At 67.8% G+C, this 109,100-nt stretch carries 119 protein-coding genes, 3 tRNA genes and 2 pseudogenes (2 of these 124 running past the window's edge); 79 read left to right on the top strand and 45 right to left on the bottom strand.

Features of this window, described 5'->3' with window-relative positions:
* Positions 1–128: the end of a succinate--CoA ligase subunit alpha gene (gene sucD, locus N5095_RS09445; protein ID WP_267622521.1), read on the top strand. 742 nt of this gene lie to the left of the window's left edge; only the last 128 of its 870 coding nucleotides appear in the window; the start codon falls outside the window, past its left edge; its stop codon occupies positions 126–128.
* Positions 129–615: 487 nt separating this feature from the next.
* Here the strand turns inward: sucD and N5095_RS09440 are convergent, their stop codons facing one another.
* Positions 616–906, bottom strand: a complete 291-nt coding sequence (locus tag N5095_RS09440; RefSeq protein ID WP_267622520.1) for a zinc ribbon domain-containing protein — start codon at positions 904–906, stop codon at positions 616–618.
* A 161-nt stretch (positions 907–1,067) separates the two neighbouring features.
* On the opposite strand from N5095_RS09440, the pseudogene N5095_RS09435 reads away from it, so the two are divergent.
* Together N5095_RS09435 and N5095_RS09430 are read left to right on the top strand one after the other, a co-directional pair.
* A pseudogene (locus N5095_RS09435) lies at positions 1,068–1,412 on the top strand (glutaredoxin family protein); the annotation flags it as partial.
* Between the two features lie 196 nt (positions 1,413–1,608).
* Positions 1,609–3,453, top strand: a complete 1,845-nt coding sequence (locus N5095_RS09430) for a right-handed parallel beta-helix repeat-containing protein (RefSeq protein ID WP_267622519.1) — start codon at positions 1,609–1,611, stop codon at positions 3,451–3,453.
* A gap of 139 nt (positions 3,454–3,592) precedes the next feature.
* Here N5095_RS09430 and N5095_RS09425 read toward each other — a convergent pair.
* Positions 3,593–3,667 (bottom strand) — tRNA-Val (locus N5095_RS09425).
* 214 nt (positions 3,668–3,881) lie between these two features.
* Here N5095_RS09425 and trpD point away from each other — a divergent pair.
* From trpD to trpG, 4 genes are read left to right on the top strand one after another with little or no spacing between them, the layout of a single operon-like run.
* Positions 3,882–4,898 carry an anthranilate phosphoribosyltransferase gene (gene trpD / locus N5095_RS09420; RefSeq protein ID WP_267622518.1) on the top strand — a complete coding sequence of 339 codons (1,017 nt, stop codon included), beginning with the start codon at positions 3,882–3,884 and terminating at the stop codon, positions 4,896–4,898.
* A 1-nt stretch (position 4,899) separates the two neighbouring features.
* Positions 4,900–5,574 carry a phosphoribosylanthranilate isomerase gene (locus N5095_RS09415; RefSeq protein ID WP_267622517.1) on the top strand — a complete coding sequence of 225 codons (675 nt, stop codon included), beginning with the start codon at positions 4,900–4,902 and terminating at the stop codon, positions 5,572–5,574.
* Entirely contained in the window at positions 5,571–7,355 is a 1,785-nt protein-coding gene (gene trpE, locus N5095_RS09410; protein ID WP_267622516.1) for an anthranilate synthase component I, read from the top strand. The genes N5095_RS09415 and trpE overlap by 4 nt, the downstream gene beginning before the upstream one ends.
* Complete coding sequence (gene trpG / locus N5095_RS09405) at positions 7,352–8,053, top strand: anthranilate synthase component II (protein WP_267622515.1); 702 nt, start codon at positions 7,352–7,354, stop codon at positions 8,051–8,053. Before trpE ends, trpG begins: the two co-directional genes overlap by 4 nt.
* 37 nt (positions 8,054–8,090) lie before the next feature.
* Here the strand turns inward: trpG and N5095_RS09400 are convergent, their stop codons facing one another.
* A complete protein-coding gene (locus tag N5095_RS09400) occupies positions 8,091–8,297 on the bottom strand; it encodes a DUF8029 family protein (RefSeq protein WP_267622514.1) in 207 nt (68 codons plus the stop codon).
* 502 nt (positions 8,298–8,799) lie between these two features.
* Here N5095_RS09400 and N5095_RS09395 point away from each other — a divergent pair.
* The 3 genes from N5095_RS09395 (at position 8,800) to N5095_RS09385 (ending at position 13,542) form a co-directional block, all read left to right on the top strand.
* Positions 8,800–11,874, top strand: coding sequence for an adenosylcobalamin-dependent ribonucleoside-diphosphate reductase (locus N5095_RS09395; protein WP_390203049.1), 3,075 nt, complete (start codon positions 8,800–8,802; stop codon positions 11,872–11,874).
* 396 nt (positions 11,875–12,270) lie between these two features.
* Entirely contained in the window at positions 12,271–12,408 is a 138-nt protein-coding gene (locus N5095_RS09390) for an HVO_2523 family zinc finger protein (RefSeq protein ID WP_267622512.1), read from the top strand.
* 147 nt (positions 12,409–12,555) lie between these two features.
* Positions 12,556–13,542: a phytoene/squalene synthase family protein gene (locus tag N5095_RS09385; protein ID WP_267622511.1), complete on the top strand. Its 987-nt coding sequence runs from the start codon at positions 12,556–12,558 to the stop codon at positions 13,540–13,542.
* Between the two features lie 48 nt (positions 13,543–13,590).
* Here the strand turns inward: N5095_RS09385 and cruF are convergent, their stop codons facing one another.
* From cruF to N5095_RS09370, 3 genes are all read right to left on the bottom strand, one after another.
* The gene (cruF, locus tag N5095_RS09380) at positions 13,591–14,478 is read right to left on the bottom strand and encodes a bisanhydrobacterioruberin hydratase (protein WP_267622510.1); all 888 of its coding nucleotides are present in this window, start codon (positions 14,476–14,478) and stop codon (positions 13,591–13,593) included.
* On the bottom strand, positions 14,471–15,337 hold the full coding sequence (locus N5095_RS09375) for a prenyltransferase (RefSeq protein WP_390203047.1): 867 nt from the start codon (positions 15,335–15,337) through the stop codon (positions 14,471–14,473). The genes cruF and N5095_RS09375 overlap by 8 nt, the downstream gene beginning before the upstream one ends.
* 115 nt (positions 15,338–15,452) lie before the next feature.
* Positions 15,453–17,102 (bottom strand): phytoene desaturase family protein, encoded by a 1,650-nt coding sequence (locus N5095_RS09370; RefSeq protein WP_267622508.1) that lies wholly within the window; start codon positions 17,100–17,102, stop codon positions 15,453–15,455.
* Between the two features lie 116 nt (positions 17,103–17,218).
* Between N5095_RS09370 and N5095_RS09365 the strand changes: the two genes are divergently transcribed.
* The gene (locus N5095_RS09365; protein WP_267622507.1) at positions 17,219–17,926 is read left to right on the top strand and encodes an SDR family NAD(P)-dependent oxidoreductase; all 708 of its coding nucleotides are present in this window, start codon (positions 17,219–17,221) and stop codon (positions 17,924–17,926) included.
* A gap of 122 nt (positions 17,927–18,048) precedes the next feature.
* On the opposite strand, the gene N5095_RS09360 is transcribed toward N5095_RS09365, so the two are convergent.
* A complete protein-coding gene (locus N5095_RS09360; protein ID WP_267622506.1) occupies positions 18,049–18,426 on the bottom strand; it encodes a 30S ribosomal protein S8e in 378 nt (125 codons plus the stop codon).
* A gap of 125 nt (positions 18,427–18,551) precedes the next feature.
* Between N5095_RS09360 and N5095_RS09355 the strand changes: the two genes are divergently transcribed.
* The 5 genes from N5095_RS09355 to N5095_RS09335 all read left to right on the top strand — a co-directional run bounded on the left by N5095_RS09355 (position 18,552) and on the right by N5095_RS09335 (position 21,700).
* A complete protein-coding gene (locus tag N5095_RS09355; protein WP_267622505.1) occupies positions 18,552–18,962 on the top strand; it encodes a HalOD1 output domain-containing protein in 411 nt (136 codons plus the stop codon).
* Between the two features lie 85 nt (positions 18,963–19,047).
* Complete coding sequence (locus N5095_RS09350) at positions 19,048–19,503, top strand: DUF2240 family protein (protein WP_267622504.1); 456 nt, start codon at positions 19,048–19,050, stop codon at positions 19,501–19,503.
* Between the two features lie 196 nt (positions 19,504–19,699).
* The gene (locus tag N5095_RS09345) at positions 19,700–20,089 is read left to right on the top strand and encodes a DUF7993 family protein (protein WP_267622503.1); all 390 of its coding nucleotides are present in this window, start codon (positions 19,700–19,702) and stop codon (positions 20,087–20,089) included.
* A gap of 45 nt (positions 20,090–20,134) precedes the next feature.
* Positions 20,135–20,419, top strand: a complete 285-nt coding sequence (locus N5095_RS09340) for a DUF8066 domain-containing protein (RefSeq protein WP_267622502.1) — start codon at positions 20,135–20,137, stop codon at positions 20,417–20,419.
* Positions 20,420–20,458: 39 nt separating this feature from the next.
* Positions 20,459–21,700 (top strand): DNA double-strand break repair nuclease NurA, encoded by a 1,242-nt coding sequence (locus N5095_RS09335; protein ID WP_267622501.1) that lies wholly within the window; start codon positions 20,459–20,461, stop codon positions 21,698–21,700.
* A gap of 31 nt (positions 21,701–21,731) precedes the next feature.
* On the opposite strand, the gene N5095_RS09330 is transcribed toward N5095_RS09335, so the two are convergent.
* Positions 21,732–22,277, bottom strand: a complete 546-nt coding sequence (locus N5095_RS09330; RefSeq protein WP_267622500.1) for an iron transporter — start codon at positions 22,275–22,277, stop codon at positions 21,732–21,734.
* 88 nt (positions 22,278–22,365) lie between these two features.
* Positions 22,366–22,707: a DUF7113 family protein gene (locus N5095_RS09325; protein ID WP_267622499.1), complete on the bottom strand. Its 342-nt coding sequence runs from the start codon at positions 22,705–22,707 to the stop codon at positions 22,366–22,368.
* Positions 22,708–22,896: 189 nt separating this feature from the next.
* Between N5095_RS09325 and N5095_RS09320 the strand changes: the two genes are divergently transcribed.
* From N5095_RS09320 to N5095_RS09290, 7 genes are all read left to right on the top strand, one after another.
* Positions 22,897–24,750: an ATP-binding protein gene (locus N5095_RS09320; RefSeq protein ID WP_267622498.1), complete on the top strand. Its 1,854-nt coding sequence runs from the start codon at positions 22,897–22,899 to the stop codon at positions 24,748–24,750.
* 111 nt (positions 24,751–24,861) lie between these two features.
* A complete protein-coding gene (locus N5095_RS09315) occupies positions 24,862–25,281 on the top strand; it encodes a universal stress protein (RefSeq protein WP_267622497.1) in 420 nt (139 codons plus the stop codon).
* A 118-nt stretch (positions 25,282–25,399) separates the two neighbouring features.
* Positions 25,400–26,089: a nitroreductase family protein gene (locus N5095_RS09310; protein ID WP_267622496.1), complete on the top strand. Its 690-nt coding sequence runs from the start codon at positions 25,400–25,402 to the stop codon at positions 26,087–26,089.
* 207 nt (positions 26,090–26,296) lie between these two features.
* On the top strand, positions 26,297–26,689 hold the full coding sequence (locus N5095_RS09305; RefSeq protein WP_267622495.1) for a hypothetical protein: 393 nt from the start codon (positions 26,297–26,299) through the stop codon (positions 26,687–26,689).
* 62 nt (positions 26,690–26,751) lie between these two features.
* A complete protein-coding gene (locus N5095_RS09300; RefSeq protein ID WP_267622494.1) occupies positions 26,752–26,991 on the top strand; it encodes a hypothetical protein in 240 nt (79 codons plus the stop codon).
* A 77-nt stretch (positions 26,992–27,068) separates the two neighbouring features.
* Positions 27,069–28,346: an ornithine cyclodeaminase, nickel-pincer nucleotide-dependent gene (locus N5095_RS09295; protein ID WP_267622493.1), complete on the top strand. Its 1,278-nt coding sequence runs from the start codon at positions 27,069–27,071 to the stop codon at positions 28,344–28,346.
* Positions 28,347–28,380: 34 nt separating this feature from the next.
* Positions 28,381–28,587, top strand: coding sequence for a hypothetical protein (locus N5095_RS09290; RefSeq protein WP_267622492.1), 207 nt, complete (start codon positions 28,381–28,383; stop codon positions 28,585–28,587).
* 14 nt (positions 28,588–28,601) lie between these two features.
* Here the strand turns inward: N5095_RS09290 and N5095_RS09285 are convergent, their stop codons facing one another.
* Complete coding sequence (locus tag N5095_RS09285; RefSeq protein WP_267622491.1) at positions 28,602–29,003, bottom strand: universal stress protein; 402 nt, start codon at positions 29,001–29,003, stop codon at positions 28,602–28,604.
* A gap of 25 nt (positions 29,004–29,028) precedes the next feature.
* On the opposite strand from N5095_RS09285, the gene N5095_RS09280 reads away from it, so the two are divergent.
* Complete coding sequence (locus N5095_RS09280; protein ID WP_267623026.1) at positions 29,029–29,394, top strand: SDR family NAD(P)-dependent oxidoreductase; 366 nt, start codon at positions 29,029–29,031, stop codon at positions 29,392–29,394.
* A 32-nt stretch (positions 29,395–29,426) separates the two neighbouring features.
* Here N5095_RS09280 and N5095_RS09275 read toward each other — a convergent pair whose 3' ends face one another.
* The 3 genes from N5095_RS09275 to N5095_RS22550 form a co-directional block, all read right to left on the bottom strand.
* On the bottom strand, positions 29,427–30,881 hold the full coding sequence (locus tag N5095_RS09275; RefSeq protein WP_267622490.1) for a TIGR00366 family protein: 1,455 nt from the start codon (positions 30,879–30,881) through the stop codon (positions 29,427–29,429).
* Positions 30,881–32,308: a short-chain fatty acid transporter gene (locus tag N5095_RS09270; protein ID WP_267622489.1), complete on the bottom strand. Its 1,428-nt coding sequence runs from the start codon at positions 32,306–32,308 to the stop codon at positions 30,881–30,883. Before N5095_RS09270 ends, N5095_RS09275 begins: the two co-directional genes overlap by 1 nt.
* A 77-nt stretch (positions 32,309–32,385) precedes the next feature.
* Positions 32,386–32,658 (bottom strand): zinc ribbon domain-containing protein, encoded by a 273-nt coding sequence (locus tag N5095_RS22550; protein WP_425499037.1) that lies wholly within the window; start codon positions 32,656–32,658, stop codon positions 32,386–32,388.
* Positions 32,659–32,858: 200 nt separating this feature from the next.
* On the opposite strand from N5095_RS22550, the gene N5095_RS09265 reads away from it, so the two are divergent.
* Positions 32,859–33,167, top strand: coding sequence for a hypothetical protein (locus N5095_RS09265; protein ID WP_267622488.1), 309 nt, complete (start codon positions 32,859–32,861; stop codon positions 33,165–33,167).
* 286 nt (positions 33,168–33,453) lie between these two features.
* Positions 33,454–34,782, top strand: a complete 1,329-nt coding sequence (locus N5095_RS09260) for a phosphoribosylglycinamide synthetase C domain-containing protein (RefSeq protein ID WP_267622487.1) — start codon at positions 33,454–33,456, stop codon at positions 34,780–34,782.
* A 39-nt stretch (positions 34,783–34,821) separates the two neighbouring features.
* Here the strand turns inward: N5095_RS09260 and N5095_RS09255 are convergent, their stop codons facing one another.
* The 7 genes from N5095_RS09255 to N5095_RS09225 form a co-directional block, all read right to left on the bottom strand.
* Positions 34,822–35,121: an antibiotic biosynthesis monooxygenase gene (locus tag N5095_RS09255; RefSeq protein WP_267622486.1), complete on the bottom strand. Its 300-nt coding sequence runs from the start codon at positions 35,119–35,121 to the stop codon at positions 34,822–34,824.
* A gap of 75 nt (positions 35,122–35,196) precedes the next feature.
* Positions 35,197–36,549 carry an MFS transporter gene (locus tag N5095_RS09250; protein WP_267622485.1) on the bottom strand — a complete coding sequence of 451 codons (1,353 nt, stop codon included), beginning with the start codon at positions 36,547–36,549 and terminating at the stop codon, positions 35,197–35,199.
* 93 nt (positions 36,550–36,642) lie between these two features.
* On the bottom strand, positions 36,643–36,777 hold the full coding sequence (locus N5095_RS09245; RefSeq protein WP_267622484.1) for a hypothetical protein: 135 nt from the start codon (positions 36,775–36,777) through the stop codon (positions 36,643–36,645).
* 6 nt (positions 36,778–36,783) lie between these two features.
* The gene (locus tag N5095_RS09240) at positions 36,784–37,689 is read right to left on the bottom strand and encodes a winged helix-turn-helix domain-containing protein (RefSeq protein ID WP_267622483.1); all 906 of its coding nucleotides are present in this window, start codon (positions 37,687–37,689) and stop codon (positions 36,784–36,786) included.
* A 61-nt stretch (positions 37,690–37,750) separates the two neighbouring features.
* Positions 37,751–38,572, bottom strand: a complete 822-nt coding sequence (locus tag N5095_RS09235; protein ID WP_267622482.1) for an Nmad3 family putative nucleotide modification protein — start codon at positions 38,570–38,572, stop codon at positions 37,751–37,753.
* 183 nt (positions 38,573–38,755) lie between these two features.
* The gene (locus N5095_RS09230) at positions 38,756–39,034 is read right to left on the bottom strand and encodes a hypothetical protein (RefSeq protein WP_267622481.1); all 279 of its coding nucleotides are present in this window, start codon (positions 39,032–39,034) and stop codon (positions 38,756–38,758) included.
* Between the two features lie 86 nt (positions 39,035–39,120).
* On the bottom strand, positions 39,121–39,948 hold the full coding sequence (locus tag N5095_RS09225; protein ID WP_267622480.1) for a ZIP family metal transporter: 828 nt from the start codon (positions 39,946–39,948) through the stop codon (positions 39,121–39,123).
* A gap of 195 nt (positions 39,949–40,143) precedes the next feature.
* Between N5095_RS09225 and N5095_RS09220 the strand changes: the two genes are divergently transcribed.
* Complete coding sequence (locus N5095_RS09220; RefSeq protein WP_267622479.1) at positions 40,144–40,680, top strand: NUDIX domain-containing protein; 537 nt, start codon at positions 40,144–40,146, stop codon at positions 40,678–40,680.
* A 55-nt stretch (positions 40,681–40,735) separates the two neighbouring features.
* Here the strand turns inward: N5095_RS09220 and N5095_RS09215 are convergent, their stop codons facing one another.
* Entirely contained in the window at positions 40,736–41,053 is a 318-nt protein-coding gene (locus N5095_RS09215; RefSeq protein ID WP_267622478.1) for a DUF8152 family protein, read from the bottom strand.
* A gap of 143 nt (positions 41,054–41,196) precedes the next feature.
* On the opposite strand from N5095_RS09215, the gene N5095_RS09210 reads away from it, so the two are divergent.
* The 3 genes from N5095_RS09210 to N5095_RS09200 all read left to right on the top strand — a co-directional run bounded on the left by N5095_RS09210 (position 41,197) and on the right by N5095_RS09200 (position 44,516).
* Entirely contained in the window at positions 41,197–42,924 is a 1,728-nt protein-coding gene (locus tag N5095_RS09210; RefSeq protein WP_267622477.1) for a DUF255 domain-containing protein, read from the top strand.
* Between the two features lie 149 nt (positions 42,925–43,073).
* Positions 43,074–43,913, top strand: coding sequence for a TrmB family transcriptional regulator (locus N5095_RS09205; RefSeq protein WP_267622476.1), 840 nt, complete (start codon positions 43,074–43,076; stop codon positions 43,911–43,913).
* A gap of 108 nt (positions 43,914–44,021) precedes the next feature.
* A complete protein-coding gene (locus N5095_RS09200) occupies positions 44,022–44,516 on the top strand; it encodes an FxsA family protein (RefSeq protein WP_267622475.1) in 495 nt (164 codons plus the stop codon).
* Positions 44,517–44,562: 46 nt separating this feature from the next.
* Here N5095_RS09200 and N5095_RS09195 read toward each other — a convergent pair whose 3' ends face one another.
* Positions 44,563–46,044 carry a S8 family peptidase gene (locus N5095_RS09195; RefSeq protein ID WP_267622474.1) on the bottom strand — a complete coding sequence of 494 codons (1,482 nt, stop codon included), beginning with the start codon at positions 46,042–46,044 and terminating at the stop codon, positions 44,563–44,565.
* A gap of 268 nt (positions 46,045–46,312) precedes the next feature.
* Between N5095_RS09195 and N5095_RS09190 the strand changes: the two genes are divergently transcribed.
* From N5095_RS09190 to N5095_RS09165, 6 genes are all read left to right on the top strand, one after another.
* Positions 46,313–46,386, top strand: a tRNA-Ile gene (locus N5095_RS09190).
* Between the two features lie 1,117 nt (positions 46,387–47,503).
* Positions 47,504–47,959 carry a TRAM domain-containing protein gene (locus N5095_RS09185; RefSeq protein ID WP_267622473.1) on the top strand — a complete coding sequence of 152 codons (456 nt, stop codon included), beginning with the start codon at positions 47,504–47,506 and terminating at the stop codon, positions 47,957–47,959.
* A gap of 169 nt (positions 47,960–48,128) precedes the next feature.
* A complete protein-coding gene (locus N5095_RS09180) occupies positions 48,129–48,737 on the top strand; it encodes a hypothetical protein (RefSeq protein ID WP_267622472.1) in 609 nt (202 codons plus the stop codon).
* A gap of 230 nt (positions 48,738–48,967) precedes the next feature.
* Positions 48,968–50,329 carry an ethanolamine ammonia-lyase subunit EutB gene (locus tag N5095_RS09175; RefSeq protein WP_267622471.1) on the top strand — a complete coding sequence of 454 codons (1,362 nt, stop codon included), beginning with the start codon at positions 48,968–48,970 and terminating at the stop codon, positions 50,327–50,329.
* A complete protein-coding gene (eutC, locus tag N5095_RS09170) occupies positions 50,326–51,108 on the top strand; it encodes an ethanolamine ammonia-lyase subunit EutC (protein WP_308203529.1) in 783 nt (260 codons plus the stop codon). The genes N5095_RS09175 and eutC overlap by 4 nt, the downstream gene beginning before the upstream one ends.
* 33 nt (positions 51,109–51,141) lie before the next feature.
* Complete coding sequence (locus tag N5095_RS09165; protein ID WP_267622469.1) at positions 51,142–52,650, top strand: ethanolamine ammonia-lyase reactivating factor EutA; 1,509 nt, start codon at positions 51,142–51,144, stop codon at positions 52,648–52,650.
* A gap of 54 nt (positions 52,651–52,704) precedes the next feature.
* On the opposite strand, the gene N5095_RS09160 is transcribed toward N5095_RS09165, so the two are convergent.
* On the bottom strand, positions 52,705–53,913 hold the full coding sequence (locus tag N5095_RS09160; RefSeq protein ID WP_267622468.1) for a Cdc6/Cdc18 family protein: 1,209 nt from the start codon (positions 53,911–53,913) through the stop codon (positions 52,705–52,707).
* Positions 53,914–54,512: 599 nt separating this feature from the next.
* Here N5095_RS09160 and N5095_RS09155 point away from each other — a divergent pair.
* The gene (locus N5095_RS09155) at positions 54,513–55,049 is read left to right on the top strand and encodes an NUDIX domain-containing protein (RefSeq protein WP_267622467.1); all 537 of its coding nucleotides are present in this window, start codon (positions 54,513–54,515) and stop codon (positions 55,047–55,049) included.
* A 354-nt stretch (positions 55,050–55,403) separates the two neighbouring features.
* Here N5095_RS09155 and N5095_RS09150 read toward each other — a convergent pair whose 3' ends face one another.
* A complete protein-coding gene (locus N5095_RS09150; protein ID WP_267622466.1) occupies positions 55,404–57,404 on the bottom strand; it encodes an ABC transporter ATP-binding protein in 2,001 nt (666 codons plus the stop codon).
* Positions 57,405–57,941: 537 nt separating this feature from the next.
* Here N5095_RS09150 and N5095_RS09145 point away from each other — a divergent pair.
* Positions 57,942–58,727 (top strand): YhjD/YihY/BrkB family envelope integrity protein, encoded by a 786-nt coding sequence (locus N5095_RS09145; protein WP_267622465.1) that lies wholly within the window; start codon positions 57,942–57,944, stop codon positions 58,725–58,727.
* 805 nt (positions 58,728–59,532) lie between these two features.
* Complete coding sequence (locus tag N5095_RS09140) at positions 59,533–59,940, top strand: type IV pilin N-terminal domain-containing protein (protein ID WP_267622464.1); 408 nt, start codon at positions 59,533–59,535, stop codon at positions 59,938–59,940.
* Positions 59,941–60,359: 419 nt separating this feature from the next.
* Here the strand turns inward: N5095_RS09140 and N5095_RS09135 are convergent, their stop codons facing one another.
* The 3 genes from N5095_RS09135 to N5095_RS09125 all read right to left on the bottom strand — a co-directional run bounded on the left by N5095_RS09135 (position 60,360) and on the right by N5095_RS09125 (position 63,972).
* Entirely contained in the window at positions 60,360–62,174 is a 1,815-nt protein-coding gene (locus N5095_RS09135) for a hypothetical protein (protein ID WP_267622463.1), read from the bottom strand.
* Positions 62,171–62,662: a hypothetical protein gene (locus tag N5095_RS09130; RefSeq protein ID WP_267622461.1), complete on the bottom strand. Its 492-nt coding sequence runs from the start codon at positions 62,660–62,662 to the stop codon at positions 62,171–62,173. Before N5095_RS09130 ends, N5095_RS09135 begins: the two co-directional genes overlap by 4 nt.
* 665 nt (positions 62,663–63,327) lie before the next feature.
* On the bottom strand, positions 63,328–63,972 hold the full coding sequence (locus N5095_RS09125) for a helix-turn-helix domain-containing protein (protein WP_267622460.1): 645 nt from the start codon (positions 63,970–63,972) through the stop codon (positions 63,328–63,330).
* 586 nt (positions 63,973–64,558) lie between these two features.
* Between N5095_RS09125 and N5095_RS09120 the strand changes: the two genes are divergently transcribed.
* A complete protein-coding gene (locus N5095_RS09120; protein ID WP_267622459.1) occupies positions 64,559–65,197 on the top strand; it encodes a helix-turn-helix domain-containing protein in 639 nt (212 codons plus the stop codon).
* Positions 65,198–65,230: 33 nt separating this feature from the next.
* On the opposite strand, the gene N5095_RS09115 is transcribed toward N5095_RS09120, so the two are convergent.
* Together N5095_RS09115 and N5095_RS09110 are read right to left on the bottom strand one after the other, a co-directional pair.
* Positions 65,231–65,887: a helix-turn-helix domain-containing protein gene (locus tag N5095_RS09115; protein ID WP_267622458.1), complete on the bottom strand. Its 657-nt coding sequence runs from the start codon at positions 65,885–65,887 to the stop codon at positions 65,231–65,233.
* A 249-nt stretch (positions 65,888–66,136) separates the two neighbouring features.
* Positions 66,137–66,622: an Lrp/AsnC family transcriptional regulator gene (locus N5095_RS09110; protein WP_267622457.1), complete on the bottom strand. Its 486-nt coding sequence runs from the start codon at positions 66,620–66,622 to the stop codon at positions 66,137–66,139.
* Between the two features lie 352 nt (positions 66,623–66,974).
* On the opposite strand from N5095_RS09110, the gene N5095_RS09105 reads away from it, so the two are divergent.
* Positions 66,975–67,931: a DMT family transporter gene (locus N5095_RS09105; RefSeq protein WP_267622456.1), complete on the top strand. Its 957-nt coding sequence runs from the start codon at positions 66,975–66,977 to the stop codon at positions 67,929–67,931.
* Here N5095_RS09105 and N5095_RS09100 read toward each other — a convergent pair.
* Positions 67,885–69,324: a DUF389 domain-containing protein gene (locus tag N5095_RS09100; protein ID WP_267622455.1), complete on the bottom strand. Its 1,440-nt coding sequence runs from the start codon at positions 69,322–69,324 to the stop codon at positions 67,885–67,887. The two genes, N5095_RS09105 and N5095_RS09100, sit on opposite strands and share 47 nt — an antisense overlap.
* A gap of 378 nt (positions 69,325–69,702) precedes the next feature.
* On the opposite strand from N5095_RS09100, the gene N5095_RS09095 reads away from it, so the two are divergent.
* From N5095_RS09095 to N5095_RS09080, 4 genes are all read left to right on the top strand, one after another.
* The gene (locus N5095_RS09095; protein ID WP_267622454.1) at positions 69,703–71,526 is read left to right on the top strand and encodes a DUF7282 domain-containing protein; all 1,824 of its coding nucleotides are present in this window, start codon (positions 69,703–69,705) and stop codon (positions 71,524–71,526) included.
* 82 nt (positions 71,527–71,608) lie between these two features.
* A complete protein-coding gene (yciH, locus tag N5095_RS09090; RefSeq protein ID WP_390202882.1) occupies positions 71,609–71,908 on the top strand; it encodes a stress response translation initiation inhibitor YciH in 300 nt (99 codons plus the stop codon).
* Between the two features lie 232 nt (positions 71,909–72,140).
* Positions 72,141–73,871, top strand: coding sequence for a DUF3604 domain-containing protein (locus tag N5095_RS09085; RefSeq protein ID WP_267622452.1), 1,731 nt, complete (start codon positions 72,141–72,143; stop codon positions 73,869–73,871).
* 150 nt (positions 73,872–74,021) lie between these two features.
* The gene (locus tag N5095_RS09080; RefSeq protein WP_267622451.1) at positions 74,022–74,933 is read left to right on the top strand and encodes a hypothetical protein; all 912 of its coding nucleotides are present in this window, start codon (positions 74,022–74,024) and stop codon (positions 74,931–74,933) included.
* Positions 74,934–74,951: 18 nt separating this feature from the next.
* Here the strand turns inward: N5095_RS09080 and N5095_RS09075 are convergent, their stop codons facing one another.
* Positions 74,952–75,968, bottom strand: a complete 1,017-nt coding sequence (locus N5095_RS09075) for a sodium:calcium antiporter (protein ID WP_267622450.1) — start codon at positions 75,966–75,968, stop codon at positions 74,952–74,954.
* A gap of 168 nt (positions 75,969–76,136) precedes the next feature.
* On the bottom strand, positions 76,137–77,372 hold the full coding sequence (locus tag N5095_RS09070; RefSeq protein WP_267622449.1) for a GNAT family N-acetyltransferase: 1,236 nt from the start codon (positions 77,370–77,372) through the stop codon (positions 76,137–76,139).
* Positions 77,373–77,533: 161 nt separating this feature from the next.
* Here N5095_RS09070 and N5095_RS09065 point away from each other — a divergent pair, with 161 nt between their 5' ends.
* The 4 genes from N5095_RS09065 (at position 77,534) to N5095_RS09050 (ending at position 79,637) form a co-directional block, all read left to right on the top strand.
* Complete coding sequence (locus N5095_RS09065) at positions 77,534–77,752, top strand: DUF7996 family protein (RefSeq protein ID WP_267622448.1); 219 nt, start codon at positions 77,534–77,536, stop codon at positions 77,750–77,752.
* 106 nt (positions 77,753–77,858) lie between these two features.
* A complete protein-coding gene (locus tag N5095_RS09060) occupies positions 77,859–78,107 on the top strand; it encodes a DUF8006 family protein (RefSeq protein WP_267622447.1) in 249 nt (82 codons plus the stop codon).
* Between the two features lie 114 nt (positions 78,108–78,221).
* Positions 78,222–79,106 (top strand): homoserine kinase, encoded by an 885-nt coding sequence (locus tag N5095_RS09055; protein WP_267622446.1) that lies wholly within the window; start codon positions 78,222–78,224, stop codon positions 79,104–79,106.
* Between the two features lie 75 nt (positions 79,107–79,181).
* Positions 79,182–79,637 (top strand): universal stress protein, encoded by a 456-nt coding sequence (locus N5095_RS09050; RefSeq protein ID WP_267622445.1) that lies wholly within the window; start codon positions 79,182–79,184, stop codon positions 79,635–79,637.
* A gap of 183 nt (positions 79,638–79,820) precedes the next feature.
* On the opposite strand, the gene pdxS is transcribed toward N5095_RS09050, so the two are convergent.
* The 3 genes from pdxS to N5095_RS09035 all read right to left on the bottom strand — a co-directional run bounded on the left by pdxS (position 79,821) and on the right by N5095_RS09035 (position 82,655).
* Positions 79,821–80,729 (bottom strand): pyridoxal 5'-phosphate synthase lyase subunit PdxS, encoded by a 909-nt coding sequence (gene pdxS, locus N5095_RS09045; RefSeq protein ID WP_267622444.1) that lies wholly within the window; start codon positions 80,727–80,729, stop codon positions 79,821–79,823.
* Positions 80,730–80,825: 96 nt separating this feature from the next.
* A complete protein-coding gene (locus N5095_RS09040) occupies positions 80,826–81,680 on the bottom strand; it encodes a formate/nitrite transporter family protein (protein WP_267622443.1) in 855 nt (284 codons plus the stop codon).
* Between the two features lie 75 nt (positions 81,681–81,755).
* Positions 81,756–82,655 (bottom strand): winged helix-turn-helix domain-containing protein, encoded by a 900-nt coding sequence (locus tag N5095_RS09035; RefSeq protein ID WP_267622442.1) that lies wholly within the window; start codon positions 82,653–82,655, stop codon positions 81,756–81,758.
* 113 nt (positions 82,656–82,768) lie between these two features.
* Between N5095_RS09035 and N5095_RS09030 the strand changes: the two genes are divergently transcribed.
* Together N5095_RS09030 and pyrF are read left to right on the top strand one after the other, a co-directional pair.
* Positions 82,769–83,086, top strand: a complete 318-nt coding sequence (locus N5095_RS09030) for a hypothetical protein (protein ID WP_267622441.1) — start codon at positions 82,769–82,771, stop codon at positions 83,084–83,086.
* Positions 83,087–83,456: 370 nt separating this feature from the next.
* Entirely contained in the window at positions 83,457–84,260 is an 804-nt protein-coding gene (gene pyrF / locus N5095_RS09025; protein WP_267622440.1) for an orotidine-5'-phosphate decarboxylase, read from the top strand.
* A gap of 29 nt (positions 84,261–84,289) precedes the next feature.
* Here the strand turns inward: pyrF and N5095_RS09020 are convergent, their stop codons facing one another.
* The 3 genes from N5095_RS09020 to N5095_RS09010 all read right to left on the bottom strand — a co-directional run bounded on the left by N5095_RS09020 (position 84,290) and on the right by N5095_RS09010 (position 85,831).
* A complete protein-coding gene (locus tag N5095_RS09020; protein ID WP_267622439.1) occupies positions 84,290–84,553 on the bottom strand; it encodes a hypothetical protein in 264 nt (87 codons plus the stop codon).
* A gap of 105 nt (positions 84,554–84,658) precedes the next feature.
* A complete protein-coding gene (locus tag N5095_RS09015; RefSeq protein WP_267622438.1) occupies positions 84,659–85,330 on the bottom strand; it encodes a helix-turn-helix domain-containing protein in 672 nt (223 codons plus the stop codon).
* 324 nt (positions 85,331–85,654) lie between these two features.
* Complete coding sequence (locus N5095_RS09010) at positions 85,655–85,831, bottom strand: hypothetical protein (RefSeq protein ID WP_267622437.1); 177 nt, start codon at positions 85,829–85,831, stop codon at positions 85,655–85,657.
* Positions 85,832–86,068: 237 nt separating this feature from the next.
* Between N5095_RS09010 and N5095_RS09005 the strand changes: the two genes are divergently transcribed.
* Positions 86,069–86,632, top strand: coding sequence for a J domain-containing protein (locus N5095_RS09005; RefSeq protein WP_267622436.1), 564 nt, complete (start codon positions 86,069–86,071; stop codon positions 86,630–86,632).
* 36 nt (positions 86,633–86,668) lie between these two features.
* Here N5095_RS09005 and N5095_RS09000 read toward each other — a convergent pair whose 3' ends face one another.
* A complete protein-coding gene (locus N5095_RS09000) occupies positions 86,669–87,397 on the bottom strand; it encodes a cupredoxin domain-containing protein (protein WP_267622435.1) in 729 nt (242 codons plus the stop codon).
* 254 nt (positions 87,398–87,651) lie between these two features.
* On the opposite strand from N5095_RS09000, the gene N5095_RS08995 reads away from it, so the two are divergent.
* Positions 87,652–89,268 carry a GTPBP1 family GTP-binding protein gene (locus N5095_RS08995; protein ID WP_267622434.1) on the top strand — a complete coding sequence of 539 codons (1,617 nt, stop codon included), beginning with the start codon at positions 87,652–87,654 and terminating at the stop codon, positions 89,266–89,268.
* Between the two features lie 126 nt (positions 89,269–89,394).
* Here the strand turns inward: N5095_RS08995 and N5095_RS08990 are convergent, their stop codons facing one another.
* Both N5095_RS08990 and mch read right to left on the bottom strand, forming a co-directional pair.
* Complete coding sequence (locus tag N5095_RS08990; protein ID WP_267622433.1) at positions 89,395–89,949, bottom strand: double winged helix-containing putative transcriptional regulator; 555 nt, start codon at positions 89,947–89,949, stop codon at positions 89,395–89,397.
* A gap of 16 nt (positions 89,950–89,965) precedes the next feature.
* Positions 89,966–90,898 (bottom strand): methenyltetrahydromethanopterin cyclohydrolase, encoded by a 933-nt coding sequence (gene mch, locus N5095_RS08985; RefSeq protein WP_267622432.1) that lies wholly within the window; start codon positions 90,896–90,898, stop codon positions 89,966–89,968.
* A gap of 122 nt (positions 90,899–91,020) precedes the next feature.
* Between mch and N5095_RS08980 the strand changes: the two genes are divergently transcribed.
* Positions 91,021–91,284: a glutathione S-transferase N-terminal domain-containing protein gene (locus N5095_RS08980; RefSeq protein ID WP_267622431.1), complete on the top strand. Its 264-nt coding sequence runs from the start codon at positions 91,021–91,023 to the stop codon at positions 91,282–91,284.
* A gap of 96 nt (positions 91,285–91,380) precedes the next feature.
* On the opposite strand, the gene N5095_RS08975 is transcribed toward N5095_RS08980, so the two are convergent.
* On the bottom strand, positions 91,381–92,310 hold the full coding sequence (locus tag N5095_RS08975) for a winged helix-turn-helix domain-containing protein (protein ID WP_267622430.1): 930 nt from the start codon (positions 92,308–92,310) through the stop codon (positions 91,381–91,383).
* Positions 92,311–92,528: 218 nt separating this feature from the next.
* On the opposite strand from N5095_RS08975, the gene N5095_RS08970 reads away from it, so the two are divergent.
* Entirely contained in the window at positions 92,529–92,933 is a 405-nt protein-coding gene (locus tag N5095_RS08970) for a DUF5788 family protein (RefSeq protein WP_267622429.1), read from the top strand.
* 32 nt (positions 92,934–92,965) lie between these two features.
* Here N5095_RS08970 and N5095_RS08965 read toward each other — a convergent pair whose 3' ends face one another.
* A complete protein-coding gene (locus N5095_RS08965) occupies positions 92,966–93,280 on the bottom strand; it encodes an MTH1187 family thiamine-binding protein (RefSeq protein WP_267622428.1) in 315 nt (104 codons plus the stop codon).
* 51 nt (positions 93,281–93,331) lie between these two features.
* Positions 93,332–93,526, bottom strand: coding sequence for a hypothetical protein (locus tag N5095_RS08960; protein ID WP_267622427.1), 195 nt, complete (start codon positions 93,524–93,526; stop codon positions 93,332–93,334).
* Between the two features lie 121 nt (positions 93,527–93,647).
* Between N5095_RS08960 and N5095_RS08955 the strand changes: the two genes are divergently transcribed.
* From N5095_RS08955 to N5095_RS08945, 3 genes are all read left to right on the top strand, one after another.
* On the top strand, positions 93,648–94,721 hold the full coding sequence (locus N5095_RS08955; protein WP_267622426.1) for a YihY/virulence factor BrkB family protein: 1,074 nt from the start codon (positions 93,648–93,650) through the stop codon (positions 94,719–94,721).
* A gap of 78 nt (positions 94,722–94,799) precedes the next feature.
* Complete coding sequence (locus N5095_RS08950; RefSeq protein WP_267622425.1) at positions 94,800–95,078, top strand: DUF7130 family rubredoxin-like protein; 279 nt, start codon at positions 94,800–94,802, stop codon at positions 95,076–95,078.
* Between the two features lie 97 nt (positions 95,079–95,175).
* Positions 95,176–95,481 (top strand): hypothetical protein, encoded by a 306-nt coding sequence (locus tag N5095_RS08945; RefSeq protein WP_267622424.1) that lies wholly within the window; start codon positions 95,176–95,178, stop codon positions 95,479–95,481.
* Positions 95,482–97,341: 1,860 nt separating this feature from the next.
* On the opposite strand, the gene N5095_RS08940 is transcribed toward N5095_RS08945, so the two are convergent.
* Positions 97,342–97,412 (bottom strand) — tRNA-Gly (locus N5095_RS08940).
* Positions 97,413–97,643: 231 nt separating this feature from the next.
* Between N5095_RS08940 and N5095_RS08935 the strand changes: the two genes are divergently transcribed.
* From N5095_RS08935 to N5095_RS08835, 21 genes and pseudogenes are all read left to right on the top strand, one after another.
* On the top strand, positions 97,644–98,537 hold the full coding sequence (locus tag N5095_RS08935; RefSeq protein ID WP_267622423.1) for an RNA methyltransferase: 894 nt from the start codon (positions 97,644–97,646) through the stop codon (positions 98,535–98,537).
* A gap of 4 nt (positions 98,538–98,541) precedes the next feature.
* On the top strand, positions 98,542–99,558 hold the full coding sequence (locus tag N5095_RS08930; RefSeq protein WP_267622422.1) for a 50S ribosomal protein L3: 1,017 nt from the start codon (positions 98,542–98,544) through the stop codon (positions 99,556–99,558).
* A 3-nt stretch (positions 99,559–99,561) separates the two neighbouring features.
* Positions 99,562–100,308 (top strand): 50S ribosomal protein L4, encoded by a 747-nt coding sequence (gene rpl4p, locus N5095_RS08925; protein WP_267622421.1) that lies wholly within the window; start codon positions 99,562–99,564, stop codon positions 100,306–100,308.
* A 58-nt stretch (positions 100,309–100,366) separates the two neighbouring features.
* A complete protein-coding gene (locus N5095_RS08920; RefSeq protein WP_267622420.1) occupies positions 100,367–100,618 on the top strand; it encodes a 50S ribosomal protein L23 in 252 nt (83 codons plus the stop codon).
* Between the two features lie 2 nt (positions 100,619–100,620).
* A complete protein-coding gene (locus tag N5095_RS08915) occupies positions 100,621–101,355 on the top strand; it encodes a 50S ribosomal protein L2 (RefSeq protein ID WP_267622419.1) in 735 nt (244 codons plus the stop codon).
* Positions 101,352–101,774 carry a 30S ribosomal protein S19 gene (locus N5095_RS08910; RefSeq protein WP_267622418.1) on the top strand — a complete coding sequence of 141 codons (423 nt, stop codon included), beginning with the start codon at positions 101,352–101,354 and terminating at the stop codon, positions 101,772–101,774. The genes N5095_RS08915 and N5095_RS08910 overlap by 4 nt, the downstream gene beginning before the upstream one ends.
* Positions 101,775–101,778: 4 nt before the next feature.
* Positions 101,779–102,243, top strand: a complete 465-nt coding sequence (locus N5095_RS08905) for a 50S ribosomal protein L22 (RefSeq protein WP_267622417.1) — start codon at positions 101,779–101,781, stop codon at positions 102,241–102,243.
* Positions 102,243–103,322, top strand: a complete 1,080-nt coding sequence (locus N5095_RS08900) for a 30S ribosomal protein S3 (RefSeq protein WP_267622416.1) — start codon at positions 102,243–102,245, stop codon at positions 103,320–103,322. Before N5095_RS08905 ends, N5095_RS08900 begins: the two co-directional genes overlap by 1 nt.
* Positions 103,322–103,534, top strand: a complete 213-nt coding sequence (rpmC, locus tag N5095_RS08895) for a 50S ribosomal protein L29 (protein WP_267622415.1) — start codon at positions 103,322–103,324, stop codon at positions 103,532–103,534. The genes N5095_RS08900 and rpmC overlap by 1 nt, the downstream gene beginning before the upstream one ends.
* 7 nt (positions 103,535–103,541) lie before the next feature.
* Positions 103,542–104,084 (top strand): ribonuclease P protein component 1, encoded by a 543-nt coding sequence (locus tag N5095_RS08890; RefSeq protein WP_267622414.1) that lies wholly within the window; start codon positions 103,542–103,544, stop codon positions 104,082–104,084.
* A complete protein-coding gene (locus tag N5095_RS08885) occupies positions 104,075–104,515 on the top strand; it encodes a 30S ribosomal protein S17 (RefSeq protein ID WP_390202869.1) in 441 nt (146 codons plus the stop codon). The genes N5095_RS08890 and N5095_RS08885 overlap by 10 nt, the downstream gene beginning before the upstream one ends.
* A complete protein-coding gene (locus N5095_RS08880) occupies positions 104,515–104,913 on the top strand; it encodes a 50S ribosomal protein L14 (protein WP_267622413.1) in 399 nt (132 codons plus the stop codon). The genes N5095_RS08885 and N5095_RS08880 overlap by 1 nt, the downstream gene beginning before the upstream one ends.
* The gene (gene rplX / locus N5095_RS08875; protein ID WP_267622412.1) at positions 104,910–105,281 is read left to right on the top strand and encodes a 50S ribosomal protein L24; all 372 of its coding nucleotides are present in this window, start codon (positions 104,910–104,912) and stop codon (positions 105,279–105,281) included. Before N5095_RS08880 ends, rplX begins: the two co-directional genes overlap by 4 nt.
* A complete protein-coding gene (locus N5095_RS08870) occupies positions 105,278–106,069 on the top strand; it encodes a 30S ribosomal protein S4e (protein WP_267622411.1) in 792 nt (263 codons plus the stop codon). Before rplX ends, N5095_RS08870 begins: the two co-directional genes overlap by 4 nt.
* Complete coding sequence (locus N5095_RS08865; protein WP_267622410.1) at positions 106,066–106,590, top strand: 50S ribosomal protein L5; 525 nt, start codon at positions 106,066–106,068, stop codon at positions 106,588–106,590. Before N5095_RS08870 ends, N5095_RS08865 begins: the two co-directional genes overlap by 4 nt.
* On the top strand, positions 106,587–106,784 hold the full coding sequence (locus tag N5095_RS08860; RefSeq protein ID WP_267622409.1) for a 30S ribosomal protein S14: 198 nt from the start codon (positions 106,587–106,589) through the stop codon (positions 106,782–106,784). The genes N5095_RS08865 and N5095_RS08860 overlap by 4 nt, the downstream gene beginning before the upstream one ends.
* A 2-nt stretch (positions 106,785–106,786) precedes the next feature.
* A complete protein-coding gene (locus N5095_RS08855) occupies positions 106,787–107,179 on the top strand; it encodes a 30S ribosomal protein S8 (RefSeq protein WP_267622408.1) in 393 nt (130 codons plus the stop codon).
* Positions 107,180–107,181: 2 nt separating this feature from the next.
* Entirely contained in the window at positions 107,182–107,754 is a 573-nt protein-coding gene (locus tag N5095_RS08850; RefSeq protein WP_267622407.1) for a 50S ribosomal protein L6, read from the top strand.
* Positions 107,754–107,870: pseudogene (locus N5095_RS08845) on the top strand (helix-hairpin-helix domain-containing protein); the annotation flags it as partial. The gene N5095_RS08850 and the pseudogene N5095_RS08845, both read left to right, overlap by 1 nt.
* Positions 107,871–107,927: 57 nt before the next feature.
* Entirely contained in the window at positions 107,928–108,689 is a 762-nt protein-coding gene (locus N5095_RS08840) for a 50S ribosomal protein L32e (protein WP_267623025.1), read from the top strand.
* On the top strand, positions 108,686–109,100 hold the 5' portion of the coding sequence (locus tag N5095_RS08835; RefSeq protein WP_267622406.1) for a 50S ribosomal protein L19e. It continues 47 nt past the right edge of the window; the window shows 415 of its 462 coding nt (coding positions 1–415); it begins with the start codon at positions 108,686–108,688; its stop codon lies off the right edge, out of view. Before N5095_RS08840 ends, N5095_RS08835 begins: the two co-directional genes overlap by 4 nt.

Here is a 109,100-nt window from a genome sequence, read left to right as displayed (position 1 = left end):
CCGGCGCCATCGTCTCCGGCTCCGGCACCGGCACGGCGCAGTCGAAAATCGACGCCCTCAACGACGCGGGCGTCCCCGTCGGCGACACCCCCGAGGAGGTCGCCGACCACATCGAGGACTTCCTGTAGGGTCCCGTCGCGGTTCGAGGATGCGGCTTTTCTTTTGTGACTCACCGAGCGTAGGGGGTGCGGCGACTTCTGGCCTACCACCGTCGGGTGGGGGTTCGGAAGGGGCCGGGTCGCCGGAAGCGGAGGCTCCGGCTGCTCGCGAGAGCTTCGCTCTCGCTCAGCTCTGGACGAAGCACACCGACGCAAGCACCGTGGTTCGGGAGAGCGAAGCTCTCCCGTCATTGCCGGACTGCGTCCGGCAAGCAGTCGGAAGCCAACGGCTTCCGACGACATCACCGGAACGCCTCGCGTTCCGGTTAGCAGCCGGAGCCGTTGGCTCCGGCGACATCACGAGAGGCGCGTAGCGCCTCTCGAACGACAGGGAGTGAGCGAAGCGAACGACCGAGGCGCGCAGCGAGGTGCGCGAGTCCAGAGGTCGGGGGCTTGCGGGAGCTACCGACCCAGAGCTGGTGTTGTCGATTCCACCAGCACCGTTCTCTTTACACCATCATACTCGCGACAGACACTCGTGACAGTACCGGGACCCCTCGGCGTTGGGCGCGCCACACTGGTCACACACGACGAAGTCGACCCGCGCCGGCACCTTCTGGTCGCTTCCGGGAACCACGCTCCGGGGGACGATGGTCGGTCCGACGTACGGTTCGTTCCAGTCGTCGCTGGTTCGGTCTATCAGGTCGTCGTCGCGCAACCGCATCAGCCCCCGCCAGAGCCCGAGGAACAGTAGCGACGGCGCCACGCAGATGCCCGCCGCCATGAGGACCTTCTGCCAGACTTCCATATAGCGTACAAGGGTTCATCGTGTTAGTCGTTGACGGTCCCCGTACTGGTTCGCCGGAGTTAGAGAGCCCGGAGCCGTCGGGTTCGGAGATGGCTGTTAGAGGACCGTGAGGCATCGCGGACCGACACAAGGGCTTAGGGCGCCGCGGGACAAGCCCACCCGTGACATTCGACCCGAACGCGCCGCAGCTAGACGCAGAAGAGGTACGGAGTCGTGTCGACGGAGCCATCGCCGACAACGAGGTCGTGCTGTTCATGAAGGGGACTGCGCACATGCCACAGTGTGGCTACTCGAAACGGGCGCTCGGTTTGATTCGGCAGTACCGTGACGACGTCGCGACGGTCGACGTCCTCCAAAACATCGACGCGTTCCGGGAGGCGCTCGCCGCACACAGCGACTGGGAGACGACCCCACAGACGTTCGTCGACGGCGAGTTCGTCGGTGGGAGTGACATCCTCGCCGAACTCGACGAGCGCGGACAGCTCGCCGAGACGCTGAACGCCGACCCGGACGTACTCGAAAGCGACACGTCTTCGACCGACGACTCGAGCGTGAACGCGCCGTTCTGACCGCCGTCGGTCGCGGCTCCGCTCACGCCGTTTCGAGGCTGCTCTCGCCGCTCCCGGTAGCTCTCTCTCGCAGCGCATGTCTCTTTTTTTATAGAAACTCTTACATTCTATAGGTAATTTCTGCTCCAGTATAATGTTCAGTAGAAGAAAGTTTCTCTCCTCTGTGATGGTCTCCGCCGGCGTCGCCGCGGTCGGACGGAACGCCGCTGTCGGTACCGTCGCCGCGGAGGAGCCCGTCCGCGCCGCTCCGTCGCAGTACGAGTACGAACCCCCGGAACTACTCACGCAGGGTCGCCCGCTCGGCGGCGGTCCGTGGGTCGGGAAGGTGGCCGGCACCGGCGCACAGTCCCCTCACATCCGGTACTTCGAGGCGGGTCCGACGGTTCGGCCGGGGGACGCGACGCACGTCGCGGAGACGCCCGACGAACTCGTCGAGGCCGTGGAGGGGGCGCGCCCCGGCGACGTGATCTGGCTGCCGGAGAACCGGTTCGACTTCACCGCGTTCCGTCGTCGCGCACCTCTCACGATTTCGACCGATAACGTCACCGTCGCGTCCGGACGCGGTATTACGGGCCACGGCGCGCGCCTCTTTACGGCGAACGAGACGGACCCCCTCATCCGGGTGACCGGGGACGGTGTGCGACTCACCGGCATGCGTATCGAGGCGGACTGGCCGGAGTACGTGCCTCGGTCGCAGCAACGGTCGCTGGACTGGGCGACCGGTGTCTCCATCGAGGGACACGACGTCGCCGTCGACAACTGCGTCGTACGGGGCTGGACGCAGGCCGGCATCGAAATCGGACGACACGGTACCGTCAATGATTACCCGCTCGGCACGTTCGTCCACAACAACGACATCGTCGACAACGCCTGCTACCGACGCGGCTACGGCGTAGTGGTGTACCGCGGCGAACCGTTCGTCTGGCAGAACTACTTCGACCACAACCGCCACGCGGTCGCCTCGAGTGGCGCACCCCGGTGTTCGTACCACCTCCGTCGCAACCTGATCGGGAGTCGGACGACCTCTCACCACATCGATATGCACGACTACTCGGAGGTCACGGGCGACGCGAGCGACGCCGGCGCCGGTCAGCGCATCACGGTCCACGAGAACACCGTGCTCGCCGGGGTGGACGTCCACGGCGGCGAGTACTACCGGAGTGCGGTGCGCATCCGGGGGGAGCCGCGGAGCTACGCCTCGATTCGGGACAACGTCCTCGCGTACCCCGACTCGATGCGGACCGCTCGCGACAACAGCGTCGCCGCGATTCGGGCGACGACCCCCGACGGACGCGAGCACGACCCGTCGGACCTCGGGATTTCGGTGGCGGGGAACCGGTACGGCTCGCTCTACCCGGTGCGCGTCGGGGTGAACGGGGACCGGATTCTGGAGCGGCGTGAGATGGCCGTCGTCGGGACGGGGAACGGGTCGACGTACGTGGTCCGAGTGTCCGGCGAGATTTCCGGGACGTCCGACACCGAGCGTGGAGAGGACTGGACCGGGACGTCGGTCGCAGAGGGGAACGTTCGCTGGCTGAGTGACAACTACCACTACACCGGTGAAATCACCGGGTTCGAGGTCTTGAGCGGCGACCCGGACGTAGACGTCTGGGCGAACGGCTCGAAGTACGCTCCGTGGGCGTTCCCGGACGTGACGACGCGGAGCGGTGACAGCGACGGGTCCAGCCTCGACGGGGACGGAACGGCGTCCGACCCGGTCGTAGTGTCGGACATCGCGGTGGTCGGCTCCGGTACCCGGACCCGATATCGCTTCGAGGTGTCCGGCGACCTCGAGGCGGGGGACAACCTGGAGTCCGGGGACGACGTGGTACGCGGTCCCGTCGCCGAAGGGTCGGTGAAGTGGTCGTCGGACACGTACCGGTTCTCCGGGTTCGTCACCGACTTCGAGGTGCTGTCCGGTGATCCCGGAGTCGACATCTGGGTCGACGGGGCGAAGTTCGCCGCCGAGGAGTTCTGACTGCCGGACCTCGTTCGAACCCTATACAGCCGTCCCGCATCACGGACCGCTCGCTGACTCACGACTTCGCCGTTCGCTATTCCGAGGCGTTCACTTCGTTCACGCCTCCCATCGCTCGTCGTTGCGAAGAATCGGAAAGTGGGTTGGGGCAGATTTGAACTGCCGGCCTCCTCCATGTCAAGGAGGTGTCATAACCAGACTAGACCACCAACCCGCCTGGTTTCGCTTGCTGCTGCACTCCTTCGTTTCCCAGGAACCTAATTAAGGGTTCCGGAATCCGGTGCCGCGTGTCGGTTTGCTCCCGAACCACACGCCCCCGAGGCCCCCAGACACGCCACTGCGACACTGACTATCACACTCTCCAACACGCTTAAGTCGATGTACGTATTTGTACATCGTAATACGAAGACGTACATCGGTGTTCCACAATGCAGGACTACATCAGACGGGTGACCGACGGGGAGGACCTGACCGTGGACGAGGCACGCGACGCGGCGCGCCTCGTCTTCGAGGAGGCGACGGAGGCACAGATGGGTGCGCTGTTGGCGGCGCTCCGCGCGAAGGGCGAGACGGAGGCCGAAATCGCCGGCTTCGCACAGGGGATGCGCGACGCGGCCCGCACCATCGACCCCGACCGGCGCCCGCTGGTCGACACCTGTGGCACCGGCGGCGACGACTACGACACCATCAACGTCTCGACGACGAGCGCGATGGTCGCCGCCGGCGCGGATGCCGCGGTGGCCAAACACGGCAACTACTCCGTCTCCTCCTCGTCGGGGAGCGCGGACGTGCTCGAAGTCGCGGGCGTGAACGTCGAGGCCGAACCGGACGACGTCGAGGACGCCATCGAACGCGACGGCATCGGCTTCATGCTCGCGCCGGTGTTCCACCCGGCGATGAAGGCCGTCATCGGCCCGCGCAAGGAGTTGGGGATGCGGACGCTGTTCAACGTGCTCGGGCCGCTGACGAACCCCGCCGGCGCCGAGGCGCAGGTGCTCGGCGTCTACGACCCGGACCTCGTCCCCGTCGTCGCCCGCGCGCTGAAGCACATGCCCGTCGAGCGCGCGCTCGTCGTCCACGGCTCCGGCATGGACGAAATCTGCATCCACGACGAGACGGTCGTCGCGGAGGTCGACGGCGACCAGGTCGAGACGTACTCCCTCACCGCCGAGGACCTCGGTCTCGACCCCGCGCCGGTCTCCGAGGTCGCCGGCGGCACGCCCCAGGAGAACGCCGACGACATGACCGGCATCCTCACGGGCGACGTGACCGGGCCGAAGCGCGACCTCATCCTCGCGAACGCCGGCGCGGCAGTGTACGTCGCCGGCCTCGAAGACACGCTCGAAGCGGGCGTCGACCGGGCCCGGGAGGCTATCGACTCCGGCGCCGCCGCCGAGAAACTGGACGACCTGCGCGGGGTCGCGCCCGCGACGCAGGCCGACTGAGATGGTCGGTGTCAAGGTCTGCGGCGTGACCCGCGCGGCCGACCTCCGGGCGGTGGCCGACGCCGGCGCCGACGCGGTCGGCGTCATCGCCGACGTGTCCGTCGACACCCCCCGCGAGGTCGACCCGAGCGAGGCCGCCTCGCTGGTCGCGAGCGCCCCGCCGTTCCTCACGACGACGCTCGTCACGATGCCCGACTCGCCCGAGCGCGCGGTCGAACTCGCCGAAATCGTCCAGCCGGACGTCCTCCAGCTTCACGCGGACTTCGACCCCGACGAGTTCCGGTTCGTCCGCGCCGAGACTCGCTCGCGACTCGTCGCGGTCGTCCCGAGCGACGAGCCGAACCGCGCGCTCGACCTCGAAGGCGCCGTCGACGCGGTGCTCGTCGACTCCGTGAGCGAGGATGGCGCCGGCGGGACCGGCCGCACCCACGACTGGGAGCGGACCCGAGAACTGGCGGCGTCGCTTCCGATGCCGCTGATTCTCGCCGGCGGGCTCGACCCCGACAACGTCGCCGACGCGGTCGAGGCTGTCGGGCCGTACGCCGTCGACGTGGCGAGCGGTGTGGAGGCCTCGGGCGGGGTGAAGGACCACGACGCCGTCCGCGCGTTCGTCCGCAGCGCGAAGCGGGCGGGCGAGGCGGTCCGGGAGGACACCGACTCGGAGGTGGCCCTGTGACGGACGGGGCCGACACCGATGGCTCGGTCGGCTCCGACACCAGCGCTGGAGCCGGCGCCGGAGCGTCCGAGGCGCCCCTCGACACCACCCGCGAGGCGTTCGTCGAGGGCGTCGAGCGCGTCGACGGCCCCGCGGTCGTCCACCTCGCGGCCGACCTCGACCTCGACGTGGCCCCGCTCGCCGCCTACACCGCCCTCGCCGACCGGAGCGACTACGGGTTCCTGCTCGAGAGCGCGGAGAAAGTCGCCTCCTCGGACCCGGACGGCGCCTTCGCCCCGTCACCGAGTCCGGCAGGCGTCGATACCAGAGAAGACGCGAGCGGCGGCGCCGACCGCCACGCGCGCTTCTCCTTCGTCGGCTACGACCCGGAGGCCGTCGTCTCCGTCGGCGCCGACGGCGCGAACGTCGAGTCGTTGGGGGGCCGCGCGGCGGACCTCGTCCGCGAGGGCGTCGAACGCGTCGACGACGACGGCGGCGACACGCTCGACCGGCTCCGCGGGGCGCTCCCGGACGTGACCCGCGTCGGCTTTCCCGACACCGAACGGCGCCACCTCGACGGCGGCCTCGTCGGCTTCCTCGCCTACGACGCGGTGTACGACCTCTGGCTGGACGAGGTCGGAGTGGAACGGGGGGCGACCGACTCGGAGCTCCCGGACGGGGACGGTAGCGAGTTACCGTCCGCCGACCTCCCGGACGCGGAGTTCGTCCTCACGACCCGCACGCTCGTCTTCGACGACGAGGCCGACTCGGCGTCGCTCGTGTTCACGCCCGTCGTCCGACCGGCGGACGACCCCGACGCGGTGTACGACGAGCTCCTCGCCGAGGTCGACAGGGTATCGACGACCCTCGCCGCGGCCGAGGAGCCGGACCCGGGCGAGTTCGTGAAGACCGGCGAGACAGCCGGCTCCCGCGAGGCCTACGAGGACGCGGTCCGCCGTGCGAAAGAACACGTCCTCGACGGTGACGTGTACCAGGCCGTCATCTCTCGCACGCGCGAACTACGCGGCGAAATCGACCCCGTCGGGTTGTACGCCGCCCTTCGCGCGGTGAACCCATCGCCGTACATGTACCTGCTTCGCCACGGCGACCGCTCGGTCGTCGGCGCCAGCCCCGAGACGCTCGTCTCCGTCGAGGGCGACCGCGTCGTCTCGAACCCCATCGCGGGCACCTGCCCGCGCGGGTCGAGCCCCGTCGAGGACCGCCGCCTCGCCGGCGAGATGCTCGCCGACGCGAAGGAGCGCGCCGAGCACACGATGCTCGTCGACCTCGCGCGAAACGACGTGCGCCGGGTCTCCGAGGCCGGCAGCGTCCGCGTCGAGGAGTTCATGAACGTGCTGAAGTACTCCCACGTCCAGCACATCGAGTCGACCGTGACGGGTCGACTCGCCGCCGACCGCGACGCCTTCGACGCCGTCCGGGTGTCGTTCCCGGCCGGCACCCTCACCGGCGCGCCGAAGGTGCGCGCGATGGAACTCGTCGACGAACTGGAGGAGACCCCCCGCGGCGTCTACGGTGGCGGCGTCGGCTACTTCTCGTGGCACGGGGACGCCGACCTCGCCATCGTCATCCGGACCGCGACGGTCGACGAGTCCGGCGACGAGGACCGGGTCACCGTCCGCGCCGGCGCCGGCATCGTCGCCGACAGCGACCCCGGCGCCGAGTACGAGGAGACCGAGAAGAAGATGGGCGGCGTGCTGGCGGCGCTCGAACGTATCGAGCGTTCGGATGCTGGCGGCGCCGGCCTCGACCACGGCGAGACCGCCCCGGAGGCGAGCCGATGACCGCCGACCGCGGCTCGGACGCCGGGGTCGGTACCGACACCGGGGTCGACGCCGACGGCGAGCGCCTCCGCGTCGTCGTCGTCGACAACTACGACTCGTTCACCTACAACCTCGTCGAGTACCTCTCCGACACCCGCCTGCCCGGCGGACCCCCGGAGGTCGAGGTGGTGAAGAACACCGCTTCGCTCGAGGAGATTCGCGGGCTCGACCCCGACGCGCTCGTGGTGAGCCCCGGGCCGGGCCATCCCGAGAACGACCGCGACGTTGGCGTCTCCGCCGAGGTCCTGCGTACACTCTCACCGACGATACCGACACTCGGCGTCTGTCTCGGACTGGAGGCCGCCGTCCACGAGTACGGCGGGACGGTCGGCCACGCGCCCGAGCCGGTCCACGGGAAGGCGTTCGCCGTCGACCACGACGGCGAGGGCGTCTTTACGGGGCTCCCGCAGGGGTTCCAGGCGGGGCGCTACCACTCGCTGGTCGCCACCGAGGTGCCCGACTGCTTCGACATGTCGGCGACGACGCGCCACGGCGACGTCGAACTGGTGATGGGGGTTCGCCACCGGGAGTACCCCATCGAGTGCGTGCAGTTCCACCCGGAGAGCGTGCTCACGGCGGTGGGACACGACGTGCTCAGGAACTTCCTGGTGGAGTGCGTCTCGAAAGCGGAGGCGTCGGCTCGGCTCGAAGCCGAGTAGTCGCGGGTCGGTTCTGTCGGAGGGAGGCGCCGACCGGTCAGAATCCGATGCCGAGCATCGACACCGCGAGCGCGGCGGCGACGAGCACGATTCCGATGGTGACGACGCGCCAGGCCATCCGGAGGAACAGTCGACCGACGAGCAACACCAGCGCGAGCGCGACGAGCGCCGCGAGCAACTGACCGAGCGGGGTGTTCAGGACACCAGCCTGAAGCACCGGAAGTGTGGCACCGAGTACGGACATATCGGATGGATACTCACGCCCGGCTATAAGTTTTGGGTGCGTGCCCAAGACCGCCGTACGCCGCCGGAGATAGGTGGTTTCGGCCGGGGGGAACTGTCGAGACGGACCACTTTCGGTCCGGTCTGAATAGCCTTATACCGCCCCGGAGTGTACCCACGAACGAGCAGAAATTTGGCCCGGTTCGCACTATCAGAGCCAAGAGGCATCGCTACACAATCACACTTGGATTAGCGCAAACGAAGCTGTTATGGGGATGGCTTCGTATCGATTGCCCGTCACAGGATGAACGGATGCACGACGATTACAGGAGACAAAATCGGCCGGTCGGAGGGTGCTGCCGGCCCGGAGGCACAGTACCGATGAACGGCGAGTTCGACGCGGCGGTCCGCGGGGCGCTCCGCGACGGCGAGTCGGGGTGGTCGGCGTGAGCCGGTCCGAGGTCGACGCCGACGAGATTCGTCTGCCCATCAAGCGGACCGAGGGCGACACGCTCGAAGCGCGGATGACCGGCAACGCGTACCAGAACATCCTGCCGGCCCGCTACCTCCGCAAGGACGCGGACGGCGAACTCATCGAGACGCAGGAGGAGCTGTTCGTCCGCGTCGCGAAGAACATCTCGCTCGCGGAGGCCGTCTACGAGGCCGAGAAACGGGACGTCGAGGTCACGGTGACGCCTGACCAGCTCAAGCCCGACCACCCGCGCCGCGACGAACTCGCGGCCGAGGTGTTCGGCAAGGGCGTCTCCGTCGGCGACGACGCCGAGACCCAGTTGACGGTGTACAACGTCTCGAAGTTCTCCTACGACACCGTCGTCCCCGAGCTCCCCGAGGAGATTCGGAGCCACGTCGAGGACGTGCGCGACGAGTTCCGCGAATCGATGGAGTCGCTGTCGTTCATGCCGAACTCGCCGACGCTGATGAACGCGGGCGACGAACTCCAGCAGCTCTCGGCCTGCTTCGTCGACTCCCCCGAGGACGACATCACCGACATCCACGAGACGATGCAGGAGGCCGCGGAAGTGTTCCAGTCCGGCGGCGGGATGGGGTACGCCTTCTGGAAGCTCCGCCCGTACGGCGACGCGGTCGGCTCGACCGGCGGCATCGCCTCGGGGCCTATCACGTTCATGCGCACGTACGACCAGATGTGCGAGACCATCGCGCAGGGCGGCGCCCGCCGCGGCGCCCAGATGGGCGTCATGCGCGTCTCGCACCCGGACGTCATCCAGTTCATCCACGCGAAAAACAAGGACGTCTCGCTGGCACACTCGCTGCGGCTGAACGACCCCGACGACTACACCCACACCTCCTTCGCCGACGCGCTGGAGGAGGCCCGCGAGCTCATCGACGAGGAGGGGCGCGTCCCGAAGCACCTCCGCAACGCCGTCGAGGGTCACCTCTCGAACTTCAACATCTCCGTCGGCGTCACCGACGACTTCATGGACGCCCTCTACGCGGACGAGGAGTTCGTCTTCACGAACCCACGCACGGAGGAGCCCCACGTCGCCACGCCCCAGACGAAGGAGCTGTACGAGATGTTCGGCCTCGGCGAGCACGTCGAGGTCGGCGAGGTGTTGTCGGTCCCTGCGACGGAAATCTGGGACCACATGGTGAGTGGTGCCCACGAGAACGGCGAACCGGGCGTCATCTACCTCGAGCGCGTCAACAAGGAACACTCCTTCGACGTGGAGGAGCACCCCGACCACCAGATTCTCGCGACGAACCCCTGCGGCGAGCAACCCCTGGAGGAGTACGAGGCCTGTAACCTCGGCCACATCAACCTCTCGACGCTCGCCGCCCTCGACGCGCCCGACTGGCGCGTCTGGCACGAGGAGCACGGCGACGAGTACGACTCCCACGAAGCGGCCGTCGCGGCGTTCCTCGGCGACGCCATCGACTGGGACGAGTTCGACCACCGTATCGAGTACGGCACCCGGTTCCTGGAGAACGTCGTCACGATGTCGGACTTCCCGGTGCCCGAAATCGAACAGAAGGTCCGCGAGATGCGAAAAATCGGCCTCGGCGTCATGGGGCTCGCCCAGCTCTACATCCAGCTCGGCGTGCGCTACGGCTCCGACGCCGGCAACGAGGTCGCCCGACAGCTCATGACCCACATCAACCACGGGTCGAAGGCGGCCTCCCACGAACTCGCCGAGGAGCGCGGCTCCTTCGAGGACTGGGGCCACTCGAAGTACGCGAACCCGACCGAGTACCGCGAGTGGTTCGAGAAGCAGACCGGCGAGTCCGCGGACGACTGGGCCGAGGGGTACCCGGTTCGCAACCACAACACGACGACCATCGCGCCGACCGGCACCACCTCGATGGTCGGCAACACGACCGGCGGCTGCGAGCCCATCTACAACGTCGCCTACTACAAGAACGTCTCCGACGACGTGCAGGGCGACGAGATGCTCGTCGAGTTCGACGACTACTTCCTGCGCACCCTGGAGGCCAACGACGTCGACGTCGACGCCGTGAAGGAGGAGGCCCAGGAGCAGATGGCGACCAACCGCTTCGACGGCGTCGAGGGGCTCGACACCGTTCCGGACGCCATCGGCGAACTGTTCGTCGTCACCGGCGACCTCTCCGGCATCGAACACGCGTCGGTGCAGTGTGCCTGCCAGGAGGGCGTCGACTCCGCCATCTCGAAGACCTGCAACTTCCCGAACTCCGCCTCGGCCGAGGACATGGACGAGGTGTACCGCTACATCTACGACAACGGCGGGAAGGGCGTCACCGTCTACCGCGACGGCACCCGCTCGAAACAGGTGCTGACGACGCGCGCCGACAACGCCGAGTTCGCCGACGACGAGGAGGCCGCCGAGGCCATCGTCGAGCAGATTCAGGCCGTCTTCGGCGGGCTCGAAGGGTTCCTCGACAGCGAGGAGGTCCGCGCCCAGCTCCAGACCGACGTGGCCGAGCTGATGGAGGGCGTCGAACCCGAGTACGCCGAGAAGCAGGCGCGTCCGGACGTGCTCCACGGCGTCACCCAGCGCATCGACACCGGCTACGGCAAGGTGTACGTGAGCATCAACGAGGACGAGAACGGTCGTCCGTTCGAACTGTTCGCGAACATCGGCCACTCCGGCGGGTTCACCAACTCCTTCACCGAGGCACTGGCGAAGGTCATCTCGACGGCCCTGCGCTCGGGCGTCGACCCCGAGGAAATCGTCGACGAGCTGAAGGGCACCCGCAGTCCGAAGGTCGCCTGGGACAAGGGCGAGCAGATAAACTCCATCCCGGACGCCATCGGTACGGCGATGCGCCGCTACCTCGACGACGAGATCGACAAGCCGTACCCCAAACAGCAGAGTCTGACCGAAGTCGAGGGTGAGACGAGTGACGCCTCGGCCTCGGAGACCGACGGCGGCGCCGCGGTCGACGCCTCGGCGGTCGATACGGACGCCAGCGTGGACGCCGCCACGCCCGACGACGGCCCCTCGGCCGAGGACTTCGAAGACGCGACCGACGAACTGCTCGCGAAGGGTGAGAGTCCGGAGTGCCCCGAGTGTGGCTCGATGAGCCTCTACTTCTCGGAAGGGTGCAAGACCTGCGAGTCCTGCGGCTGGTCCGAGTGCTAGTCTGAGCAGTTCGCGTCTGCTGTGACCTTTCTGCGGCTCTTCTCTCCGCTGTTCTCGTCTTCGTGAGCGCCGTGGCGGTCTCGTAGCGTACCGAAGCCCCCGGGTGCTGAACTCGCGCGGGTCGCTGCGCTCCCCACCGCTCGCCTCGCTCGCGGTTGCGGTGCTTGCTTCCCCGTGTTTCGTCCAGCACCCAGCCCCTTCGGAAGTCCACCCCAACGGGTAGCTGGTCGGGGTCGTCACCGGCGAGGCTGACGGCTATCGTCCCCTGCGCCCGCCGGTTCTCGAACGTCGGGACTCGGCGTCGCACGGGTGGTCAGCCAGTCGAGCGCCCCGCGAGTGGTTCGGGCGCGCTCCCCGGAGGAAAACGCTTAGCCGCCCCGGCGCCGAGAACCGAGCGTGAGCGAGGAGACGGAGACGGTCGACCACGGCGGTCGCCCCTGCCCGATGTGTGGCGAGCCGATGTACCACCGCCACTGCAAGTACGTCTGCCCGCAGCACGGCGTCGTCTTCGACTGCGCGGACACGTTCTACTGACCGTCTCGAGGCGACGGAACCGCAGTCACGACGGCCGGCGCACGAACTGTTATGTCAGGTCCGGCCCTAGCTTACGAGAGTGATGAGCCGCCCGACACGTAGCACCGGACGGACGGGAGCCCGTCGAGCCCCCCACCTCCACCCGTCATGGTGAGCGACGACGAGGTCGCCCGGAGCAAGGCGATACAACGACGAACCGGGAAGACGTTCCACTTCGCGACCCGCCTCCTCCCCGAGCGGGTGCGTCACCCGACGTACGTGCTGTACGCGTTCTTCCGGCTCGCCGACGAGGTCGTCGACGCCGCCGAGACCGCTCCCCCGGAGGAACAGCGCGAGCGCCTCGAACGGCTCCGAGCGGAGGCGCTGGGCCGACAGGAGACGAACGACTCCGGCGACAGCGAGTGGTCGCCTCCGAGCGCCGACCCGGTGCTCCGGGCGTTCTCCGAACTCCGGGAACGGTACGGCATCGCCGACGACGACGTGAACGTGTTCGTCGACGCCATGCTGTCCGACATCGACACGGACCGCTACGCGACCTACGAGGAGTTGGAGGCCTACATGGACGGCTCGGCGGCCGCCGTCGGCCGGATGATGGTCGCCATCATGGAGCCCGAGAACCCCGACCGAGCGCTCCCGCACGCCACCGCCCTCGGCGAGGCGTTTCAGCTCACGAACTTCGTGCGCGACGTGCGCGAGGACGTGGTCGACCGGGACCGGGTCTACCTCCCCGAGGAGACCCTGCACGCCCACGGCGTCGACCCCGAACAGGTTCGCCGGCTGGAGTTCGACGACCGGGTCGCCGGCGCGGTTCGGACAGAGCTCCGGCGCGCCGAGGGGCTGTACCGGGACGGCGTCGCCGGTATCCAGTACCTCCCGGAGGACTGCCAGTTCGCCGTGTTGCTCTCGGCGGTGCTGTACGCCGAACACCACCGCCTCATCAGAAAGCGGGGGTACGACGTGGTGAGTGCTACCCCCCAACTCGGCCGCCTGCGGATGGTCGCCGCGCTGGCTCGCACCCGGATGCACTGGGCGCTCTCCTCGGACCCGACGACCGTGTTCGAGCGGGTGAGCGCCGTGCGCTCGGACGACCGGGTGCCGGAAGTGGACCACACCGAGGGGCTCCCGACGCAGTAGCCGCGGTCACGACGGAGCGGTGGCGTCGGTGGAGCGGTGGTGTCGACCTCAGCGGCCGACGCCGACCGCACCGAGGAGGTCGGCGTCGAAGCGCTCCGTCCGGAGCAGTCCGGCTCCGAGGCCGACGGCGACGAGGACGGGAATCCAGTTGCCGTAGACGGCGTTGACGCCGCCCCAGAGGATGACGAAGCTCACGAGGTCGTCGAGCATGAACGCACAGCGCTCCAGTCGGGCGCGGAGGGCGGCGTGGTCGAAGGCGGCGTCCATGACGAAGACGGTGAGCGTCGCGGAGACGACCCAGCCGGCGTAGTTAGAGAGGGGAACGCCGTAGAACGCCCCGCCGTTCGGGTACACCCAGAAGCCGAGCGCGACGGCGCCGGGGTCGAGCACCACGTCCATCAGGAGCACGACGAGAATCACGCTCACGAGCCGGCGCGCTCTGCTGTCCGCGCTCGGGCCGAGCAGCAGCAGACAGAGCAGATAGGCGTTCATCACCAGCGGCAGGAAGAACACGGGGAGTCCCAGCGGCACCCCGCCGACGGTCGGCCCGAGGTCGACGCCGTAGTAGAACTCGCCGTAGGGGAACCCCGTCTGGATGCCGACGTACTCCACCGCGTAGGCGTAGCCACAGAGCGCGAGCACGCCCGCCGTCGCCCGCCGGGTCATGAGCGGGAACACTCCCGCCAGCAGGGGTGAACGCATGACGAGCACGCCCGAGAGCACGAGCCACGGGTTGAACGCGAGCGGCTCCGGGAGGAGCCCCTCGGCGCTCGCGAGCAGGAGGACGGCGCCGACGAGCGGGAAGACGACCGCGATTTCGAAGCGGTGCTCGCGGACGAGGTCGTCGGCGAGGCGCTCGGCCTCGAAGCGGTCCGAGGGGAGCCGCTCTCTGAGCCCGCCGAGCGAGCGGCCCGACGAGGTCTCGCCGTCAGCCACGGACCAGCCCCCACAGCCCGCCGAGGGTGATGAGCATCCCGACCAGCGTGTTCAGCGCCGGGAACCACCAGTAGGCGCGGGAGACGGCTACGTCGGAACGGGCGACGCCGACGACGAACAGCGGGTAGACGAGCAGCAGCGCCCCGAGCCGGTAGTCGACGAGGCCGAACGCCCCCGCGGCCAGCAGCCAGACGCCGGCGCAGTAGGCGTAGGTGTGGGACTTCCCGAGGTACGTCGCGGTCGTCTCGATGCCGGCCTCGCGGTCCGGTTCGATGTCCGGAATCGCGGAGAACGTGTGCATCCCCATCGTCCAGAGCCAGCCGCCGGCGACGGCCAGTATCGGGGGCGCCGACCCCGCGAGCGCGGCGTAGGTGGCGACGCCCGGCAGGACGTACAGTCCGTTCGACAGCGAGTCGAGAAACGGCGTCGTCTTGAACCGGAACGGCGGCGCGCTGTACTCGACCGCGAGCAGGAAGAACCCCGCGAGCCACGGCCACGCGGCCGGGTCCGTGAGGGGGAAGAGTGCGACGCCGAGCAGGCCGGAGAGAATCACCGCGGCGACGACCCCGCGGCTCCCCCGGTAGCGCGCCTCCCGCCCCTCCTTCTTCGGGTTCCCGGCGTCCACGTCGGCGTCGAACACGTCGTTGACGCCGTACAACAGGACGTTCGCCGGGAGGAGGAAGTACGCGAACAGGAGGAGGGCGACGGGGGCGAACAGCTCCGCCACCGACCCGGCGCCGAAGGTCACCCCGACGACGACGGGGCCGGCGAGGTAGAACCAGAAGCGCGGTCTGGAGAGGGTGAGGAGGTAGCGGGCGCTGGCGGCGAGCCCTCGGTCGGCGACGCCGTTTGCGTTCACCGCCGACTCGCGCGGCGTCGACTCGCGAGACTCCTCGCCGCGGGTGGTCGCCCCCTGCCCCTGCCCCTGCCCGTCGGCGTTCTCGGTCACGGCTCCCTCCGAGTCACGGCTGCGGTCACGCCGACCGCTTCGCCTCGCGTTCCAGTTCGCCCATCTTCTCGGCGGTCAGCAGTCCGCTGATGAGACACATCGGGACGCCGATACCGGGCGTCGTGAACGACCCCGTGAAGTAGAGGCCGGGCACGGTCTCCGAGGTGTTGGGCGGGCGGAAGAGGGCGGTCTGTCGGAGCGTGTGAGCGAGTCCGAGGGCGGTCCCCTGCGTGCTGTTGTAGCGGTCGGCGAAGTCGTTCACGCAGAAGGTCTCCTCCATGACGATTCGGTCCCGGAGGTCGACGCCGGTGTTCTCGGCGATATCGTCGAGGACGAGGTCCCGGTACTCCGCGCGAATCTCGGGGGTGTCCTCCAAGCCGGCCGCGATGGGGACGAGCGCGAAGAGGTTGCTGTGGCCCTCGGGGGCGACCGTGTCGTCGGTCTTCGAGGGGACACAGAGGTAGTAGGCGGGGTCGTCGGGCCACGCCGGGTCGTCGAAGATGGTTTCGAAGTGGTCGTCCCAGTCGGTCGGCAGGACGAGCGTGTGGTGGGCCAACTCCTCGACGTCCCCCTCGACACCGAGGTACAGCAGGAACGCGGAGGGCGCGTACGTGCGCGAGTCCCAGTAGTCGGCGTCGTACTGGCGCTTCTCGGGCGCGAGCAGTTCCTGCTCGGTGTGGGCGTAGTCGGCGTCGCTGACGACGAGGTCCGGAAAGAACTCCCGGCCCGCGCCGCTCCCGGCGTCGGTGGATACGACGCCGGAGCCGTCGGTCTCGGCGGGTTCGGTCGCGCCGGCTTCGGTGGTCACGACGCCGGTGTCCACGCTCCCCGTGGCCGCCTCGTCCGCGTCGTCGGCCCCGACAGTGCGGACGACGAACCCGCCGCGCCGACCGCGAATCTCGGTCACTTCGGCGCCGGTGTGGAAGGTGACGCCCAGTTCGCGGGCGAGGTCGACGATGCCGTCGACGACGGCGCCGATGCCGCCGTCGGGGTAGTAGACGCCGAGGTCGAAGTCGACGTGGCTCATCAGATTGTACAGCGCCGGCGTGTTGTTCGGCGCGCCCCCGAGGAAGACGAGGGTGTACTGCATTATCTGCTGGAGTTTCGGGTGGTCGAAGTAGTTCTCGACGTGGTCCTGCATCGACCCGACGAGCGACAACCCCCAGGCGTACTTCGCGAGGCGGGGGTCGAGGAAGTCCGACACCGACGAGCGGTCCTCGTAGACGAAGTGGCGCATGCCGATTTCGTAGTTGCGCTTGGACTTCTCGAGGTACTCCTCGAACGCCTCGCCGGCGCCGGGTTCGTACGCCTCGAACGTCTCCCGGTTCGTCTCCCGGTCGGGGACCATGTCGACCCGGTCGCCGTCCTTGAAGAAGATGCGGTAGTGTGGGTCGAGTCTGGAGAGGCTGTAGTACTCCTCGGGGCGCTTTCCGAAGTGCCCGAAGAACGTCTCGAACACGTCGGGCATGAGATACCAGGAGGGGCCCATGTCGAAGCGGAACCCGTCCTTCTCGAGGCGGGAGGCGCGTCCGCCGAGTTGTTCGTTCTTCTCGAGGACGGTCACGTCGGCGCCGGCGGCGGCGAGGTAGCAGGCGGTCGAGAGGCCGCCGAAGCCGCTGCCGACGACGACGACGGACTGGCCCGAGAGCGAGGAGAGGTCAGAGACCGGTCGCATGTCGTGACCTAAGGGCGTCCGTATTATAAAGCGACTGACCCGACCTGTCGGGTACCGTCGTCCGCTCGAGTACCGGTTGGCGAACGCTTAGGGTCCGAACGACCCAACGGCGCCGTATGAACGGACAGACCGTGGTCGTCACCGGCGGGAGCCGAGGGATCGGAGCGGCGCTGGTCCGAGCGTTCGCGGCGGAAGGGGCGACGGTCGTCGCCTGCGCCCGCGACGAGGAGGCGCTGGCAGCCGTCGTCGACGACGCGGCGGACGTCGCCGCGGGGCCGGACGCCGTCCAGGGCGTCCACGCCGACGTCCGCGACGAGTTCGACGCGGAGCGCCTGATGGAGACCGCGGCCCGCGCCGGCGACGGGAACGGCGTCGACGTCGTCGTCGCCAACGCCGCCGTCATCCACGGCGCACCGGGGGAGATGCCCATGGACGAAGAGTCCTACAGCGCCTTCGACGACGCCCTCCGGACGAACGTCCGCGGCGTGTTCGCGACGGTTCGCGAGGCGCTCCCGCACATGCCCGCCGACGGGCGAGTGCTCGTCCCCTCCGGGTCGGTCGCCCACGAGGCGAAAGCCGGAATGGGCGCCTACGCCGTCTCGAAGGCGGGCGCCGAGGCCGTCGCCCGCGGGTTCGCCGTCGACTGCGAGCAGGTCGTGACCGTCGTCGACCCCGGTCTCGTCGCCACCGACCTCACCGGCGGGAACGGCCACGACCCCGAGGACGCCGCCGCCCAGTTCGTCTGGGTCGCTACCGACGCGTCGGCCGAGGAGATAGACGGCGCCCGCGTCGACCGCAAGGCGTGGCGGAAGGCGACGCGCTGAAGCGACGGCTCACCGGTCGCGGTCGGCGGGGGTGTGGGAGAACCCTAAGAGCCGACGTGGCTCACCGTTAGCGGACGCTCACGGACGAACGACTCGCGAAGAGAACTCCCGAGAACGGGGGCCTACTCGTCGTCGACGAGGACGGCGTTGACGTGGCCGACCTGGCCGGGACGCGAGGTGACGCGAGCCGTGCCCTCGCTCGTCTCGATGACGGCGCCCTTCGTGATGATGTTCCGGCGGATGTAGTTGACGTTCGCCGGGTTGTCGACGACGTTCTCTATCTCGGCCTCGACCGTCTCGCCGCCCGTGGCGACCTGCGCGACGTTCGTCGAGAGCGCACGGACCTTCTTCTCGTTGCCGCGCGAGTCGATGACGCGGAACCGCGGCTCGCCCACGGTCGTCTCGGTCGGCTGGCGGCCGAGCTGGTAGCGCTTCTTGTTCCGGAACCGCTTGCGACGGCCCCCGGTTCGCTTCCGCTTGGAGCGTCCCTGGTGCTTCATATCCGGTAAAACTGCTACGACATACTTGAATCGCTCGGAACGGGGCTCACGCCGTCGGCGGTCCAGCCGCAAGATACCACGGCTCTCGGCGGGTTTGTGTTTCTTCCGGGAGTAAAATGCCTGGAATGACTACGGATACACCGCCACGGGAGCCGTCAGCGTCCGTCACCGAACGGCAGCGGAACGCGACGACCCATCTCGGCACGACGGTCGCGTTCGCGGTGAGCGACGCGACGGGGGTCCCGGTCACCGAACTCGACGTGGTCCTGAACGACTACGTCGACCCGGACGCCCTCCACGCGCTGTTCGCGCCCAAGGACGACGGTACCCCTCGGCCTCAGGGGTCGGTCAGCTTCACCGTCGGCGACTGCGAGGTGACGGTGTTCGGCGACCACCGTGTCGTCGCGACGCCCAGCGGACCCGGTCACCCCGGTGGTTCGGAGGCTCCCGACGCCCTCGACGGCTTCGACGCCCCGGACCGCACCGTTCACGCCGACGGCGATTATCCCGGCGGCGACGGGTCGGCACCGGTCTGAGACGTGTCTCGGAGACTATCGTCCGGTCCTCGGCGCGCTCGACGAGTAGCAAGCTTTAGTGTTCCCTTGCCCCGTCTCCCGGACGATGAGTCTCGAGGTGACCGTCGCAGTCCCCTTCCGCCAGCGCGGTAAAGAGCGTCTCGGGGAGGGGGAGTTCGTCGTGGCGCTCTCGCTGGACCGTGACTGGTTCTCCCCCGACCAGGCGAAGCGTCTCATCGACGTCGCCGCCGGCCGCGGCCTCCTCGACCGGGAGGACGGCGACGTGGTCGTCACGTTCGACCCCGACGAGGTGGCGGTGCCCGACGAGTTCGTCCCCGACGAGTCCGTCCTCCGCGAGCAGTCCACCTTCGAGCGCGCCCTCGACGCGCTCGTCGCCGCCGGCGAGGACAAACAGGAGACGGTCGCGGCGGTCAACCGAAAGCAGGCCGAACTCGGCGTCACCCTCGAGACCGCCGCCGTCCTGTACGCACTCCGGCGCGGCGTCGACGTCGGCGACGTGGCCGAGCGGACGAAGCGAGGACTGCGTGAGGGCGGAGGCTGAGCGCCGGCCGACACTTCATATACGAGGACGCGACCAGACCGCCCGTGAGCTAATCAGCGGTACGGGGTGGTCCCGGCAGGTGCGCGGCGCGCCACCCCGTTCTTCCAGCCCACGCACCGCCTGTTCGTCACGCACCGGGGCGTCTGCTGTCGAGGGCGACGGAAAGGCGTAACCCCACGCCGCGAGAGCCACCGGTATGGTGCAGGACCGCCTCCGCGACGGGAAGCGCATCGCCCAACTCCTCGCCTCCGAAGTCGAGGGCGACCGGGGCGTACTCGGTTCGCTCTCCGTCGTCGACGCCGACCCGGACGTCGAGCCGACGACCGACGGCGCCTTCGCGTTCGCCCTCTCTCGCAGGGACGAGACCGACGCCGAACCCGAGCGCGTCGCCGAAGTGTACGTTCAGCCCGACCGTGCCCGCGTCGAGTTCCTCGTCCAGCCCGACGTCGCGGCGGCGGCCGCGACCGACGCCGACCTCCGTGTTCGACCGAAGGCCGTTCGGCCGCCGCGGACGCTCGTCTTTCTCGAAGACGGCGCCGACGCCAAGCGCGTGCTCCCGGTCTTCGAGGCCGTCGTCGAGGGGTGAACGCCGACGCGAAGCGTTATCTATCAGCGGTGGGACCGGTTCCGCGTGTCCTCCACGTCGACGCTCCCCATCGGCCGCCGCGGGCTCGCGCTCGCGGTCGGTTTCCTCGTCCTCTCGTTCCTGTACAGCGTCCTCGTCGCCGGCCAGATTCTCGCGTGGGTGGTGTTCGTCGTCTACCTGGGTGGCGGCGCAGTCGCGCTGTGGCTGCTCTGGCGGTTCGTCGTCGCCGTCGAGCGCATCGCAGGGGCGGCGGAGAAGATGGCCCGAGACGAACGCGGTCGACCCGAACCCGCCGACCGCGTTCGCGACCGCGACCGCACCGAGGAGTGACCCGCACCTTTTAGCCCCCTGGCATCCCTCGGCCGGAACGTGACGCTCGACCCCGTCCACGTCAACGGAATCGCGCGCCTCGCGGGGTTCATCGCCGAGGACGCCGACGACAGCGACCACCAGGCGCTCGCCCGAACGGTCTGGGAGGAGTGGCTCGACCCGCTCCGCGCGGGCGGCCGGACCGTCGTGGAACCGGTCGGCGAGCAGCGGCTTCGGGCGGCCGCCGTCGACGAGGTGGCACTCGTCGACCCGCCGTATCCGACCGTCCACGGACTCGACTCGGGCACTATCAACCCCACGTCGTTCAAGAACGGCCTCGTCCTCGACGTGGCGCAGGCGGCGATGGCCGCCGTCCCCTCCCAGTTGGACCTCCACCGCATGCGCAGCCAGGTTGCGACCGTTCACACCCGCGGGGTCGCCGCCAACCACGACCGCGCCTGGGAGAGCTACGACGACGAGTACGGCCGACTGCGGGTGCTCCACGCCCCCCGAGTCAACCGGTACGCGGAGGGGGTCGTCCACGCGCTGTCGCTGTACCTCGCAGAGAGCTCCCACGCGCGCCACTGCGCCGGAGCCGTCGACGACCTGCTGGTGCTCGACGGGCCGCTGTACCCCAAAGAACTCCTGAACTGGCAGGACCGCGACGCCGAACTCGCCGAACTCGCGCGGGAGGCGAAACCCCGCGCCATCGTGGAGAACTACGTCCGCCTCGTCGAGGAGTTCGTCGAGCGCGACGTGCCGCTCTGTGGCTTCGTGAAGAACCCCTCCGCGAAGCTCATCACGCGGAGCCTGGACGACCGCGATGTCGAGGCGCCGTGGGTCGACGATACGGCGATGTTCACCCGCCTGCTCGAACGCCGGTCGGGCGGCGAGCGCGACACGACCGACCTCACGTTCACCTCGTGGTTCGTCTCCCGCGGCGGCTCGGACCGCACGCTCGCGGCCGACGGCGACGCGCTCGGCATCGAGCGGGAACTCGAGCCCGACAGCTACGAGGTGACGTTCTTCGTCGTCTACGACCCGCGCGAGGACCTCTGTTACAAGGTGGAGGCCCCGTACGCCTTCACGAAGGACGAGGAGCGCCGCGAGGCGTTGACGACGCAGATTCTCCACGACGTGGCCGCGACCCGGGGGCCGCCGCCGGCCGTGGCGAAGGCAGACGAACTGGCGCGCATCAGCGCGGCCGAGAAGGCGGCGCTCCGTCGGAAGTTCGAGGAGCGCTTCGACTCCGAGCTCCTGCGCACCTACGACGACTCGCGGTGGGGCGCGGAGTACGAGTAGGGGTTCGAGGTCGCCAACGCCGGCGACCGACTCAGTCCTGTCCGGTCTCGATGTCCACGTCCTCGAACGTCACGGAGACCGACTCGCCGTAGCGGTCGCCGTTCTGCTCGTCGTGGCGCATGAACGTCGGCGCATCGACCTCGACGTGGAGGTCGTACGTGCCGCCCTCCGGGAGTTCGACGTTCTTCCCGTAGTGGAACAGCCCGGGGTGCCAGAGGAAGTCGGCCTCGTGGGGGCCGAACTCCTCGCCGTCGCGTTCGAGCGTGAACTCGATGTCGAGTTCGGGTATCATCCGCTTGTCCTCGGCGTCCATCGCGGTCACCTCGACGTGACAGTTATCGTCGCCGGGGGCGACCCACTCGAACTCGCCCTCGGATTCGAGCCGGTACATCCCCTCGGCTTCCTCCTGTGCGAAGGCGACGATAATCTCGTCGGCCTCCTGGTGGTCGCCGGTGTGAGCCACCTCGTTCGCCATGTACTCGACGGCCTCGAAGTAGGCGTCGCCGGCCTTCTTCGCCAGTTCGAGCTGCTTTTCGTCGACCTCCTCGCTGGTCTGTTTTTGGGGGTTCTCGGGCATGTTCGCGCTGGGCTACTACCGGCGAAATTTCAAAAAACGTGCTGGCCCTCCCGGTAGGGCTGGCCGCTACTCACGCCCCGCTCTCGGCTCAGGCCCGGCCCGGCTCCGACTTCGTCACTTCCATCTCGACGGTGTCCTCGGCGACGCCGACCCGGGCGAACTGGGTCCGGATGTGCTCCTTCGCCGCGTCGAGCGCCTGTTCGCGCGTCTCGAACCCGCGCGGCATGGGCGACTCGAAGGCGATGCGAATCTCTTTCCCGTCGATGACGGTCGCCGACCCGCCGCTCTCGACCTCGTAGAACTCGTCACAGACCCAGACGTAGGGTGCGTCCTCGTCGGGGGCCCCGCGGAACGACGGGGCGGTCTCGCCGCGCTCGTAGATCGTTCCCGTGAGCGCCGTCCCGCCGCCGCTACCGCGGACTAGTATCATACCGATACGTAGGTGACGAGCGGTAAAAAGCGCCGTGTGACGGGCGTCGGACGCGCACGTTCGTGTGAATTCGGGACGATTCGACCGTCCGACCTGTCGATTCGATGAAAACGACTCGTCGGCACCGAGGGGGGAAACCTGTCGGATTCGAGGGAAAGGTCCTTGACGGGCGCTCCCGTGGACCGCCACATGACTCTGGAGGACTTCACGGACTTCGGCGGCGACGACGCCGAGGGGGACGACGGCCCGCGTGAGAACGGCGAGGGAGCCGCTCGGGCGGACGCCGACGAGGCCGACTCCGCGAGCGACGTCGGCACCGGCGGCGACCGGAAGACCGTCGACGACTTCGAGCGCCTCCCGTTCGACGACCTCGGCGCCGACACGGGCATCGGCGCCGTCTCGGTCTCGGGGGGACTCCGAGTGTCGGAGGACGGCGACGAGACGACCCTCCGGGCGTACGTCACCACCGACAACCGCGAACTCGTTCGCCTCGGGAAGTACCTGCTCGTCCCCTACCCCGACGACGAACTCCTCTTCTCCCGCATCGTCGCGCTAGAGTACGCCCAGGAGTTCGAGGCCGACGACGCCACCGAGATTCACGCCCGGCGGGCGATGCGCCGGGACGAGTTCGAGGAGCGCGACTACAAGTTCGTCGCCGACCTCGAACCCGTCGCCGTTCTCTACCGCGAGGACGGCGACCTGAAGCGACGGATGACCGACCGCGTGCCCAAGCCGGGCGCCGTCGTCCGCGAGGCGACCGACGGCGAGCAGATAAAGACCGGACTGAAGATTCCGGAGGAGGGCGTCTTCCTCGGCCACCTCTCGGTCGGGGGGGAGAAGGTCAGGACGGCCGCCGAACCGCCGACGGTGGACTACCGCCTGAAGGACGACTACGCCGACGGCGACCCGCTCGTCTTCCGGCACACGCTCGTCGCCGGTGGGACCGGGTCGGGCAAGACCCACGCCTCGAAGAACATCCTCCGGCAGTACCTCGACGCCTCGCTCTCGTACCCGATGAACGACGGGCGCACGGTGCGCCCGGCGGTCGTCCAGTTCGACCCGCAGGACGAGTACAGCCAGATGCACGACGACAACCCCGACCTCGACGCCGGCTTCGCCCGGACACTCGACCGCGAGGGGGTCGCCCACGGCGGCCACGACGACACCGTCGCCATGGTACCGAAGGTCGGCGGCGCCACCTACCCCGGCGAGGGCCACCGCGCCGAGCAGGTCCGCTTCACGATTCCGTTCTCGATGGTGAAGCGGCGGCCGTGGCTCGTCGCCGGCGCCAGCCTCAACGACAACCAGTACAACGCGCTCACACTGTTGCTCGACCGCTTCTTCTCGAAGGGTGGGTCGACGTACGGCGGGTTCGTGGACTTCCTCGACGACCCCGCCCTCCGGGAGGAGCTCGACGAGTCGGGTCGGGTCCACGAGGCGACCTACGACGCGGTGATGCGGAAGACCCGGACGAAGGCCGCGAACCAGGTGTTCGACCGGGACGCGCGGCCCATCACGGACCTCGTCCACGAACTCGTCCGGCCCGGCGGGCTCTCCTGTGTCCCGACGTACCACATCAACGACTCGCGGGCGACCGAAATCGTCGTTCTCGCGGTGGCGAGCCTCCTCGTCGACGAGAAGCTCTCGAACAGCCCCCAGCACCAGCGCATCAAGGATACCCCGCTGGTCGTCGGAATGGACGAGGCCCACAACTTCCTCGCCGACGCCGAGAGCGTGCAGGCCCGGAAGGTAGTCACGAAGTTCACCGAGGCGGCGAAGCAGGGCCGAAAGGAGCGACTGGGTCTCTTCCTCATCACCCAGGACCCACAGGACGTGGCCGAGGCGGTGTTCAAGCAGGTGAACACGAAGGTCGTGCTCAACCTCGGCGACGAGGACGCCATCAAGTCGGTGAACATCCCCGCCTCGCTCGCCGACAAGGTGCCCTATATGGAGAAGGGCCAGATGGTGGTGTACTCGCCGGACAACTCCGAGCCGGTGGAGCTGACCGGGCTGTCGAAGTGTGTGACCCGACACGGCGATTGACTGCCGTGGCGGTGTGTGACCCGACACGGGGACTGACCATCCGAGAGGCCGCCGCGGGTCGGCCGCGTCAGCGCATCGTGTTTTTTGACCGGTCGGCGTCTACTGGTACCTATGGGCAAGCGCATCCTGGTGCCGTTCGACGGGTCGCCGCCGTCGGAGCGCGCGCTCGAGTTTGCGACGAGCGAGTGGCCGGAGGCGACCGTGACGCTCCTGAACGTCATCAACCCGGGCGAGGCGGGGTACACCGCCGGGTCGGGAGTGCCGAGCGGCGCGGAACAGTGGTTCGAGTCGGCGAAGGCCGACGCCGAGGAACTCCTCGCCGAGGCGACCACCGGGCTGGAGGGCCGCGTCGACACCATGGTCGAGGTCGGTCGCCCGGCCGGAACCATCGTCGAAGTCGCCGACGAGGCGGGGTACACCCACGTCGTCATGGGGAGCCACGGCCGCGAGGGCATCCGGCGGGTCCTCCTCGGGAGCGTCACCGAGGCGGTCATCCGCGACACGGTGGTTCCGGTCACGGTCGTCCCGTAGTGTGTGCTGACCGCTAGCGTTCGACACCAAAAATTACGTCCTGCTTGAGGGGACAGAACCGGTCGATTCGACCGCCTCCGCGGGCGGTAATTACGACCAACCCTTCGACCCCGGCACGATGGACTACGACGAAGTCGTCACTACGCGACGGTCCGTGCACGACTACGCAGACGAGACGGTCGACCGCGAGACGGTCGAGGCGATCTTCGAGGAGGTGCGCTACGCGCCCTCGGGGTACAACCTCCAGCCGTGGGAGTTCCTCGTGCTGACCGACGACGAGGACCGCGAGCGCCTGCAGGAGGTCGCAGGCGGGCAGGAGCACGTCACCGACGCCTCCGCCGCGGTGGTCGTTCTCGGCAACGAGGACCCGACGGCCCACGTCGACCGCGTGCTCGACGACTGGGTGGAGAAGGACTACCTGCCGGACGAGGACGCGAAGGAGGCCGTCCGCGAGAACGTCGAGGGGATGGCCGACATGGCCGAGGACGAGCGCCGCGTCTGGACCACGCGCTCGACCTCGCTGGCGGCGATGGCGCTGATGAACGCCGCGTGGAGCCACGGGGTCGCCTCCTGTCCGATGGAGGGGTTCGACGCCGAGGCGCTGGTCGAGGAGTTCGACATCGGCGAGGGGTACGAGCCGGTGATGCTCGTCACGCTCGGCTACCCCGCCGACGACGCCGACGACGTGGAGAACGCCCGGAAGTTCCGCCGTCCGGTCGACGAAATCGTCCACTTCGGGGAGTTCGACCCGGTAGCAGACGGCGAGGGGGAGCAGGCGGCGACGACGCCGGCGACGGGGGACGACTGAGCGCCACGAGCAGCGGCGGTTTATCGCCGCTCCTCTCGCTGACGCGGAGGTGTGGACGACTAGCCTGAAGCGACAGCAGTCGGGGTACGGCACGTCGTGCTCCGACACGCCGTCGCGGAAGTGCGACTGAGCGCCACGACGGCCAGCCACAAGCGCTGGCCGACTCGCTGCCGCGATATTTTTGCTCTCGGCCGACGACTATCCCGAGTGTCTACGTTTCGCGGTCTCGTCTTCGGCGTCGTCGTCGCCCTCCTCGTCGAGTCCGCCCTGTTTCTCGCCCTCGGGTACCTCACCCCCGTCGGCGGCCTCCTCGGGAGCGCCGTGGCCGGCCGCTGGGCCGACGGGTCGGTGCGGCGCGGCGCCGCGGTCGGCCTCGCCGTCGCCGTCGCGTGGGGGGTCCCCCTGGTCGTCGCCGCGGCGTACCTCGCGCTCGCGACCGGCGAGCCCACCCTGTGGCTCTTCTCGGGTGTCGTTCGCACGGTCGACCCGGCCCTCGCGGTGGCTATCGTCGTTCTCGGACTGACCCTCCCGAACGCGCTCGTCGGCGCCGGCGGGGCGTTCGCGCGTCGCGACTGGGAGACTGGCCTTACTGTCCAGTAACTCCGAATAGTCACTCAGACGTGCGCGAACTTACAAGTGCGTTCAGTGCCGAGCGATGGCCAATGAGCGCTCCACGCGACCCGGCCCCCCGGACGGACGACGAACAGGAGCGGCCCGACCCCGAGGAGTTCCCGTCGGCCTCGCTCGAGTTCGCGTTCAACCCGCGAGCGGGCGACTTCCCCGCCCCGGTGGAGTTCGCGCCGGACGAGCTCGTCGTGTACGAGTCGCAGGCGGCGGCGACCGGCGGTGCGTGGCTGTCGGCCGAGCGCGGCACGTACGCCGGCCTCGACGAGATGCGCTGACGGCGGTATGGCGTTATGGCGTTGGAAGGCCTGCCCGCGTCACCAGCTTCATAGCCTCGTCGTGCCGACTGTGAGCCATGACAGTCGCACGCACCGTCGAACTGCAGGGGCATATCATCGACTCGGGGATGATGCAGCGCTGTTTCGGCGTCGTCATGGACATGGGCGGCGCCTTCGAGGTCGAGGAGTTCGACGTCGGCCGCCACAAGGACGAGGAGACGTACTGCCGGATGACCGTCAGCGCCGACGCGGAGGAGGACCTCGTCGGTATCCTCCACGAACTCCACCAGAACGGCGCGACGCTCGCGGACCCCCGCGACGCGACGCTGAAGCCGGCGCCCGCCGACCAAGTCGTCCCCGACGCCTTCTACTCGACGACGAACCACCCGACGGAGGTGCGCGTCGACGGCGAGTGGGTGTCGGTCGACCGAATCGAGATGGACTGCGCCGTCGTCGTAGACCCCGGGGAGGGTGACGAACCGACCACGGCCCGGACGAAGGTGCTCAACGCCATCGACGAGGGCGACCTCGTCGTCGTGGGGGAGACGGGCATCCGCGTCAAGCCCCCCGAGCGCCCCCGCGACGCCTCCGGCCCCTTCGGGTTCATGCAGGGCGGCGTCTCCTCCGAGCGCCCCTCCGAGTCGCTCATCCGGCAGGTCGCGGAGGCACTCGCGGAGACCAAAGAACGCGGCGGGAAAGTGCTCGTGGTGGCGGGTCCGGCGGTCATCCACTCCGGCGCGGGCGACGCCCTCGCCCGCCTCGTCCGCGAGGGGTACGTCGACATGCTCTCTGCGGGCAACGGCTTCGCCACCCACGACATCGAGCGCAACCTGTACGGCACCTCGCTGGGGATGGACATGGAGACGATGGAGCACCCTCGAAAGGGCCACAAACACCACATCTACACCATCAGCGAGGTGATTCGGGCGGGCGGCATCGCCGAGGCCGTCGACGAGGGTCTCATCACCGAGGGCGTGATGTACGAGTGCATCGAGAGCGGCGTCGACTACGTGCTCGCGGGCTCCATCCGTGACGACGGGCCGCTGCCGGACACCATCACCGACGCCGTCGAGGCGCAGAACGCCATCCGCGAGCAGGCCCACGAGGCCGACCTCGTGGTGATGCTCTCGACGCTGCTGCACTCGGTCGCGGTCGGCAACTGCCTCCCCTCCACCACGCGGGTCGTCTGTGTGGACATCAACCCCGCCACCGTCACCCAACTGCTGGACCGCGGGAGTTCGCAGGCCATCGGGATGGTCACCGACGTGGGGACGTTCGTGCCGAGTCTGGCGGACCAGGTGCTCGGCTCGGAGGCGTGCGGGGGCGCGGAGGAGCGCTCGGAGGCCGGGGAGTAGGTCCGTTTATCCCGACGCCGGACGGTGTCGGCCCATGGAACCGGCCCTCCGCCGCCGACTCGACGCACTCATCCTCCTCTGTTCGGCCCTGCTCGGGACCGTCTTGGCGTACACCCTCCTGAGCAGTCGCGCCGGGCCGGGCTTTCTCGTCCTCGCGCTCCTGCCGAGCGCGGTCGTCGCGACCGCCGTCTTCTGGTTCGTCAACCAGTCGCCGGCCCCGCTCACCGGCTCTCAGGACTGAGCCGTCGGTCCCTCTCAGACCTCCTCGCGTGGCACCACCCGCATCGGTACGTTCGCGTTCAGGAGGATGTCCTGTGCGACGCTCCCGAAGACGACCTTCGCGGTCGGGTTGCGCTTGCGGACGCCCACGACGAGCTCGTCGGCGTCGACCTCCTCGACGTACTGGAGCACGTCCTCGGCCGGGTCGTTTCCGCGCACGAGCTGCTCGGTTTCGACGGTCGCGACCCCGCCGAGCCGGGCCCGGACCGCGTTCAGCGCGTCTTCCCCGTCGCGCACGTCGTCGGCGCCGGTCTCGTCACCGCCGCGCTGGGAGTTGACGGCGTAGACGACGTCGTCGGACGCCAGTCGTGATTCGAGGTAGTCACAGAGCGTCGCGCTGGTGTGGACGGAATTGGTCGCGAGCACGAACGTCGACATATAGGCTCTCGCGAGTCGAGACGGCATAAATCGTGGCGTTAGACTCTACGAGCGGTCGCCGGCCGTCGGGCCGTGGACGACAGCTACTTTCGCGGAGGACCGGGAGCCGGCGCCCGGATACGCCGGCTACAACGCGACGAATTTCGGGGTCCGGGGGTTCTCGGAGGCGCTTCGGACGGAGATCGGCGAGAGGGTCCGGGTCACCCTCGTCTCGCCCGGGCTGGTGGAGACCGACCTCCCCGACGAGCACGGGCCGCTCGGCGACCGGCTGGACGAGATTACCCCGCTGTGCTCCGGCGACGTTGCCTCGGCCGTCCGCTACGCCGTCGAACGACCGCCGCGAGTCGCGGTGAACGAACTGGTGATCCGTCCGGCCGAACGGGAGCGCTGAGAGGTGCGGGCCGACCGGCGCCTCGAAGTCGCTCAGAACAGCAGCAGCGCGCCGCCGACGAGAGCCGAGAGGTAGACCGTCAGCCCGGCAGCGTACGTCAGATACCGCCGCCAGCCGAAGCCGCGTACTCCCAGCACGCCGAGGAAGATGAAACCGACCCAGAGGTTCGACACGCCGGCTCCGTACATCGTAGACACGAGGAGCGCGTCGGCGCCCGCCGCCGTCGTCGTGGCGGCGGGAGCGAGCAGCACCCAGACGGAGCCGGGGTCGGGGACGAGGAGTCCGAGTCCGAGCGCGGCCAGATACGACGCGACGGCCGGGAGCCCCGTCGCGGCGAGCGCGTCGCCGATCGGCGCGTACAGTTCGCTCTCCGAGAGAAGGGCGTACACGCCGCCGTAGAGGAGGAACGGGACGACGAGATGCTCGACCCATCGGGTGGCGTCCGACGCCGCCGCGACGAAGCCGAGCGGGCGAACCTGCGTCGCCATCCCGAGCATCATTAGGGCGAAGAGGACACCGAGCAGGGAGACGTTCGCCCCGAGCAACCACTGCCAGCCGATGGACACCGCGCCGACGGCCACGACGACCGCGGTGAGGAGCCGGGAGCGTTCGAGGCGGTCGGCGGGGACGGTCTCCTCGTCACCCTCCACGTCGGTCTCGGGCGACTCCGTCTCCTCGTCGCCGGTCCGGGCGAGCACGTTGCGGATGGAGTCGCCGAGCAGGGGCTCCACCTCGTCGACGGTGGTGACGCCGGAGCGGCCATCGTCGTCGCTCGCGTCCCGGTCGCCCTCACCAGTCGGCGCGACGAGCGCGAGTCCGGCGGGGAGCGTGACCAACATCGCCCCGAGGACGACCAGGTTGGCGGGGTGGAGGACGAACGCGCCGAGCGGGACGACGCCGACCGAGTCGGCGAGGAAGTTCGTCGTCCCGGACTCGTCGGCCATCAGGAGCGCGGCGGGGCTGGTGAGGCCGACGGTGGCGGTGACGAGCGAGAGGAGCGCGCCGACGAGCACCGCGGGGTAGTGAACCGGGGTGCCCGCGTCGGCGGCGCGTCGGCAGAGTCGCCGGCCGACGAGGACGGCGCCGACGAGACCGAGCGCCCAGTTCACCCAGCCGAGGACGAGCCCGAGGAGGGCGGTCCCGGCGACGGCGCTCCGCGGGCCGGCGGGCATCGTAGCCGCCAGCCGGTCGAGAGCGGCGCCGACGTAGGGGGACTCGACGGCCGTCGCCGATAACACCCACCAGAGGACGAGCGCCATCTGCACGGCGAACAGCCCGTAGAACCCCGTCGCGAGCTGTTCGAGGCCGGTCACGAGCCCAAGTCGGGGAAGCGTCGCCAGCAGCACGGCGAGAGCCAGTAGCGCGGCGAGAGCCAGCGCCGTGGGGTGGTACGAGCCGAACTCGGGGACGAACCGGGTCGGTCCGCCGTCGCCGGCGTAGGGCCCGCTTCGGGTCGCGCCGTCGGTCGTCGACTCCTCGGTCGCCATCAGTACACCACCCCCATGAGGAGCGCCCCGGCACCCATGACGAGGCCGCTGAACACGAACAGCACCGCCGCGTACCCCATCATGTCGCGGATGGAGAGCCCGGCGATGCTGAGCACGGGGATGGCCCAGAACGGCTGAATCATGTTCGTCCACTGATCGCCCATGCCGAACGCGACGATCATGAGATTCTGATTCGCGCCGGGAATCTGCTGTGTGGCGTCGATGAGCACCTGCCCGGTGACGACCCACTGGCCGCCGCCGCTCGGGACGAAGAAGTTCACGATGCCGGCGGCGAGGAAGGTAAAGAGGTACCAGGTCGTGCTGGTCGCCTGCGCGGCGAACGTCGAGGCGATGAGTTCGGCGAGCCCCGACCACGCCATGATACCCATGATGCCGCCGTAGAACTGGAACTGGATCATGATCTGGCTGGCCCCCTCGACGGCCCGTCTGAGCACGTCGACGTAGCTCCGGAGCCGCCAGTGAAAGAGCAGACCGAGTGCGAACAGGAAGGAGATGAACACGTTGAGGTTGAACACCTGCATGAACGGGTTCGTCGCGAGGAGGTAGACGAGGTACGCGCCGATCAGCAGGCCGACGCCCCCGCCGAGGAGGGGGGTGTCGAGGAGCGCGTCCCGGAGCGAACTCGACCGCAGGTCGTCGCTCCGGGACGCAGCGCCCCCGTCGGCCATCATCGTTCCCGCCTCCCGTAGCTTCGACTGCGGGACCGTGACGATGTTCTCCCGCCGGTCGGGCGTCATCATCGGCATGACGAGCACCGTCGTCAGGACGACGGCGGCGACGATGAGCAGGTTGGCGGGGTGGAAGATGGTCTGTGAGACGGGGACCACGCCGATCTCGCCGGCGAAGAGGTGACCCTCGGTCGCGACGAGCAGTGACGAGGCCGCGGAGAGCCCCTGGTGCCACGGGAGCAGCCCCGCGTAGCCGGCGGCCACCAGCAGCGGATAGTGGACGTCGATGTCCTTCCGATCCATCGCGATGCCGATCTCGCGGGCGAGGATGGCGCTCCCGATGAGGACGACACCCCAGTGGAACAGCCCGAGCAGTTGGCCGACGAGTGCCGTGACGAACACCGCCTGAAACTGGGATTCGGGGACGTTGGCGATGCGGCCGAGAACCCGCTTGACCGGCGGGGAGTCCGCGAACACCCACCCCGTGATGAGCGCGAGTGAGGACTGCATCGAGAACGTCAACACGAACCAGAACCCGTCCGACCAGTGGCGTGCCACGTCAGCGGGCCCCTTCGGCGTGAGACCGACCGCGAGCACCATCGTCGCCAACGTCAACAGTAAGGCGAAGATGAACGCGTCCGGGAGGTAACGCTGTACGACTCGACTGGCTACGTCGCCGAGCCGCGTAAAGAACCGGGAGACGACGTTGCTGCTCGCTATCGACGACGACCGACCCATGGAATAGCGGGGTTTATCGACGGCTCGCTTGAAAGCGTGGGGGCCGGTTTCGAGCGGCCCCCCAGCTCCCGGGTCGATCAGGACCGAACGCGGGACGTACACGCTCGACAGAAGCGGTACTCCCCCGCGTTCTCCGCACCGCACCTGGGGCAGGTGGCCGTCGAACCGTCGCCCGGAGCAGAACGGTCGGTTCGGTCGGGGCTGTTCGGTCGGTCGGGTCGGGACCCGGTCGCGGCGGTCGACCGCTTCGCGGCCGGGCTAGACGGTTCCGGGTAGTGATAGAGGAGCACCACCAGTAGCCACGTGGCGAAGAGCGCGGCGCCGAGAAAGAGCGGGCTGTCGACGAACATATCTCCACGTCGGGGACGGGGGGTTAAGCGACCACCGTTCCGACGGCGCCTGGATAGACTCTCACACGCAGGCGACCGAGTCGCCGCTCGGACGAGTCGCTGCCCAATCGTGCCGTTCCGGCCGTGACGGTCCCTGCGAGGGCGGTCGCCCACCCCGGCCGACCCGGCCGCTTAGGTGTCCTCGGCGGCAACGCCCTCCCATGAGCCTCCTCGACAGCGTCCGCACCCTCCTCGGCGGCGCCTCGGCCGACGACGGTCGACGAACCGTCGACCGCGGCGGCGCGTCCGGACCCTCGCCGACCGACTTCCCGCCGGACGACCCGCTCCGGGAGTTCGGCGACCGCTGGGAACCGGTCGAAGGCGGGATGGACAACTTCGTGGTTTTCCCGCCCGCGGAGAGTCCGACCGACTCGATTCGGCGGTGCTCGACGGTCGACGAGACGCGCCGACGACTGGAGTTCTGGTACGGCGAGGACGCGACCGGAGAACCCGGCACGAAAACGCCCTGAACGCCGACTACACCGGCCGCATAACGGTCGCCGACGGGTCACCGGAGTTCGGACGACACCGAGGCGGACGAGTGGCCGGACGCCGACCGGCCGCTCCAGGTCGTCGACGCACAGGCCGTCTCTGCCGTGCGAGTAGGTCGACGGGAGCAGGAGCACCGGTCGCGGTGCGGACGCGACCCCACCTCACACAACTGGCCGACTCCACACGGCCGGGTGACCCCACCTCACACAACTGGCCGACTCCACACAGCCGAGCGTTTACTACCTGCGGGCGCGAGGCGCCGCCATGCACAGCTTCCTGTTCGTCTCTCACGACGGGCTGATCGGCGACATCGCCTGGCGCGTCCAGGAGGAGGGCCACGAGGTCCGGTACTACATCGGGAACGCGGACGAGCGCGAGATAGCGAACGGGTTCGTCCCGAAGGTCGAAGACTGGGAGGCCCACGTGGACTGGGCGGACACGGTCGTGTTCGACGACGTGTTCGGCTTCGGCGAGCACGCGGAGCGTCTCCGTACCGAGGGCCACCACGTCGTCGGCGGCACCGAGTACACCGACCGGCTGGAGGACGACCGGGACTTCGGCCAGTCCGAACTGGCGCGGATGGGGGTGAACGTCCTCCCACACCGCGAGTTCCGCGACTTCGACGAGGCCATCGCGTTCGTGGAGGAGAACCCCGACCCGTACGTCATCAAGCCGAGCGGGCAGGTCCAGAACGTGAAACGGCTGGTGTACGTCGGCGACGAGGCGGACGGCTCCGACGTGATTCGCGTGCTCCGGGCGTATCAGAAATCGTGGGGCGAGAAGATCGAACGCTTCCAACTTCAGAAGCGCGCCGACGGCGTCGAGGTCGCCGTGGGCGGCTTCTTCGACGGGTCGCGGTTCGTCGGCCCGGTGAACCTCAACTTCGAGCACAAGAAGCTGTTCCCGGGGAACGTCGGTCCCTCGACGGGCGAGATGGGGACGAGCATGACGTGGACCGGTCGGAATCGGCTGTTCGACCGAACCCTCGAACGGCTGGAGTCGACGCTCGCCGAGGAGGGGTACGTCGGCTACATCGACCTCAACTGCATCGTCAACGCGGCCGGGGTCTACCCGCTCGAGTTCACGCCGCGCTTCGGCTACCCCACCATCTTCCTGATGGAGGAGGGGATGAAGACCCCCATCGGCGACTTCTTCCACGGGCTCGCGCGGGGCGACGCCCCGCCGCTCGACGTGCACACCGGGTTCCAAATCGCGGTGCGGGTCTGTCTCCCCCCGTTCCCCTACACCGACCCGGGGACGTTCGCGGAGTTCGCCCAGGACGCCGCCATCGGCTTCGAGAGCCGCCCGGCCCGGGAGTGGACCGACCGCGACCGGCTGGCGAACGCCCCCGAGGGCGTCCACGTCGAGGACGTGAAGTGCGAGGACGACCAGTGGCGCGTCGCCGGCACCTCCGGCGTGGTGCTCGTCGTCACCGGGAAGGGGACGACGATGCAGGGCGCCCGCCGACAGGCCTACCGTCGCGTCGACGACGTAATCCTGCCCAACATGTACTACCGCGACGACATCGGCGAGCGGTGGGTGAACGGCGAGGGGGACAAACTCCACGCGTGGGGATATCTCGGGGGAGCGTGACCCGGCTGCGGACGGTCGAAAGAGGGAGCGCGTGGGGGACTACGCCGCGGTCGACTGTCGCGGCTTCTCCGCGACCGCCTCCAGAATCGAAATCTCGGGCACCCCGCGGACCCCGGCCTCGGCCATCCGCTCGTGCCACTCCTCGGAGCCCGTGAACGCCCTGATCGCGTCGGGGTCGTCGAACTCGAGGAGTACGACGACCTCGGTCGAGTCGTCGAGCGACCGGAACGTCCGGTAGCTCCGCTGGCCCTGCTCGGTACGGAAGGTGTCGTTGCGGTCGAAGTACGCCTGCCACTCGTCGAAGTCGGCAACCGTGAACTGGGTGAGGAGATACGCCATCGTATTCACCGGTCCTTCTAGAAGGTAGGTCAGCGGATATCCTCGTCGCCAGTCACTCCGCCGACGGCGGGCCGTTCAGTTGTCGCCGACCGTAGCCGCCGTCCGCGGTCGGGTGTTCGCCCTGCTCCCGTCGGTGACCCCGAGCACCGACTCGTCGGCGTCAGCGACGCGAGGGAGCGTACGGAGACCTGGGTGGAGCACGAAGAAGGACGCGTAGAACAGCGAAGCGAGGCCGAGCGACCCGACGACGGCGGCCGGGCCGACGACGGTCGCGAGCCAGCCGCCGACCAGCGCGCCGACGGGCATCATCGCCGAACTGGCCGCGTTGCGGACGGACATCACCCGCCCGAGCACCGCGTCGTCGACGGCCGACTGGAGCATCGAGGAGCCGACGACGCCAGTCGCTCCCGACGGGACGAAGAACGCGAAGAACAGCGCGACGGTGGGGAGGAGGCCCGGGAGGAGTACCGCCGCGGTGATACAGCCGGCGGAGACGACGCTGGCGGCCACCTGGAGGCGTCCGTAGGGGAGGTCCTCGACGTACGAGGCCCCGAGCGCGCCGGCGAGGCTACCGGCCCCGAGCGCGGCCGTCAGGAGGCCGTAGGCGGTCGGGCCGCCGAGGGTGTCGGCGAACGCCGGAAGGGCGGCGACGGCCATCCCGAACGCGCCGTTGACGACCGCCGACCCCAGCACCATCGGGAGGACCAGCGACCCCCGGACGTAGCCGAACCCCTCCCGGAGGTCGCCGAGGTAGGAGCCATCGTCGGCGTCGTCGCCACCGTAGTCATCGCTGTCGGTGGTGTCTGCGCTGTCTGCGGTGTCCGCGGTGTCACCGGCTCCGTCCTCCTCGACTTCGGATTCGGGGACGACCACCTCGACGAACAGCACCAGCGCGAGCGCGAACGTGACGGCGTCGACGAGGTAGAGCGTCACGGCGCCGACGAGGACGATGAGCGCCCCGGCGGCGGCGTTGAACGCCATGTCGACGCCCTGGTACGCGAAGGAGAACAGGGAGTTCGCCCGGACGAGTTGGTCGTCGTCGACGATACTGGGCAGCGCCGCGTGCTGTGCCGGGTAGACGAACTGATTGAGGAGCGCGAGCAGGGGCATCAGGCCGAGCACGAGCCACACCGAGAGGTGCCCCGTCGCGGCGGCCGCCGGGACGAGCAGGACGCCGACCAGTTGGACGGCCTGCGTGCCGAGGAGAACCGAGCGAAGGGACCACCGGTCGGCGAGCGGGCCGAGGAACACCTGCAGCACCTGCGTGCTGAACGTGAGAAAGCCGGCGACTCCGGTGTACAGCGCGGAGCCGGTGAGGTCGTAGACGAGCCACATCGCGGCGACGGAGTAGAGGCTGTCGCCGGCGTTGGTGACGACCCGCCCGAGGAGCAGTCGGACGAACGTCCCGTTCGAGCGTAACGAAGCCATGCACGAGTGTCCAGGGGAGCGCCCGCCTTAACTGTCCGCAGAATTACATTTCTATCGGCGAGGTGGCAGAAACGCGTTTCTATCCGCGTGCTGTCAGTTCCGGCTCCCTCGCCGCTCCGCGACCACCTCACCGTCGCGGTCCAGCGTCAGGACGAGCGTCTCGCCGTCGAGTTCGACCGGAACTTCGACGCGGAGCGGGTGCTCGCTCGCGACCCGCCCGCCCGCCACGCTCAGCTACGGGAGTTCCCACCGTGGCGTCTCGCGGAGGTCGACCCCGTGTTCCCAGTGGAAGGCGACGACGGCCGGGTGGTCCGTGACCGCAGCGGCGACCGAGGAGTGCCAGCCGTAGCCACACCGGGCGCAACGGTCGCGTACGGTCACCTCTGCGCCCGCCTCGCCGGTGAGCCAGTCGGGGGCGTCGTCGTCGGTCGAGACGAGAAACCGGCGCTCGAAGGGGCCGTCACACACCTCACAGAAGCCGTGTTCGGCGACCGCGCTCCCGCGTTTGAGCCAGCGGTCGACGAGTTCGGGGACCGCCTCGTGGGGGCGGCCCTCCAGCGCTCCCGGCGGGATTTCGGGGTTCGTGAAGTCGAACGGGCAGTCGTCACAGCCGACGCGAACGCCGTGGTCGCGGAACTGCGCCCGCATCGCCGCGCCGCAGTTGGGGCAGTCGGCGTCGACGGGGACGGGGTCGGCGTCGCCATCGAGTCCCTTGGTCGTCCCCCCGGACAGGACCGCGCCGACCATCCGTCGGCCGGGCATGGTGAGTTCGTACCCCTCGACCGTGTCGGGTGCAGCGGTCAACGAGGCTCGCGTGCCGCTCTCGGCCGCCCCGTCGACCTTCCGGACGTACCGGCCGACGAGCTTTCCGAGATGGTAGTTGAACCCGCCGGGGTCGTCGGCGCCGACGCGCTCGCGCAACTCGGAGAACGCGAGCGGGCCGTCGGCGGCGCTGAGGGTTTCGAGGGTCCGCAGGCGCGTCTCGTGGCCGAGCAGCGAGAACGCCTCTTCGGGCGAGAGGCGGGAGACGACGGTGTCACCCCGCTCGTCCGTCGAGTCGTCGCCGCGGGTCCCCTCCCGGTCGCCGCTGTGGCCGGCGTGTTCGGACTCCGCGTCGCGGTCGGCGCCGGGGTCGCTCATACGGTCGTCTATCGACCCGAAGACATGAACGCGGCGGTCCGGGCGTGCGGGTCGACGGTCGTTACCGGGGTCGCTGACGCGTCTCCACCCAGTCGACGAACTCGCCGAGGTCGACGTCGCAGGCGACGACGGGCTTGAACCCGCCGAGCGACACCGACTCCTCCTCGGGGACCGGGTCGCCGTCGCGGTCGAGGGGTCGCAGGGCCTCCTGGACTGCGGGCGAGAGGCGGAACATCCGCCGTTCGAGGCGGTCGGTCAGCTTCACCGCCCGGTCGAGCAGGCCGCCGGGCGCCCGCCCGTCGACGATTACGACCGGCTTTACCGGCGCGTCGGTGTCGGGGTCCTGGTAGTAGAGCGCGCCACGGGCCTCGAACCGTTTCGTGTGGGCGTTGTGCGGGTGCCGCCGCAGGAGGTCGCGCTTCTCCGCGACGGGGAGGTCGGGGTCGACGACGGTGACGGCGGCGACGGCGAAGTAGCCGACGAGGTAGCGGTGTTTCTTCCCGCCGTCCTCCGGTCGGAGGCCCGTGTAGAACGCGACGGCGTCGCCCGGGTCGAGCGCGGCGAGGGTCTGGACGTACGGGGAGGGTCGTCGCCGGTGCTCGCCGTAGGTGAGGTGTTCGAAGTTCGGGTCGTGGTGGAGCGGGTGGGTGGCGACGACCTCCGGACGCCCGCCGTCGTAGTCCCCTCTCGACTGGAGCCAGTCGACCCGGTCGGCGAGGGTGCCGTCGCCGTGTCGAAGCGGGGTCGTGCCGTAACTCCTCGACTCGGTAGTGTCGCACTTCTCGGGAATCGGGACGTACTCGAAGCGTCCGTCGGGGTCGACAGTCGGGTCGGGGGCGACGTTGCCGGCGTCGCCGCCGACGCCACAGAGAACGACGGTCATCGGTTCGTCCGGACCTCGCCCGCGGGGCGCTTGCGCGTTGCGGTCGGTCGGTGGGAGCGTTCGGCCGTCAGAAGTAGCGCTGGAGCGCCCAGAAGACGGCGACCGCGACCGCGAGGGCGACGACGCCGAAGACGGCGAGGCCGACAAGGTGCCCGAGGAACTCGACTTGGAGAGCCGTCGCGGTCATCGGTCGTCCCGACTGCTCCGGCTCTGGACGCTCTGCATCGGCTCGTACTCGGCGTGTGCGGCGTCCTCCTTTCTGGCGGCGTAGCCCGCGACGAGGCTGAGGAGGAAGGAGAGAACCGAGAGGACCCCGAGCAGGAGCGGAACGCGTAGCCCCCACAGGTCGCCCGTGGCGCCGTAGTAGGCGGCGCCCGGCAGGAGCACGACGATGGCCGCGATGGCGACCTGGACCGCGAGTTCGGACGCCCGCGCGCTGACGGCGTGTGGTTCGAACGACATCGTTCGACTGTGGAATGTGCGGATGAAAAACATACCGCCGGAGTCGAACGACCTCGAAGCGGGAGTCGAGAGGGAGGTGAGACGGCTCAGGCGATGGCGACCCACGAAAGCAGGACGACCGCTCCCCCGACGGCCGTACTGGCGACGGCGTGGACGCGCAGACGGTCCAGGATGTGGTGGGCCTCGCCGTCGACCGAGAGCGCGTCGTGGACCTCGCTGCCGATCTCACAGCGCGGGAGGAAGTCCATGGCGACGTGGAGGAAGACGCCGGTCGCGAAGCCGAAGACGACGCCGCGGACGGCCGGTGCGGCCGGGAGCGCGACGAGGCTCGCGGCGATGGCGGTGAGACCGACGCCGGCGGCGGGGAGCAGGAGGACGGACCAGTCGCGGCCGTCGCGGACGAGCCGACCCGCGGCGGCGTAGCCGGCCGGGCCCTTGTGGGAGACGATGGAGAGGCCGAGCAGGAGGCTCACGTTCATGTTGCCGTAGACGACGCCGATGATGGCGCCCGCCGAGAGCGCGTGGGCGGTGAGCTCGGCGACCGTGCGGTCCATCGGGAGGTCCATGTGCGCGAGGCGGTGGCCGACGGTGTGGGCCCCGTAGCCGATGAGGAGTCCGGAGGCGACGCCGACGCCGCCCCACTGGGCCTGGTGGTTGATGGCCGTCGGGAGGAGGAAGACGGCCGCGCTCGTCACCATCGCACCGGCGGCGAGCCCGTTGCCCCACACGAGCGTACCGGCCGAGCGGTCGCCGGTCCGGGCGCCCAGCGCGCCGGCGACCGTCATGGCTCCGAAGGCCACCCACGCGACGACGAGGAGCTTCCCGGCGTTGTCGATGTCGGCGTACATCGCGAGCGTCGACAGTACGAGCAGACAGCCTGCGCCGACGAGACCGAGCACTGAGGGTCGTCGCATTCGATTGTGAATTCCTACTTCGGAGTTAATAACGCTCACGTTGTTAATCTGCTCGGTTTCGTTAATAAAGTTGGTGGTCGGAGAGAGTCGGAGGAGTTCGGAAGTCGGGGGGAGCCGGAGGACGTCGGGGGAAGTCGAGTTCGCCCTCACGCGGTGAAGCGTGAACACTACCACCATCCCGAGCGACGACCACCCATGTCGCTCGAATCCGAGAGTCGTGCCCGCGTCGACGGCCTCGTCGAGTCGCTCCGGGCCGACTACGGCGACGCGCCGGTCTACGACGAGGAGATGACGGTGTCGCCGGGCCGCTTTCGGGACATGGCCCGGGTCGTCGCCGACGGCGTCCTCGACGGCGGGGCCGCGTACGTCCGCGACGACGAGGGCCGACTGCTCCTCCAGCGCGCGACCGGAAGCGGGACGTGGTCCGTACCGGGCGGTGGACTAGAGGGAGGCGAGACGCTCGTCGAGTCGGCCGTACGGGAGGTCAGAGAGGAGACCGGCGTCGACTGCGAGGTGACGGGACTGCGCTTCTGCCGACGGGTTCGACTCGTCGCCGACGGCGAGGGGTCGGCGACGGACGACGCGTTGTACCGACTCGGCGCGTTCTTCGAGGGGCGATACGTCGGCGGCACGGTCGGGACCGACGACCCGGAGGTCGCCGACGTTCGGTGGGTCGAGTCGCTTCCTGACGACGTCGACCCGGCCGTCGCGCGGTACGCGGACCTGGATTGAGATGGCGCCGAACGGGATTGAAGTAGCGCCGGACGGACAGGACGGGAGCCCGCGCTCAGCTGTTCGCCGCCTCGATTCGGTCGATGATTCCCTCGGCCTCGGCGCGGGCGGCCGCGACGTGTTCGTCGGCGCCGGAGTCGCCCGTCTCGTCGACGTTCGAGAGTAGTTCCCGGACGTGGCCGACGCGCTCGGCGACGACCGACTCGTCGACGTCCTCCCCCGCGGCCAGCGCCGCAACGTCCCCGGCGACCGCCTCGGCCTCGCCTATCCAGCGGTTTGCGGTCGCGTCGATGGGCTGTTCCTCGGTCGCTTCGAGATGAGCGTGCAGGTCGGCGGTGCGGTCTGCCAGGGTCGGCGTCTCGTCGGTGGACATGGTCGAAGACGAGGCCCCAGCCGCATGAAGCCGGTGGCCCGGGGCGTCGCCTCACGTGCCGACCGGAGGTCCCCGAGACGGCAGTCCGGCTCACGCCCGGAAATCTCGAAGCTCTTACCCGCGGCGCCCTCCGACGACGGGGCATGGACGACGACACGCGCGTCGAGTGGCGCGAGTGGGGCGCCGAGGCGTTCGCCGAGGCCGACCGGACGGGTAAGCCGGTGTTGCTCTCTCTCTCCGCGACGTGGTGTGGGGACTGCCACGAGATGGACGTGGAGACGTACGCCGAGCCGCGAATCGCCGCCAACGTCAACGACGGGTTCGTCCCCGTTCGGGTCGACGTGGACCGGCATCCCCGGGTACGCGAACGATACAACATGGGCGGGTTCCCCTCGACGGTGTTCACCACGCCCTCCGGAAAGCTCCTGACCGGGGCGACGTACCTCGGGCCCGGCGGGATGCGACAGGTGCTCGACCGCGTGCGCGAGACGTGGGACGCGAAGGGCGAGTCCGGCGGTCGGGTCCCGCGGGCGCTCGCCGGCGAGCCGACTCCCAGAGGGCCGGTCGACGACCGCATCGAGGCCCACGTCGCGGGCCAGTTGGGCGACAAGTACGACGGGGAGTTCGCCGGCTGGGGGAGCGACGCGAAGTTCCCGCTCCCCCGGACGGTCGAGTTCGCGCTCAAGCGCGAGCGCGAGCAGGCCCTGCGGACCCTCGACGCGATTACGCGCAACCTCTCCGACGGGGTGGCGGGCGGGTTCTTCCGGTACGCCGGCGCGCGCAACTGGGGCGACGTGAACCACGAGAAACTGCTGGACTCGAACGCGGCGCTCCTGCGGGCGTTCGCGAACGCCTACCTCTACACGGGCGACGAGAGCTACCGCGACACCGCCGACGCCGCCGTCGACTTCCTGACCGACGGGCTCTGGACCGGCGTCGCCTTCGGCGGGAGCGTCGGTCCGGCGGGCGGGCGCTCGTACTACGAACTCGACGCCGAGGAGCGCGAGTCGGCGACCGGGCCGCGCCGCGACCTGACCGCCTACGCCGGCGCCAACGCGCTCGCCGTCGACGCCCTCCTGACGTACCACGCCTACACCGACGACGAGCGCACCCGGGAGTACGCAGAGCGGACGATGGCGTACCTCGAAGACGAACTGCTCGTCGACCCCGAGAGCCTCGCCGACGACGAACGGTTCGCGGACGGCGCCGTCGACGCCGACGCACCCGGTCTCGCCGTCGTCCACTACCGGGAGAGCGACGAGGTGGGCGAAGCCGGCCTGTTGGCCGACCAGGCCCGCGTCGCCGCCGCGTTCGCCCGCGCGGAGACGGTGCTCGGAGAGGGGTTGGACGTGGCTCGCGACGCCGCCGACTACGCGCTCGCGACGCTGTTCGACGACGAGGAGGGGAGCTTCCGCGACGGCCCGGCGGCCGGACCGGGGCTCCTCGACCGCCCGCTCCGCCCGCTCGACGACACCGTCGAGATGGCCGACGCGTTGCTCGACCTGGCGGTCCTCGCCGACGACCCCCGATACCGGGAGGTCGCGCGCGAGGCGGTGGGCGCGTTCGCCGGCGCGTGGGACCGAATCGGCGTGCAGGTCGCCGGCTACGGTGCCGTCGCCGGCCGGCTCTGTCGCGACCCGCTCGTCGTCGCCCTCGATGCGCCCGTCGGCTCCGACCTCCACCGGGCGGCCCTCCGCGTCGCCGACCACGAGAAGGTCGTCGTCCCGAACGCCACCGCCCAACTAGAGGGACGTGTCGGCCCCGAGGAGACGACCGGCGACGCCGCGTACCTGCTCGTCGGCGACGACGCACACCGCGCGGAGACGCCCGACGACCTGATGGCGCTGGTCGCCGAGCACGCGTCGGGGTGAGGCCGACCTCGGCCGGTCGGCGACTGAGCGGCACAGCGACGCACTGGCACCCCCGGCGTGGTGGGCACTTGCCCGGCGAAAACGAGCGACACGGACACCGGAGTGTAAACGCTCGATGGGTTTTTGAAGGGGGAGACGAAGGGTACTCCATGGCCGACCTCCGCGACCTCGGGCTCTCCGAGTACGAGGAACGAGCGTACCGGTCCCTCCTCCGAACGGGACCGACAACGGCGAAGGAGTTGTCCCGGGCGAGCGACGTGCCGATGGGCCGCATCTACGACGTCCTCAACAGTCTGGAGCAGTACAACCTCGTGCGGAGTCAGGCGGCGAGCCGCCCGAAGAAGTACGTCGCCGTCGAGCCCGACGCGGCGCTCGACCGGCTCCTCGCCGACAAGAAGCGCGAACTCGACGAGAAGGCGGAGCAGTACGAGGAAATCGTCGAGGAGCTCTCCGACGAACTGGAGGCCGCCGAGCCCATCGAGGGGCAGTTCTGGACTGCCGCGGTCGGACTGGAGGAGTCGTTGGACCTCCTGCTCGAACGTCTCGCCGCCGCCGACCAGTACATCGTCATGGTGGCCGGCCACTCCTCTATCCAGTTCGACCTCGGGGAGGTCGGCGACCGCATCGCCGAGCAGCTCGAGAGCGCCCTCGACAGGGGTGTCGAGGTGTCGCTGCTGATGACGCCCGAGCACGTCGAGTCGCTCCCGCCGAGCGTCGGCGAGCGGTACGTCGAGCGCCTCGCGCCCCACCCGTCGTTCGAGGTGCGGACGTGTTCGAGCGTCCCGGGGACGTTCAACCTCATCGACGACGTGGAGGTGTGTATCGAGGTGCCGAACCCGCTCGACCCCGACGAGGCGTTCGCCATGATAGACCTCAAGGACCCCGAGTTCGCCACGGAGGTCGCCGGGGCGTTCGAGCCGCGGTGGCTCGACGCGGAGCCGCTCGACCTCGACCCGGCGAGTTTCGACCCGACGAGTTTCGAGGACTGACGGGTCGAGCCGCCTCGATGTCCGTCGGCGGTCGAGGTCGAACGTCGAGCCTCGACCGGGGACGGTCCGACGAAAAGGCCTATGACCGGCCGACGAGAACCCGCACGCATGAAGCCGCGCTACCTGATAGCGCTCCTGCTGTTGATCCCGCTCGCGGACTCGCTGGCGCTGGTGGCGCTCGCGGGGTTCGTCCTCGACCCGCTGGTCGTGGTCGCGCTCGTCGTCCTGACGGGACTGATTGGGATGCTACTGGTCCGGGCGGAGGGGCGTCACACGATGCGAAAGCTGGAGCGGAAGCTGTCGAGCGGACAGCTCCCGACCGACCAGCTCATCGACGGCGGGATGCTCATCGCCGCCGGGGCGTTCCTACTCACGCCCGGCGTCGTCACCGACCTCATCGGGTTCCTGTTCGCCGTCCCGGTGACCCGCTACCCCATCCGCGAGGTGGTGAAACGCTACGTGGCGAAGCCGTACCTCGACAGGAAGATGGACGGGTTCGTCTCCGGCGGAACGTGGACGGGCGGGTTCCCGAAACAGGAGACGTACGACGTCGACCCCAACTCGTACCGGTTCGACCGGGACGAGGAGTCGGAGTCTAACTGAACGACCGACGCGGACGGCGACGCCTTCGCCGCTCGATGTCTCCGAGTTACCGTCTCGACGCCTCCGCGACGGCGTCGGGTGCGTAGACGACACCCGCCCCGAGGTCGGCGCTACTCTTGCCTTTGCTGTACCGGGCCGTGTTCTGGACGATGCTCTGGACCTGCTTCGCGTTCAGGTCGGGGTTCACTTCGCGGACGAGCGCCACCAACCCGGCGACCTGCGGCGCGGCCATCGAGGTGCCGGCGTAGTAGGCGTACTGCTTCCCGTCGTTGAGGTCCGCGGGGACCGTCGAGAGGACGAGGTTCGTCGGGTACGGCCACTCGGTGTCGCTCGCGAGGGTCTTCTCGAGGGTGCCGTAGCCGCCGCCGGGGGCGCCCACGTCGATGTCGCTCGTGCCGTAGTTCGAGTAGAACGCGAGTTCGTTGCTCGGTCCCGTCGCGGAGACGCTCACCGACCCGGGGACGCTGTTCGGCAGCGTGTAGTACCCCTCGTGCTGCAGGTCGGCGTCGGCGTTGCCGGCGCTCGTCGTGACGACCGTCCCGCGCTGGACGGCCGACTGGACCACGCGCTGGTAGGCGACGTGTTCGCCGCTCGCGTGTGCCGAGCCCTTCAGCACTCCACCACCGAGGCTCATGTTCGCGGCGTCGACCTCCTGCTCCGCCGCGTAGTCGATGGCGCTCAGGATGTCGAAGTCGGTCGTCCACAGCGTCGTGACGGTGACCTCCTCCTGTTCGCCGTCGTCGTCCGTGTCCAGTGGGTACCCCTCGTACTCCTTCCAGTAGAAGACGCGCATCGGTACTGCGGACGCGTCGGGAGCCATCCCGGCGATGCCGGTCGTCCCGTCGTGGACGCCGGTCGCGATGCCTGCACAGTGGGTACCGTGAGAGTCCACGTCGTCGCCAGCGGGCTGTGACCGCGTGGCCGGCGACCCGAGGTAGGTGTAGGCCGCGACCTCCTCGCCGTTCGGCGGGAGTCGAGCCTCGACGGTCGTGTCGCCGTCGACGGTGGGCGACCCGTCCGGGGCGCTCGCGCCGTCGGCGCGAAAGAGCTTTCCGCGGCTCATCTCGGCGGCGACATCGGGGTGGTCTGGAGCGATACCCGTGTCGATGATGGCGACGGAGCGCTCGGCCCCCGTCGCGGTGTCGTGGGCTTCGAACGCGCCGGTCGTCTCGGCGTGCTTGTCCCACTGGTCCTCGGCGAGCGTATCGTTCCACGAGTCCTCCGTGGACTGATGGGCCGGCCCGACGGCCTGGTACCCCACGTTCGGCTCGACGGACCGGACGCCGGAGACGTCGCGGACCGCCTCGCCGGACGGCGCCTCGACCAGCGCGACCGTGTCGTCGGCGACGGTCGCTCGAACGGTGACCCCCGCCTTCTCCAGACGCGTTCGTACCTGCCCGGTGGCGGTCACGACGTACTGCTCCGCGTCGCTCTCCGGGTCGGCGGCGCTCGTCACGCCCATCCCGGCCAGTGCGATGCCACCTGCCGCTGCGGTTCCGAGGAACGTTCGCCTGTCGAGGTCTGTCATTGCCTCCGTCATTGAATGGTGTGGACTCAAGTATTTGTTTGAAGAGTATTACTACTATCGTTGAACTTGATACATACTCTCCGAGTAAATCCGAGAGTTGTCGCGCGCGTCTCCTCTCCCGGCGGTCGCGGTCCGTCGCGGCTCGCCCCGCGTTTCGGCTATCCACACGCAACGCACGCGCAACGCGGCCGAAATCGAACCACGTAAGGGGAATGCCGAACGGAAACGCTTAAACAGAATCCGGCGGAAGTGGTGAATGCGCTCACCTGGGCCAATAGCTCAGTCAGGTTGAGCGCTCGGCTGATAACCGGGAGGTCCGCGGTTCAAATCCGCGTTGGCCCACATCGAAGTAATTCCCACCCTCGGTGGGAATTTAGGGGCCGGGACAACTCCCCAGCCACCTAACTCGGTTCTACAACTCCGGAGCGGCTGCTACAGGGGTTATTTGACGCTCGATAAATCGCGTCGGACACGTCCCGTCGAGCAGACATCTTCTCGCGCTCTGAACGCATATCATAGTGTTTCCCCAGTACAGACGGCGTGACGTTCATCGGCTCACACGCACCCTGTTCGGCCACTCGCTCGGAAAGCGCGACACCACCTGACGAAGTGCGACAGCCGGTACTCGTGTGCGTGGATCGTCGCATCGCTCAGGGCCTCCTCCCGTCGCGTCTGGAGGTACTCCGCAACCGCCGTTTCGGGGTCGATGCTTCTCGCGACCTGCTCTTCGTGGCGTGTAGCCATTCGTCGCCTCCACCCTTGGAGGTGACGAGAGATTCTCCTCGACGTACCCTCGTGCCCCACGCCAACAGAACCGAGTCAATCACGACGAATGCGAAGTACCCTACAATCGGTGACAGCGGTCGAACAGCGAGTAGAGTCGGTTTCGTCGGACAAGCGGCCCTATTTCGATAATTACAATCGGTCATATCCTCCGGTAGAGACCAGTAATGGGCAGGCGGAACGGAACTAGGATAGGATGTGATACAGGTGGAATCACAGAGAGACGGGTGCGAGGTGCTCGATTTGGGACTATCCGAGCGTGAACCATAACTCGTGGCCCGGTCCCATAGCACCACAGATCTTCACAATCGGTTCCCGTCTGGCGATTTGCGTGGGTCGTCACCGCCGCCTCGAAACACACCTGCTACTCGAAACGCCCGAATTCGAGCGCCTGAACCACTTTGTGTGGTCTTCTCTGTCGATTCCCCTCCGTGGTCACGTTCCGTCCCAGATGCGTTTCGATACAGGCTGAACAGGTCTCCACCGGACGATTCGACCGATTGTGACCTCCGATTCGACGACGCTGATCGGACGAGAGCGTCTCTCGACGGAGTCCGACACGGAGAGTCGAGTGTGGAAATGCCTCGGAGCGTCTCCGAAACCTGCCAAGCAACTATCCAAAATGCAGACACTCAGATTCCGATGGATTTTATTTGTCTACCCCGTAGGACCAACAATGTCAACCATTCCGGAATCAATCCGGCTGTTGTTCGAAGCCTCTATCGAACGCGACGGCGACCGCTACGTCGTCCCGATTCCCGAGGAACTCGTCCAGAACGGGTCGCTGGACGAAACCGAGTTGTATCGGATTGCACTCCTCGACGGGGCGACGTCCACGGCTGCGTCCTCTGGGCGTCCCAGTTCGACACAGGGTTCGGGTTCCGAGCAGCCCTCCACGCAATCGACGTCGACGTCGACCTCGTCACGGTCGCGGCCGAACGCCCAATCACCGCCCGTCAGCGAGGGGGAGATCCGCTCGGTGACCATCGAGACCCTCGGGGACCAGGGCGACGGCCTCGCCCGCGTCGAGCGTGGGTTCATCGTCATCGTCTCGGGGACCGAACCCGGTGACGAAGTGGAAGTGGAGATCACCGACGTGAAGGAGACGGTGGCGTTCGCCGAGCCGATTTAGCGCTCCGGTCGATGGGTTCGAGAGTGCAGTCCCACATTCGAAATCGACACCGAGTACTGGCTCGATAGCTGCCTGTCACGACACCCGTATGGGGGAAGCACGCTGGGATGGATGTGGAGTAGAGAATCACATCGGTCGAAAGAAGCGTGAGCGGGACCGATCCCTTCCTATGCAACGGCTGCATGCACTCTTTCGCCCCGTCGAGCGATATGCGGATGCGTTCTCCTCTCGAACCCACGGTGTAGTCGCCGGTGTATCATTCTGTGTCTTCGTCGGGGTGATTGTCCTGGGGTTCGTCCCGGTGACACGCCAAATCGAAACCACCGGCTATTCGACTACGGATTTACAGGCGGCGACGACCCGAGCGGAAGTGGATGCGATACTGCAGGCTTTCGACCCCGTCATGGACTCCGTGATGCTGCTCTCGATTCTCGATTACGTCTTCATCGTCGCGGGGTTCTTGTTGTTTTTCTCGCTCCACTCGATCGCCCTCAAGACGCTTGAGTTCCACGACTGGTTGGGACTGATTCCGAAGGTCGGGATGGGCCTGACGTTCTTCTCTCGACTCTTTGATTCGTTGGAGAACCTCTGGGTCATCCTGATCTACACGAACCCCGACGACTACGCGACCATCCTGATTAGTCTCATGAACGCCTCCGAAACGGTGAAGTGGGCGCTCGTCAGCGTCGAATATCCGACGCTCGGAATCGCTATCGCGCTCGCGTTGCTGGTACGGTTTACCTCACTATTCGACGGTCGCTCAGAGCGTCCACAGTAGTCGCTCAGACAGCCTATTCTGAAATAGCCTATCTCGAGATTGGCTATCTCAGAGTCCTTTCCGGAGCCACTCCATATAGAGATGCTCTAATCCAGCGGACGTCACGACTCCCTCCGTTTGATGATCTTGGATTGATTCTCTCTATCTCGAAACCGTACTTTAGTATCCCAAACTAAAGTTTATTAATTAACAGCGAGGACTAATACCGACAGCTACGAACGATTCATGGTATGGGAACAGCTAACACACTATCCGCCGGCGACTATACGTTCGAGTCGATTCAGACCCTCCTCGCGAAGGCTAACGAGCCAAAGACGGGGGACGAGCTTGCGAACCTCGCGGCGGACTCAGATGCCGAGCGCGTCGCTGCAAAGCGTGCGCTGAGCCAAACGACCCTCGAGAGACTGCGTGAGAATCCAGTAGTTCCCTACGACGAAGACGAGGTGACGAGAGTCATCCAGGATGCGGTCCGAGAGCCGATTTACGAGCGGATCCGAGACTGGACAGTCGCCGATTTGCGCGAATTTCTCGTCGACTCATCGACAACCGACCGGGAGGTTCGCGCAATCCGTTCCGGACTGACGAGCGAGATGATCGCGGCTGTCACGAAGATCATGTCGAACATGGATCTCGTGTTGGTCACCTCGAAGATGGAGGTGACTGCGCGCTGTAACAACACCATCGGCACCGAGGGGACGCTGTCGTTCAGACTGCAGCCGAACGACCCGGCGGACGACGTCGACCGGATCCTCGACTCGACGCGAGAAGGTCTGTCGTATGGTGTCGGTGACGCAGTCATCGGCATCAACCCCGTCGAGGACAACGTGGGCACGACGACGCGCATTCTAGAGGGGACACACGAGTTTATCGAGGAGTGGGGGATTCCGACCCAGAACTGCTGTCTTGCGCATGTAACAACGCAGATGAACGCCATCCGGGACGGCGCGCCGGCGGATCTAATCTTCCAAAGTTTGGCCGGGACTCAGGTTGGCAACGACGAGTTCGGCATCGACGTCGAGCTGCTCGACGAGGCTCACGACCTCGCCGAGCGCCGCTGTACGTCCAGTGGACCGAACGTGATGTACTTCGAGACGGGGCAGGGCGCAGAGCTCTCGGGCGACGCACACGAGGGCGTCGACCAGCTCACGCTGGAGGCGCGTTGTTATGGGCTAGCGAAACGGTACGACCCGTTCATCGTCAACACCGTCGTCGGGTTCATCGGCCCCGAATACCTGTATGACGGTCGTCAGGTAATCCGGGCCGGGCTCGAGGACGTGTTCATGGGGCAACTCCACGGCATCTCGATGGGAATCGACGCCTGCTACACCAACCACATCGACGCCGACCAGAACGACATCGAGAACCTCGCCGTCCTCCTGAGTGCCGCCGGTGCAAACTATTTCATTACAGTGCCGATGGGCGACGATGTCATGCTGAACTACCAATCCAATAGTTACCACGACGCCGCAGCGCTGTGGGAGATTTTCGACCTCGGTCCAGCACCCGAATTCCGAACGTGGCTCGAAGAGATGGACATCTGGCACGACGGCACGCTGACCGACCGTGCGGGCGATCCGACCATCTTCACATGACCATGACTCCAATTGACGACACACCCACGGGGCGTAACGAGGCTGGAGACAGCCCCGACGAAAACGGACTCGAACGCATCGTATCGCGCAACCCCTCCCGACTCGGTGTCGGGAGGGCCGGTCCGCGCCCACGAACGGAGACGATGCTCACCTTCCAAGCAGACCACGGCCGCGCCCGCGACGCGGTCCTGACGACCGTCAGCGACGCCTTCGTCGAAGACCTCGATCTCGTGAAGGTTCGGACGCTGGTCGAGGACAAAGACCAGTACCTCGCTCGGCCGGACCTCGGTGCGGAGATCCCCGAAGAGACTGTCGAGTACCTCCACACACAGTGTCAGCAACACCCGGACGTCCAGGTGATTATCACCGACGGGCTGAGTTCGACTGCGATCGAAGCGAACATCCCGGACCTGTTGCCGGCGCTCATCGACGAACTCGACGAACGTGGGCTGTCGGTGGGCACACCCGTCTTCGTCGAGTTCGGGCGGGTCGATGTGATGGACGCCATCGGCGAGGAACTGGACGCTGAGTGTTGTGTCAACTTAATCGGCGAGCGCCCCGGCCTGCGAACTGCCGAGAGCCTGAGTGCGTACATGGTTTACGGCCCCAAACGCGGTGCCCCAACGGCGAAGAAGTCGGTCATCTCGAACATCCACGCTGGCGGTCTACCGCCGGTCGAGGCCGGTGCGAAAATCGCCGATATGCTGGCAGCAATGGTCGAACAGGAGGCCAGCGGACTAGACCTCTCCGAGGGCGACCGGGAGTTCCAGAAAGGCTGAACGCTTTCGTCCCGAAATGGTAGTAACGAGCCAATGAGCGAGGATCTGCTGACGAGCGTCGGGATAGACGTCGGAACCACGACGACGCAGGTGATCCTGAGCCGGCTTCGGGTCGCCTCGACCGGTCCGGGCAGCGCCGGCAAATTGGCGATCACCGACCGGAAGATTCTCTTCCGCGGTGAGATTCACGAGACGCCGCTGATTGACGCAGAGACGATCGATGCCGCCGGTGTGGCAGCAATCGTCGAGGAGGAGCTCGAACGCGCTGGCGTCTCCCGAGCAGAGATCGACACCGGTGCGGTGATCGTTACGGGTGAGACCGCACGGCGGTCTAACGCCGCAGCGCTGGTCAGCGAGCTGGCCCTTGAGTTAGGCGAGTTCGTCGTCGAGACCGCAGGCGCGCACTTAGAGGCAGTCCTTGCCGGTCGAGGATCCGGGGCCGCAGCCTACGCCAACCGCGAGAACGCGACGGTCGCCAACATCGATGTCGGTGGCGGCACGACCAACATCGCGATCTTCGACGGCGACGCAGTCCGGGAGACGCGATGCTGTCGAATCGGCGGCCGCCTCGTCGAGGTCGACGACGGAACCGTGCAGGGAGTCGCCGAGACGCTCCGACCGCTACTTGACCACCTCGACATGACGCTTGCAGTCGGCGACGACCTCACTGCAGAGAAACTCGACCGCCTCGGGGAGTCGATGGCCGACTGTCTCGCGGATTTACTCACTGGTCCTCCGTACCCCGACCCGCTCGCCGAACTGGCAATCGGCGAACTGCCCGACGAGCGGGTCGACCTCGATGTGGTGGCGTTTACCGGCGGCGTGGGGTCGCTCGTCTCGACCCCGACTGACGGCACCGTCAACCGTAGCGCCTACGGCGACATCGGCGTCGCGCTCGCGAGAGCTATCCGGGACCACGACCGTCTCAGCGACTGGCCGCGACTCGAGCCGTCCGAAGACATTCGGGCAACGGTGGTTGGAACGGGGACTGCGACCACCCGCCTTAGTGGGCGGACGGTCGGTCTCAACGCACAGGTGCTCCCACTCCGGAACGTTCCCGTGCTCTCGGTGCCCCTGCTTCCGGCCGCCGATACTGTGCGTCGCCGGGCGGGCAACGAGGATGGCCCACCCGGCGAGAGCAACGCTCTCAGTGAAGAGATCCGAGACTACGTCGAGCAGGGCATCGCTTTCTATGGTGACGATGCTGACCCCGGAGCCGCCGAGAAGGCCAGCGAGGAGTGGTTCTTTCTTGCGTTCGAGGATATCGGGGAACTGACGTACGACCGAATCGAAGCCCTCGCCGAGGGAATCGTCACCGCGTACGACAACGCCCCGTACACGGGTCCGATCTTGCTCCTGCTCGCCCAGAACTGTGGGAAAGCACTCGCCCAGTCGATTCGGCGGGGGCAAGAGTCCTCTCGGCCCGTAGTTGTTCTCGACGAACTGTCCGTCGAGCAGGGCACCTATATCGACGTTGGCGAGCCTATCTCTGATGACGACACCGTACCCGTCGTAGTGAAGACGTTAGTTTTCGAGGAGTGACAGTAGACCATCTCCCTGAGTGGAGTATATTGCTCCGACGAGACACATCGGCAGCTACTCGATATCGATACCAAACTCGTCTGAGATAGTCTCGATTACAGCCTCAGCATCGTAGTCACATTTGTACTCGTTGTACGTCCCACCAGCACGGCCCTCGTTACGCTCATATTTGATGAGAAAGCCCATCATCGACAGGTCGTTCAAGTGATTGTTGATGCTCTTCTTGGTGGTTAACTGACTGAAGTCAGTAATTTTCTCCGTGATGGTGTTGTACGCGTCGAAGATATCGTCTGTGCGGGCGGGGGTACGATCGTTGATATCCAGATACGCGGTCGCTGTGAGAACCATCTTGGCCTGCTCGGTTAGGGTTCGCATGTTTTTGCGAACTCTCCCTCGCTCCACCCGCTCTTTCGCCGCTTCAACGTCCGCTGTCGTGATAACAGCATGTCCACTCCTGTCTGCGATCTCGCCTGCTTCTCGAAGAATATCGATTCCCTGTCGTGCATCGCCCTTGTCTTGTGCACCAAAAGCTGCACAGAGTTGGATGACCCCTTCGTCGTAGGCATCCTCAAATAATGCCTCTGTAGCCCGCTTGTTCAGGATCTTCTGGAGGTCAAGTGCGTCGTATGGCTCGAAGACGATTTCGCGCTCTTTGAGCGCTCCTGCGACCTTTGCTCCGAGGTTATTGTGGAAATTCAGGTCGTTGCTGATGCCGATGACGGTAATGGCACTCTCCTCGTTGGTGATGTTCCCCACACTCTTTGCACGGGTGAGTTCGTACAGCAGCGTATCTGAGTCCGCTACGTGATCGATCTCGTCGAAGGCGAAGACGAACCGGCCACCCATCTCGTCGATCTTCTCGTATAGCGCGTCGAAGGCGTCTGCGACGGAGAGACCACGTCGTGGAAACTCCGCTTCGTTCGGCCCACGCAGTTCGTTCACCAACGCACGCACTACGCTGAATACGGTGTTGCTATTGCAGTTGTGATGGACGACGTGAAGTTCGTCTTCCTGGCCACGCTCTTTCATCACACGCTCGAGCTCACCAAGAACGTGTTTGGTTACGACGGTTTTTCCGACACCTGTATTTCCGTACGTGATGATATCGCGAGGAGATTGCCCTTTTACAACGGGTTGTAACGTCTCTTCGTATTTCTCTATCTCCCCTTCACGATTGTAGATATCCTCGGGCTGGTAGTCTTCAGTAAGTACATCCCGGTTTCTGAAGATGTTGTCTTCGACGTCCTCGAATAGCGCGGCCATTACTGGGGTCTACAGCAGCCTTCAGCACAACAGTACATAAGGGTGGCTTTCTAACGTTTCCCACGTTGTGCTTGTTTATATATGGGTGTGGGAGTGGATTTCTGACGTTGTAAGTCACACACCAACTGGATGGGGGAGACTCTGGGGTTGCCGATATGAGTAGAGATATTATGGTCTGACAGAGGTCCGATTCACGCACGGCATAGACTCTCTTCTCTACAGTTACGTGAGAAACCTACTCCCCCTCTCCACAATCAATCGACCGACGATGCCGTCTGCTGCGATGCAGAACGTGAGAAATGTACTCTCCCTCAATCGGCAATCGGGTGGGTTGCTCTACCTGAGAACGTGAGAAACCCACTCCCTTCACGATCAGTTGGCCGACCCACCTTGGTCCGCTGAAACGAAGAACGTGAGAAAGCTACTCTCTCACGCCGGCCGAATGGAGAGAGATACTGGAGTGGGTGGGTTGAATCCGTTACACACAGCGAGCATGCCACACATACCAAATTGAGCGCTAGACAGCTACATACCCCACTGAGAAGAGCGAACTTGGTCCCACCGAGAGAACTATACTTCCTATTATCCGACGTCTAGGCATGGTCAACAGACCACCGGAGTTCTGTCCCTACTGCGGCGAAGCACTCTCCCCTGTTGATCCGCCGACGACTCACTACTGTGCGGCCTGCGATGATGCCGTCTTTTACAATCCGATTCCGACCACACGCCTTGCGGTCCTCGATGGGGAGTCGATTCTCCTCGTGAAAGTGGACTCCCCTGATGCTGACCTGTGGGGGACGCCGGGTGGGATGGTCGAAGCCGGCGAGAACCCCGACGAAGCAGGTGCGCGTGAACTAAAGGAGGAGACGACCCTCACCGTGAACCCCGACGACCTCGTGCTCTTCGACGTCCGGTCGTTCGCCAAGTTCGGGACGACCCACAAGACGGTGCTGGCCTACGCGGTCGACGTTACAGATGTGCGTGGCACCCCAAAGGCGGACAACGAAGTCGCTGCCGCTCGGTTCTGGTCGGCCTCGGAACTGGCGCGTGTCGAGGACCGACTCCTCACGAGTTGGCCGACTGCGTACAAGGATGTCGGCTGGTGGGTCGAGAACGCACGAGCGGCGTTGGAGTGAATGAGTAGTGGTGTAGCCGTCCTGTCCCCTTCGACGGCCTGTCGAAAGCCGCCTGCCGGGGCCGGGGCAGGCGACTCGGCGTCCCCCCCTCGCGCAGTTCAGACGTGACGACGGATAGCCGGTGGTCAGCCGGAATGCCAGCGGCACCCAGATCGCTCCGAGTACCGCATCGGAAAATGTATTTCACGTATCCAAAGCATCGACCCCAATACGATTTGGTCAGCAGAGCAACATGATTTTCACGAAACGCTAGAAGAACGGTCGGGGCCCTGGTAGTGGATTAGTACAGACGACACTGAACGGGAGCCGCGCATCGAACTCCCTCTCTGTTCGGCGAACTCACGGACCGGGGAGTCAGTCGTCAGCCGGCACCACTTCGGTATCGGCCTGTCCACGCCAGAGGTCCGCGTAGATCCCATCGGCCGTGACGAGGTCGTCGTGTGAGCCCTGTTCGGCGACTCGGCCGTCGTCCAGAACGACGATTTCGTCGGCGTCTCGAATGGTCGAGAGCCGATGTGCGATGATGAAGGCGGTCCGCTCTTCGACCAGTCGCTCCAAACTCTCCTGGATGAGTTCCTCTGTCTCCGTGTCTACGTCCGAGGTCGCTTCGTCGAAGATGATGATCGCCGGATCGTTCAGGAGGGCGCGGGCAATCGCGAGACGCTGGCGCTGCCCGCCGGAGAGCTTCACGCCCCGTTCGCCGACGCGCGTGTCGTACCCGTCGGGGAGCTCCCGGATGAATCGGTCTGCCGCTGCCGCCTTCGCGACCGAAACCACGCGTTCACGGGTCGAGTCGCCGCTCGGAGCGGGACTGTCGCGCTCGCCGGCATCGCTGTCTCTGTTCCACTCGGCGTCGAGCGTGGTGCGGTCGCCGTAGGCGATGTTCTCGGCGACGGTCCCCGAGAAGAGATACGGGTCCTGCTCGACGATGGCGATCTCGTCGCGGAGTGCCTGGAGGTCGTACTCGCGGACGTCGGTACCGTCGACCTGAACCGAGCCCTCGTCTACGTCGTCGGAATCGCCGGACGATTCCGATTGGCGAACGGGAGCGCCGCTCCCGTCGACGTCGTGGAACCGGGCGATGAGCTTCAGCAGGGTCGATTTCCCGGCACCCGTCGGCCCCGCGAGGCCGACGGTGTCACCGGCGTCCACCGCGAGCGAGACGTCCTGAAGCACCGGCTCGCGCTCCCCATACGAGAACGTCACGTCGTCGAACTCGACACGGCCCTCGATGTCGTCCGGACTGTGTGCCGCGGTGGGACTCGTGATGGTTGGCTCTCGTCCGAGCAGTCCAAACACCCGTTCGGCGCTCGCCTTGGCGAGTTGGTACTTGTTCGCCGATTTCCCGATTCGACGCATCGGGGAGTAGAGGCGGCGAAGCAGGAGGAAAAAGAGCGCGAACCCACCCAGCGTCAGTGCACCGTTCTCGCCGGGCGACCCGCTGATGATGTCCGTCCCGCCGATGTAGAGGACGAGTACGAAGACGACGCCGGTGAGCAATCTGAGGGCGGCGAAGAACCCACGACGGATGCGGAGAGCAGCGATCTTCTCGTCGTGGTAGGCCTCGCTCTGGCGGGCGACTCGCTCCCGTTCGAATTCGTAGCGGTCGAAGGCCTTGATGACGGCTGCGCCGCCGAGGTTGTTCTCGAGGCGCGTGTTCAGTCGCGAAACAGTCTCCCGAATCGATTTGTATCGGGGTTCGATACGGTCGAGGAACCGACCGCTCGCGAGCCCGATTATCGGCACGGGCGCGAGCGCGACCGCGGCGAGTTTCGGCGAGTACGTCCACAGGATGACCGCGATGCCGCCGACGGTCGCGAACACGCGGATGAGCTGTCGGAACTCCGTGTTGAGAAACTGCTCGAGGCGGTTGATGTCGCTGTTGAGGACGGACATCAGCCCGCCCGTCTGGTGGTCGACGAAGAAATCCATCGAGAGGTGCTGGATGTGGTCGTAGGTGTCGTTCCGGAGGTCACGTTGCACCTTCTGGGCGGTCGACTGCAGGAGGTATCGCGAGGCGAACCGCGTGACGGACCGAACGAGGTACGCGAGAACGGCGATGCCGACGAGCTGTTCGAGCACCGCGAGCCGTGCCGCCTGTCCGGAGATTTGCCCGGGGGAGAGAAGCCCGATATCGGTCAGGAGCCCGGCCTCGCCGGACCCCCTGATGGCGCGGTCGATCGCGGCCGCGACGACGACCGGCGGAACGAGTCGAGCGAAGCGGGTGAGGAATGCGGCAGCCACGCCGAGCGTCAGTCGAATCCAGTAGGTGCGAGCGTACGAGAGGAGGCTCACCATCGAGTGGCCGTCGACGTTGTCTCGAACGTGTTCGAGGCCACCGTGGTCGTCCGGCATCACTCGTCGTATCGGGTGCAGACGCAAGTATCCCGGGACTGCAGCAAGCGACCGGTCCCCTCAGGTCGACGGGGCTTCGCTTCGAGATGTGCTGGCCGTCGTCGCGTCCGCGACGAGCCCGTACAACCATCGTTGGCGACTTCGCTCCCTGCACGTCAATCCGAGGGGAACGCCACCGAGAGCGTCGTCCGAGGCGGTCACTCGACTCGGCCACGACGAGGGCATCCTGGAAGCCAAACGAGCGTTGTTACTACGGGCTGGGAGGAGATTCCTCGAGGGGTTCGGTGCTGTGCTGCGAGCCGGTCGTGAATCGACGACAACGATCGACAGACGTCCCCTAGGGACACGTCACCTAATTCGACGCGCGCTCGCTGCACGGGACACCCCTCCCGCAGAGTGAATTCGAGTGGTCTGTCCGGTCCGGGCGCGAGCTCGTGTCCGGAGCGAAGCACCACGTCCGGGAATCACGTGCTGGGCTGCGGTCACACTTCCACCGCCGGTCGTAACAGAGTTCACACCGCGCACCGGAGGAGATACATGGCGCGACTGGCCGGGGCACTGGACGCGACGAAGACCGTCGTCGGGGTGCTGTACGAACAGGACATCAAGTATCCGGCGGCGGCAATCGCGTACTACGCGTTCCTCTCGTTCGTCCCGTTGCTGTTGCTCGTGGTCGCCCTCCTCGGGCGACGGTTCGCCTTCGAGGTGTACACGGGGTCGGCACGGTTCGTGACACCGGAGACCCAGCAGCTTCTCTACCAAGCGCTGACGACCGCTTCGGGCCGAACCGGGGCGATGGTCCTCTCCGTCGGTGCCATCGCCTGGGGTGGAGCGAACGTCGCCGTCGGCTTCCTCACGGTGGTCGAACGCGTCGAGGGCGCCGTCGAGCAGCCGCTCTCGACACAGGTGCGCGACGGTGGGGTGGTCCTCGGGGCGCTGTCGGTCGCCATCCTCGCTATCTTCGCCCAGAGTGTCGCGCTCTCCGTCTCCTCCGTCGGGCTCCTCGAGACGCTCGTCGGGTTCGGCTTGCTCCTGCTCGTCCTCACGGGAGCGCTGCTCCCGCTTTACTACGTGCCCTCGCGGGTCGTAGTCTCTCCCCGGGAGGCTCTCCCGGGCGCACTCACCGCCGCGTCCGGCTGGACCGTTCTCCACGCCGGAATTCAGTTCTACACCGCGAACGCGGCACAGTACGCGATATACGGCGTCGTCAGCGGTATCGTCATCATCCTCACGACGACGTACATCGCCGCAGTCGTCCTGATGGCGGGACTCGTCGTCAACGCTGTGCGGACCACCGACTGGGAGCGGCTCCCGCCAACGTGATGCGGGTCGTCGAGGGGGGAACGGCGATGTGTAAACCGGGACTTGTCGTACCGGTCGGAGGTCGTGGCGCCGTTCCGGCGTATCGGCCGTGTTCCCGACGCCGATTCCTCGGGTACGCGCCGACGGCGGTGGCCGCGACGAGCGCCGCGGGCGGACAACCGCGAAAGTGGGCCCGCAACTCGGATGCCGCTTCGGCCCGGTGTGCCACCGATGTTCGCCACTCGGGTGGGCGGGCGGTTTCACCGGAAATATAGTGTGAATTGGGGAGCGCTCCGGAGCACCCAATCGTCCGGACGAGACGGGACCGAACCGAACGACAGCGTGGGGTCGGAGCGTCTGCGCGACACGACACCCACCCGAGAGGGACGGTGGACCGCCGAGCCACACCCAGGCCATCCCCGGCGACGTAGCGTCGTCGTAGATGTGTTTCACGATGGAGGTGTGCGTTCGTTCACCGGCCTCTCCCCTCGACACCCTATGGTCCGTCACGCACCTTCCTGTCTCGCGCCGGTAAAAATATCAGAAATGATAATTTCGCCTGAAGAATCACGACGAACCGGACATCGTACACGAGCCGAGGCGCTGAATTTTGGACATATGAGTCCTAAAAAGCACGATTACGACTAATAGTTAATTTTCCTACATTACGCACCAATCTTTTATAGCAGACAGACATTCTGCTAAAACAGACACATCAGCGACGGAGTGGGAAGGGGAGGTGACGTTCGCCTCCGCCCGGACGCTCTCGGTGCCTCTGTCCGGGCGCGAACCTCCGACACCTGGTGGGTCAGGGAGACAACAACACATGGAATTCAAGAAACTGTTCGCAGGCGACGACAGGGCAGTCAGCCCCGTCATCGGTGTGATTCTGATGGTAGCGATTACGGTCATCCTGGCCGCTGTGATCGGGACGTTCGTCCTCGGTCTCGGTGAGCAGGTCGGGCCGAGTGCGCCGCAGGCGTCGTTCTCGTTTGACCAGGCTGGAAGCGACGTGACCATTAGCCACGACGGTGGCGACAAGATCGAGGGCGCTGACCTCGAGATTCGTGTTGATGGTACGGCAGTCGCTGATGGAGAGCAGTACACTGACGGCTCTACTATCGGTGCAGGAAACAAGCATACTGTGACGGGGGTTTCGGGCGACGAGCTGCAGGTCGTCTATACGGGCTCCAGCGGTAAGGAGTCCATCATCGCCTCGTACCAGATCGAGTAAGCTCTCGACCCAGCGATTTTCTTTCGACGCAACGCCGATTAGCAACAGCGCTACCCTATTTTGAGGACCGCCACGTCCGAACTGCGTGGCCAACCAGAACCGACGACGTGACTGCGTACGGAAGCCCTCGGCCTCTCGGCTCCGGGGGCTCGCTGTCGCGCGAGAGCGAAGCTCTCGCTGGATACCAAGAAGCGCCGTCGGCGCTTCTCGAGCACGCTCCTCGGTCGCTCACTTCGTTCGCTCCCTGTGGTGCTTACGGCGCCCGCGTTCGCCGAGAGGCCGGCCCCTTCCGGAGCCCCACCCGTGGTGGTCACTGGGTTCACGTCGCTCACTCTCTGACAGGTGAGGCGTTACTCTAGGGATGGGGTCCAGCGAAGAGAGAAAGACACCAGAGCGTCCGTCCGGTCCGAAAGGACTCCTCAGAGCAGACTACTAAACGCCTGCACGACAGGAATCGCGAGCTCGCCGAACGGGAAGTACAGCACGCGACTCACCAGCACGAACGCGGTCGTCAGCCCGCCACAGACACCGAGGCCGACGGCCCCGACGCGGGTCCAGTCGTCGCCCCGCATTCGAGCGGAGAGCACCCACATCGCAAGCACCCCCGCACCGACGAGGTTCACGAGCGCGTGCAACTGCACCGATTCGCCGACGGACATTCCCGACGCCACCGACGTAAGGACGAACAGCTGTCCGCCGACCAACACCGTCCCGAGGTAGCTCAACCCGAGCGTCCAGCCGTGGTCGAGGCAGCGACGGACGACCGACAGCCGAGCGAGGGCGTACACGGCGAGCGGCATGACAGAAGCCAGATACCGCACCGTCACCATCGCGTGAAGCGGCAGAGCCTGCAGGTAGAGCAGACAGAGAAGGAGTGTGTAGGTGCCTGCGAGCAGGTCGGTCGGGGTGAACCTCAGCGTGCGGCCCCGTCGCCACTCACCGAGCAGGGACGGGACGGCCGCCAGCCCGGCGAGCAACGGCATCGACTCGAGTACGGAGAGGCGCACCGCCTCGCCGCCGTCCTCGGCCGCGAGCTCGGCGTTGTACCCGCCGCGGACGAAAATCTCGTACAGCCGTCCGGGGTCGACGAACACACCCAGACTCCGAACGAGGTAGCCGACCAGCCGGCGGACGATGGATTCGAGCTGACCGAGGAGGAGGGTCGCGAGCGACACGTGTGAGCCCGAGTCACCAACCACGGCTCCACCACCGGTCGCTAGCTCGCCGTCGAACCGCGGAAGCATCCGCGGGGGTCGAATCGGGTTCCCGCTGATGGCCGTGTTCAGGACGAGGAAGGGGCCGAGGGCGAGCAGGAACGCCCCGCCGACGGTGACGACCGTCCGGCGGTCGACCTCGCGGTGTGTCCCGACGTCCGCGACCAGCAGCGAACAGCAGAGCAACAGCGCAATCGCGGCGTGGACGGTCGTGGTCAGCGCGACGACGGCGTAGGCACCGGCCCGGAACCGAGCGTCGGGAGCGCCGCCTTCGTCCATCCCCTCCCGACTCCGGTGAAAACAGTACAGCGTCGCGAGGACGAGCGCGGCGACGAAGGCGTGACGCTTCGGAATCGAGGCCCAGAACCCGACCGGGGTGCAGAGGGCGCCGGCGACGCCGGCGGCGAACCCGGTCCGTCGGTCGTACGTTCGGGTCAGGAGTCGATAGAGCAGGACGCCGACGAGGGCGGCCGCGACCATCGTCGCCATCTGGAGGCTGACGAGCGCGAGGGTCGACGGGTCGAAGTCGGCGGCGAACGGGAGGTTGACACCGAACGCGAGGAGCGCCACTGCGGCGCCGACCCGGTCCCCGAGTCGACGACGACCGAGCGCCCGTCCGGCGGCGACCCCCGTCCAGAGCGCGGTAGCGGCCCAGAGTCCTACGAGGACGAGCCGGAGGTCGGCCACGGCCCCGACGGCCCGAAGCACGTAGAGCACGGGGAGGGCGGCGAAGACGGTCCCGTAGTTCCGACCGTACAGCCGCCCGTCGACGACGTTCATCCCCGGCGTCACAGCCGACTCCGGCCCGTACTCGATTCGGTCGACGTACAGGTGGCCGTCGGCGACGCCGACGAGCGTGTTCGCGACGGTGTACGTGTCGGTGATGAACACCCCGACGGCCCAGTACACCCCGAAGACGAACAGGAGTCCGGCGAACAGCGCCTCGCCGAGGCCGTCACCGAACAGCGAACGCCGGAGACCGGCCAGTCGGCCGTCCGACTCCTGTTCCACCTCCGTCACGCCTCTACCTCCACCTCGACCACTCTCTCGTACAGCACCCGCTCCGTGCCGTCGGCGCGGACGAACACCGTCACCTCACCCCGGAAGGCACTCCCCTCGACACGCTCGGGCGCGAAGGGTTTCCGGTCGAGTTCCAGCGTCGTCGTCCCCGTGTCCTCCGGCGAGAGGAACGCGACGGTGCTCCCGGCGTACCCCAGGTCGGAAATCCGGAGTCGGTAGCCGAGCATCGGCGACCCGGACACCGACTCGACGGCGACCGTCGCGGAAGGGGCGTCGAGGTAGTACGCACCCGACCCGTACCGCCCCTGGTCGAGGGACGCCGTCTCGCCGGAGAGAGTCACGGACCCGGCCGCCACGCGACCGTCGCCGACGGCATCGACCGGGCCGGCGTCGGACGACGTGGTGAAGTCGAGACCCGAAACGAGCGGCCCGCTCACGAGGGCTACCGCCAGGAACACGACCAGTGTCGCTCTCGCTCCGGTCCACATCGTTCCGGTGACGGACGTATCGACGAATAAACCCGTCGACTACCTGACCTGGAGGATGGAAGTCGAAGAGGTCTCTCCGAGCGGCCGACCGCGCCTCATAAACCACTCACGGTTCTCAACGCAGACTCCTATACTTCCGAAGCGAGTAGTCACAGGTGTCCGCCGTCGGGTCCGCGCTCGTCGAAGCGCATCCAAGCGACCCACCTACGGCCGAGTCCTCGCTGGGTCACCGACTCGACGGCGGACCGAAGAGAGCGACCCCGCTTCGAAGAGGGAGGAACGACGCGACAGGGACCCGCACCGGCGTGCGACGAGCGCTTGGCATTCCGGCTTCGAGCACGCCGGTGCGGGTCCGTCAGGCGGTGCCGACGACCGGGGCGGGCGTCGGAACGCTCGCCCACCGACGGCCGCACGGCGATGGAAACGACGGCCGTCACCCGGCCTGTTCGGGTCGGAGACGTAACTTCGGATTCTGTGTGTACGGGAGACCGAGGTGAGCCTGTCGGACGGGAGTCGAGGCCGACGCATACCCCGGACCCGGTCCGCAGGACGGCACACGTAGAGCCATTTCGTCGCGACTGCTTCTCGGAAGTCGGGTGGGAGGAGACGCCGATACGTGGGGTGATTATCGTTGACCTCAGTCGAGCGGAACGGCGTCGCCACGGTCAGGTCGGTCGTTCGAACGTCAGCCCGCCGACGAGGGCGTTCATGGCCCGTCGAAGTCGCTGGGAGACCGCCTGCTCGCTCACGTCGAAGCGCTCGGCGAGGTCGGTGAGCGTCACCCGGCGGGGGACCTCGAAGTAGCCGAGTCGGTGGGCGGCCGTGAGCGTCTCCCACTGGACGGGCGTGAGGCGTTCCTCCGGCGACGGGACGTGGGGGTTGTACACGCCCTTCACCTCCGTCGATATCTCCTCGTCGGTGCAGATTTCGCTGAACCTCCGGAGCCGTTCGTGGTCGGGAAACCGGAGCCGGAGCTCCCACCGGCCGGACTGACCCTGTCCCTCGAGGATGACGCCGCCCGTGTCCATCAGCGCGTCGACGAGACCGTTGACATTGCTGTTCCAAGTGACTTGGTACAGATGCCGGTCGTCGACTTCCGTCAGTCGGGTGACCGACTCGACGATGGACTGCGTTATCAGCGCCTCCTCGATGTGTTCGTCCGAGCCGTCCGAGACCCAGAAGAACGGGAGAACCTGGTCCCCGAGTGGTACCAGCCGTTCGATTTCGATGTGGATGTCCGGGTGCTCCGCGAGCAGTCCGCTCAGCGCGAACGAGTCCCCCGGAAGCGCGACGTCGATGATGACTGGCATTAGGACTCCCCCCTTCGTGATTCACGATACGATATCAATACGTAAAGTAGGTGCCTTTAGTGTCGAAGTCCGGGTTTACATCACAACGCCCTGTTTATAAGATTCGTCGCTGGGGCTTCGCCGCCGACGGTCCTCGACCGGACCCGCGGCGGCGACCCGATGACGGCGGTCGACTGCAGGACGACGGTCGCGAGTCGGGAGCACGAGACGGACGTCGCTCGCGGGACGGGCGTCGCTCGCGGGACGGGCGTCGCTCGCGGGGCGAATCGATCGACGCCGGGGACTCGCTCGTGTCTCTACGGTGGACAGAGCGGTCACGGTCCGACCGGACTTCGAACTCGAAGGCGGAGCACCCCCGAGAGCGAACGGGCCACCGAGGAGGCCGATGCCGGCGGTGGAGACGCAGCCTCCCTTGTCGTTCGAACGCTCTTCACAGGAGGGGACGGCAACGGCCTCCGCGACGGAGGCTCACGCTCGGTTTACATGTAACGGATGTGTATTTGTCTCTGGGAGTCGAAGGTTTACTCGAGAACCACGCGTTCGGACCGCAGGTCGTGAACGACTAGTTCGAGACGGAGCGCCCGACATGATTCCCATCGTCGATATCACGATTCCCGCGAACGCGTTCGAACTGGGTAGTCTGCTGGACGAAATCCCTGATATCCACGTCGAACTCGAACGCATCGTCCCCATCTACGACTCCATCATCCCGCTGTTCTGGGTCTCGAACGGCGACGAGGACGAAATCGTCGCCACGCTTCAGCGCTCACCGCTCACCGAGAGCGTTCAGTCTCTCACCGACGACGGGAAGCGACAGCTGTTCGAGGTCCGGTGGACCCTCGACGCCGACGAGTTCGTCCAGACCCTCATCGAGACTCGGGCGCGAATGCTCGAGGGAGAGAGCATCGGTGAGGGGTGGGAGTTCCGCCTTCAGTTCCACAGCCACGACGAACTCGGCGACTTCCGCGACCAGTGCAGTACGAAGGACATCCCGGTGCTGGTCCGCCGGGTGTACAACCCGCATTACCCGCACGAGGGGAACCCGATGTCCTCAGAACAGCACGAGGCGCTGGTGGCCGCCTACGAACGGGGGTACTTCGACATCCCGCGCGGGACGACCATCGGCGAACTCGCGAAGACGTTCGACATCAGCGACAACGCCTTCTCCCAGCGTCTCCGCCGGGGGCTGGCCTCGCTCGTCTACGAGACGATGATAGACCAGTGACTCACGCGGCCGGGTCCCCTCGGCCGTCGGCGCTCAGGCCCCGGGAGCGTCCGACTCGCCGAACGCCAACCCGGCGACCACGACGTTCATCGCACGGCGGAGGCGCTGGGATATCGCCTGCTCGCTCACGTCGAACTCGGCTGCGAGGTCCGAAAGCGTCGCGCGGCGTGGCACCTCGAAGTACCCCTTCTCGTGGGCCGCCATCAGGGTGTCCCACTGAACGCTGGTGAGGCGGCTCTCGTCTCCCGGTGGGTGCGGGTTGTAGACGCCCTCTACGTCGAATGCGACGTCGCTCTCCGTACACAGGGCGGTGAACTGCCGGAGCTGGTAGTGGTCGGGAAAGCGGAGCCGGAACTTCCAGCTCCCACGGACGGCCTTCCCGCTGACGATAGCGCCGTCCGTCTCGAGCAGGGCGTCGACGACGCCGTTCACCGCGTCGGTCCACTCGACCTGCAGGAGCGCCCGGTTCTCGACTTCGGTCAGAACCTCGACCGACGCGACCAACGAACGGTCGTCCAACGCCTCGACGGCGGCGTCTACGGACCCGGCAGGAACCCAGAAGAAGGGGAGCACGGCGTTCCCGGTGGGGACCAGCCGCTCGAACTCGACGGTGAAAGAGTCGTCGAGTTCGAGGAGATGACCGAGCGGGAACGAGTCGCCGGAGAGAGAGATGTCAGTAACGACTGGCATACGCTGTGAGTAGATGGACCGTCTCGTCGAATCGTGATAATGGACAGCTTGAGATGTGAGGTAGTTTATGTACTCCCGCGTCGAGACCCATTCATCAGAGGGTCGCTCCGGACGCGGACGGGCCGCTCTGCGGTGCCGGCTCGGCCCCGGTGTGGTTCGCCGAATCGCTTGCCGACGCGATTCGGTGGTGACGCCGAAACGGCCCGAGGGCACCGTCGAGCGGCGTGACCCGGCGACGCCCTCGCAGTCTCACTCCTCGGTCAGTTCGGTCTCCAACGTCTCGAGCGAGTAGCTCCCGAGCGCCCGGGGAGAGTCCCGGAGCGTCGACACCGCGAACGTCGAGTTCGTGCGGTCGACCTCGGGAATGGTCTCGAAGTCCGAGATGAGCCGTTCGACGGCGTCCGCGTTCGGGAGCCGGGCGATGACGATGAAGTCCGTCTCCCCCATCGTGAAGAACGCCTGCGTGACGCCCTCGATGGCGAGAATCTTGTTGCCCACGTCCTCGTAGGAGCCCTGGTAGTCGGCGAGCACCTCGACGATGACCGTCACGCCGAGGCCGGCCTTCTCGAGGTCCACGTCGTACAGGTCGTTGGTGATGATTCCCTCCTCGCGGAGATTGTTGAGTCGGTAATGAATCGTCGACACCGGAATGCCGGTGCGCTCGTGGAGCTTCTCCGGACTGCCGGTGCCCAGGTCAGAGATGGCCTTCAGGAGGCGGACGTCGCGTTCGTCCATCGTTCTACCGTCCGCGTGTGGCGTGTTAATTGTTACCCGAGTCGAATCGGGTTCGACTCGCGCCGCCGAAGTCGACACGTGGTTCGACGTGCCCCCGGAGCCGTCGAAGACGTCCGCCCACGGGCGGGCGGGAACGTGCCCGCCGGTTGCGTCGGTACGGCGGCTCGGCCGGTCCGTCCGGGTCCGCCGGCGACTCGACCGGGGCGCCGTACTGTTAGTTATCAGAACGGTCCGCGTTCGGCGAGTGAGGAGTGCAACACTGGTGCGAATACCTAATGTTCTATCCAATCAAAGCCGGACTCGTTGTAGAAGAATTTAACAACGTGAGGCGATTAGCGCTGAACTGAGAACCATGCGCTCGCAACTGAATTGGACAAACCTCTCACGGATCCCGGTGCTGTTCGCACTGCTCGCACTGTTCTGGGGGACGTCGTTCGTCGCCATCGAAGTCGGGCTGGAGTTCTTCCCGCCGGTGCTGTTCGCGGCCATCCGCTACGGCGCCGCCGGGGCCATCGTCCTCGCCTACGCCGTCGCGACGGTCGACGACCCACTGCCGCGCACGAAGAACGACCTGCTCGCCGTCGCGACCGTCGGGACCTTCGTCATCGCCGGGTACCACGCGCTGCTGTACCTCGGCGAACTGCAGGTGTCCGGCGCGGTCGCCTCCGTCGTCGTCTCGTTGTCGCCGGTCCTGACGGCCGCCTTCGCCGCACCGCTGTTCGTCGAGGAGCATCTCGACCGCCTCGGCGTCGCCGGCCTCGTCGCCGGCTTCGTCGGTGTCGCCGTCGTCGCCAACCCCGGCGCGACCTCGATGCTGTCGTCGAGCGTCGGCGGGCTCGGCCTCGTCCTCCTCGGCGCCGCCTCCTTCGCCGTCGGCGCGGTGCTCACCCGCGCGTTCGACGCCGAGATGCCGCTCCGCGCGCTGGAGGGGTGGGGGATGCTGCTCGGTAGCGGCGTGCTCTGGGTCGTCTCGCTCGTCCGCGGGGAGTCGATGTCGGCCATCCACTGGACCGACACCGCCGTGTTCTCGCTGGTCTATCTCACCCTCGTCTCGGGCGTCGTCGCCTTCCTCATCTACTTCGAGCTGCTCTCGCGGGTCGGCGCGACGGAGATCAACCTCGTCGGCTACCTCGAACCCGTCGTCGCGACGGCGATGAGTTGGCTCCTGCTCGGCCACCTCGTCGCGGCGTCGACGCTCGCGGGTTTCGTCGCCATCTTCGCCGGCTTCGCCCTCCTGAAACACCGCGCCGTCGGTCGGTTCCTCAGGTCGGTGCCGCTTCCGACACCGCTGTCGAACCGCCGGTACTGACCGTCGGTCGACCTCGCCGCGTCGTCTGCGCTTCTCCCGCCGCGTTCGTCCTCGCGCCCATCGCGCCGGTCGACGGCACTCCCTCGACCGGCGCCGTATCCCCGGACGGCTCCTCGCCGTCAGCCGGCCTGTAGTCGACGAACTTCACCCGCACCTCGACGTGCCGGTCCGACCGCCGGCCGACCCGCTCTTCGATCGTCCTCGCCAGCGCCGGGTACGGTTGGTCGGTCGTCCGCGCGAGCGTCACCGTCGCCGTCGAGGTGGCGTCCACGAACGGGCCGCCGCCGTACCCCAACTCGACGGTGACGAGCGAGAGCTCCCCGTAGCGCTCCTCGGCGAGCGTCTCCGCGACCGCGCCGTTGACCGTCCGCTCGAGGCGCACCTGTTCGTAGGTCGGCACTGCCGCCCCGACGACGAACGCGACGGCGACCAAGCCGACGAACAGGAGCGTGAGCGCCGCCCGCGACGAGTCCGGGACGGGGAGTCCCGACGGGTTCCGGCTCCGGTAGCCGAGCCCCCGGAGGGTGAGCAGGACGCCGAGGTTGATGGTGACGACGTTCATCGCGAGCAGGGTGAGCGCCCCGACCGCGACCGTGGGCTCGCCGAGGGCGACGCCGACACCCACCGCGGCGGCCGCGGGGATGAGCGCGATGGCGATGGCGACGCCGGCGAGCGCGACCGGGAGGGCGGTCGCGAGCGCGAGCGCCCCCGCCGCGCCGGCGGCGAGCGCGAGGAGGAGCGCCGGGAGCGTCGGCGACGTGATGGCGGACACCTGTGCGATTTCGGAGACGTTCGTCCGCGGCGGAACGACGTAGACCGCCCGGAGTCCGGCCGTGAGGGCGGCGGCGCCGAGGACGGCGACGACGGTCCCCAGCAGTTGCGAGACGACGCCGTCGAGCGCCACGTCGCGGTCGTCGGTGAGCAGGCCGATATTCGTCGCGAGGATGGCGCCGACGAACGGCGACACCACCATCGCGCCGGCGACCGCGAGCGCGGAGTCACGCAGGAGCCCCACCGTCGCGATGACCGTCGAGCAGAGCGCGAGCAGGGAGAACGCCCGTCGCGTGAGCCGGGCTTCGAGGGCCTTCGTGCGCATCTCGTCGTAGGCGATGGTCTCCTCGTCTTCCTCCCGGGCGAAGCGGTCCTGGAGCGCGCCGAAGTTCGGCGTCGTCACCGACTCGGCGCTCGTGACGACCGTGTACCCCTCGTCGGGGAGGCCGACCTCGTGGAGCGCTCCCAACACCGACTCGACGGCCTCGGGCGGGAGCGGAAAGCGGAGAAGCACGGTGCCGTCGTCCCCGCCGCCGCGGACGTGGTCGACGCCCTCCTCGTCGAGCACGTCTCGGACCGCGGACTCGTGGGCGTCGTCGACGAGCACCTCGACGTAGCGCATTTGCGGAGGCGACGACGGGGGAGGGGAAAAAGATGGACCGAGTCGGTTCGAGTCGGTCGAGTTGGTTCGAGTCGGTTCGAGTCGGGTCGGCTACTGCACCCCGGCGCTCTCGCGCCCACCTCCTCTCCGACGCGACGGTCCGAGTCCGCGGACGCTCAGGGGTAACTGGGCGTTCCGACGCCCCAAGACGGGGCTTCCACATTCCAAGGTAGGGCTTCCATCCGGTAAGTAGAGCTTGCCATTTCAACCCCATACGAAAGAAGAACTTGCCACACAGTTGTTCCGGCGAACTGGGGAGAACTGTCTAGACGCCTTATCTTCGCCGAGAACGCTTCTATGGTGCGCAGTACGGCAACCACCCACACACCACCCCCAACCATGCACCCCAGACAGTTCGGAGCGTTGACGGTCGCGACGGTCGTCGTCGTCGCCGTCTCGCTCGCACTCGCAGTACCGACCGGCGTCTTCGCCCAACAGGACGCCGAGACCCAGTCGTTCGCCGTGGACGACGCGACCGCCCCCGACCTCGTCACACCGGAGGCGGACTTCACCGTGACAGCCGTCGTCTCCAACCCGAACGACGCCACGTCGACACAGGAGGTCGCCCTCCGCTCCGGCGGTGTGGTCCTCTCGCGGCTCTCCGTGACGCTGCCGGCGGGCGAGAACGTGACCGTCGAGTACAACGTCTCGGCGACGTCGCTCCCGCTCGGCACGAACTTCCTCGGCGTCTACACCCAGGACGAGGGTGAAGTCACCGCCGTCGAGGTCGCCGAGTCCTACGCCGTCGAGAGCGTCTCGGCGCCCGCCAACGTCACCGCCGGCGACCCCGTCGAGGTGAGCGCCGTCGTGACCAACCCGAACGACTTCGAGACCACCCAGCGCGTCGACTACCGCTTCGACGGCGACGTGGTGAACGACACCGACCTCACGCTCGCCGAAGGCGAGTCCGCCGAGGTGAACTTCACGTTCGACACGAACGACACCGAACCCGGCGACTACGTCCACAGCGTGTTCACCCACAGCGACGGGTTAGTCGCCGAGATTACCGTCGAGAACGCCACCGAACCCGAGCCCCCGACCCAGAACGCCTCGGTGACCTTCGAGGACCAGAACACGACCGGCGAATCGGTCGTCGTCGCCAACGCTACCCTCCCCGAGGGTGGCTTCATCGCCGTCCTCAACGAGTCGGGTGACGTGGTCGGCGCCACCGAGTACCTCGAGAACGGCACCAGCGAGAACGTCTCCGTTCCCTTCCTGACGCCCCTCGACGAGAACGACTCGGGCACCTACACGGCCCAACTCCACATGGACACCAACGACAACCAGGAGTTGGACTTCCTCACCAGCAACGGCACCGAGGACACCCCGTACCTCGACGAGGCTAACGAGGCCGTCGCCGACGACGCCGAAGTGACCGTCGAAGCCAACGTGACCGAACCCGAACCCGAGAACGCCTCGGTGAGTTTCGAGGACCAGAACACGACCGGCGAGTCGGTCACCGTCGCCAACGCCACCCTCCCCGAGGGCGGCTTCATCGCTGTCCTCAACGAGTCGGGTGACGTGGTCGGTGCGACCGACTACCTCGAGAACGGTACCAGCGAGAACGTCACCGTCTCACTTCTGACACCGTTGGACGAGAACGACTCGGGCGTCTACACCGCACAGCTCCACGAGGACACCAACGACAACCAGGAACTCGACTTCCTCACCAGCAACGGCACCGAGGACACGCCCTATCTCGACGAGAACGGAACCGCCGTCGCTGACAGCGCGAACGTCACCGTCGAAGCCGACGTGACCGAGCCCGAACCCGAGAACGCCTCGGTGACCTTCGAGGACCAGAACACGACCGGCGAGTCGGTCGTCGTCGCCAACGCTACCCTCCCCGAGGGCGGCTTCATCGCGATTCTCAACGAGTCGGGTGACGTGGTCGGCGCCACCGAGTACCTCGAGAACGGCACCAGTGAGAACGTCTCCGTAGCCCTGCTCGAACCGCTCGACGAGAACGACTCGGGCAGCTACACCGCTCAGCTCCACATGGACACTAACGACAACCAGGAGTTGGACTTCCTCACCAGTGACGGCACCGAGGACACGCCCTACGAGGACGAGTCCGGCGAGGCCGTCGCCGACGACGCCGAGGTGACCGTCGAGGCGGCCGACGGGAACGAGACCGCGGCACTCGCACCGATGCGCCTGTAGCGTCGCCGTCGACCACCCGTCCGATTTCTTTGGTCTCCGTTCCGTCAGTGCACGTCATATGTCCGGAGAGCGTACAGCGGTCGTGGCAGACGATTTCAGCAAGGTGACAGGCCTCCCGGACGACCTCGGCATCGAGGACGACCTCCGGCGGAGCGAGGAGGTGCTCACGGTCAGAACCGACACCCGACGGTACGGGAAGGCGATGACGATAATCGAGGGGTTCGAGGACGGCGAGGACCTCCGGGAACTCGCCTCCTCGCTCAAGCGGTCGCTCGCCTGCGGGGGGACGGTCGAGGGCGACACCATCGAACTCCAGGGGAACCACGTCGCCCGCGTCCCGGACCTGCTCCGGGAGCACGGGTACGCGGTCGAAGAGCGCTAGCCGTCGACGGACGGGCCGAGCGTCCCGGCTGTCGCCTCGGCGAAGACCTCGTCGTCGACGACGGTCCTTCCACGAGCCGACGCTCTCGTCGGACGATTCACAGACCGCGTCGAACAGCGTAGGCCGGTCGCCGCGCTACGCACCACCGCCGGCCAAACGTTCGGTTCGCTGTCGGGTATCGCAGTGCGAGCTGGCAACAGGCACAAATAGCTCTCCCGCGTCGCTTCGACCGATGGCGGAACTCCCCGCGAGCCTCGGTCCGGTGGTGAAGGCCACGGAGACGGCGAAGGTGTTCGCCGACCGAGCGCCCTCGCCGCGCGAGCTGGTTGCGAACCGCGACGCCCGCTTCGAACGAGTCCACGCGGTCCTCCCCGCGGACGCCGACGCCGGAGCGGCCGTCTCGCTCTCCGTGCAGGCGTGGGACCAGTGTGAGCGCCTGCTCTCCGACTTCGAGGGGACTTTCGGGCTCGCGTCCACCGACCCGGAGGCGATCCTCCCCGAGACGGTGTCGTTCGACCCGCCGAACGGCGGCCTCGTCCGCGTCGACGCGGTCGAGTTTCACACCCCGGGCGTCCAGTACCTCGTCCTCGACCACCGGGAAACCGGTCGCCGGTTCGTGACGAACCCCGTACGCGTCCATCCGCGCGACGCCGACCCGGAGTACCGGACCTACTGGGGGGACCTCCACCTCCACTCGGCGCTGTCGGACGGCACCGGCACCCCCGAGCGCGGCCTCGCGTTCGGGCGTGAGGTGATGAACCTCGATGTGGTCGCCTACACCGACCACGACACGATGGGCTTCTTCATCCCGCCGAGCACGCAGCGAAAGCGGATGCACCGGCGGTACTTCGACCGGACGCGCGAGGCCGTCGAGGCCGCGAACGACCCCGGCGAGTTCGTCTCCCTGATGGCCTACGAGTGGACCAAACAGCCGAACCAGGGCGGCCACGTCAACGTCTACTTCGACGACCCCGCGGACGCGACGCTCTTTGACTCCCTCGACGCCGACACCGACACCTACGAGAAGCTGTTCGCGCGCCTCCGGGCGTTCAACGACGACGGGTCGGGCGAGGCGCTCGCGATTCCGCACCACCCCGCGGAGTCGATGTACCCCTTCGACTTCTCGGCGGTCGACTACGACGACGAGGTGGCCCCGCTCGTCGAAGTGTACTCCCAGTGGGGGTCGAGCGAGCGCCCCGGCCGGGAGGGGAACCGGTTCCCCCTCCGGATGGGCCAGGGGGAGGTCGACGAGCCCGGCCACTACGTGCAGGACGCCCTCCGGATGGGCTACCGCGTCGGGATGATGGCCTCGGCGGACTACCACGGCCCACACCCCGGCCACTCGCTCATCCACACCCGGCCGCACCTGCCGAGCCTCCACGATTGGGTCCAGGCCGGACTCGGCTGGAGCAACGTCTGGCGGGTGTGGGACGAACAGAGCTACCCCGGCGGGCTGGTCGCGATTCGCGCGCCCGAACTCACCCGCGAGGCCGTCTTCGACGCGTTGCGCTCCCGACGGGTGTACGGGACGACCCAGCCCAACCGGACCCTCGTCGAGTTCACGGTCGACGGCGTCGGCGTCGGAGAGGCGGAGAGCACGGCCGTCGTCGACGACCCGACCGCCGAACGGGAGGTGACGGTCGAGGTCGCCGGCGACGCGCCGCTCGACTCGGTCACGGTCGTGAAGAACGCCGAACCCTGGCGGACGTGGGAGCCGGAGTCGGCGAGCGGCGAGAAGCAGTGGGCCGCCCCGCCCGTGAGTGCGGCCGACGGCGGCCGCGACACGGTGACGCTCTCCGGGTTCACCTGCGAGGCGTCGTGGACCGACGACGACCCGGTCGAGGGGATGGCCTGGGACGACGCGCGCGGGAGCGACGCCGACGCCTACTACGTCCGCGTCGAACAGGTCGACGGCGGGGCCGCGTGGGCCGGTCCGGTGTGGGTCGCGGTCGGCAGGGATTGAGGCCCCGAGCGCCCGCGGAGACGACGGCTATTTATCAATTCGAGAGAACGTACCGGGCATGACTGCCCTCCACGCGGTCCCCGGTCGCCGAGCGGAATCGATACTGCAACCGTCCTGCTACTCGACGCGCGCACCGCCGAGGTGTCGGTGATGCCCTCCTTCGCCGAGCGCCTCGAGGACGGTTGGGAGCGCGCGGCGTCGAACCTCCCGCTCGCGCTCGTTCCGTTCGTCGTCTCGCTCCTCCAGTTCGATGACATCGCGACGGTCGCGGCGTTCGACGGGGTTCGGCTCGGCGTTCGGTTCGGCCTTCCGGGCCCCGTCGTCGGCCTCTGGCAGTTCGTGAACGTCCCGGTTCGGGGGGCGACGGCCGATACCGGTCTCCCCGTCGGCGTCGGTCCGGGGTCGGAGGTCGGTGCTGCGCTCGGCCTCCTCGGGGTCGTCCTCGTCGTTACACCGCTGTACGCGGCCGTGACTGCGGCGCTCGCCGCCGGCTACCTCGGGAGCGTGAGGACGGTGCTGGCGACCGGGCGATACGAGTTCGTCGAGGGCGTCCGCCGACACTTCGTCCCGCTGTTCCTCTACGCACTCGCCGTGCTCGCGCTGCAGCTCGCTCTGCTGGTTCCGGCGCTGTTCCTGCTCGGGGCGGGCGGGTTCGGCGCGGGCTACCTCCTCGTCGTCCTCGCCGTCCCCGTTTTCTTCGCCCTGGCCTACCTGTTCTACGCCGCGCCGTTCCTCGTGGTGCTTCGGGGGGCGGGGCTCCTCGACGCGCTCCGCGGGAGCTACGAACTGGCGACGGACGGGGGGCCGTACCTCCGCTTCGCCGTCGGCTACTGCGTCCTCGTCGTCGCGCTCTCGATCGTCGCCACGCCGGTCGTGGTCGGCCTCGGCGTCGCCGGCGTCCTGTTCGGGGCGGTCGCGACCGCGCCGGTCTCGCTCACGCTCGCGTTCACGACGGTCCGCTTTCTCGCCGACGTCGACCCGCAGTCGCCGACGTTCGGTGTGGAACCGGGGTCGGGACCGAGACTGGAGGATGGCTTCGAGGGAACCGACACGGCCGACTGACGGCCCGGACGCGCCGTCTCACCCCGCCAACAGCCGCGTCACCCCGACGGCTTCCGCGACCAGCCACGCGATGAACAGCCCGTACATGCCGAGCAGAAGGTACGCCTCCCAGCGGGCCAGCGAGAGGTCGGTCCGGAGCGCGGCGAAGAAGACGACGCTCGCGGCGACGAGAAAGCCCAGCAGCGGGACGACGGCGGCGAAGTCGATGGGGACGCCCCCGGCGGCGAGTACGCCGGCGGGGAGGGCGATGAGGAGCGCGAACACGTTGCTCCCGAGCACGTTGGCGAGGCTGAGCGAGTCCCCGCCGGAGCGCGCGGCGACGACGCTGACGAACGTGTCGGGGAGGCTCGTCCCGGCGGCGACCACGGTGAGCCCCCAGAGCACGTCCGGGGTGTCGAAGAACGCGCCGAAGCCGACGGCCGCCCGGACGAGCAGTTCGGCGCCGACCACGACGAGCGCGAGCGAGGCGAGAAGTGTGAGCCACGGGCGACCCCCCACGTCGGTCGTGGGTATCTCCGGGACGTACTCGACCGCGTCGGCGTACTGGATGAAGATGTAGAGCCCGTACAGCCCGACGAGCAGGAGGGCGAGAAGTGGGGTCAGCCGCCCGTCGAGGGCCGTCGTCGTCGAGGAGACCGGGAAGTAGATGACGCCGAGCGACAGCACGAGCAACAGGGTGGCGAGCGAGATGAGGTAGAACTGCGCCTCCTTGTAGACGAGGTCGCGGTTCGCGGAGAGCGCCCCGCCGCGGCTCAGCGTCGCGACGGCGGGGATGACGAGGATGTTGTAGACGCCGGAGCCGAGAACGGCGCCCAGTCCCAGTTCGAACGTTCCGTACTGGGAGACGGCGATGACGGTGCTCGCGAACTCCGGGAAGCTCGACCCCGCCGCGGCGATGACCGCCCCTTGGACGACCGGTGGGACGCCGTAGCGCTCGCCCAGCGCGTCGGAGGCGGCGACGAGGAGTTCGCTCCCCTTCCAGGCGAACCCCGTCCCGAGGGCGGTGAAGAGAACGAGTGCGAGGAGGTCGAACACGTCCTCACTGGCGGCGCACGTGACAAAAGGCTATCCGACGAGGCCGGCGGACGGCGCGGTACACCGACAGGTGCCGGAGCGCCGCGGTCGTGGCCGCTCCGAGCTAGAACACCTCCGCGGTGGCGAGTACTCGCGCCACAGAGGCGCTCGTGTCGCGACCGCTCGGGGCTAGAACCCCTCCCGCAGGAACGGCGCCGGCTCCTCGGGGGGGAACATCGCGGCCAACGTCTCGGCGCCGGTCTCGGAGACGACCGTCAGGTCGCCGTAGGTCTCCAGTCGGTCGACCGAGAGGAAGCCGGCGACGAGTTGGGAGAGGGCACCCACGTCGAGTTCCACGTCGGCCTCGGCGTCGGTCGGCTCGCAGGTCCCTCCGCCGCCGGCGACCGAAAGCTCGAACCGGCCGTCGTTCCACGGGAGGTGGTCGTCGTCGACGGCGAGGACGACCGACCCCTCGGCGTCGGCGGGAAACGAGAGGTCGGCGACGGCGGCTTCGAGGTCGACGACGCGGACCATCGGACCCGGTCTGAACTCCAACTCCGCGGCCCGGGGGTCCTCCAACGTCTCCAGCAGGTACGTCTCCGTCGGCCCAGCGAACGTCACGGTCTCGACCTGCGAGTCGTGGTCGCGGAGGAACCGATACAGCTGTCTCCGACCCTCGTCGTCGGCGTGTGCGAACTCCCACACCTGGAGGGTGCGACCGTCGTCGTCGCCGTCCTGCACCCGGTAGACGGCGTAGGCCCGCGGCTCCCCGTCGTCGTCCTCCCAGAGGTAGACGTACGGGTCCTCCTGCCACCCTGTCAGGACCCGATGGCGCCAGTACCCCTCCGTGCGGTCCATGGCGAGCGAGTCGGGGCCCCACGCCTCGTACACCGCCGCGAGGTCCGCCCAGTCGTCGGGGTCGACCCGTCGGAACCGACCGGCCGGGTCGGCGACGACGGCGCTCAGTTCGTCCGGCGCGATTTCGGCGTGCGCGTACTCCGTCGCCGTCGCGTACCCGTACCGCCGATAGAACGAGTACTTGAACGGCCAGAGGGCGGCGAGGGCGACTCCCTCCTCGCGGAGCTCCTCGTGGAGCTCGCGAAGCAGTCGGCCGACGTGGCCCTGCCGTCGAATCTCGGGCGGCGAGGCGACGGCCGACACGCCGCCGACGCGGTGAAACTCGCCTCGGACGCGGAGGGAGAAGTCGTAGTACGCACAGACGACGACCATGTCGTCGGCGTCGAGGTCGTCGTCCGGGGCCCCGGAGTCGACATCGTACAGCGCGCGGGGGTGGTAGATGTCCGGATGCTCCGGGCGGTCCTCCTCGTCCTCCTCGTCCGGCGGGCCGGCCTGCGGGCGGAAGGCGTAGCGGAGGAGCCGACCGAAGGCGTCGCGGTGGTCGTCGGGGATGGGACGGTACTCCATGACGGGGGCGACGACGCGGCCCGTTAAATCGTTCCGGGTGGCGCGTGAGGCGGTGACACTGTCCAGCGTCGCCGCCGATTCGGTCGGGTGGGAGCGACTCGAGCGACTCGACCCGGAGCCGAACCGAGCCATTCAGGGCCATCCGTCACCGAGGGGCCGACATGAACACACCCGACTGGCTGCCGCGGGACGCCCTCCTCGCGGCCCTCGTGCTGTTCGTCGGTATCGCGGGAACGGGTATCCTTCGGCGGTTCCTCGGCGAACTCGGCTACAACGGCGTGGGCCGAATCGTCTTCGTGCTCGGCTACGGCGGGATGGTGTTCGTACTCTGGTACGGCTGGGTTCGGCCGCTCGATATCACCGGTCCGACCGAGGAGTGACGGCGTCGGCGCGTGATTCGTGTTTTGGCGCCGGCAGCGACGGACCGACGAGGCGAACGACAGAGCGGAACTTTAAAGCGGGATTCGGGGCGAGTTAGGACAACGAATGCTCCCGTTACAGGTCATCGACAGTTTCCTGCTCAACTACAACGTGGGGCAGGCGCTGCTCCTCGGATTCGTCCTCACGACGCTCGCACTCCTCCCGCTGAAGTCGGTGAAGGCGGTCGCCATCAACAGCGTCCTCTTCGGCGTGATATTCCTCCTGACGCCGCAGTCACTCGCCCCGGCGCACTACCTCTTCCTCGGTATCGCGCTGGTCGTCGTCGGCCCCATGCTGTTCGTCATGGGCGACTGACCGCCCGAGCGGAGCCCCGGCGAGCCGCCGGGACAGTCGCGAAACTCGGCGCCGTGTCGCCGCACGAACCGCGGCGAACGCAAGCGTTTTCCGGAGACTCGCGGAAGTGAGAGCATGATCACGGTCCGGGCCCCGGCGACCAGCGCGAACCTCGGGAGCGGGTTCGACGTCTTCGGAGTGGCCCTCGACCGGCCGGCCGACTTCGTCCGCGTCTCCCGTGCCGAGGAGACCACCATCGAGGTGACGGGCGCCGGCGCCCAGTACATCCCCGAGGACCCGAAGAAGAACACCGTCGGCGCCGTCGCGGAGGCACTCGACGCCCCCGCCCACATCGAGATCGACAAGGGAGTCCGTCCCGCCTCCGGACTCGGCTCCTCCGCCGCCAGCGCCGCCGGCGCCGCCCTCGCGCTCAACGAACTGTACGACCGCGGACTCTCGCGCTCGGCGCTCGTCCCCATCGCCGGCGAGGGCGAGGCCGTCGTCTCCGGCGAGGCCCACGTCGACAACGTCGCGCCCGCCCTCCTGGGAGGATTCACCGTCGCCGTCGAGGGCGACGTCCACGCCGTCGACGCGAGCGTCCCGCTCGTCGCCTGTCTCCCGGAAATCGCCGTCTCGACGCGCGACGCCCGCCGGGTCGTGCCCGAGACGGCCGCGATGGACGACGTGGTCCACACCGTCGGTCGGGCGGCCACCCTCACGATGGGGATGTGCCGAGACGACCCCGACCTCGTCGGCGAGGGGATGCACGACACGGTCGTCACGCCCGCCAGAGCGGACCTCATCACCGGCTACGATGGGGTGCGCGAGGCAGCCCTCGACGCGGGGGCGACGGGCGTCACCGTCTCCGGTGCCGGCCCGAGCGTCCTGGCCGCCTGTCACCCGGGCGACCGGCGGCGAATCGGCGCGACGATGTTGGAGGCGTTCGCCGAGGAGGGCGTTACCGGCCGCGTCTACCAGACCGAAATCGGCCGCGGCGCCGAGGTCGTCGCTCGGGAGTAAGTCGGCGACGGCGACGACCCCCCGCAGTCGCTCGGTTTCGAACGGTTTTTCACGGTCGATGATGACTTCGGCTCCATGCAACGAGGACTGGTCGTCGTCACCCCGACAGACCGCGGACAGCGCATCATGCGCGAGGCCGGGCAGTTCGCCGCCGGGACCGAGGCCGAACTGGTGTTGCTATCGATCACGCCGCAGTCGGCGTACGGCGAGACCCGGACGGCCGTCGAGTCCATCGACGGGAGCGCCGACTACTCGCTCGACCAGGCCGAGGACGAGGCCGAGCGGGAGGCACGCCAGCTGGCACAGGAGGCGTTCGACGGGATGAACGTCACCTTCGACGTCGTCGGCACCGTCGGCGACGAGGTCGACCGCATCCTCGGCGTCGCCGAGGAGCGCGAGTGTGACCACCTGTTCCTCTCCGGCCAACGCCGCTCCCCGACCGGGAAGGCCCTCTTCGGCGACTTGACCCAGCGCGCCCTGCTCAACTTCGAGGGGCCGGTGACGGTGCTGCTCGGCGAGGACGAGGAGTAAGGTCGTCGCGGTGGCGGTGGCGGGTGCGGACGCGGTAGCGGTGGGAGTGCTGAGGGGCTGTATCCGTGTTCTACCGCGAGCGAGGGCCGTCAGGCCCGAGCGAGTGGCCTTTTTCGCCGAGCTTTTTGGCCGGGGGTCGAGGCCGGCGAAGCCGGCCGAGTCCCCCGGTGAAAAAGGTCGTTGCTAAACCCCGCGGCCCTGCAGTTTGTCCTCGTCGGCCATACCGGTGTTGGACTCGCCTTTCATCCCCTTGCCGATGCCGGCGGCGATGTCGGCGAGGCGCTCGGGGTCGTCCCAGTTGTTGACGGCCTCGACGATGGCTTCGCCCATCCGCTCGGGGTCCTCGGCGCCGAAGATGCCGGAGCCGACGAAGATGCCGTCACACTCGTGGTGCATCATCAGCGCGGCGTCCGCCGGGGTGGCGATGCCGCCGGCGGCGAAGTTCACCACGGGAAGACGGCCCATCTCGTGGGTCTCGTGGACGAGGTCGGCGGGCGCCTCGTGCTTCCGTGCCCACGCCTCGCGCTCCTCGTGGTTCATCCCGACGAGCTTTCGGATGGCGCTCTTGATGGTGCGCTGGTGGTGGACGGCCTGGTTCACGTCGCCCGTGCCGGCCTCGCCCTTGGTGCGAATCATGGCGGCGCCCTCGTCGATGCGCCGGAGCGCCTCGCCGAGGTTCCGTGCGCCACAGACGAACGGCGAGGTGAACTCGCGCTTGTCGATGTGGTAGGCGTCGTCGGCGGGCGTGAGCACCTCGCTCTCGTCGACCATGTCGACGCCGATGGCCTCCAGAATCTGGGCCTCGGTGTGGTGGCCGATGCGAGCCTTCCCCATCACGGGGATGGAAACCTCGTCGATTATCGCCTCGACCTGTGCCGGGTCGGGCATCCGAGCGACCCCGCCGCGCTTGCGGATGTCGGCCGGGACCGCCTCGAGGGCCATGACGGCGACCGCGCCCGCGTCCTCGGCGATTCGGGCCTGCTCGGGGGTGACGACGTCCATGATGACCCCGCCCTTCTGCATCTGTGCGAACCCGCGCTTGACGAGGTCGGTTCCCCGCCGCAGGTCCTCCAAGTCGGTCTCCTCTGGCATATCCGAGCCTTGGTGTGGACGCACTTAACGGACTCCCTTCCGGAGTCCACCGGCCACCGACACCGGTTTCGAGCGTCTCCCGCGACGGGTCGCAGCTCAGCGCGACACCGCGATGTGGCCGTACTTGAGCAGCGCCACGAAGACGACCCCGCCGACGGCGTTGCCGGCGGTCGACAGGCCGAGGAAGACGACGTAGTCGACGAGGCCGTACTTCGGCCCGGCGAGGACGGCCATGATTATCTCCACGTTGCCCGCGATGGAGTGGGGCAGGTGGAGGAGCCCGATTGCGGCCGTCACGACCCAGACGAAGACGATGCGGCTGAGCGTCTCCTGTGCCGCCGACAGCAGCCACGCGAGCAGTCCCATCATCCAGCCGGCGAGGATGGCGGCGAAGAAGAACTCGGTGTTGCCGTATCCGAGCAGGGTGTCCCCGAGGTGGACGAACGCGTTGGGGGTGGCAATCCCGTAGTCCGGCGCGAACAGCACCGCCGGGACGGCGAAGATTGCGCCGCCGACGATGTTGCCGGCGTACACCAGCGCCCAGAGGCGGGCGAGACCGCTGATGGAGGACCGGCCGTCGATGACGGGAAGTGCCGCGAGCGTCGTGTGCTCGGTGAACAGCTCCGAGCGGCCCAGAACGACGAAGATGAAGCCGACGGCGTACGCGTTGGCGACGAACAGCGTCGTCAGCGGCTCGCCCCACGGTTCGCTGACGAGGGTGTACACCGCCACCATGAGCAGGGGTCCGAACCCGATGTCGAGACCGGCCGAGAGCCCCGACAACGCCAGCCCCAGCGAGCTGCGCTCGGTCTCTTCGAACCCCTGGTCTATCAGCTGTTCGAGGATGGTTCCCTTGTCAGTCTGCGTCGTCATACCCGACCCGTCGGTCATCGGTGGCCCGACTTCCTCCGGTGGGCCGTCCGACCCCGCTTCGGGGGATGCATCGCTCATCTACTCGGAGTTCGTGGTGGGGATACGTAGCCGTTATCGCCGTTGCGTCATCGACCGCACGAGTCGGGTGGGGGTTCAGGCCCGCTCGACTTCCAGCACGGTGAGCGACTCGTCGAGCCGCACGGAGAGCGTGTCGCCGTCACAGGGGATATCGAGGCGGACCTCCATCGGGTTCGCTTCGAGCACCGTCGTCCGCTCGTCGCTCACACACCAGTCGAACGTCCAGAACGGCTGGGTCGAGAGGTCGACGCCGCGTTCGGCGTGGAACGTCATCACGTCGGCGTTGTCGAGCAGGTTCAGCCCGACCGCCGAGTGGAGCCGGTTGTTACAGCGCTGACAGACGTGGCTCACCTGCACGTCGAGTCCGGGCAAGTCGCACTCGGGGCAGTTCGTGATGGTCGTCTCCATCTTCCCCATGCACTCCGGACAGACGCCGTCGGCGGCGAGACAGTAGTGGTGGCGGACGTGGTGGTGGAACGCCTGTAGCAACTCCTCGGGCGTGCGGTCGTCCAGGCCGCCCGGCGGGAACGGGTAGGAGACGTGTGGGGTGTCACAGTCCGCGCAGGCGATGGTGAGGTGCTCGTCGAGGTACCACGCTTCCAGGTCGCCGCCGCAGTCGAAGCAGGACCCCTCGGTCGGGAACGGGTCGAGTTGGGCCACCTCGTTGAACGTCCCGGCGAACACCGACCGGACGACCTTCCAGCCGGGGTACTGGAACTCGTAGCCCTCGTCGGTGCGTCGGACGAAGTGGTCGGTGAGTTTCTTCAGGTGGTAGTTGAAGTGGGCGCTGTCGTCGACGCTGACGCGGTCGTACAGCTCCGAGAAGGGGACCGGCCCCTCGTCGCCGCCGGCGTCGAGGAGCGCCTGGAGGATTTCGATGCGGGTCTCGTTGCCGAGGAGGGCGAACGCTTCGGACGGCGCGAGCCCCGCCGACTTCGGTGGGGCCACCGAGTCGCTCTCGGCCTGGTGACTCATGTGTGGTAGATTGTCTACCGCCCCACAAAATCGTTGCGTCGAGCGACGGGGGCCGGTCCTGGCTGACCGACCGAGCCGGTAGCTACTTCCCGCCGCCGGAAGCACCGTCGCCCATGTTACAGGTCCCGGGCGGTCCGGAGCTACTCGTCGTCCTCCTCGTCCTGCTGGTGCTGTTCGGACCAGTCGTCCTCGCAGTCGTCGCGGTCCTCCGGTACACGGAACGCGGAGGAGAAGACGACGGACGCGTCGACGACCTGGAAGCGCGCGTCGCCGAGCTGGAGCGTGAGACCGGTGTCGAGGACGAATCCGGAGTCGACGGCGAGGGTCGTGCCGGCGCCGACGACGGGACCGACGACGCCGACGTCACCGCCGACTCGGAGGGCGGCACCGACCGCGACGGCGGGGAGAACACGGCGGACGGAGTCCGCTGACCGTTCGGATTCGACGCCTCGCTACCTGTGAGGTCGTGGACTGGCGGACGAACGGACCGCGAGAAGACGACGTCGTTCGGCCCGGCCACCGCCCGAGCCCGTGTGGCACCGTGCGTGTGGTTTCGGTCGGGTCGGCACGTGGGCGAGGCGGTGTCTCGGGGGCGAGGCCCATCTACTGCTGTAGGCGGACACCTCTTGATTATGTTCCGTCGAACACTCAGTAACGAAGAATTGTCTCTCCCCCATATACGTGGAACGTTCGGACAACGTGACGTTTCGTCCGCGTTCTGTATCACGGTTCCGGATACGTCGGTCGGGCCGGCCGGCGGGGAGGGGAACCGCTAACTCCCCCCGCTCCCCACACCCGGGGATGACAGCGCCGTTCTTCGCCCGGCTTCGCGAGCGCATCGACCGCGTCGACAGCGTCGTCTCCGTCGGCCTCGACCCGGACCCGGCCCGCCTGCCCGAGCACCTCCGAGAACACGACCTCCCCCGGTGGGCGTTCAACCGGCGCATCATCGACGCGACGCACGAACACGCGGCCTGCTACAAGCCCAACGCCGCCTTCTACGAGGACCCCGACGGGTGGCGGGCGCTCCGCGAGACGGTCGCGTACGCCCACGGGAAGGACGTGCCCGTCCTCCTCGACGCCAAGCGCGGCGACATCGGGAACACGGCCCGTCAGTACGCGAAGCTGCTCGACGACGTGGACGCCATCACGGCGAACCCCTACCTCGGCCGCGACTCGCTCGACCCCTTTCTCTCCCGTGAAGACAAGGGCGTGTTCGTCCTCTGTCGCACCTCCAACCCCGGCGGCTCGGACCTGCAGGACCTGGAACTCGCCTCGGGGGAGCCGCTGTACGAGCGCGTCGCCGCCCTCGCCGACCTCTGGAACGCGAACGGGAACGTCGGGCTCGTCGTCGGCGCGACGGCGCCCGAGGAGCTCGAACGGGTGCGCGAACTCGTCCCCGACCTCCCCTTCCTCGTTCCGGGGGTCGGCGCACAGGGCGGCGACGCCGAGGCGGCCGTCGAGCACGGTCTCGCGGACGGGACCGGCCTCGTCAACTCCTCGCGGGGCATCATCTTCGCCGGCGAGGGTGAGACCTTCGACAGGGCGGCAGGACAGGCGGCGAAGCGACTGAAGGCTCGGTTGAACCAGTACCGAAGCGGCTGAAGGAAGTTCGATACCGAACCGGCATCCTGCTACGCGCGGCGGCGTTTGACGACGCCGCCTACGACGCGTCCGACCAGGAGGCCAGCGAGCACGACGGCGTAGCAGACGGCGAGGAATACGCCCACGAGTTCGAGCGCCGGGACGGCTCCGTAGATGGGGTACGCCATCCCCAGCACGAGCAGTCCCATGAAGAGGATGGGGAGTACGAACCAGCGAACCACCCAGTGCTCGTCGATGAAGTCGCTGACGCGGCGGAGGGTCTTCGAGTAGAGCAGGCGGTCGCTCAGTCTCATACTACTGACAGCTCGTGCGTGGCTATGAGTGTTGGGGTGGTTCGTCGGGTCGTGTCTCTACAGGAGCGCCGACGGGCCAATCGGGCCCACCCCCACCGAGTTCCCTCACTCGAAGTCCGCCGCAGACCGTTTCAGCAGTACCTTGCGGAGGACGGTGTCGGCACCACGGCGGACGCGCTCGGAGGCGGCCTGCGAGCTGATGCCCAGTTCGTCGGCGATGTCGTCGAGGGTGGCCCCGCGCGGGACGCCGAAGTAGCCCGATTCGACGGCGAGCAGGATGGCCTCCTGCTGTTCGGGCGTGAGGTCGAGGTTGTACTTCGCGCCGTACTCCTCGTCGACGGTGTAGATGCGCTCCACGTGGAAGCCGATGTCCGCCTCGGTAGCGAGGTTGTGAAACTCGGTCAACCCCTTGTGGTCGCGGAATCGGAGTCGGAAGAACCAGTGGCCGTTCCCCCGGGCTTCGAGGATGGTCGCGTGACACCTCGCGAGCACGGTCGTGAGGCTCTCGGCGATGTCGCCCCACACCACCTGGTAGAGCACCCGGTCGTCGACACGGGCCAGCGCGCTGAGGTCCTCGACCAGTTCGTTCTCGCGAACGTGGCGCTCGAAGGCGTCGAAGTCGTCGGGGGTGCCACCGGTCGCCCAGAAGAAGGGCATCACGCCCTCTCCCATCGGAACGACCCGCTCGAGTTCGATGCGGAGGTCCTCGGTGGTTTGTGTGACCCGCCCCAAGTCGAACTCCTCCGACGGGATGGTAATCTCGGCGATAACGGTCATACCTACTGGAGGCGAGGAGGCGGATTAGCTGTAGCGGCGAAATCCGACCTCAGCCAGATATCTACGGCTAGCAAACGCGTGAAGCCTCAGTACACAAGCCCGACGCTGTAGACGTGGTCTCGGAGGGTAGTCTCGTCGGGGAACGACCGACCGCAGTTCTCACACACGTACGTCTCTGCCATGTGTCGAGAACGTGCCGCGGCGGCATCCCTGTTGCGGCGGGCTGTGCGGGCCGGGGCCGGAGTCCGTGACGCGCGTTCGGCGGCGAGGACGGCGGGTGGGCGGCGCCACTGACGCCGAGGGGAGGGGCCGCCGGCGGTCGCGTTACTGCATCCCCACGTCGGGTTCGGCGCCCCCGCCGCCGCGGGGACTCGGCCGACAGTCCCCACAGCGACGGGACTTCCGGTCGAAGTGTGAGGTACAGACGAACGCGCCGCACTGCTCGCACGCGTAGTCGGCTTCCGCGCTCTCACAGACCTGACAGACGCCACTGAAACTCATACCCGTGAAACGGCCCGGCGCCACTTGAGTGCAGGGGCCAAGACGCCGAAACGTTCGGAATACGGGACCGTACGTCGGCGGCGAAGGTCCGAGGCGGCGGTCGCCGGCCGGTCACCGCCGACCGTCCGACCGCGGACCGGTCACCGACCGTCGACCACGGACGGGCCGCCGACTGACTGTCGACTGCCGGTCCCGACGGGACGTGAGCCTTACGTCGGTCGGGTCCATAGCCGGGGTGTGGACCGGGACCGCCTGCTACTGGGACTCGCCTCGGTGTTCGCCGGCCTCACGGTCACGTTCGTCGTGACGGGGCTCGCGTACAACCCTTTCCTGCTCCTGCTCTCGCTCCCGTTCGGTGCGACGACCTACTTCCTCTGGTACCAGGCCACCGGTCGGCTTCAGAAGCGCGCCCGTCGACGGCGCGAACGGGGGTTCGACCGCGAGCGCCACTCGGGGTTCGGCGCCGGCGCCCGACGCGAGGCGGCACGCGACGCGGCCGGCGTCGGCTCCCGGTTCCGTGGCGGTCCGGGTGGAGTCGGTGGTCCCACCGGTCCCGGGGGTGACGGTCGCCGGCGTCGGGCGAACGCCAACCGTCGGCGTGCCCGCGGCGGTGTCAGGGAACGGTCGGGTCCCTCGCGGGCGGAGGCCTACCGAACCCTCGGCCTCGACACCGACGCCGACCAAGCGGCCGTCAAGCGCGCCTACCGTTCGAAGGTGAAGGAGGTCCACCCGGACACCGAGTCGGGCGACGAGGAGTCGTTCAAGCGCGTGAACCGCGCCTACGAGCGGCTCACCGACTGACCGAGCCTTTCCCGTCGACCGCGCGGACGGTCGCTCTCAGTAGCTCGTTGCTCCCGTGTCGAAGGCAGTCTGGTTCGTCGATTCGTTCCCGGCTTCGGTCCCGTTCCGCGGCGTCTCTTCCCGACCACTGGTCCCCGGCGGGCCCGTCAGGACGGACCCTTGCATCGCCTGTGGGTGGAACTTACAGCGGTAGCTGGCCATCCGTTCGGTCGCTTCGACCCGGAGGACGCGAGTGGCTCCCTTCTCCCTCGCGGGCTCGGAGGTGTCGAGGGCCGTCCCTTCGGGGTCGACGAGGACGAACTGGTGAGGCTGGCCGTCGAGGTTGAGCCACCTGATTTCGTACGTCTCTCCGGGTCGCATTCGGAACGTCGGGTTCGTCTGACCCCTGAGCGACTCGGGCTGTCGGCCGCGCCACCCCTGTACCGTCGCACCCAACTCGACGACCGTCGGGCCCGCTGTCGTCGTGGTGCCGGTCGCGGTTTCGTTCCTGGACGCCGAGTCGTCGGCCGCCGTCGCGTTCTCCGCGGCGGCTTCGGTCGCGGCAGTCGACTCGCTATCTGTCGTCCCCGTTCCCGTCTCCTCGGTCGCCGCGGCTCCCGCGGTGGTCGACGAGGTCTCCCCTCCGTCGGTGCCCGCCCCGGTCGTACCGCCGTCGTTCGTCCCCGAGGAACAGCCTGCTAACCCCCCGGTGACGGCGAGCGCCGCTGACCGCGCGAGGAGGCCTCGACGCGTCGAGTCGCCCGGCCCCCCGTCGTCCGAACTCATGGGCGTACGCACGCGACCGAGAAGGTAGGCGTTTCGGGCCACGAGACGACCCGGCGTCGTGCGGCGGAGGCGTAGTCGACGCCGCGTGTCGGCCGTCGCGTTCGACGGCGGCCGACCGCCGCCGCGACCTACCCCGCCCTCACCGCCGCCCGTCGAACGGCTCACGAGCGCTCCGGAGTCGACCGATTCGGTCCCGTGTCATGGGAACGCCCGGCACGAAAAGGGATATAAAAGGTCATCCCCAACGAACCCCCATGAGTGCCGACCGGGCCGCGCTGGACGAGGCCCTCGAGCTCGGAGAGGAGGAGGGCGGACACGTGGAGTTCAAAGAACGGCTCTCGCGGGAGGTCCACCTCGCGAGCGGTCGGATGGAGAGCCTCGCGGCCCAGCTCCGTCACCGGGTGCTGTCGGGTGACGGGGAGGCCACCTACGTCGTCGGCGTCACCGACGACGGCGGCATCGCCGGCATCTCCCCCGACGCCTTCTCCGAGTCCCTCGACGTCCTCTCGCTGCTCGCCGAGGAGGCCGGCGCCCACATCGAGGACGTGGAGACGTGGGGCGTCGGCGACGGCGACGGCGCCGAGAAGGGGTTGGTCGGCGTCGCCACCGTCCGCGAGGGCGCCATCCTGGAGACCGACGACGAGCACATCGTCGTCGGCACCGCGGGCCACGTCGACCACGGGAAGTCGACGCTCGTCGGCTCGCTCGTCACCGGCGAGCGAGACGACGGCAACGGCGCCACCCGGGGGTTCCTCGACGTCCAACCTCACGAGATAGAGCGGGGGCTCTCGGCGGACCTCTCGTACGCCGTCTACGGCTTCGACGCGAACGGCCCGGTCCACATGGACAACCCCCACCGGAAGTCCGACCGCGCCCGCATCGTCGAGAGCTCCGACCGACTCGTCTCATTCGTCGACACGGTCGGCCACGAGCCATGGCTCCGCACGACGATTCGGGGCCTCGTGGGACAGAAGCTCGACTACGGCCTGCTCGTCGTCGCCGCCGACGACGGGCCGACGCGGACGACCCGAGAGCATCTCGGCATCCTGCTCGCGACCGACCTGCCGACGATGGTCGCCATCACGAAGGTCGACGCGGTGAGCGAGGAGCGCGCCGAGGAGGTCGAGCGCGAGGTCGAGCGACTCCTGCGCGACGTGGGGAAGACGCCGCTCCGGGTCGAGCGCCACGGCGTCGAGGCCGCGGTCGACGAGATAAGCGAGTCGGTCGTCCCCATCCTGCGGACCAGTGCGGTGACGGGTGAGGGGCTCGACGACCTCGACCACCTGTTCGAACTCCTCCCGAAGACGACCGACGCCGGCGGCGAGTTCCGGATGTACGTCGACCGTAGCTACTCCGTCACCGGCGTCGGCGCCGTCGCCTCCGGCACCGTCAACTCGGGGACCGTCGAGGCCGGCGACGAGCTCCTGCTCGGGCCGATGGCCGACGGGAGCTTCCGCGAGGTGGAGGTGCGTTCCATCGAGATGCACTACCACCGCGTCGACCGGGCGCAGGCCGGCCGCATCGTCGGCATCGCGCTCAAGGGCGTCAAGGAAGAGGAGATAGAGCGCGGGATGGTGCTCGTTCCGCGGGACGCGGAACCCCAGCCCGTCCGCTCGTTCGAGGCGGAGGTGATGGTGCTCAACCACCCGACCCGCATCGGCACCGGGTACGAGCCGGTCGTCCACCTCGAAACGGTGAGCGAGGCCGCCGTCTTCGAACCCGAGGGCGGGCGCCTCCTCCCGGGCGACACCGGGACGACGACGGTCCGGTTCAAGTTCCGGCCGTACCTCGTCGAGCCGGGTCAGAAGTTCGTCTTCCGCGAAGGTCGGAGCAAGGGCGTCGGCACCGTCGTCGACGTGCACACGGAGTGAGGCGTACACGGGAGGACGGGGCGGTCTATCGCTCGGCCCGAGGCTGGGGGTTACCGCGTCCGAGTCCCGTCATCGCGACTCGGGCGTCGTCGACGGCGTCCCACCTCTCCCGACGCGGTCGGTTCGCTACCCTGTCGTGACTTCGACGGGTCGATAGCGGCGCTCCGCGTCGTCCCCCGGGCCAACCCCGTCGGCGACGACGTCGACCAGTCCCAACAGCGCGGCCCACGCCAGTCGCCGCTCGACCCCTTCGCGCCAGAACGCTTCCCAGTCGCGACGGCGGCTCCGTTCCCACTCGGGTACGCGGTCGCGGACGCGCTCGAAGGTCTCTTCGGCGGTGGCTCCCGGTTCGGTGTCGTCTCCCCGCACCTCCTCACTCCCCGAAAGCGCGTCGAGCACGTCGTCCGCGAGGTAGACTCGCTCGCGGAACGCCGTCCGCAGGCGTTGGAGGTCGGCCTCGGCGTCGGTCCGCCGGAACCCCGAGGCGGTCTCCTCGGCCAGCCCCAGCGCGCGGAGGAAGGTGAGCCACTCGCGAGCCACGTCGCGGCTGGGCAGGTCGAGCCGACGCACGAGCCGGGCACAGCAGTCGTCCTCGTCGCCGGGGACGAGCGGAACGGCGCGCTGGGCGTCGGCCACGAACTCTAGGCTCTCGGGCGCAGGCGGGACGGGTTTCAGTCGCATCTCGGTTTCTCCGGGGTCAGAACCCGAACGACTGCTTCAGGAGCGTCTCGCTCGGCTCGCCGAGGACATGTGTCGGGCCGTCGGCCACGTCGACGGTGACCTGCGCCGGGGCGAACACCGACTCGTCGACCTCGTAGAAGTCCCAGTCGGCGTCCTCGAATATCTGCTCGAACGGCGTGCCGTACTCCTCGGCCGCACTGGAGGGGAGCTCGTCGAAGCGGTCGAACTCCTCCGCGACGTGGAGGTACACCCGCCCGCCGTAGGCGAGCGCGTCGTTGGTGCGACCCATCGCCGTCGCCTCGTCGTAGCTGACGGGGGCGACCGGGGCGGACCCCTGTGCGGAGATGACGTCGTTCGGGTCGTACCCCAGTTCGGAGAGCCGGAAGACGGCGAGTTCGCAGGCGCGCGCGGCGGTGGCGACGCTCCCACAGAGGCTCCCCGTGGCGTAGGCCGGGAGGAAGACGGCGGAGGGTTCGACACCCGTCCGCTCGGCGACGTGTTCGGCGACGGCGTCGCCGGGCAGGCTCTCGCCCTCGACGGAGAGGACGGTCAGGTCGAACTCGTCGTAGTAGCCGACGCGCTCGAAGTCGGTCTCCTCGCCGACGAGTGCGCGGGCGGGGCCGCCCCCGAGCCCCTCGTAGCCGTCGATGGAGAGCTCCCAGCCGGCCTTCTGCGAGCAGAGGAGCACCACGCCGGGGTGGTCAGTCGACAGTTCGACGTGGGGAACCGTCGCACCGCCGATTTCGTCCATCCGGGTCTGGATGGTCGCCAACCCCGCCGTCTGAATCTCCGCGAGGAGCAGTCCCGCCTCCATCCCGCCCGCGGCCTCGACGCCGAAGTCGAGCACCGTCGCCCCCGAATCGAGTTCGTAGGCGGCGATGCCGAGTTCGTCGACGAAGTCGAGCGCCTCGTCGACGAGTTCGATGGCCATCCGGTTGATGCTGTCCATACGCGGGCTTCGGCGTTCTCGGGGAAAGGGTTTGTCAGTGCGGGCGCGCTTCGGACGCGCGGGACGGCGAGAGCGTCGCGGGAGCCGTCGGACCCATATCCTCGGCAGGCGTCTCTCTACCCGTGCTCGAACTCTACCAGGCCGAGTCCTGTCCCCACTCGGCGGACGTACGCGAGGCACTGACCCACCTCGGGCTCTCCTACGTGGTCCACAACCCGCGACTCCCCGGCGACGAGGGCGGCGACGTGCTGAACGAACAGACCTACGAGGAGCTCTTAGAACTCGGCGGCGAGGACGAAATCCCGTTCCTCGTCGACCACGCCCGCGGCGAGAGCCACTACGGGAGCGAGGAGATAATCGATTACGTGGAGAACCACTACGGCTGAGGGAATCGTGGCCGGGGTTGGGGGCGACGTCGTCGACGGCCGACCTGCTCGGTTCGTGGCGGCTCGTCGCAGGTCGTGGCGGCTCGTCGCGGGTCGTCACGGCTCGTCGACTTCGACGACGGACCCCTCCCGGTTCAGCGTCACCGAGAGCGTCTCCCCCTCGCGTTCGACGTCGATTCGCAGTCGGAGCGGTCGTTCCCCGACGACCACCTCGTGGCCCGGCCGGCAGAAGTCGACCGTCCAGAACGGCGTCGAGCCGAGGTCGGCGCCGCGCTCGTGGAGGAACGCCGTCGTCACCGGGAGCCGGCGGACCAGCGCGCCGACCGTGTACCCGCCGAGGAAGCCACAGCGGTCACACTCGGCCGCGAAGTGGTAGCCGTGGGCATCCGGGTCGGTCTCGTGGCGTCGAATCTCGCCGTCGACTTGGCCCTCACAGTCGGGGCAGACGCCCTCCCGCACCAGTTCGGCCTCCTGGGCCATCACCAGCCCGACGCGTGAGAGCGCCTCCTCGCCGCTGCAGCCCGCCACCAGACTCGGCGACGAGGGGAGGAGCAACTCGTGGTCCGCGTCGCCACAGCCGAGACCGAGACGGCCGTCGGTGTACCGAAGCCGGAGCGAGTCGCCACAGAAGCGACACTCGCCCGGGACGTCGACCGGGCCCCACGTCCAGTCCTCGTCGAAGACGCCGGCGGCGACGGCGACGACGACCGCCCGTCCGACCGGCGTGACCGCGTAGCCGTCCGACCCGTTCTCCACGAGCCCGTCCAGCCGGCCGAGGTGGTAGTTGAAGTTCCCCTTGTCGGGGGCGCCGACCCGGTCGCGCAGGTCCGAGTACGACACCCACGGCTCGCGCGGCGTCTCGTAGACGGCGTCGACCAGCTCTCGGAGGACCGCCAGTCGCGTCGGGTCGCTCACGAGTTCGAACACGTCGGTCGAGGGGTCCGACGACCCACCCTCGGACCGGTCGGCGCGGTCGGCGCTCGTAGCGTGGTCCGGGCGGTCTGAGCGGTCCGGGGGGTCGGCCATACGTCGTCCCCGGGCGGCCCGACGGAAAACGTTCCGAGAAGCGTCAACTACATTGGAGAATTCGCCTGCTCCGAGCGACTATCCTCTCCCCCGCCGAACCGATGACCGATGGCACCACGGCGACCACGCGCCGCCCCGACGGTCGAACGAATCGCCAGGAGCTACGAACCCGACCGCCGGTTCGTCGAGGCCGAGTCGCGTGCGGAGCGGGGTGACGAGTGAACGACGCCGACCGACGGCAGTTGCTCGACGAGGTGGACCGGCCGGGGGCGACGGTCGGAAAGGCGGTCCCCGAACGAGTCACGGTCCAGGGCGAGTCGCTCGCCCTCCGGGAGTTCGTCTTCGAGGCGAAGCGCCACGAGGTCGTCCCCGACGACCTCGAAGAGGAAGTCGAGGAGACGAAGCGGGAACTCCGTCGCGAGCGGCTCCGGCGCTACCAGCGAACCGAGCGCGAGGAGCTCTCGGTCGAGGAGGGCCGCCGACTGGTCGACAGCATCCACGGCATCGACCGCGCGCTCAATGCGCTGTCGACCCTCGAGCCGGTCGACTTGGAAGACGAGATGCGGGACGCGGCGGTCGAGAGCCACCGCGAGTGGTTCTCCTTCCTCCGGCAGATTCTGTGAAACGGCGGGTCCGCTTCGTCGGGTGCGCCGCCTCACTCGCGCTCACGCTTCGCCGGCCGGCCGAGTTCGCGTTCGACGGCGTCGACTTTCTCCCTCGCCGAACGGTCGTCCGTCCGCTTGTCGTCGACCTTCAGGAACGTACTGACGCGGTCGCCGTCGACGGCACGGTGGGCGGCCGCGGCGGCGGCGAACAGCTCGTCGGCGTCGTCGGCCTCGACGACGGTCCCCATCGGGTTGGTCTCGTAGGACACGTCGAAGGCGTCGAGGGCGGCGACGGCCTTCGCGACCTCCCCGGCCATGCTTCCCTCCCTGACCGGTGCGACGGAGAGTAGTGCGATGACAGTCATGGGGAGCAGGTCGACGCGAACGCGCCTAACTCTGTGGGTCGTCCGAACGAGTTACTCGCTCGACTTGCCACTCCCATCGCCGACGAAAACGCCGAGGAGACAGATGACGAGTCCGAGGAACAGTCCCCACGTGATGGGTGTCTGTGCCGGACCACCAGTTCGTCCCGCGACGACCGCGCTCACCAGATAGAAGCCGCTCACGAGGACGACCGCGACTCCGAACAGCATGAGGCGAACGCCGCGCACACATCACGCCTCCGGCGGGGGCGCATAAGCTCACCGACTCGTCGGGACGAGGAGTGTCCGATGGAGACGGACGGATACGGACGGGCCTGTTTTTCAAGCAACGGGGGGAACGCAGGAGTAGATGAATCCGAGTCCACGGGTCGAGCGCGCCCTCGAGGTCGGACGGGCCGTCGTCTTCGAGGCGCGCGCGGAGAAGGTGACGTTCCTCGCGGGCAGCGTCGCCTATCACGCGTTCGTCTCGCTGCTGCCCCTGTTCGTGCTCGTGTTGACAGTCGTCTCGACCGTCGGCAGTGAGCCGTTACAGGCGCAGTTTCTCGACGTGGTCGCCGCGATGGTCACGCCGGGGGCGAGAGACCTCCTCCTCGCCGAACTCGAGAGCGCCGACAGCGGTCTCACGCTGGTCGGCGGCGCCCTCCTCGTCTGGGGGACGCTCCGCATCTTCCGGGGGCTCGACACCGCGTTCTCGGACGTGTACGAGACCGAGGCCGAGAACACCTTCGCCGACCAACTCGTCGACGGCGTCGTCGTCCTCGTCACCTTCGCGTTCGCCATCGTCCTCGCCTCGGTGCTCCAGTCGATGCTCCCCGCCGGCGACGGCCTCCTCCCGTGGCTCCTGCGTCGACTGGGGCTCGCCGTCGGGCTGACGCTGACGTTCCTACCGATGTTCTACATTTTCCCCGACACGGAGCTGTCGGTCGTCGAGGTACTCCCCGGCGCGCTGTTCACGGGAGCGGGTCTCACCGCCCTGGAGTCGCTGTTCCGGGTCTACGTCGCCACCCGCGACCCCGGCAGCAGCGCCATCGCCGGGATTCTCGTCCTGCTGACGTGGCTGTACGTCAGCGGGCTCGTACTCCTGCTCGGCGTCGTCGTCAACGCGGTGCTGACGAACCGCAGCGCCGACGTGAACATCGAGCCGGTCATCGGGACTCATCGGCCGACACCCGAACCAGACCGTGCCGACCGGGCGATGCTCGTCAGGAGCCTCGGTGACCTCGACGGCCTGCTCGGCCGCGGCCGAGCGCTGACGGTCAGCGTCGACGGCGAGTCGGTGACGCTCCCGCCGCCCCAGCGGGTCGCGACCGACACCGACTCCGCGCTCGATGGCGTCGGCGACCCCGGACTCGGCCTCGAACTCCGGTGGGTTCCTCGGGACGACCGCGGACGGCGGAGTAGCGAACGGAGTCCCAGCGAATAGAGCCGTCGTCCGCCGACCCGTCCGACCTGTCGGAACCCCAGAAGCGGGGGTTATGTTCTCACAGCGCGTCGTATACACGTGTCTTCACAGTCTCTACCACCCCGAACCGACCGACGGCTCCGAGCGTCCGCGCGGCCGTCGAGGACGACGCTCACCAGCGACCACACCTCCGCGGGCGCCATCCCTCGGGGGGTTTCGCTCAGACACGAACGCCTCCCCCAGCAGGGGTTCGGCGAGGCGTTCCTCGTCTGGCGCTGTCTCGACTGCGGCGCGACGGGCGACCTCGAGGCGTTCCCGACCGCATGTGCGGACTGTGGCTCGCCGCGGGAACACCTCTACTACTACACCGAGGACTGACCGGGGCCGTCGCAACCGCGTGGCACCGGTCGTCGGCGCCGGTCGACACCGCGCCCGTACCACACCGCTCTTGAGCCACGCTCGCCTCACCAGTGACGTGTACCTCTCTCACCCCGTCCGGCGGATGCGCGACGAGCCACGTGACGGCGAGTCGGTCGCGCTGGTCGTCGAGCCTACGGCCGAGCCAACCGACGGCGCCGACGGTACCGAGGACACCGCCGACGCCGACGACGCGGTCGCGGCGGCCGTCGCCGACCTCGGTGGTACGGTGGAGCGACCGCTCCCCTTCGGCGCGCTCCTCGTCTCCATCCCACAGGAGGGAGTCGGGTCGCTCTGTGCGCGCGACGACATCGCCCGAATCGAGACCGCGGACACGCTCGGTTACGGAATCGACGAGGGCTGAGTCTCTCCCTTTCGGCACGCTACCATGGTATATCATGGGGGGCCTGCAACGGCGCCCATCAGACTTATCGACGTATCTCACGCAGTTTTCGGTGCGGTTCGGCACGAACCACGAGTTCAAGGGTCGGATGGCGTGCCGCACCGCACGCATTCCGGTTCGCGCCCGCTCGGGCGGCGTCCCGTCGACGCCTCCCGAGGGTGCGACTGCCCGTCCGGCCGACCCGCCGATGCCGGCACGTGCAAGGCCGACGGTGTGACCCATACGATTGTTGCAGGTATATACCGGAGCGACCGGTCCGGGCAGTCGGTCCGCGTCGTCAGCGGCGCCGTCGGCGGTGTCGACGGTGTCGCCGTGCCGTCCGAGCCGAACGGAACGGTGTCGTCATCCCCGGGGTCACCGTCGCGACAAGCACTCGACCGGCGAGTCCGACGGTGGACTGGGGCGAGCCAGCAGGTCGGAGGGTCCGCCGGCACTCTCGTCGTTACCCCGGCTCGTCGCCCGGGGGGTATCGTCGTAGCCAGTAGCTACTTCTGCCCGGTGCGCGTCGTTTCGGATACCGTTCGAGTTCACCTGACACGGGTGCGAACGGTTGTGCATTCCGGTCGGAACGTCTGAGCCGCGTTCCACTCGGGAGCCCCCCATTCCGGGGCTCCCATCACTTGTCATAACAAGCGGCACGCTCATGTAGGAACTTTTCTTAGCTACGAACGCGCACGTCGTCACTCGATTCCGACCGGAATGCAAATCGGCTCACTCGTGTCCGGACTCGTGGAGCGGCGACGTGCGACTCTCTCGAGAGAGCGACACCGAGTCCCGAGCGACGGCCCCACCCATCGCCGGTTCGAACGGGTCGGATGCTCCTCTCGTGACTCGTCGAACGGTACGAGAGCACTGCGAGGGGGGCCTCACGCGACCACGGGTTTCCGTTCGCCGATAGACACCACATCCGTTCCTTCAACATCTACCACTTACTCGAGCGATTGCGTGCCGAACGTCTCGAAAGTCTTCTTCGAATCAAAGGTGTTCTAGGTGTATAGCGACGACTCAGGACAAACGCTAAATACTGAGGGAGGTTCGGTAGAGATGCGAAGAACAGCACGCCAATCGAAACGAGAGCGACGACGGGCCCCGTGCGGTCGTATCGACCGGTCTTCGGGGCTCTCCGCGTTCCGCCGCGGACTCCGTCCATCACGACTCCGCGGCGCTTGTCATGGTCGAAGGGCGCGTACTACACCCTTCTCGAATCGAACAGACCCGAACCTCCGTCGACCGCCGCCCAGACCCGGGCGGCGGTTCACATTCCTTCTTTGCGCCCGCGCGAAACCGAGCGCGAGGAGGTCGAACCGACGCCGACCCAGCCGCCGTGTTCGCCGGTCGGCTCCTTCCAAACCCGCGTTCGACGAGGAACACTTCGTGTTGCGCGACTGGCGGGCGAAGGTGTCGTACTCGCGCATCGGTGTGACCGCCGACATTACCTCGCGAAGTGACCACTCGTCGAATTCGCCGACAACCGTTCGAGCGCCTCGTAGCACTCCTCGAACCGACCTCCCCGGAGTCGGGCGAGGAAGTGCGCCGGCTTGGATTCGAACCACGGTCGCTCCGCTCACTTCGTTCGCGTCGCTCCCTGTTTCGAATCCCTTCGGTCCGACTTCGACTCGTACCGCGGGCGAGCGACACGCACGGCGGTCGCTCGTGGGGTAGCTTCGTCAGAAGTGCGCTGGCTGGGATTTGAACCACGGTCGTTTCGCTCGCTTGGCTGGCTGCACTCTCTGGTTCAAATCACAGCGTTCCGCATACAGCGGACTCGGGCACGTCGCGGCGCGACCAGACGCGCCGCTTGGTGTGTGAGTCCTGTAGAAGTGCGCTGGCTGGGATTTGAACCCAGGTTGTGACCATGGCAAGGTCACGTGATACCACTACACTACCAGCGCGTTCACGCGTTCTGCGCATTTCATGCTGAGTGCCGGACCGTTATTAAGCGTTCCGGAATCTCCCCAAAATCGGGGGACGACGTGGGGGTTCCTCCCACGAGATGGCGACGCACGAAACCCCGGTCGCCGTGGGTGTGACGCCCTCTCAGCCCGCCATCGTTTCGCTACCCTTTTAGGCGCGTATCGGGAATCATCGTCACAGTCTAGTGGCGCGGCGACCCTACGAGGGCCATGACACACACCGTGTGCATCCCGTCCTCGCTCGTCCGCGAGGCCGAAGACAAACGCGAGGCAACTCGCAAGGTCGGCTACGTCGCCCGCGCGGCGACGATATTCAACGCGGACCGGGTCGTCGTCTTCCCTGATCGAACGGGGGAGCGCCGCTGGGGTGAAGGCTTCGTCGTCACCGTGCTCCGGTACGCCGCGACGCCCCCACACCTCCGTCAGGAGGCGTGGGACGTTCGCGACGAACTGGAGTACGCCGGCGTGCTACCGCCCCTGCGCGTCGCGTCACAGACCGGCTCTGCCCCCGACGGGTCGGAGTCGTTAACACAGGGAATCGTGACCGAGGTCGGACCTGAAGGCCGCGTTCGGGTCACTTGCGGACTGCAACACCCGATCTCCCTCCACGCTCCGGACGGAATGGAGCCCTCGGAGGGGGAGCGCGTCACCGTCAGGATCTCTTCGCGAGAACCGGTCCGTGCCCGCCTCGTCGACGAGCCCCAGCCGGGGTACGTCGTCGAACGGACGGACCTCACGGAAGTCCTCGGCCGCAGGGACGCCGGCGTCCGCATCGCGACGTCGCGACACGGACAGCCGCTCACCGTCCCGTGGCTGGGAGACCTGACCCGGGACGTCGAGGCAGACGGGATGACCGTCGCCTTCGGCGCCCCCGGTCGAGGACTGCCGGACATCCTCGGCATCGACGTCGACGACGTCGGCGCCGCTGCCGGGACCGCCGCCGGCGCCGGGGGGAAGGACTCCCCCGGACCCGGCGGAGTCGAACCCGTTGCCGATCCGGGGTTCGACCTCTGGCTGAATACGATTCCGCGGCAAGGCAGCGAGGTCGTGCGAACGGAAGAGGCTCTGTTCGCCTCCCTCGCCTGCCTCACACTCACGGAGTGATCACATGCCACAACCAAGCAGACCACGAAAAGGCTCGCTGGGCTTCGGCCCGCGTACGCGAGCGGCCAGTGAGGTGCCACGAATCCGTTCGTGGCCCGACGACGACGGGTCGCCCGCACTGCAGGGGTTCGCCGGCTACAAGGCCGGGATGACCCACGTCGTGATGGTCAACGACGAGTCCAACTCCCCGCGCGAGGGGATGGAGGAGTCGGTGCCCGTCACGGTCGTCGAGACCCCGCCGATGCGCGCCGTCGCGCTCCGAGCCTACGAAGAGACGCCGTATGGAAAGAAACCGCTCACCGAGGTCTGGACGTCCGAGTTCCACGAGGAGCTCGACCGGACGCTCAGCCTGCCGGAGGAGGACACGTTCGACGACGACGCGGACGAGCTGCGCTCGCTCATCGACGACGGACGCGTCTCGGACCTGCGCGTCGTCACGCACACCGTCCCCTCCGACGTCGTGAACGTGCCGAAGAAGAAACCCGACGTGATGGAGACTCGCGTCGGCGGCGGCTCGCTCTCCGAGCGCGCCGACTTCGCACTCGACCTCGTTTCCGAGGGCGGCGAACACGCCATGGAGGACGTGTTCCGCCCCGGCGAGTACCTCGACGTCAGCGGCATCACGAAGGGGAAGGGCACCCAGGGCCCCGTCAAGCGCTGGGGCGTCCAGAAGCGGAAGGGTAAGCACGCCCGCCAGGGGTGGCGGCGCCGAATCGGTAACCTCGGCCCGTGGAACCCCTCCCGCGTGCGCTCGACCGTCCCCCAGCAGGGCCAGACGGGCTACCACCAGCGCACCGAGCTCAACAAGCGCCTCATCGACGTCGGCGACGACGACGAAGCCTCCGTCGACGGCGGCTTCGTCGATTACGGTGTCGTCGACGGCCCGTACGCGCTCGTGAAGGGCTCGCTGCCCGGCCCCGACAAGCGGCTCCTGCGGTTCCGCCCGGCCATCCGGCCGAACGACCAGCCGCGCCTCGACCCCGAGGTGCGCTACGTCTCCACCGCCTCGAACCAGGGATAACTCATGGAAGCGAACATTCGAGACCTGGACGGCGAGGACGCGGGCACGCTCGACCTGCCCGAGGTATTCGAGACGGCCTACCGGCCGGACCTCATCGAGCGAGCCGTCGTCGCCGCCCAGGCAAACCGGAAGCAGAAGTACGGCGCCGACCCCTACGCGGGCATGCGGACGCCCGCAGAGTCCCTCGGCTCCGGTCGCGGCATGGCCCACGTCCCCCGTGAGAACGGGCAGGGTCGCCGCGTCCCGCAAACCGTGGGTGGCCGCAAGGCCCACCCGCCGAAAGCCGAGAAGGACTGGGGGAAGAAAGTGAACAAGAAGGAGCGCAAGCTCGCCGTCCGCTCGGCCATCGCGGCCACGACGGACGCCGAACTCGTCGCCGAACGCGGTCACCGCTTCGACGACGACCTCGCGCTCCCGCTCGTCGTCAGCGACGACTTCGAGGACCTCGTGAAGACCAAGGAGGTCGTCTCGTTCCTCGAAGCCGTCGGCATCCACCAGGACGTCGAGCACGCCGACGAGAACCGCCGAATTCGGGCCGGCCGCGGGAAGACCCGCGGACGGAAGTACACGCGCCCGACCTCGGTCCTGTTCGTCACGAGCGGCGAGCCGTCGAAGGCCGCCCGCAACCTGGCGGGCGTCGACGTCGCCACCGCGAGCGACGTGAACGCCGAGGACCTGGCGCCCGGCACGCACGCCGGCCGCCTGACGGTGTGGACCGAGAGCGCAGTCGAGGAGGTGGCCGACCGATGAGTTCCGTCGCACGCGGTGCGTACGACGACCTCATCGTTCTCACCGGAGGTGAGAGCCGATGAGCGTCATCGAGCACCCGCTGGTCACCGAGAAGGCGATGAACCAGATGGACTTCGACAACAAGCTCCAGTTCATGGTCGACCTCGACGCGCACAAGCCCGAGATCAAAGAGGAAGTCGAGTCCCGCTACGACGTGTCCGTCGTCAAGCTCAACACGCAGGTGACCCCGCAGGGGAGAAAGAAGGCGACGCTCACGCTGAGCGAGGACGACGACGCACAGGAGATCGCCTCGCGCATCGGGGTGTTCTGACAATGGGACGACGAATTCAGGGACAGCGACGTGGTCGCGGGGGCTCCACCTTCCGCGCCCCGTCGCACCGATACAAAGCAGAGCTCACGCACAAGAAGGCCGAGGAGTCGGACACCGTCGCGGGCGAGGTCGTCGACATCGAGCACGACCCCGCACGCAGCGCGCCGCTCGCGGCCGTCCAGTTCGAGGACGGGGACCAGCGCCTCGTGCTCGCCCCGGAGGGCGTCGGCGTCGGCGACCGACTGCAGGTCGGCGTCTCCGCCGAAATCAAGCCCGGCAACACGCTCCCGCTCGCGGAGATTCCCGAGGGGGTTCCGGTGTGTAACGTCGAGCGCCAGCCCGGCGACGGCGGCAAGTTCGCCCGCGCCTCGGGCGTCTCGGCGCAGCTGCTCTCTCACGACCGCCGCGTCGCGGTCGTGAAGCTGCCCAGCGGCGAGGTCAAGCGCCTCAACCCGCAGTGTCGCGCCACCATCGGCGTGGTCGCCGGCGGCGGTCGGACGGAGAAGCCGTTCGTCAAGGCCGGCAACAAGTACCACAAGATGAAGGCTCGCGGGACGAAGTACCCGCGCGTCCGCGGTGTCGCCATGAACGCCGTCGACCACCCGTTCGGTGGCGGCGGCCGACAGCACCCCGGCAAGCCCAAGTCCGTCTCGCGGGACGCCCCGCCGGGACGCAAGGTCGGAGACATCGCCTCGCGGCGCACGGGCCGCGGCGGCAAAGGAGGTAACAAACAATGAGTCAGGAGTACCGAACCGGCCGCGAAGGTGAGTTCACCTACCGCGGTCACACGCTCGACGAACTGCAGGAGATGGACGTCGACGAGGTCGCCGAACTGCTGCCCGCTCGCCAGCGGCGAACCATCCAGCGAGGCCTCACCCAGGAGCACGAGAAGCTCATCGAGAAGGCCGAGCGACTCGACGCGGAGGAGTCCGCGAACAACCCGATTCGGACGCACCTGCGCGACATGCCGGTGCTTCCGGCGTTCGTCGACAAGACGTTCGCCATCTACACGGGCCAGTCGTTCGAGCGCGTCCGCATCGAGCCCGAGATGATCGGACACTACCTGGGCGAGTTCCAGTTGACGCGCAAGTCCGTCTCGCACGGCCAGGCCGGCATCGGCGCGACCCGGTCCTCGAAGTTCGTGCCCCTCAAGTAACACCATGGGAATCAACTACAGCGTCGAGGCCGACCCCGACACGACGGCGAAAGCCATGCTCCGGGAGCGGCCCATCAGCCTGAAGCACAGCAAGGCCATCGCGAAGGCCATCAAGGGCAAGACGGTCGCCGAGGCCGAGGCGTACCTGCAGGACGTCGTCGACGAGAAGCAGTCGGTGCCGTTCAAGCAGCACAACTCCGGGGTCGGTCACCGCTCGGACATCGACGGCTGGGACGCCGGACGCTACCCCGAGAAGGCCAGCGAGGACTTCCTCAAACTGCTCGAGAACGTCTCGAACAACGCCGACGAGCAGGGGTTCGACGGCGAGTCCATGGTCATCGCACACGTCGCTCCCCACAAGGTGGGCGAGCGCATGGGTCGACAGCCGCGCGCGTTCGGTCGCGCCGACCCGTGGAACACGACGCTCTGTGACGTCGAGATAATCATCGCAGAGGAGGACGCCGAATAATGGCAGACGAACACCAGTTCATCGAGAACGGGCTCCAGCGCTCGCAGATCGACGAGTTCTTCGCCAGCGAACTCGGCCGAGCCGGCTACGGCGGCATGGACGTCGCCAAGACGCCGATGGGCACGCAGATCGTGCTCAAGGCCGAGAAACCCGGGATGGTCATCGGGAAAGGTGGGAAGAACATTCGGAAGGTCACCCGCGAGCTCGAGGAGCGATTCGACCTCGATGACCCACAGATCGACGTACAGGAGGTCGACGAGCCGGACCTGAACGCCCGCATCGTCGCCGACCGCCTCGCCAACGCGCTCGAGCGCGGCTGGTACTTCCGCAAGGCGGGTCACACGACCATCGACCGCATCATGGACGCCGGCGCGCTCGGCGCCGAGATCAAGCTCAACGGCAAGGTCACGGGCGCCCGCTCGCGCGACGAGAAGTTCAACCGCGGCTACATCAAGCACAACGGCGAGCCCGCCGAGTCCGTCGTGGACACGGGCCAGGGCGTCGCCGTGATGAAGCTCGGCACCATCGGCGTCACGGTGAAGATCATCCCGCCGGGTGCGCAGCTGCCCGACGACTTCGCCGTCGCCGAGGACGCCGAGGTCGAGGCCGTCGAGCAGGTCGAGCCCAGCGAGGGTGTCGAGGGTCTACTCGAGGAGCCCGACGACGAGAAGCTCCCCGACGAGGGCGAGGACGCCGACGACGTGCCCGGCGAGCACGCGGGCGAGGAGTCCGCGGAGGAGGTCATCGACGAGGACGTCGTCGAGGAGGTCATCGAGGAGACCGGCGACGTCGCCTCCCGCAGCGAGTCCGCCGAGCCGGAACCGCAGGAGGCTCCGGAGGCAACCGGCGACGTCGAGGAGGACGAACCCGACCTCGACGAGGCCGGCGCCGACGAGTCCGAGGTCGAAGAGACCACGCCCGAGGCCGACGAGGCCGACATCGACGAGGAGGTCGAGCAGGAGGCTGCCGACCTCGTCGCCGAGATGGAGGGTGAGGAGGACGCCGACGTCGACGTCGACGCCGACGAGGAGGAGTCGACCGACGGCTCCGCGGCGGCCGACACGGAGGACGACGAATAATGGCCATCCTCCACACCGAGGAGATCCGCGACATGACGCCCGCCGAGCGAGAGGCGGAACTCGAGGAGATGGAGACGGAAATCCTCAACGCGAAGGCCGTGCAGGCGGCCGGTGGCGCCCCGGAGAACCCGGGTCGCATCGGCGAACTGAAGCGGACGGTCGCCCGAATCAAGACGATTCAGCGCGAAGAAGGCGACTTCAACGACGAGTAACACCACGATGAGCCTGACACCCGAGACCCTCACGCGACACGAACTCAACGGCCTCTCCGCGCGGGTGGTCGACGCCGACAACCCCGACCTCGTCGGGGTAGCCGGCCGTGTCGTCGTCGAGACCCAGCAGACGCTGCATCTCGACGACGGGACTCGGGTCCGTCAGGTCCCCAAGCGGGGGACGGCGTTCGAGTTCGAGCTCGTCGATGACGACGCGCTCGGGTTCGAACACGGCGCCGACACACGGTCGGCGTCCGAAACGGCCGGCGACGGCCCGGGAGCCGCCACGGAGGCGGACCGGGTCGACGCGCCGACAGCCACAGATGAAGCCGCGGAGCGCCGCAAGGCCTCCGGGTCCGTGTCCAAACGGGGGTCGGAAACTCCCGGGGTCCGCCCCGGGCAGTCTGGCTCGACCCACGAGGGCTCGCGCGACGCCGATTCCGCGTCGCGTGACCGCCAGGATACGGTCTACGTTACGGTGGATGGGGTAACACTGCTCTCACGACCCGCTCATCGCACCGAAACCACAGGTGATTCCAGATGGCGATAGGACTGAACGTACCGGAACCGGAGGAGACCTGCTCCGACGCGGACTGCCCGTTCCACGGCTCGCTCGCCGTGCGAGGGCAGACGCTCGAGGGCACCGTCGCCTCCACTGACATGGAGAAGACCGTGGTCGTCGAACGCGAGTACGACGTGTTCGTGCCGAAGTACGACCGATACATGAAACGTCGTTCCCGCGTCCCAGCTCACGCACCGCCGTGCCTCGAGCTGAACCGCGGCGACACGGTCCAGATAGTTGAGACCCGACCGCTCTCGAAGACGAAATCGCACGTCGTCGTCGAGAAGCTGGAGTCCGCGGACCCGGCCGACCTGGTCGAGTCCGTCGACCCGAGCCAGCACGCCGACGAGGCGGTCGAAGAGACCACCGGCAACGTGACCGAGGGGGCTTCCGACGAACGGAGCCCGGAGGGTAACTGATGGAGGCTCTCAAGGCCGACGTCACCCAGGGCCTCGAGAAGGGCTCGCTCGTCACGTGCGCCGACAACACCGGAGCCCGGCAGCTGAAGGTTATCAGCGTCGCCGGCTACTCCGGGACGAAGAACCGACACCCCAAAGCCGGGATCGGCGACAAGGTGACCGTCTCGGTCACCAAGGGCACGCCGGAGATGCGACGACAGGTCCTCGAGGCCGTCGTCGTTCGCCAGCGCAAGTCCATCCGCCGCCCCGACGGCACTCGCCTCAAGTTCGAGGACAACGCGGCCGTCCTCATCGACGACATGCAGGAGCCCCGCGGCACGGAGATCAAGGGCCCCATCGCACGCGAGGTCGCCGAGCGCTTCGGGAGCATCGCAAGCACCGCCACGATGATCGTATGACGCGACAACCACGCAAACAGCGAAACCAGCGACGCGACGCGCCGCTGCACGAGCGCCAGAAGCAGGTCCGTGCACCGCTGTCGCCCGAACTCCGCGACGAGTACGGGCGCCGGAACGTGCGTGTCAACGCGGGCGACACCGTCGAGGTGCTCCGCGGCGACTTCGCCGGCACCGAGGCCGAGGTGGCCGAGGTCGACCTCACGGACGAGGTCATCCGAGTCGAAGACGTCGTCGTCGAGAAGGCGGACGGGGAGGAGGTTCTCCGGCCGCTGGACGCCTCGAACGTCCGCGTCGTCGAGCTGGACCTCGAAGACGAGCGCCGCGAGGCCCGTCTCGAATCCGACTCTGACACGGAGGGTGACGAATGACGAAACACCAGAAGCGACTCTCGGTACCGAACTCCTGGCCGGTCGAACGGAAGGAGGAGACGTTCACCGTCAAGGCGGGCGCGGGCCCGCACGGTGAGGCCGGCGTCCCGCTGGTCATCGTCCTGCGGGACGTGCTCGGCTACGTCGACTCCGTCAAGGAAGCGCGCTACGCGCTGAATCAGGGCACCGTGCTCGTCAACGGCGACGCCGTGTCGGACCACCGCCGTCCCATCGGCATGTTCGACATCATCGCGTTCACCGAGCGCGGCGAGTACTACCGCGTCTTCCCCGACGAGGGCGGTCGGCTCGCGCTGACCCCCATCGACGAGGGCGACGCGGAGTCCCGTCTCGGGAAGGTCGTCGGCAAGCGCAACGTCCCCGGCGGGGACGTCCAGCTCTCGCTGCACGACGGGACGACGCTCGTCGTCGACGACGACGCCGAGTACGCCGGCGGCGACTCGCTCGTCGTCGACTCCGAGTCGAAGGACGTCGTCGCCCACTTCGTCTACGAGGAGGGCGCGCTCGTCACGGCCGTCGACGGCGCCCACGCGGGCAAGGTCGGCACGCTCGACGAGATCAGGGTGACGCCCGGCTCCGGGTCGAACACCGTCTCCGTCTCCCAGGACGAGGGCGACGGCTTCGAGACCGTCGAGGAGTACCTCGTCGTCATCGACGAGAACTTCGTCGGCGACGAGGAGGACGCGGTCACGACGACCGACACCGACGACGACTCCCGCATCGAGGCGGCGGACGAAAGCGAGGACGAGGACGAGGTGACTGAGGAATGAGCGCCGACTCCGAGTTCGACAACGAGATGCGCGAACCCACCGTCGAGAAGGTCGTCGTCCACATGGGCGTCGGCGAAGGTGGGCGCGAGCTCGCCAAGGCCGAGGACATCCTCGAAGCGGTCACCGGTCAGGAGAGCGTCCGGACCCAGTCCGGGCGCGCCGGACAGGACTTCGGCGTCCGGCGGGGGACTCCCGTCGGCGCGAAGGTGACCCTGCGCGGCGACACCGCCGAGGAGTTCCTCGAGACGGCGCTCCCGCTGACGGACCTGAAGCGCTCGCAGTTCGACGACGCGGGCAACTTCTCGTTCGGCGTCGAGGAGCACACCGAGTTCCCGAGCCAGGAGTACGACCCGAACGTCGGCATCTACGGGCTCGACGTGACGGTGAACCTGGTCCGGCCGGGCTACCGCGTCGCCAAGCGCGACAAGGTGACCCGTTCCATCCCCTCGGGGCACAAGCTGACCGTGGACGACGCGGTCGCCTACCTCGAGGCGAACTTCGACGTGGAGGTAGACGAATGAGCGAGAGCCAGCACGACGAACAGACCCCGGACGGCGACGTGACGGGGGAGCACACGGGCCGACGCACCGGCAATCAGAACGAGTGCCGGCGCTGTGGCCGCAAGCAGGGGCTCGTCGGGAAGTACGACATCAACCTCTGCCGGCAGTGCTTCCGCGAGGTCGCCCGCTCGATGGGCTTCAAGAAGTACCGATAACCATGGCGGAAAACGACCCACTCAGTGGCGCGCTCTCCGGCGTCGACAACGCCGAGAGCGTCGGCCACCTGACGCACACGGTAGAGCCCGCCTCGAACATCATCGGCTCCGTCCTCGAGGTCTTCTACGACCGCGGGTACATCGACGGCTTCGAGTTCGTCGAAGACGGCAAGTCGGGGAAGTTCGAGGTCGAACTGACCGGCGCCATCAATCGATGCGGCGCGGTCAAGCCCCGCTACTCGGCGGGCGCGAACGACTTCGAGAAGTGGGAGAAGCGGTTCCTCCCCGCCCGCGACTACGGGGCACTCGTCGTCACGACCAGCCACGGCGTCATGAGCCACTACGAGGCCCGCGACCAGGGCATCGGTGGCCAGGTCATCGCATACGTATACTGACCATGTCAGAGAACCGAATCGAAATCGAGATCCCCGAGGACGTGTCCGCCGAGGTCGACCACTTCGACCTGACGGTGGAGGGGCCGAACGGGTCCGTCACGCGACGGCTCTGGTTCCCGAACGTCTCGGTGGACGTAGCAGAGACCGAGAGCGAGGACGGCGAGACCGTCGACGCGGTCGTCGTCTCCTCGCCCGAGACCGACGCCAAGACGAACGCGACGCTCGGCACCTTCGCCTCCCACATCCGGAACGCCTTCCACGGCGTCACCGACGGTTGGGAGTACGAGATGGAAGTGTTCTACAACCACTTCCCGATGCAGGTCGACGTCGAGGGCGACGAAGTCGTCATCTCGAACTTCCTCGGCGAGAAGGCCGACCGCCGGACGACCGTCCGCGGGGACACGCAGGTCCAGGTCGACGGCGAGGAGCTCACGCTCTCCGGTCCGAGCAAGGAGGACGTGGGCCAGACCGCCGCCGACATCGAACAGCTCACGCGCGTCAAGGGCAAAGACACCCGCGTCTTCCAGGACGGCGTGTACATCACCCAGAAACCCACGAAGGCAGGTGAGGCCTGATGGCTGACGACATCGAGAACGTAACTGACATCGACGGCGTCGGTCCCTCCAAGGCCGAGGCGCTCGCGGACGCCGGCTACGAATCGGTCGACGACCTGCGCGAGGCCACGGCCGAGGAGCTGACCGAGGTCGAGGGTATCAGCGAGGCCCTCGCCGCCGACATCGTCGCCCAGCTGTCGGGCGTCGAGTCGGAGCTCGACGAGGACGAGGAAGTCGTCGTCGACGAGGACGAAGACGAGGGTCCCGAGGACCTCGAGGACATCAGCGGTGTCGGCCCGTCGAAGGCCGACGCGCTGCGCGAGGCCGGCTACGAGTCCGTCGAGGACGTCAAGGCCGCGAGCCAGTCCGAGCTGGCCGACGTCGAGGGCATCGGTAACGCCCTCGCCGCCCGTATCAAGGCGGACGTCGGCGGGCTCGAAGTCCGCGAGGAGGACGAGACCGAGGCCGAAGTCGAAGACGAGGGCGAACCCGAGGAGCCCGAGGAGGACGTGGAGACGGAACTGCGTCCCCGCGGACACGCCGACAAGACGCCCGAACTCGACGACGAGACGGCTCGTGCACTCGGCCAGAAGCACCGGGAGTCCACGCCGCAGTTCAACCGGCAGGACTACCACAAGAAAAAGCGCGTCCCGACCTCGTGGCGCCGCCCCCGCGGTCAGCTCTCGAAGCAGCGCCGCGGCATCAAGGGGAAGGGCGACACGGTCGAGGCGGGCTTCCGCTCGCCGACGGCCGCCCGTGGTCTGCACCCGAGCGGCTTCGAGGAGGTCCGTGTGCACAACACGAACGACCTCGAGGGCGTCGACCCCGACACGCAGGCGGTCCGTATCGCCAGCGGCGTCGGCGGTCGCAAGCGCGAGCGTATCGAGGACGAGTGTGAGGACCGCGAGATTCGCGTCCTCAACCCGACCTACGTCGAAGTGGAGGTCGACGGATGACTGACCTGAAGGCACAGAAGCGAATGGCCGCCGACATCCTCGACGTCGGGAAGAACAGCGTCTGGTTCGACCCCGAGGCTCAGGCGGAGATCGCCGAGGCCATCACGCGCGAGGACGTTCGCGAGCTGGTCGACCAGGGGACCATCCGGGCCGAGGAGGCCAAGGGGAACTCCCGCGGTCGCGCCCGCGAGCGCAACGAGAAGCGCGCCTACGGCCACCGGAAGGGCCCGGGCTCCCGCAAGGGGAAGTCCGGCGGCCGCCAGAACTCGAAGGACGAATGGATCAGCCGAATCCGCGCCCAGCGGGCTCGCCTCAAGGAGCTCCGCGACGACGGACCCCTCGACCGGACCCAGTACAGAACGCTGTACAACAAGGCGTCCGGCGGGGAGTTCGACAGCGTGGACCGGCTCG

The organism is Halobium salinum (assembly GCF_026586625.1).
GTDB classification, from domain to species: Archaea; Halobacteriota; Halobacteria; order Halobacteriales; family Haloferacaceae; genus Halobium; species Halobium salinum.
The sequence above is the reverse complement of the archived record's forward strand: the minus strand, read 5'-3'. Positions and strand labels throughout refer to the sequence as shown.

Excerpts from the sequence above, each read along its gene's own strand:
- N5095_RS09440 (WP_267622520.1), bottom strand. The coding sequence starts at position 906 with ATGGAAGTCTGGCAGAAGGTCCTCATGGCGGCGGGCATCTGCGTGGCG.
- N5095_RS09430 (WP_267622519.1), top strand. The coding sequence starts at position 1,609 with ATGTTCAGTAGAAGAAAGTTTCTCTCCTCTGTGATGGTCTCCGCCGGC.
- trpD (WP_267622518.1), top strand. The coding sequence starts at position 3,882 with ATGCAGGACTACATCAGACGGGTGACCGACGGGGAGGACCTGACCGTG.
- N5095_RS09415 (WP_267622517.1), top strand. The coding sequence starts at position 4,900 with ATGGTCGGTGTCAAGGTCTGCGGCGTGACCCGCGCGGCCGACCTCCGG.
- trpG (WP_267622515.1), top strand. The coding sequence starts at position 7,352 with ATGACCGCCGACCGCGGCTCGGACGCCGGGGTCGGTACCGACACCGGG.
- N5095_RS09400 (WP_267622514.1), bottom strand. The coding sequence starts at position 8,297 with ATGTCCGTACTCGGTGCCACACTTCCGGTGCTTCAGGCTGGTGTCCTG.
- N5095_RS09395 (WP_390203049.1), top strand. The coding sequence starts at position 8,800 with ATGACCGGCAACGCGTACCAGAACATCCTGCCGGCCCGCTACCTCCGC.
- N5095_RS09385 (WP_267622511.1), top strand. The coding sequence starts at position 12,556 with ATGGTGAGCGACGACGAGGTCGCCCGGAGCAAGGCGATACAACGACGA.
- N5095_RS09370 (WP_267622508.1), bottom strand. The coding sequence starts at position 17,102 with ATGCGACCGGTCTCTGACCTCTCCTCGCTCTCGGGCCAGTCCGTCGTC.
- N5095_RS09365 (WP_267622507.1), top strand. The coding sequence starts at position 17,219 with ATGAACGGACAGACCGTGGTCGTCACCGGCGGGAGCCGAGGGATCGGA.
- N5095_RS09360 (WP_267622506.1), bottom strand. The coding sequence starts at position 18,426 with ATGAAGCACCAGGGACGCTCCAAGCGGAAGCGAACCGGGGGCCGTCGC.
- N5095_RS09355 (WP_267622505.1), top strand. The coding sequence starts at position 18,552 with ATGACTACGGATACACCGCCACGGGAGCCGTCAGCGTCCGTCACCGAA.
- N5095_RS09350 (WP_267622504.1), top strand. The coding sequence starts at position 19,048 with ATGAGTCTCGAGGTGACCGTCGCAGTCCCCTTCCGCCAGCGCGGTAAA.
- N5095_RS09345 (WP_267622503.1), top strand. The coding sequence starts at position 19,700 with ATGGTGCAGGACCGCCTCCGCGACGGGAAGCGCATCGCCCAACTCCTC.
- N5095_RS09330 (WP_267622500.1), bottom strand. The coding sequence starts at position 22,277 with ATGCCCGAGAACCCCCAAAAACAGACCAGCGAGGAGGTCGACGAAAAG.
- N5095_RS09325 (WP_267622499.1), bottom strand. The coding sequence starts at position 22,707 with ATGATACTAGTCCGCGGTAGCGGCGGCGGGACGGCGCTCACGGGAACG.
- N5095_RS09320 (WP_267622498.1), top strand. The coding sequence starts at position 22,897 with ATGACTCTGGAGGACTTCACGGACTTCGGCGGCGACGACGCCGAGGGG.
- N5095_RS09315 (WP_267622497.1), top strand. The coding sequence starts at position 24,862 with ATGGGCAAGCGCATCCTGGTGCCGTTCGACGGGTCGCCGCCGTCGGAG.
- N5095_RS09310 (WP_267622496.1), top strand. The coding sequence starts at position 25,400 with ATGGACTACGACGAAGTCGTCACTACGCGACGGTCCGTGCACGACTAC.
- N5095_RS09300 (WP_267622494.1), top strand. The coding sequence starts at position 26,752 with ATGAGCGCTCCACGCGACCCGGCCCCCCGGACGGACGACGAACAGGAG.
- N5095_RS09295 (WP_267622493.1), top strand. The coding sequence starts at position 27,069 with ATGACAGTCGCACGCACCGTCGAACTGCAGGGGCATATCATCGACTCG.
- N5095_RS09290 (WP_267622492.1), top strand. The coding sequence starts at position 28,381 with ATGGAACCGGCCCTCCGCCGCCGACTCGACGCACTCATCCTCCTCTGT.
- N5095_RS09285 (WP_267622491.1), bottom strand. The coding sequence starts at position 29,003 with ATGTCGACGTTCGTGCTCGCGACCAATTCCGTCCACACCAGCGCGACG.
- N5095_RS09275 (WP_267622490.1), bottom strand. The coding sequence starts at position 30,881 with ATGGCGACCGAGGAGTCGACGACCGACGGCGCGACCCGAAGCGGGCCC.
- N5095_RS09270 (WP_267622489.1), bottom strand. The coding sequence starts at position 32,308 with ATGGGTCGGTCGTCGTCGATAGCGAGCAGCAACGTCGTCTCCCGGTTC.
- N5095_RS22550 (WP_425499037.1), bottom strand. The coding sequence starts at position 32,658 with ATGTTCGTCGACAGCCCGCTCTTTCTCGGCGCCGCGCTCTTCGCCACG.
- N5095_RS09265 (WP_267622488.1), top strand. The coding sequence starts at position 32,859 with ATGAGCCTCCTCGACAGCGTCCGCACCCTCCTCGGCGGCGCCTCGGCC.
- N5095_RS09260 (WP_267622487.1), top strand. The coding sequence starts at position 33,454 with ATGCACAGCTTCCTGTTCGTCTCTCACGACGGGCTGATCGGCGACATC.
- N5095_RS09255 (WP_267622486.1), bottom strand. The coding sequence starts at position 35,121 with ATGGCGTATCTCCTCACCCAGTTCACGGTTGCCGACTTCGACGAGTGG.
- N5095_RS09250 (WP_267622485.1), bottom strand. The coding sequence starts at position 36,549 with ATGGCTTCGTTACGCTCGAACGGGACGTTCGTCCGACTGCTCCTCGGG.
- N5095_RS09240 (WP_267622483.1), bottom strand. The coding sequence starts at position 37,689 with ATGAGCGACCCCGGCGCCGACCGCGACGCGGAGTCCGAACACGCCGGC.
- N5095_RS09235 (WP_267622482.1), bottom strand. The coding sequence starts at position 38,572 with ATGACCGTCGTTCTCTGTGGCGTCGGCGGCGACGCCGGCAACGTCGCC.
- N5095_RS09230 (WP_267622481.1), bottom strand. The coding sequence starts at position 39,034 with ATGTCGTTCGAACCACACGCCGTCAGCGCGCGGGCGTCCGAACTCGCG.
- N5095_RS09225 (WP_267622480.1), bottom strand. The coding sequence starts at position 39,948 with ATGCGACGACCCTCAGTGCTCGGTCTCGTCGGCGCAGGCTGTCTGCTC.
- N5095_RS09220 (WP_267622479.1), top strand. The coding sequence starts at position 40,144 with ATGTCGCTCGAATCCGAGAGTCGTGCCCGCGTCGACGGCCTCGTCGAG.
- N5095_RS09215 (WP_267622478.1), bottom strand. The coding sequence starts at position 41,053 with ATGTCCACCGACGAGACGCCGACCCTGGCAGACCGCACCGCCGACCTG.
- N5095_RS09210 (WP_267622477.1), top strand. The coding sequence starts at position 41,197 with ATGGACGACGACACGCGCGTCGAGTGGCGCGAGTGGGGCGCCGAGGCG.
- N5095_RS09205 (WP_267622476.1), top strand. The coding sequence starts at position 43,074 with ATGGCCGACCTCCGCGACCTCGGGCTCTCCGAGTACGAGGAACGAGCG.
- N5095_RS09200 (WP_267622475.1), top strand. The coding sequence starts at position 44,022 with ATGAAGCCGCGCTACCTGATAGCGCTCCTGCTGTTGATCCCGCTCGCG.
- N5095_RS09195 (WP_267622474.1), bottom strand. The coding sequence starts at position 46,044 with ATGACAGACCTCGACAGGCGAACGTTCCTCGGAACCGCAGCGGCAGGT.
- N5095_RS09185 (WP_267622473.1), top strand. The coding sequence starts at position 47,504 with ATGTCAACCATTCCGGAATCAATCCGGCTGTTGTTCGAAGCCTCTATC.
- N5095_RS09180 (WP_267622472.1), top strand. The coding sequence starts at position 48,129 with ATGCAACGGCTGCATGCACTCTTTCGCCCCGTCGAGCGATATGCGGAT.
- N5095_RS09175 (WP_267622471.1), top strand. The coding sequence starts at position 48,968 with ATGGGAACAGCTAACACACTATCCGCCGGCGACTATACGTTCGAGTCG.
- eutC (WP_308203529.1), top strand. The coding sequence starts at position 50,326 with ATGACCATGACTCCAATTGACGACACACCCACGGGGCGTAACGAGGCT.
- N5095_RS09165 (WP_267622469.1), top strand. The coding sequence starts at position 51,142 with ATGAGCGAGGATCTGCTGACGAGCGTCGGGATAGACGTCGGAACCACG.
- N5095_RS09160 (WP_267622468.1), bottom strand. The coding sequence starts at position 53,913 with ATGGCCGCGCTATTCGAGGACGTCGAAGACAACATCTTCAGAAACCGG.
- N5095_RS09155 (WP_267622467.1), top strand. The coding sequence starts at position 54,513 with ATGGTCAACAGACCACCGGAGTTCTGTCCCTACTGCGGCGAAGCACTC.
- N5095_RS09150 (WP_267622466.1), bottom strand. The coding sequence starts at position 57,404 with ATGCCGGACGACCACGGTGGCCTCGAACACGTTCGAGACAACGTCGAC.
- N5095_RS09145 (WP_267622465.1), top strand. The coding sequence starts at position 57,942 with ATGGCGCGACTGGCCGGGGCACTGGACGCGACGAAGACCGTCGTCGGG.
- N5095_RS09140 (WP_267622464.1), top strand. The coding sequence starts at position 59,533 with ATGGAATTCAAGAAACTGTTCGCAGGCGACGACAGGGCAGTCAGCCCC.
- N5095_RS09130 (WP_267622461.1), bottom strand. The coding sequence starts at position 62,662 with ATGTGGACCGGAGCGAGAGCGACACTGGTCGTGTTCCTGGCGGTAGCC.
- N5095_RS09125 (WP_267622460.1), bottom strand. The coding sequence starts at position 63,972 with ATGCCAGTCATCATCGACGTCGCGCTTCCGGGGGACTCGTTCGCGCTG.
- N5095_RS09120 (WP_267622459.1), top strand. The coding sequence starts at position 64,559 with ATGATTCCCATCGTCGATATCACGATTCCCGCGAACGCGTTCGAACTG.
- N5095_RS09115 (WP_267622458.1), bottom strand. The coding sequence starts at position 65,887 with ATGCCAGTCGTTACTGACATCTCTCTCTCCGGCGACTCGTTCCCGCTC.
- N5095_RS09110 (WP_267622457.1), bottom strand. The coding sequence starts at position 66,622 with ATGGACGAACGCGACGTCCGCCTCCTGAAGGCCATCTCTGACCTGGGC.
- N5095_RS09105 (WP_267622456.1), top strand. The coding sequence starts at position 66,975 with ATGCGCTCGCAACTGAATTGGACAAACCTCTCACGGATCCCGGTGCTG.
- N5095_RS09100 (WP_267622455.1), bottom strand. The coding sequence starts at position 69,324 with ATGCGCTACGTCGAGGTGCTCGTCGACGACGCCCACGAGTCCGCGGTC.
- N5095_RS09095 (WP_267622454.1), top strand. The coding sequence starts at position 69,703 with ATGCACCCCAGACAGTTCGGAGCGTTGACGGTCGCGACGGTCGTCGTC.
- N5095_RS09085 (WP_267622452.1), top strand. The coding sequence starts at position 72,141 with ATGGCGGAACTCCCCGCGAGCCTCGGTCCGGTGGTGAAGGCCACGGAG.
- N5095_RS09080 (WP_267622451.1), top strand. The coding sequence starts at position 74,022 with ATGCCCTCCTTCGCCGAGCGCCTCGAGGACGGTTGGGAGCGCGCGGCG.
- N5095_RS09070 (WP_267622449.1), bottom strand. The coding sequence starts at position 77,372 with ATGGAGTACCGTCCCATCCCCGACGACCACCGCGACGCCTTCGGTCGG.
- N5095_RS09065 (WP_267622448.1), top strand. The coding sequence starts at position 77,534 with ATGAACACACCCGACTGGCTGCCGCGGGACGCCCTCCTCGCGGCCCTC.
- N5095_RS09060 (WP_267622447.1), top strand. The coding sequence starts at position 77,859 with ATGCTCCCGTTACAGGTCATCGACAGTTTCCTGCTCAACTACAACGTG.
- N5095_RS09055 (WP_267622446.1), top strand. The coding sequence starts at position 78,222 with ATGATCACGGTCCGGGCCCCGGCGACCAGCGCGAACCTCGGGAGCGGG.
- N5095_RS09050 (WP_267622445.1), top strand. The coding sequence starts at position 79,182 with ATGCAACGAGGACTGGTCGTCGTCACCCCGACAGACCGCGGACAGCGC.
- pdxS (WP_267622444.1), bottom strand. The coding sequence starts at position 80,729 with ATGCCAGAGGAGACCGACTTGGAGGACCTGCGGCGGGGAACCGACCTC.
- N5095_RS09040 (WP_267622443.1), bottom strand. The coding sequence starts at position 81,680 with ATGAGCGATGCATCCCCCGAAGCGGGGTCGGACGGCCCACCGGAGGAA.
- N5095_RS09035 (WP_267622442.1), bottom strand. The coding sequence starts at position 82,655 with ATGAGTCACCAGGCCGAGAGCGACTCGGTGGCCCCACCGAAGTCGGCG.
- N5095_RS09030 (WP_267622441.1), top strand. The coding sequence starts at position 82,769 with ATGTTACAGGTCCCGGGCGGTCCGGAGCTACTCGTCGTCCTCCTCGTC.
- pyrF (WP_267622440.1), top strand. The coding sequence starts at position 83,457 with ATGACAGCGCCGTTCTTCGCCCGGCTTCGCGAGCGCATCGACCGCGTC.
- N5095_RS09020 (WP_267622439.1), bottom strand. The coding sequence starts at position 84,553 with ATGAGACTGAGCGACCGCCTGCTCTACTCGAAGACCCTCCGCCGCGTC.
- N5095_RS09015 (WP_267622438.1), bottom strand. The coding sequence starts at position 85,330 with ATGACCGTTATCGCCGAGATTACCATCCCGTCGGAGGAGTTCGACTTG.
- N5095_RS09010 (WP_267622437.1), bottom strand. The coding sequence starts at position 85,831 with ATGAGTTTCAGTGGCGTCTGTCAGGTCTGTGAGAGCGCGGAAGCCGAC.
- N5095_RS09000 (WP_267622435.1), bottom strand. The coding sequence starts at position 87,397 with ATGAGTTCGGACGACGGGGGGCCGGGCGACTCGACGCGTCGAGGCCTC.
- N5095_RS08995 (WP_267622434.1), top strand. The coding sequence starts at position 87,652 with ATGAGTGCCGACCGGGCCGCGCTGGACGAGGCCCTCGAGCTCGGAGAG.
- N5095_RS08990 (WP_267622433.1), bottom strand. The coding sequence starts at position 89,949 with ATGCGACTGAAACCCGTCCCGCCTGCGCCCGAGAGCCTAGAGTTCGTG.
- mch (WP_267622432.1), bottom strand. The coding sequence starts at position 90,898 with ATGGACAGCATCAACCGGATGGCCATCGAACTCGTCGACGAGGCGCTC.
- N5095_RS08975 (WP_267622430.1), bottom strand. The coding sequence starts at position 92,310 with ATGGCCGACCCCCCGGACCGCTCAGACCGCCCGGACCACGCTACGAGC.
- N5095_RS08965 (WP_267622428.1), bottom strand. The coding sequence starts at position 93,280 with ATGACTGTCATCGCACTACTCTCCGTCGCACCGGTCAGGGAGGGAAGC.
- N5095_RS08955 (WP_267622426.1), top strand. The coding sequence starts at position 93,648 with ATGAATCCGAGTCCACGGGTCGAGCGCGCCCTCGAGGTCGGACGGGCC.
- N5095_RS08935 (WP_267622423.1), top strand. The coding sequence starts at position 97,644 with ATGACACACACCGTGTGCATCCCGTCCTCGCTCGTCCGCGAGGCCGAA.
- N5095_RS08930 (WP_267622422.1), top strand. The coding sequence starts at position 98,542 with ATGCCACAACCAAGCAGACCACGAAAAGGCTCGCTGGGCTTCGGCCCG.
- rpl4p (WP_267622421.1), top strand. The coding sequence starts at position 99,562 with ATGGAAGCGAACATTCGAGACCTGGACGGCGAGGACGCGGGCACGCTC.
- N5095_RS08920 (WP_267622420.1), top strand. The coding sequence starts at position 100,367 with ATGAGCGTCATCGAGCACCCGCTGGTCACCGAGAAGGCGATGAACCAG.
- N5095_RS08915 (WP_267622419.1), top strand. The coding sequence starts at position 100,621 with ATGGGACGACGAATTCAGGGACAGCGACGTGGTCGCGGGGGCTCCACC.
- N5095_RS08910 (WP_267622418.1), top strand. The coding sequence starts at position 101,352 with ATGAGTCAGGAGTACCGAACCGGCCGCGAAGGTGAGTTCACCTACCGC.
- N5095_RS08905 (WP_267622417.1), top strand. The coding sequence starts at position 101,779 with ATGGGAATCAACTACAGCGTCGAGGCCGACCCCGACACGACGGCGAAA.
- N5095_RS08900 (WP_267622416.1), top strand. The coding sequence starts at position 102,243 with ATGGCAGACGAACACCAGTTCATCGAGAACGGGCTCCAGCGCTCGCAG.
- rpmC (WP_267622415.1), top strand. The coding sequence starts at position 103,322 with ATGGCCATCCTCCACACCGAGGAGATCCGCGACATGACGCCCGCCGAG.
- N5095_RS08890 (WP_267622414.1), top strand. The coding sequence starts at position 103,542 with ATGAGCCTGACACCCGAGACCCTCACGCGACACGAACTCAACGGCCTC.
- N5095_RS08885 (WP_390202869.1), top strand. The coding sequence starts at position 104,075 with ATGGCGATAGGACTGAACGTACCGGAACCGGAGGAGACCTGCTCCGAC.
- N5095_RS08880 (WP_267622413.1), top strand. The coding sequence starts at position 104,515 with ATGGAGGCTCTCAAGGCCGACGTCACCCAGGGCCTCGAGAAGGGCTCG.
- rplX (WP_267622412.1), top strand. The coding sequence starts at position 104,910 with ATGACGCGACAACCACGCAAACAGCGAAACCAGCGACGCGACGCGCCG.
- N5095_RS08870 (WP_267622411.1), top strand. The coding sequence starts at position 105,278 with ATGACGAAACACCAGAAGCGACTCTCGGTACCGAACTCCTGGCCGGTC.
- N5095_RS08865 (WP_267622410.1), top strand. The coding sequence starts at position 106,066 with ATGAGCGCCGACTCCGAGTTCGACAACGAGATGCGCGAACCCACCGTC.
- N5095_RS08860 (WP_267622409.1), top strand. The coding sequence starts at position 106,587 with ATGAGCGAGAGCCAGCACGACGAACAGACCCCGGACGGCGACGTGACG.
- N5095_RS08855 (WP_267622408.1), top strand. The coding sequence starts at position 106,787 with ATGGCGGAAAACGACCCACTCAGTGGCGCGCTCTCCGGCGTCGACAAC.
- N5095_RS08850 (WP_267622407.1), top strand. The coding sequence starts at position 107,182 with ATGTCAGAGAACCGAATCGAAATCGAGATCCCCGAGGACGTGTCCGCC.